The sequence below is a fragment of the Nocardia sp. JCM 38205 genome (assembly GCF_058222935.1).
In genome coordinates this window covers 746,395-842,875 of the sequence record NZ_JBYHFL010000003.1, presented here as the reverse complement: position 1 = coordinate 842,875, position 96,481 = coordinate 746,395, and the positions used below count along the sequence as shown (strand labels likewise).

General features: G+C 67.6%; 84 protein-coding genes and 1 pseudogene (1 of these 85 cut by a window edge). 28 read left to right on the top strand and 57 right to left on the bottom strand.

The annotated features are described in order from the left end of the window. Positions 1-340 precede the first annotated feature (340 nt). Positions 341-1,951 carry an IMP dehydrogenase gene (gene guaB, locus AC4HOU_RS15395; RefSeq protein ID WP_375139427.1) on the bottom strand — a complete coding sequence of 537 codons (1,611 nt, stop codon included), beginning with the start codon at positions 1,949-1,951 and terminating at the stop codon, positions 341-343. A gap of 162 nt (positions 1,952-2,113) precedes the next feature. Between guaB and AC4HOU_RS15390 the strand changes: the two genes are divergently transcribed. Further along, entirely contained in the window at positions 2,114-2,527 is a 414-nt protein-coding gene (locus AC4HOU_RS15390; protein WP_036533470.1) for a DUF5319 domain-containing protein, read from the top strand. 203 nt (positions 2,528-2,730) lie between these two features. Here the strand turns inward: AC4HOU_RS15390 and AC4HOU_RS15385 are convergent, their stop codons facing one another. The 3 genes from AC4HOU_RS15385 to AC4HOU_RS15375 all read right to left on the bottom strand — a co-directional run bounded on the left by AC4HOU_RS15385 (position 2,731) and on the right by AC4HOU_RS15375 (position 5,444). Continuing rightward, positions 2,731-3,720 (bottom strand): anti-sigma-D factor RsdA, encoded by a 990-nt coding sequence (locus AC4HOU_RS15385; protein ID WP_280210699.1) that lies wholly within the window; start codon positions 3,718-3,720, stop codon positions 2,731-2,733. 94 nt (positions 3,721-3,814) lie between these two features. Beyond that, a complete protein-coding gene (locus AC4HOU_RS15380; RefSeq protein ID WP_036533448.1) occupies positions 3,815-4,393 on the bottom strand; it encodes a sigma-70 family RNA polymerase sigma factor in 579 nt (192 codons plus the stop codon). A gap of 163 nt (positions 4,394-4,556) precedes the next feature. Beyond that, the gene (locus AC4HOU_RS15375; RefSeq protein ID WP_490724660.1) at positions 4,557-5,444 is read right to left on the bottom strand and encodes a hypothetical protein; all 888 of its coding nucleotides are present in this window, start codon (positions 5,442-5,444) and stop codon (positions 4,557-4,559) included. Between the two features lie 683 nt (positions 5,445-6,127). Here AC4HOU_RS15375 and AC4HOU_RS15370 point away from each other — a divergent pair. The 3 genes from AC4HOU_RS15370 (at position 6,128) to AC4HOU_RS15360 (ending at position 7,606) form a co-directional block, all read left to right on the top strand. Continuing rightward, positions 6,128-6,421 carry a WhiB family transcriptional regulator gene (locus AC4HOU_RS15370; protein ID WP_036533446.1) on the top strand — a complete coding sequence of 98 codons (294 nt, stop codon included), beginning with the start codon at positions 6,128-6,130 and terminating at the stop codon, positions 6,419-6,421. A 356-nt stretch (positions 6,422-6,777) separates the two neighbouring features. Next, complete coding sequence (locus tag AC4HOU_RS15365; protein ID WP_163817018.1) at positions 6,778-7,353, top strand: sigma-70 family RNA polymerase sigma factor; 576 nt, start codon at positions 6,778-6,780, stop codon at positions 7,351-7,353. 1 nt (position 7,354) lies between these two features. Then, the gene (locus AC4HOU_RS15360; RefSeq protein WP_014349220.1) at positions 7,355-7,606 is read left to right on the top strand and encodes an RskA family anti-sigma factor; all 252 of its coding nucleotides are present in this window, start codon (positions 7,355-7,357) and stop codon (positions 7,604-7,606) included. A 140-nt stretch (positions 7,607-7,746) separates the two neighbouring features. Here AC4HOU_RS15360 and groL read toward each other — a convergent pair whose 3' ends face one another. Together groL and groES are read right to left on the bottom strand one after the other, a co-directional pair. Next, positions 7,747-9,354 (bottom strand): chaperonin GroEL, encoded by a 1,608-nt coding sequence (groL, locus tag AC4HOU_RS15355; RefSeq protein ID WP_163816988.1) that lies wholly within the window; start codon positions 9,352-9,354, stop codon positions 7,747-7,749. 105 nt (positions 9,355-9,459) lie between these two features. Beyond that, positions 9,460-9,762 carry a co-chaperone GroES gene (gene groES, locus AC4HOU_RS15350; protein WP_014349218.1) on the bottom strand — a complete coding sequence of 101 codons (303 nt, stop codon included), beginning with the start codon at positions 9,760-9,762 and terminating at the stop codon, positions 9,460-9,462. Positions 9,763-10,359: 597 nt separating this feature from the next. Between groES and AC4HOU_RS15345 the strand changes: the two genes are divergently transcribed. Then, on the top strand, positions 10,360-11,931 hold the full coding sequence (locus AC4HOU_RS15345) for a DUF7159 family protein (protein ID WP_163816990.1): 1,572 nt from the start codon (positions 10,360-10,362) through the stop codon (positions 11,929-11,931). Positions 11,932-11,980: 49 nt separating this feature from the next. On the opposite strand, the gene tsaD is transcribed toward AC4HOU_RS15345, so the two are convergent. The 7 genes from tsaD to AC4HOU_RS15310 all read right to left on the bottom strand — a co-directional run bounded on the left by tsaD (position 11,981) and on the right by AC4HOU_RS15310 (position 18,611). Next, entirely contained in the window at positions 11,981-13,024 is a 1,044-nt protein-coding gene (tsaD, locus tag AC4HOU_RS15340) for a tRNA (adenosine(37)-N6)-threonylcarbamoyltransferase complex transferase subunit TsaD (protein ID WP_490724659.1), read from the bottom strand. Beyond that, positions 13,021-13,536: a ribosomal protein S18-alanine N-acetyltransferase gene (gene rimI, locus AC4HOU_RS15335; protein ID WP_163816995.1), complete on the bottom strand. Its 516-nt coding sequence runs from the start codon at positions 13,534-13,536 to the stop codon at positions 13,021-13,023. Before rimI ends, tsaD begins: the two co-directional genes overlap by 4 nt. A 2-nt stretch (positions 13,537-13,538) precedes the next feature. After that, complete coding sequence (tsaB, locus tag AC4HOU_RS15330) at positions 13,539-14,261, bottom strand: tRNA (adenosine(37)-N6)-threonylcarbamoyltransferase complex dimerization subunit type 1 TsaB (protein ID WP_163816997.1); 723 nt, start codon at positions 14,259-14,261, stop codon at positions 13,539-13,541. A 162-nt stretch (positions 14,262-14,423) separates the two neighbouring features. Continuing rightward, the gene (gene tsaE, locus AC4HOU_RS15325; RefSeq protein WP_490724658.1) at positions 14,424-14,897 is read right to left on the bottom strand and encodes a tRNA (adenosine(37)-N6)-threonylcarbamoyltransferase complex ATPase subunit type 1 TsaE; all 474 of its coding nucleotides are present in this window, start codon (positions 14,895-14,897) and stop codon (positions 14,424-14,426) included. Next, complete coding sequence (locus AC4HOU_RS15320; RefSeq protein WP_490724657.1) at positions 14,890-15,972, bottom strand: alpha/beta fold hydrolase; 1,083 nt, start codon at positions 15,970-15,972, stop codon at positions 14,890-14,892. Before AC4HOU_RS15320 ends, tsaE begins: the two co-directional genes overlap by 8 nt. Next, positions 15,969-17,099 carry an alanine racemase gene (gene alr, locus AC4HOU_RS15315; RefSeq protein WP_490724656.1) on the bottom strand — a complete coding sequence of 377 codons (1,131 nt, stop codon included), beginning with the start codon at positions 17,097-17,099 and terminating at the stop codon, positions 15,969-15,971. Before alr ends, AC4HOU_RS15320 begins: the two co-directional genes overlap by 4 nt. Before the next feature lie 75 nt (positions 17,100-17,174). Beyond that, positions 17,175-18,611 carry an NAD(P)H-hydrate dehydratase gene (locus AC4HOU_RS15310; protein WP_490724655.1) on the bottom strand — a complete coding sequence of 479 codons (1,437 nt, stop codon included), beginning with the start codon at positions 18,609-18,611 and terminating at the stop codon, positions 17,175-17,177. Positions 18,612-18,671: 60 nt separating this feature from the next. Between AC4HOU_RS15310 and AC4HOU_RS15305 the strand changes: the two genes are divergently transcribed. Further along, positions 18,672-19,088: a plastocyanin/azurin family copper-binding protein gene (locus tag AC4HOU_RS15305; protein WP_228806638.1), complete on the top strand. Its 417-nt coding sequence runs from the start codon at positions 18,672-18,674 to the stop codon at positions 19,086-19,088. Between the two features lie 3 nt (positions 19,089-19,091). On the opposite strand, the gene AC4HOU_RS15300 is transcribed toward AC4HOU_RS15305, so the two are convergent. After that, positions 19,092-19,598, bottom strand: coding sequence for a MarR family winged helix-turn-helix transcriptional regulator (locus tag AC4HOU_RS15300; RefSeq protein WP_194991211.1), 507 nt, complete (start codon positions 19,596-19,598; stop codon positions 19,092-19,094). An 11-nt stretch (positions 19,599-19,609) separates the two neighbouring features. Between AC4HOU_RS15300 and AC4HOU_RS15295 the strand changes: the two genes are divergently transcribed. Further along, positions 19,610-20,767 carry an MFS transporter gene (locus tag AC4HOU_RS15295; protein WP_490724654.1) on the top strand — a complete coding sequence of 386 codons (1,158 nt, stop codon included), beginning with the start codon at positions 19,610-19,612 and terminating at the stop codon, positions 20,765-20,767. Positions 20,768-20,851: 84 nt separating this feature from the next. On the opposite strand, the gene glmS is transcribed toward AC4HOU_RS15295, so the two are convergent. Beyond that, complete coding sequence (glmS, locus tag AC4HOU_RS15290) at positions 20,852-22,735, bottom strand: glutamine--fructose-6-phosphate transaminase (isomerizing) (RefSeq protein WP_163817014.1); 1,884 nt, start codon at positions 22,733-22,735, stop codon at positions 20,852-20,854. A gap of 36 nt (positions 22,736-22,771) precedes the next feature. Here glmS and AC4HOU_RS15285 point away from each other — a divergent pair, with 36 nt between their 5' ends. Continuing rightward, a complete protein-coding gene (locus tag AC4HOU_RS15285) occupies positions 22,772-23,635 on the top strand; it encodes a poly(ethylene terephthalate) hydrolase family protein (protein ID WP_490724653.1) in 864 nt (287 codons plus the stop codon). 255 nt (positions 23,636-23,890) lie between these two features. On the opposite strand, the gene AC4HOU_RS15280 is transcribed toward AC4HOU_RS15285, so the two are convergent. From AC4HOU_RS15280 to AC4HOU_RS15260, 5 genes are all read right to left on the bottom strand, one after another. Beyond that, on the bottom strand, positions 23,891-24,295 hold the full coding sequence (locus AC4HOU_RS15280) for a hypothetical protein (protein ID WP_490724652.1): 405 nt from the start codon (positions 24,293-24,295) through the stop codon (positions 23,891-23,893). A gap of 43 nt (positions 24,296-24,338) precedes the next feature. Continuing rightward, positions 24,339-26,069 carry a hypothetical protein gene (locus AC4HOU_RS15275; protein ID WP_490724651.1) on the bottom strand — a complete coding sequence of 577 codons (1,731 nt, stop codon included), beginning with the start codon at positions 26,067-26,069 and terminating at the stop codon, positions 24,339-24,341. Beyond that, the gene (locus tag AC4HOU_RS15270) at positions 26,066-26,386 is read right to left on the bottom strand and encodes a hypothetical protein (RefSeq protein ID WP_490724650.1); all 321 of its coding nucleotides are present in this window, start codon (positions 26,384-26,386) and stop codon (positions 26,066-26,068) included. The genes AC4HOU_RS15275 and AC4HOU_RS15270 overlap by 4 nt, the downstream gene beginning before the upstream one ends. Before the next feature lie 189 nt (positions 26,387-26,575). Beyond that, positions 26,576-26,887, bottom strand: coding sequence for a DUF6802 family protein (locus tag AC4HOU_RS15265; protein ID WP_163814584.1), 312 nt, complete (start codon positions 26,885-26,887; stop codon positions 26,576-26,578). Between the two features lie 196 nt (positions 26,888-27,083). Continuing rightward, positions 27,084-27,275 (bottom strand): PspC domain-containing protein, encoded by a 192-nt coding sequence (locus tag AC4HOU_RS15260; protein WP_163814583.1) that lies wholly within the window; start codon positions 27,273-27,275, stop codon positions 27,084-27,086. Between the two features lie 145 nt (positions 27,276-27,420). On the opposite strand from AC4HOU_RS15260, the gene AC4HOU_RS15255 reads away from it, so the two are divergent. Together AC4HOU_RS15255 and AC4HOU_RS15250 are read left to right on the top strand one after the other, a co-directional pair. Beyond that, positions 27,421-29,061, top strand: a complete 1,641-nt coding sequence (locus AC4HOU_RS15255) for an ABC-F family ATP-binding cassette domain-containing protein (protein ID WP_490724649.1) — start codon at positions 27,421-27,423, stop codon at positions 29,059-29,061. Between the two features lie 82 nt (positions 29,062-29,143). Next, entirely contained in the window at positions 29,144-30,787 is a 1,644-nt protein-coding gene (locus tag AC4HOU_RS15250; protein WP_490724648.1) for a serine/threonine-protein kinase, read from the top strand. A 126-nt stretch (positions 30,788-30,913) separates the two neighbouring features. Here the strand turns inward: AC4HOU_RS15250 and AC4HOU_RS15245 are convergent, their stop codons facing one another. The 7 genes from AC4HOU_RS15245 to AC4HOU_RS15215 form a co-directional block, all read right to left on the bottom strand. Then, on the bottom strand, positions 30,914-31,120 hold the full coding sequence (locus AC4HOU_RS15245; RefSeq protein ID WP_490724647.1) for a DUF397 domain-containing protein: 207 nt from the start codon (positions 31,118-31,120) through the stop codon (positions 30,914-30,916). Beyond that, positions 31,117-32,001 (bottom strand): helix-turn-helix domain-containing protein, encoded by an 885-nt coding sequence (locus AC4HOU_RS15240; RefSeq protein WP_163814579.1) that lies wholly within the window; start codon positions 31,999-32,001, stop codon positions 31,117-31,119. The genes AC4HOU_RS15245 and AC4HOU_RS15240 overlap by 4 nt, the downstream gene beginning before the upstream one ends. Positions 32,002-32,314: 313 nt before the next feature. Continuing rightward, positions 32,315-33,094, bottom strand: coding sequence for an ESX secretion-associated protein EspG (locus AC4HOU_RS15235; RefSeq protein ID WP_490724646.1), 780 nt, complete (start codon positions 33,092-33,094; stop codon positions 32,315-32,317). A 235-nt stretch (positions 33,095-33,329) separates the two neighbouring features. Next, on the bottom strand, positions 33,330-34,457 hold the full coding sequence (locus AC4HOU_RS15230; protein WP_490724645.1) for a WXG100 family type VII secretion target: 1,128 nt from the start codon (positions 34,455-34,457) through the stop codon (positions 33,330-33,332). A 92-nt stretch (positions 34,458-34,549) separates the two neighbouring features. Then, positions 34,550-34,999 carry a hypothetical protein gene (locus AC4HOU_RS15225; RefSeq protein ID WP_280499691.1) on the bottom strand — a complete coding sequence of 150 codons (450 nt, stop codon included), beginning with the start codon at positions 34,997-34,999 and terminating at the stop codon, positions 34,550-34,552. A 40-nt stretch (positions 35,000-35,039) separates the two neighbouring features. Continuing rightward, a complete protein-coding gene (locus AC4HOU_RS15220; protein WP_490724644.1) occupies positions 35,040-35,618 on the bottom strand; it encodes a DUF3558 domain-containing protein in 579 nt (192 codons plus the stop codon). A gap of 475 nt (positions 35,619-36,093) precedes the next feature. Further along, complete coding sequence (locus AC4HOU_RS15215) at positions 36,094-36,222, bottom strand: DUF6186 family protein (protein WP_228806394.1); 129 nt, start codon at positions 36,220-36,222, stop codon at positions 36,094-36,096. Between the two features lie 55 nt (positions 36,223-36,277). On the opposite strand from AC4HOU_RS15215, the gene AC4HOU_RS15210 reads away from it, so the two are divergent. Further along, positions 36,278-36,739 carry a hypothetical protein gene (locus AC4HOU_RS15210; protein ID WP_194990462.1) on the top strand — a complete coding sequence of 154 codons (462 nt, stop codon included), beginning with the start codon at positions 36,278-36,280 and terminating at the stop codon, positions 36,737-36,739. A gap of 6 nt (positions 36,740-36,745) precedes the next feature. On the opposite strand, the gene glmM is transcribed toward AC4HOU_RS15210, so the two are convergent. The 5 genes from glmM to AC4HOU_RS15185 form a co-directional block, all read right to left on the bottom strand. Beyond that, positions 36,746-38,119 (bottom strand): phosphoglucosamine mutase, encoded by a 1,374-nt coding sequence (glmM, locus tag AC4HOU_RS15205; RefSeq protein WP_194990453.1) that lies wholly within the window; start codon positions 38,117-38,119, stop codon positions 36,746-36,748. A 184-nt stretch (positions 38,120-38,303) separates the two neighbouring features. Then, entirely contained in the window at positions 38,304-38,819 is a 516-nt protein-coding gene (gene rpsI, locus AC4HOU_RS15200; RefSeq protein ID WP_490724643.1) for a 30S ribosomal protein S9, read from the bottom strand. Beyond that, entirely contained in the window at positions 38,816-39,259 is a 444-nt protein-coding gene (gene rplM / locus AC4HOU_RS15195; protein WP_036533407.1) for a 50S ribosomal protein L13, read from the bottom strand. Before rplM ends, rpsI begins: the two co-directional genes overlap by 4 nt. Positions 39,260-39,427: 168 nt before the next feature. Continuing rightward, positions 39,428-40,939: a hypothetical protein gene (locus tag AC4HOU_RS15190; RefSeq protein ID WP_490724642.1), complete on the bottom strand. Its 1,512-nt coding sequence runs from the start codon at positions 40,937-40,939 to the stop codon at positions 39,428-39,430. Between the two features lie 73 nt (positions 40,940-41,012). Further along, positions 41,013-43,550, bottom strand: coding sequence for an FHA domain-containing protein (locus AC4HOU_RS15185; protein ID WP_194990452.1), 2,538 nt, complete (start codon positions 43,548-43,550; stop codon positions 41,013-41,015). A 108-nt stretch (positions 43,551-43,658) separates the two neighbouring features. On the opposite strand from AC4HOU_RS15185, the gene AC4HOU_RS15180 reads away from it, so the two are divergent. Continuing rightward, positions 43,659-45,104 carry a neutral zinc metallopeptidase gene (locus AC4HOU_RS15180; RefSeq protein ID WP_194990451.1) on the top strand — a complete coding sequence of 482 codons (1,446 nt, stop codon included), beginning with the start codon at positions 43,659-43,661 and terminating at the stop codon, positions 45,102-45,104. Between the two features lie 3 nt (positions 45,105-45,107). On the opposite strand, the gene AC4HOU_RS15175 is transcribed toward AC4HOU_RS15180, so the two are convergent. Beyond that, the gene (locus tag AC4HOU_RS15175; RefSeq protein ID WP_490724641.1) at positions 45,108-46,424 is read right to left on the bottom strand and encodes an FHA domain-containing protein; all 1,317 of its coding nucleotides are present in this window, start codon (positions 46,422-46,424) and stop codon (positions 45,108-45,110) included. A gap of 197 nt (positions 46,425-46,621) precedes the next feature. On the opposite strand from AC4HOU_RS15175, the gene AC4HOU_RS15170 reads away from it, so the two are divergent. The 6 genes from AC4HOU_RS15170 (at position 46,622) to AC4HOU_RS15145 (ending at position 54,947) form a co-directional block, all read left to right on the top strand. After that, positions 46,622-47,842: a DUF7373 family lipoprotein gene (locus AC4HOU_RS15170; protein WP_195020654.1), complete on the top strand. Its 1,221-nt coding sequence runs from the start codon at positions 46,622-46,624 to the stop codon at positions 47,840-47,842. Positions 47,843-47,871: 29 nt separating this feature from the next. Beyond that, positions 47,872-49,068: a DUF7373 family lipoprotein gene (locus tag AC4HOU_RS15165; RefSeq protein WP_490724640.1), complete on the top strand. Its 1,197-nt coding sequence runs from the start codon at positions 47,872-47,874 to the stop codon at positions 49,066-49,068. Positions 49,069-49,176: 108 nt separating this feature from the next. Further along, positions 49,177-50,820 carry a serine/threonine-protein kinase gene (locus AC4HOU_RS15160; protein ID WP_490724639.1) on the top strand — a complete coding sequence of 548 codons (1,644 nt, stop codon included), beginning with the start codon at positions 49,177-49,179 and terminating at the stop codon, positions 50,818-50,820. A 37-nt stretch (positions 50,821-50,857) separates the two neighbouring features. Then, positions 50,858-52,072, top strand: a complete 1,215-nt coding sequence (locus AC4HOU_RS15155) for a DUF7373 family lipoprotein (RefSeq protein WP_490724638.1) — start codon at positions 50,858-50,860, stop codon at positions 52,070-52,072. After that, a complete protein-coding gene (locus AC4HOU_RS15150) occupies positions 52,069-53,316 on the top strand; it encodes a DUF7373 family lipoprotein (RefSeq protein WP_195020650.1) in 1,248 nt (415 codons plus the stop codon). Before AC4HOU_RS15155 ends, AC4HOU_RS15150 begins: the two co-directional genes overlap by 4 nt. Before the next feature lie 77 nt (positions 53,317-53,393). Then, positions 53,394-54,947 carry a serine/threonine-protein kinase gene (locus tag AC4HOU_RS15145; protein ID WP_195020649.1) on the top strand — a complete coding sequence of 518 codons (1,554 nt, stop codon included), beginning with the start codon at positions 53,394-53,396 and terminating at the stop codon, positions 54,945-54,947. Between the two features lie 84 nt (positions 54,948-55,031). Here AC4HOU_RS15145 and AC4HOU_RS15140 read toward each other — a convergent pair whose 3' ends face one another. The 4 genes from AC4HOU_RS15140 to eccCa (AC4HOU_RS15125) all read right to left on the bottom strand — a co-directional run bounded on the left by AC4HOU_RS15140 (position 55,032) and on the right by eccCa (AC4HOU_RS15125) (position 61,311). Beyond that, the gene (locus tag AC4HOU_RS15140; protein WP_195020648.1) at positions 55,032-55,310 is read right to left on the bottom strand and encodes a WXG100 family type VII secretion target; all 279 of its coding nucleotides are present in this window, start codon (positions 55,308-55,310) and stop codon (positions 55,032-55,034) included. Between the two features lie 35 nt (positions 55,311-55,345). Further along, a complete protein-coding gene (locus tag AC4HOU_RS15135; protein ID WP_195020647.1) occupies positions 55,346-55,687 on the bottom strand; it encodes a WXG100 family type VII secretion target in 342 nt (113 codons plus the stop codon). A 129-nt stretch (positions 55,688-55,816) separates the two neighbouring features. Next, positions 55,817-57,277, bottom strand: coding sequence for a type VII secretion-associated protein (locus AC4HOU_RS15130; RefSeq protein ID WP_490724637.1), 1,461 nt, complete (start codon positions 57,275-57,277; stop codon positions 55,817-55,819). Further along, positions 57,274-61,311 (bottom strand): type VII secretion protein EccCa, encoded by a 4,038-nt coding sequence (eccCa, locus tag AC4HOU_RS15125; protein ID WP_195020645.1) that lies wholly within the window; start codon positions 61,309-61,311, stop codon positions 57,274-57,276. The genes AC4HOU_RS15130 and eccCa (AC4HOU_RS15125) overlap by 4 nt, the downstream gene beginning before the upstream one ends. Positions 61,312-61,484: 173 nt before the next feature. Here eccCa (AC4HOU_RS15125) and eccD (AC4HOU_RS15120) point away from each other — a divergent pair, with 173 nt between their 5' ends. Both eccD (AC4HOU_RS15120) and mycP (AC4HOU_RS15115) read left to right on the top strand, forming a co-directional pair. Next, the gene (gene eccD / locus AC4HOU_RS15120; protein ID WP_163814559.1) at positions 61,485-62,951 is read left to right on the top strand and encodes a type VII secretion integral membrane protein EccD; all 1,467 of its coding nucleotides are present in this window, start codon (positions 61,485-61,487) and stop codon (positions 62,949-62,951) included. Continuing rightward, the gene (gene mycP / locus AC4HOU_RS15115; protein ID WP_324197394.1) at positions 62,948-64,360 is read left to right on the top strand and encodes a type VII secretion-associated serine protease mycosin; all 1,413 of its coding nucleotides are present in this window, start codon (positions 62,948-62,950) and stop codon (positions 64,358-64,360) included. The genes eccD (AC4HOU_RS15120) and mycP (AC4HOU_RS15115) overlap by 4 nt, the downstream gene beginning before the upstream one ends. A gap of 299 nt (positions 64,361-64,659) precedes the next feature. On the opposite strand, the gene eccB is transcribed toward mycP (AC4HOU_RS15115), so the two are convergent. Then, the gene (eccB, locus tag AC4HOU_RS15110; protein WP_163814558.1) at positions 64,660-66,132 is read right to left on the bottom strand and encodes a type VII secretion protein EccB; all 1,473 of its coding nucleotides are present in this window, start codon (positions 66,130-66,132) and stop codon (positions 64,660-64,662) included. A gap of 112 nt (positions 66,133-66,244) precedes the next feature. Between eccB and eccE the strand changes: the two genes are divergently transcribed. Next, entirely contained in the window at positions 66,245-67,888 is a 1,644-nt protein-coding gene (gene eccE / locus AC4HOU_RS15105) for a type VII secretion protein EccE (RefSeq protein WP_163814557.1), read from the top strand. Positions 67,889-67,922: 34 nt separating this feature from the next. Here the strand turns inward: eccE and AC4HOU_RS15100 are convergent, their stop codons facing one another. Together AC4HOU_RS15100 and AC4HOU_RS15095 are read right to left on the bottom strand one after the other, a co-directional pair. Then, complete coding sequence (locus AC4HOU_RS15100; protein ID WP_163814556.1) at positions 67,923-68,483, bottom strand: NADPH-dependent FMN reductase; 561 nt, start codon at positions 68,481-68,483, stop codon at positions 67,923-67,925. A gap of 23 nt (positions 68,484-68,506) precedes the next feature. Further along, positions 68,507-69,316 carry an S-methyl-5'-thioadenosine phosphorylase gene (locus AC4HOU_RS15095; RefSeq protein ID WP_490724636.1) on the bottom strand — a complete coding sequence of 270 codons (810 nt, stop codon included), beginning with the start codon at positions 69,314-69,316 and terminating at the stop codon, positions 68,507-68,509. A gap of 145 nt (positions 69,317-69,461) precedes the next feature. On the opposite strand from AC4HOU_RS15095, the gene AC4HOU_RS15090 reads away from it, so the two are divergent. After that, positions 69,462-69,794, top strand: coding sequence for a metal-sensitive transcriptional regulator (locus AC4HOU_RS15090; RefSeq protein ID WP_138446034.1), 333 nt, complete (start codon positions 69,462-69,464; stop codon positions 69,792-69,794). Between the two features lie 4 nt (positions 69,795-69,798). On the opposite strand, the gene AC4HOU_RS15085 is transcribed toward AC4HOU_RS15090, so the two are convergent. The 4 genes from AC4HOU_RS15085 to AC4HOU_RS15070 all read right to left on the bottom strand — a co-directional run bounded on the left by AC4HOU_RS15085 (position 69,799) and on the right by AC4HOU_RS15070 (position 74,805). Then, complete coding sequence (locus AC4HOU_RS15085; protein WP_490724635.1) at positions 69,799-70,719, bottom strand: TAXI family TRAP transporter solute-binding subunit; 921 nt, start codon at positions 70,717-70,719, stop codon at positions 69,799-69,801. Positions 70,720-70,828: 109 nt separating this feature from the next. Then, complete coding sequence (locus AC4HOU_RS15080) at positions 70,829-72,547, bottom strand: sensor histidine kinase (protein ID WP_490724634.1); 1,719 nt, start codon at positions 72,545-72,547, stop codon at positions 70,829-70,831. A 181-nt stretch (positions 72,548-72,728) separates the two neighbouring features. Further along, positions 72,729-73,388, bottom strand: coding sequence for a response regulator transcription factor (locus tag AC4HOU_RS15075; protein ID WP_163814552.1), 660 nt, complete (start codon positions 73,386-73,388; stop codon positions 72,729-72,731). Positions 73,389-73,434: 46 nt separating this feature from the next. Further along, a complete protein-coding gene (locus AC4HOU_RS15070) occupies positions 73,435-74,805 on the bottom strand; it encodes an MFS transporter (protein WP_195020641.1) in 1,371 nt (456 codons plus the stop codon). A gap of 222 nt (positions 74,806-75,027) precedes the next feature. On the opposite strand from AC4HOU_RS15070, the gene AC4HOU_RS15065 reads away from it, so the two are divergent. Continuing rightward, positions 75,028-75,471, top strand: a complete 444-nt coding sequence (locus AC4HOU_RS15065) for an Hsp20/alpha crystallin family protein (protein WP_163814550.1) — start codon at positions 75,028-75,030, stop codon at positions 75,469-75,471. Between the two features lie 33 nt (positions 75,472-75,504). Here AC4HOU_RS15065 and AC4HOU_RS15060 read toward each other — a convergent pair whose 3' ends face one another. The 9 genes from AC4HOU_RS15060 to infA form a co-directional block, all read right to left on the bottom strand. Next, positions 75,505-76,335, bottom strand: coding sequence for an LLM class F420-dependent oxidoreductase (locus AC4HOU_RS15060; RefSeq protein ID WP_195020640.1), 831 nt, complete (start codon positions 76,333-76,335; stop codon positions 75,505-75,507). A gap of 70 nt (positions 76,336-76,405) precedes the next feature. Next, on the bottom strand, positions 76,406-77,263 hold the full coding sequence (gene truA / locus AC4HOU_RS15055; protein ID WP_195020639.1) for a tRNA pseudouridine(38-40) synthase TruA: 858 nt from the start codon (positions 77,261-77,263) through the stop codon (positions 76,406-76,408). 107 nt (positions 77,264-77,370) lie between these two features. After that, a complete protein-coding gene (gene rplQ, locus AC4HOU_RS15050) occupies positions 77,371-77,895 on the bottom strand; it encodes a 50S ribosomal protein L17 (RefSeq protein ID WP_163814547.1) in 525 nt (174 codons plus the stop codon). A gap of 46 nt (positions 77,896-77,941) precedes the next feature. Continuing rightward, entirely contained in the window at positions 77,942-79,000 is a 1,059-nt protein-coding gene (locus AC4HOU_RS15045; RefSeq protein WP_014349149.1) for a DNA-directed RNA polymerase subunit alpha, read from the bottom strand. A gap of 103 nt (positions 79,001-79,103) precedes the next feature. Further along, positions 79,104-79,709, bottom strand: a complete 606-nt coding sequence (gene rpsD / locus AC4HOU_RS15040; RefSeq protein ID WP_036533322.1) for a 30S ribosomal protein S4 — start codon at positions 79,707-79,709, stop codon at positions 79,104-79,106. 22 nt (positions 79,710-79,731) lie between these two features. Continuing rightward, positions 79,732-80,145 (bottom strand): 30S ribosomal protein S11, encoded by a 414-nt coding sequence (rpsK, locus tag AC4HOU_RS15035; RefSeq protein ID WP_014349147.1) that lies wholly within the window; start codon positions 80,143-80,145, stop codon positions 79,732-79,734. Positions 80,146-80,154: 9 nt separating this feature from the next. After that, a complete protein-coding gene (gene rpsM, locus AC4HOU_RS15030; RefSeq protein WP_014349146.1) occupies positions 80,155-80,526 on the bottom strand; it encodes a 30S ribosomal protein S13 in 372 nt (123 codons plus the stop codon). 215 nt (positions 80,527-80,741) lie between these two features. Next, complete coding sequence (gene rpmJ / locus AC4HOU_RS15025) at positions 80,742-80,855, bottom strand: 50S ribosomal protein L36 (RefSeq protein ID WP_003938068.1); 114 nt, start codon at positions 80,853-80,855, stop codon at positions 80,742-80,744. 144 nt (positions 80,856-80,999) lie between these two features. Next, entirely contained in the window at positions 81,000-81,221 is a 222-nt protein-coding gene (gene infA / locus AC4HOU_RS15020; RefSeq protein WP_003418601.1) for a translation initiation factor IF-1, read from the bottom strand. A 396-nt stretch (positions 81,222-81,617) separates the two neighbouring features. On the opposite strand from infA, the gene AC4HOU_RS15015 reads away from it, so the two are divergent. After that, a complete protein-coding gene (locus tag AC4HOU_RS15015; RefSeq protein ID WP_324197393.1) occupies positions 81,618-85,319 on the top strand; it encodes a nucleotide-binding protein in 3,702 nt (1,233 codons plus the stop codon). Positions 85,320-85,383: 64 nt separating this feature from the next. Here AC4HOU_RS15015 and AC4HOU_RS15010 read toward each other — a convergent pair whose 3' ends face one another. Beyond that, positions 85,384-85,884: a DUF4254 domain-containing protein gene (locus AC4HOU_RS15010; RefSeq protein ID WP_163814546.1), complete on the bottom strand. Its 501-nt coding sequence runs from the start codon at positions 85,882-85,884 to the stop codon at positions 85,384-85,386. Between the two features lie 171 nt (positions 85,885-86,055). Here AC4HOU_RS15010 and AC4HOU_RS15005 point away from each other — a divergent pair. The 3 genes and pseudogenes from AC4HOU_RS15005 to AC4HOU_RS14995 all read left to right on the top strand — a co-directional run. Beyond that, positions 86,056-86,250: pseudogene (locus tag AC4HOU_RS15005) on the top strand (winged helix-turn-helix domain-containing protein); the annotation flags it as partial. Positions 86,251-86,394: 144 nt separating this feature from the next. Beyond that, positions 86,395-86,859: a UTRA domain-containing protein gene (locus AC4HOU_RS15000; protein ID WP_228806982.1), complete on the top strand. Its 465-nt coding sequence runs from the start codon at positions 86,395-86,397 to the stop codon at positions 86,857-86,859. 2 nt (positions 86,860-86,861) lie between these two features. Next, positions 86,862-87,434: a GNAT family N-acetyltransferase gene (locus AC4HOU_RS14995; RefSeq protein ID WP_163814544.1), complete on the top strand. Its 573-nt coding sequence runs from the start codon at positions 86,862-86,864 to the stop codon at positions 87,432-87,434. Between the two features lie 93 nt (positions 87,435-87,527). Here the strand turns inward: AC4HOU_RS14995 and eccCa (AC4HOU_RS14990) are convergent, their stop codons facing one another. The 3 genes from eccCa (AC4HOU_RS14990) to eccD (AC4HOU_RS14980) are packed head-to-tail and all read right to left on the bottom strand — an operon-like array spanning position 87,528 to position 94,483. Then, complete coding sequence (eccCa, locus tag AC4HOU_RS14990) at positions 87,528-91,589, bottom strand: type VII secretion protein EccCa (protein WP_195020638.1); 4,062 nt, start codon at positions 91,587-91,589, stop codon at positions 87,528-87,530. A 9-nt stretch (positions 91,590-91,598) separates the two neighbouring features. Beyond that, complete coding sequence (mycP, locus tag AC4HOU_RS14985; protein ID WP_163814542.1) at positions 91,599-93,011, bottom strand: type VII secretion-associated serine protease mycosin; 1,413 nt, start codon at positions 93,009-93,011, stop codon at positions 91,599-91,601. Next, entirely contained in the window at positions 93,011-94,483 is a 1,473-nt protein-coding gene (gene eccD / locus AC4HOU_RS14980) for a type VII secretion integral membrane protein EccD (protein WP_195006966.1), read from the bottom strand. Before eccD (AC4HOU_RS14980) ends, mycP (AC4HOU_RS14985) begins: the two co-directional genes overlap by 1 nt. A 240-nt stretch (positions 94,484-94,723) precedes the next feature. Here eccD (AC4HOU_RS14980) and eccA point away from each other — a divergent pair, with 240 nt between their 5' ends. Beyond that, a protein-coding gene (gene eccA, locus AC4HOU_RS14975) for a type VII secretion AAA-ATPase EccA (RefSeq protein ID WP_163814541.1) crosses the window boundary here: on the top strand, positions 94,724-96,481 show its 5' portion. It continues 66 nt past the right edge of the window; the window shows 1,758 of its 1,824 coding nt (coding positions 1-1,758); its start codon is at positions 94,724-94,726; the stop codon falls past the right edge of the window.

Sequence of the window (96,481 nt, the reverse complement as noted above, 5' to 3'; positions counted from 1 at the left end):
CCCCCCTGTGTTCTTTTGTTTCACCAACCGCTTTTTTTCTTTGGTGGCCAAAGCGGCCGCGCAAACACGAGACGGGCCGCGAACGGGGCTCCTCGAGGTCGCCCCTCCGTTGTCTGGACTTGCGGCACTTTGCATCGCAAGCTCGCGTCCGTGGGCAGGCCACGGCCAGGATTCTGTTTGTAGTGGATCTGGACACAGCGTGCCGTCACCGTCTACGAACGATACCCACCGTGGCTGGTTCCACGACTGCTGGCATGCCGGAGCGACCCGGACGAATCGGATGCGAACTCCGGGGCCACCCAAGCCGCACCGGTCGTGCCGCGGGCACGGCCGGCTCGGGTCAGCCGCGGCCGGTGTAGTTCGGCGCCTCCACCGTCATGGTGATGTCGTGCGGGTGGCTTTCCTTCAGCCCGGCCGCGGTGATCTGCACGAACTGGGCTTCCTGCAACTCCGCGACGGACTGCGAACCGGTGTAGCCCATGGCCGCGCGCAGGCCGCCGACGAGCTGGTGGATGACCTGGTTGACCGGGCCGCGGAAGGGCACCCGGCCCTCGATGCCCTCGGGGACCAGCTTGTCCTCGGCGAGCACGTCGTCCTGGAAGTAGCGGTCCTTGGAGAAGGACTTGGCCTGCCCGCGGCCCTGCATGGCGCCCAGCGAACCCATGCCGCGGTAGCTCTTGAACTGCTTGCCGCCGACCAGGATCAGCTCACCGGGCGATTCGGCAGTACCGGCGAGCAGCGAACCGAGCATCACCGTGGACGCGCCCGCGGCGATGGCCTTGGCGATATCGCCGGAGAACTGGATGCCGCCGTCGGCGATGACCGGCACACCGGCCGGCTTGCACGCCGCGACCGCCTCCAGAATGGCGGTGATCTGCGGGGCACCGACACCGGCGACCACGCGAGTGGTGCAGATCGAGCCCGGCCCGACACCCACCTTCACCGCGTCCGCACCCGCCTCGACCAGCGCCTGCGCGCCGGCGCGAGTGGCGATATTGCCGCCGACCACCTGGATGCGGTCGCCGACCTCGGCCTTGACCTTGGTGACCATCTGCAGCACCTGCGCCTGATGGCCGTGCGCGGTATCGACCACCAGCACATCGACGCCCGCGTCGGCCAGCGTCATCGCGCGCGACCAGGCGTCGTCACCGACACCGACCGCGGCGCCGACCAGCAGGCGGCCGTCGCGGTCTTTGGTGGCGTTCGGGTACTGATCGGTCTTGACGAAGTCCTTGACGGTGATCAGGCCACGCAGCCTGCCCTCACCGTCGACGATCGGCAGCTTCTCGATCTTGTGCCTGCGCAGCAGGCCGAGCGCGGCCTCCGCCGTCACCCCCTCCTGGGCGGTGATCAGCGGCGCCTTGGTCATCACATCGGCCACCCGGCGATCCTGGTCGACCTCGAAGCGCATATCGCGGTTGGTGATGATGCCGACCAGCGCGCCGGTCTCATCCACCACCGGCAGGCCGGAGATGCGGAACCGCGCGCACATCGCGTCGACCTCGGCCAGGGTGTCGGTGGGGCGGCAGGTCACCGGATCGGTCACCATGCCCGCCTCGGAGCGCTTGACCGTCTCCACCTGGCTCGCCTGATCGGCCACCGACAGATTGCGGTGCAGCACGCCCATACCGCCCGCTCGCGCCATGGCGATGGCCATCCTGGCCTCGGTGACGGTATCCATCGCCGAACTACACAGCGGGGTACGCAGCCGGATCTCCCTGGTCAGCTGGCTCGAAGTCTCGACCGAACTGGGAATGAGATCCGAGGCCGCGGGCAGCAGCAGCACATCGTCGAACGTGAGGCCGAGCATGGCGATCTTGTTCGGATCGTCACCACCCGTATGAGGGCGGACAGCGCTTCGTTCGCCCGGTACGGGATTACTCATTCGGATCGACCCCTCCTGGACGTCGACAGTGCCGCGAGGGCCGGACCGGCCTGCGGACTGTTTCATGGGATGGACTGTGCGGATCTGACACCGACGGGTGTCGGGTACACGTCGGCGGGTTTCACCTATGGTATCTGTCCGGTGGAACACGCCTCGAGTGAGGCCGCCGGGGAAACTGGCTGCGCGCATAGCTGGCGCAGACCGCCCTGTTCTGCGTACCGTGGGGATGTGCGTGACCATCTACCACCTGGCTTGCCGCCGGATCCATTCGCCGGAGACCCCTCCGACCCGTCGGCCGCGCTCGATGCCATCGAGCCGGGCGAACCGCTGGATCCTCATGAGCGCCTCGCGGTCGAGGAGGATCTCGCCGACCTCGCGGTGTATGAAGCGCTACTGGGCCATCGCGGCATCCGCGGCCTGGTCGTGAGCTGTGAGGACTGCAGGCAGGATCACTACCACGACTGGGACATGCTGCGCGCCAATCTGCTCCAGCTACTGGTCGACGGCACGGTCCGCCCGCATGAGCCGGCCTACGATCCGACGCCCGAGGCCTACGTCACCTGGGATTACTGCCGGGGCTACGCCGACGCTTCGATGAACGAGGCGTTCCACGGCGACGGCTTCGACGGTTTCGACAGCTGATCGGTTCCCTCGGCCACATCGGTCCGATTTCTCGGTCCGCCACGCGAACACGCCACGCGTGCGCCAGATCATGATGTGCGACATCTCACGCACCTTCCCACCGTCTGGAACAGCCACGGACACAAAAACACCGACCGTCTTCCGACGATCGGTTTCACCCGTCTTTGGATCCCGCTTCAGTTGTGGTGACCGTTGACCCGCGGTCAGCCCGTGGTCGACCCGCCCGTGCCCGGCGTGCCGGTGTCACCACCACCGGCCGACGGCACGGTGGTGATGACCGGGGGCTCGACGATGGTCGACTGCGACACCGTGGTCGGCGTCACCGGCGGTTGCGTGGTCTCCGGCGGCGTGGTCGGCTCGACGGTCGGCGGAACGCCGGTGTCCTGCGGGCCGGTCGTCGGCGGAGTGGTCGGTGCGGTCGTATCCGGAGCGGTGGTCACCGGCGGCTTGGTGCCGGACACCGTCGGATCCACGCCCATGATCGTGGGCGCGGTGCTGCCGCTGTCGCCACCGACACCGCCCGGCCGCGTGGTCTCGGGCCTGCCCGGACGTGCGGTCTCGTTGGGTGTCGTCGTGACTCCGCCCGGACGCGTGGTCTGCTCGAGCTGGGCGGCCGCCTCCGGCGACACCTTGCGTAGCTCGTCGAGCAGCTGCTGCCAGCGTTCCAGCAGAACTTCGCGCTTGGCCGGATCGTCCACCTGGGTCGCATTGGTCGACGCCTGCGCCAACCGAGCCCTGGCACGTTCGGGATTGCCCTGCTCGATCAGCTCCTGCGCCGCGGCCAGATCGTCGTCGGCGCGCTGCACCACGGTCGACTGGGCCTGCTCGCTGAACACCACTTCTTTGACCCGCCACAGCGGATCACCGGGCTCGGCGTTATAAGAGAAGGCCGTCATACCGCCGAACACCAGCGCCAAAGCCGCAGCGGTGCCCGCGATCGGGCGCACCAGCCGCAGCCGTCCACCCGCCTTGGCACCGACCCGCGCCTGGCGCGCGCCGATTTCCTGATTGACCGCCGCGACCACCGTGTCGAGATCCGGAGCATCCGGAATCGGTGGTGCGATGATCTCGGCCCGCCAGTCGGCCAGCAAAGCCGCCAACTGGAACTCTTCGGTGCTGTCGGTCTGGACCGGCCCGTCGCTGGCGATGGCATCGATCAGCGCGTCGTCGCGGCGTACCGCCGCGATGTCCACCGGAGCGTTGTCGCCAGAGGACCCCTCGGCGTAGGGACCGCTGTCCCGCGATCCACGTCGCGCCCTCCAGTCACCCCGACCGCGCCCGCCATCCCTAGCCATACATTTCACCTGCCCTCGCCACTTGTGACTTCAATTTCGCGAGTGCCCGGTGCTGGGCGACTCGTATAGCTCCCGCCGTACTGCCCACGGCGGTCGCGGTTTCTTCTGCCGACAAACCCATGACCAAACGCAGGATCAGGATCTCTCGATGCTTTTCCGGAAGCGTGGCAAGCAAACGGTTCATCTGCCTGCTCGTTTCCGATTCGAGAGCGCGCTGCTCCGGCCCGTGGTCGGTGGATATGACATCTGGTACTTCGGCCATCGCCTCCGCCTTGTTACGTGAGGCGTTGCGATGAGCGTCGGCGACCTTGTGCGAAGCGATTCCGTATACGAAGGCCATGAACGGCCTGCCCTGGTCTTGATACCTGGGCAGGGCTGTCATGACCGCCAGACAGACCTCCTGCGCAACGTCGTCCGCGGACAGCGATCCACGCTCCGCAGCTCCGATCCGTGCGCGGCAATAACGCATCACCAGCGGGCGGATCAACTCCAGTACCTGAGCTAGAGCGGATCTGTCGCCCTGCGCAGCGGCAGCGACGGCGAGGTCCAACTCTTCGCCCGTGTGCGTCATCGTCAGAGATTTTCCTGGCGTTACAAGTGGCACGGCCGGTATCGGCCGATGCTTCCGCGGGTGTAGCGGAACGGATCTAACAATAGCGACACCCGTTGCCGAACCGGGCATCTGCGTCGTCAACCGGCTCCCGACCGGGGCCGATCGGAGCATGCGGCGAATGTCAGCCCGCGGCGGCCGGACGGAAGCGCCCACCGAGCCGTTCGATGGCGCCGGCGCATTCGGCTGCCTCGCGCTGTGCCGCAGTGCGATCGATGTCACGTACCGCCACTCCGGTCCGCAACATGGCACAGGCCCAGCGCAACGGCAGCAACCCGTGCGCACGACATTCGGCGGCGACGGTCTCGGCGAGCTCGCAGGCCCGCTCACCGGACCCGTTTGCGGCGGTCGCCGCGGCGAGCAGCAGTCGCGATTTCACCTGATGCCGCACCGAAGGACCTTGTTCGGCGAGGGCGAGCGCGGCCTCGGCATGGGGCAGGGCCGCGGCGAAGCGTCCCGACGCGAGCGCGGTCTCGGCGCTCACCCAGTGCAGCCGGATCGCCGGCCGCAGCCGCTCCTGGCTCGGCGCTTCGGCGGCCTCGCCGAGCAGGGCGCGCACCCGGGCGAGTAGGGCGGCGGCCAGATCGGTGCGTCCGGTGCCGAGCGCGTCGGCGGCCAGCCCGGTCAGCGCGTCGCACGCGGCGTCGAGCCGGTACGGCGCGTGCCCCTCCTCCGTGCGGGCCTCGGCCGCGCCGGGCACGGCGAGCGCCGCGGCGGCCCCGTCGTGCCGTGCGGCGACGGCATGCCAGCCCAGTTGACGCAGCAGGGAGCCGCGGGTGGATGCCGCGAGAGCCGCGAGCATCGGGTCGACCCGATGCTTGTTCACCTCGCGCAGTTCGGCACGGGCGGCGGCGTAGCGGCCCTGACCGCCGAGCGCCACCGCGCGCAGCCAGGCTTCACGCGCATCGCGGGCGGCCGGCAACTCGGTAGCGGACACGCCTGGTCGGGCGCCGAAGGCGGCGTCGGCGAGTAGCGCGACGTGCGGGTCGGGGCGGGGAACCGGGACGAACACCGCCGCACTCTATCCCGGCCCGTCCCGCGTCCACCGCCCCCGGCGCGGCCATGCGGACCACGAGCAACCGTTCAGCTTTCTTTTGCGCGCGAAGCATACAGAGAAACGAATGTGTCGGTACACGTCATGTTTCCATCAGGTAAAACTCGCCCCGGCAATCGGCCGGCATGCGCCCCTCGAATTCATATGCGTTTCGCGCAATTAACCCGTGCGCCCCGTTATCGCCATCTCCCCCTGCCCGGATCACACCCCCGGCGGAGCGGTTCGGCAACACCGGGCGGGCGATGCCGGATCGACGATCGAACCAACATCCTGAACACAGCCGCCACCTGCGCTGATTCGCGGACGCCGAAGACGTGGCGGCACAGCGCCGTCGAGCCAACCGGCCATTATCGCCGGAAGGAACGTTAAAAGTAAACAGTGCCAAGGTTAAATTTGGCCGCTGAACATTTGAGAAACCGCTGCGCCGAACTATTGACGGAAATTCGCGGCGGGACCTAACGTAACTCATCGCCACGGACGGCGCCGCGCGAAATTGCAGCGACCATCATTGGCGGGCTCTCGGACGACACACGCCGCACCGTGGCCGGAATGTGCCCGGCCGGATGACCATCCGCGCCGGGAGAAGTTGCAGACCACCTGCTCGACAACGTCGACGAGCTCGCACCACGAGGAGTTCACACATGCCCATGCCCACCCACCTTCCCGGACCGAACGCCGATGTCTGGGATTGGCAGATGCGCGGATCCTGCCGCGGCGTGGACTCCGCGGTGTTCTTCCATCCCGACGGCGAGCGCGGTCGCGCCCGTACCGCGCGCGAGATGCGCGCCAAGGAGATCTGCCACAGCTGCCCGGTGCTGATGCAGTGCCGCAGCCACGCCCTCAAAGTCAGCGAGCCCTACGGCATCTGGGGCGGCATGTCCGAGACCGAGCGGGAGATGCATGCCCGGCGCAATCGGCGCCGGATGGCGGTCTGAGTCGCCGCTGGTCACGCTCGTACGCCCGCGTTCGCGACGGATTGCGAATCCCTTCCCATCCACATCGCGCAGGGCGCCGAATCCCTAGCAACAACTGCTGACAGCACTATCGGTCGAGTCGCGCGCCGGCACACGGTCGTTCGGCTCGTACGCACGACAACGCCCGTCAGGCCCTCGGTCACCACCGAGCGCGCCTGTCGGCGTCGAAACGCACGCTGCCGCACAGGGCCCCTGCCGAGCGAATCCGATAGCGGCACGCTACGGTAGTGACCGATGACACAGAATGGAGCGTTGTGACAACGCGGCCGCCGGCCGCAGAGGGCGACTCGTTCCGTGGAGAAGCCTTTCCACTCAGCGTGGAATCTGCGGTCTCGGCACGCGCAGCTGAAAGCATCGAACTCGCCGCGCTTTTGCACCGGTGTGGCCAGTCCGACCAGGAAGCCTTCGCCGAGCTCTACGACCGAACGTGTGCGCGCGTCTACGGTCTGGTGTTGCGCGTCCTCCATGACCCGGGCTATGCGGAGGAGACCGCGCAAGAGGTCTATCTCCAGGTCTGGCGAACGGCGGCGAGTTTCGATCCGGACAAGGGGTCGGCCGCCACCTGGCTGATGACGCTGGCACATCGCCGCGCCGTCGACCGGGTGCGGGCCGAGCAGGCCCATACCCAGCGCGAAGTCGCTTACGGGATACGGGTTCTCGGCAACGACTTCGACGAGGTCACCGAGGAGGTCGAGCGTAAATTCGAACAGCAGGCCGTCCTGGCCAGTCTCGGTGACCTCACCGAAACCCAGCGGGAGGCCATCTCGCTCGCCTACTACGGCGGGCGAACCTACGCCGAGGTGGCCAGCCATCTGGGCGTAGGGTTACCGACCGTTAAGTCCCGAATTCGGGATGGATTGACACGACTGAAGAAAAGTTTGGGGGTGACGTGAGATGAACGAACGGCAGATCGATCTCGCGCACACCGTCGCGCTCGGATCGATCGACGACGAAGACCATCAAGCGGTACAAGAACTGCTCGACAGTGAAGACCCTGCTCGGCGTGCCGAGTTCATCACCGAGGTGCACCTCACCAGGGAGGCTCTCTCAGCGCTCGCCGCCGCGACGGCTGTTCAGCCGCCGGCGGCGCTGCGCGGGCGGCTGCTCACCGCGATCGCCGCGGAGCAGCCGCCGGTCGCTTCCTGACTTCTTTCCCGGGGATCGCCCCGGATTCTCTTGCGGTGTCCCGCGTCCCGCGCTCGAACGGCCGAAAGACGAACGGACCGTTCACGTCCGTGGGAACATGAACGGTCCGCTCGATCAACCCGAAGGCCGCGGCCTGCCCGTCAGTGGCTGTGGCCGTGCCCGTGATCGTCGCCCTCGTCGGCGGGCTTGTCGACGATCGCGCTCTCGGTGGTGAGCACCATCCGGGCCACCGACGCGGCGTTGATCACCGCCGAACGGGTCACCTTCACCGGATCGACGACGCCGTCGGTGAGCAGATCGCCGTAGCTGAGGGTGGCGGCGTTGAAGCCTTCCTTGCCCTCGGCGACCTTGCTGACCACGACCGAGCCGTCGACGCCCGCGTTGGTGGCGATCCAGTACAGCGGCGCGCGCAGCGCCTGGCGGACCACCTCGACGCCGACCGCCTCGTCGCCGGACAGCGACTCGCGCAGCTCGACCAGCTTGGCGCCGGCCTGCACCAGGGCGGTGCCGCCGCCGGGGACGATGCCCTCCTCGACCGCGGCCTTGGCCGCGCTGACCGCGTCCTCGACCCGGTACTTGCGTTCCTTGAGGGCGGTCTCGGTGGCCGCGCCGACCTTGATCACCGCGACGCCACCGGCCAGCTTGGCCAGCCGCTCCTCGAGCTTCTCCCGATCCCAATCGGAATCGGTTGCCTCGATCTCACGACGCAGCTGGGCGCCGCGGGCCGCGATGTCCTCGGCGGTGCCCGCACCGTCGATGATGGTGGTGTCGTCCTTGGTGACGACGACGCGGCGGGCCTTGCCGAGCACCTCGAGTCCGGCCTCACGCAGGGTGATGCCGAGGTCGGGGTTGACCACGGTGCCCGCGGTGACGACGGCGAGGTCGTCGAGGAACGCCTTGCGGCGGTCACCGAAGAACGGCGCCTTGACCGCGACGGCCTTGATCGTCTTGCGGATGGCGTTGACCACCAGGGTGGACAGCGCCTCGCCCTCGACGTCCTCGGCGATGATCAGCACCGGCTTGCCGGATTCGGCGATCTTCTCCAGCAGCGGCAGGAAATCGGGCAGCGAGGTGATCTTTTCCCGGTGCAGCAGGACGTAGGCGTCCTCGAACACGGCCTGCTGGGTGTCGGTATCGGTGACGAAGTAGGGCGAGAGGTAGCCCTTGTCGAACTGGACACCCTCGGTGACCACGAGCTCGGTCTGCAGCGTCGAGGACTCCTCGACGGTGACCACGCCGTCCTTGCCGACGGTGGTCAGCGCCTTGCCGACCATCTCGCCGATCTCCTCGTCCCGCGAGGAGACGGTGGCGACCTGCGCGATGGCCTGCTCGCCGGAGACCGGGGTGGCCTGCGCCAGCAGCGCCTCGGAGACGGCGTCGGCGGCCTTGGCGATGCCGGAGCCGATCGCGATGGGGTTGGCGCCCGCGGCGATGTTCTTCAGTCCGGCGCGCACCAGGGCCTGAGCCAGCACGGTGGCGGTCGTGGTGCCGTCACCGGCCACATCGTTGGTCTTGGTGGCGACGCTCTTGACCAGCTGGGCGCCGAGGTTCTCGAACGGGTCCTCGAGATCGATGTCGCGCGCGATGGTGACACCGTCGTTGGTCACGGTCGGGCCACCGAACGCCTTGGCGAGCACGACGTGCCGGCCGCGCGGGCCGAGGGTGACCTTGACCGCGTCGGCGAGCTTGTCGACACCGCGCTCGAGAGCCCGGCGAGCCTTCTCGTCGAACTCGATCTGCTTTGCCATATGTGTTCGCTCCTGTGTTTCGGTGCGCTGTCACAGTGCGCGGAACGCACTCCGCCCCGGGGTCAGAAGTCGACACCGGGGCGGAACGCCATGCGCAGCGATGACTTACTTGCTGACGACAGCCAGCACGTCGCGCGCGGACAGGATCAGGTATTCCTCACCCTGGTACTTGATCTCGGTGCCGCCGTACTTGCTGTAGATGACGGTGTCGCCCTCCTGGACATCCAGCGGGATGCGCTTCTCGCCATCCTCGTCCCACCGGCCGGGGCCGACGGCGACAACGGTGCCCTCCTGCGGCTTTTCCTTCGCCGTATCCGGGATGACCAGGCCGGAGGCCGTCGTCGTCTCGGCCTCGTTGGCCTGGACGAGGATCTTGTCCTCGAGCGGCTTGATGTTCACGCTCGCCACGTTGAGCCCTCCACTTTCAGGGGATAACGGTCGTCCGGAACTGTTGTCCCGGACCATCGGTTCGGTCACGATGCCGACGCCTGCGCACAGCCCCGTCGTCGCGGGTGCCGGGACCTGCTCAGTAGTCGAACTGGCACTGGCACACACATCACACAGCGCCACTAGCACTCTATACACGAGAGTGCCAGCGCTCAAGGGCGGGCTGTGCCAATCGGCCGGATCGTCCGCACAGCTGTCGCCGCAGCGCAGGGCCGATCTCTACATTCGGCACGCCCCCAGCGCCGAGGGCTTCCTATTACTTCACAAAATCTGTAACGTTCGGATAACGGATTGTGACAGTATGGACGACGGTCGCTCAGCGGCCGCCGGGTTCATCACGAACCGGCGTCCCGGCGAGCGACAGGCCGTCACGAACGATCCGGCCAGCTGCACAGTAGAGCCCCAAGCAACACCTGATCCACAACCGTCCCGGCGCCCAAGAGGCAACGAGACGGCCCGGATAGCGAACCCGGTTCGATCGTCATCCACGCGGTGCTCCGGGAGTCCATTCGAGATGGTCGCCCGACACCAGGACCATCCGCTCGAAGGGAGGTGAACATGCGAACATCCCTCGGTATCTCCGCCGGGAACGAGGTGGTGTGCTCGGCGCTCGTCGCCACCGCCGGGAACGGAGCCCAGAGCTTCGACTACCGCGTGGTGTCGGCCGACGCCCATTCCGATCTCGGCGATCTGGTCGCCTCGTCGATCGAGCTGATGACCACCCAGCTGCCGACGACCCACCCGCACGATACGGGCTACGCGGGCACCAAGGCCTTCGAACTCGACGCGGCGCTGAGCAGCCCGCCGACCGCTGTCGCGGTCGCCTACCGCAGCAAGGCCCAGGCCCAAGCGATCCGCTCGGCCACCGGCAAGCAGCACGAGCTCCAGCTGGTGCCCGAGGCCACCGCCGCGCTCGCCTTCCTCCGCCACACCGGCCTCGTCGACCGATACCGCACCGTCGCGCTGGTCGATGTCGGCGCGTCCGGAGTCACCGTCACCGTCGCCACCCAGGCCGACGGCACGGTGCTGCATTCGGCGCGCACCACCACCGTCGGCGGCAACGCCATCGACGAGCTGATCTACCACCATCTGGTCGACGCCCACTACGCCCGCCGCGGTACCCGCCCCAACCGGACCATGCTCACCAACCGGGGCCGTGCCGCCAAGGAGCACCTGTCCATCGCGCCCGCGGTCACCATCGACCACGTGGCCGGACGCCCCCTCAAGCTCACCCGCACCGACTTCGAGGAACTGATCGCCGATCAGCTGCGCGAGCTGGCCGCGTTCACCGCGGTCACCTTCGGGCGCGCACCCGAGCGTCCGGAAGCGGTCTGCGTGATCGGCGGCGGTGCCAATGTCCCCGCCGTGGTCGAGACCCTGCAGCACGAACTCGACATCCCCGTACTCACGGTCCCGGATCCGGACGCCGTCATCGCCAAGGGCGCCGCGCTGCTCGCCGACGAGACCCAGCCCGCCGCGGGCTCGGTCGCCGCGCTCGCCGCGGATGCGCCGGTGGGCACGTTCACCAAGGTCGTCGGCACGCTGGCCGGTGCGATCGTGGTCGTCGGTCTGGTCATCGGCTACGGGGTGAAGGCGCTCGCCCCGACCTCCGGCGAAGAGGTCTCCCCGGCGGGCACCACCAGCAGCACCGAGCTACCGCCCACGATGACGTCCTACCCGCCCGCGGTGCCAGGCAGCGCCACCACCGGCGGCGAGCGCGAGTCCCCGGTCCGTCCCACCGGCACCACGATCGCCCCGAGCCCGAGCCCCGATCAGCTGCCGAGCACCACCGGGGTCGCACCGACCACCCCGCGCAGCTCGTCCACCCAGCCGACGCTGCGCCCCGATCCGAACCTGCCGTCGATCCCGTTCCCCGAGCTGCCGGAGCTGCTCGGCCCGCTGTTCCCGCCGAGCACCACCGCGCCATCGGGTTCGGGGGCCGCGCCCGAGACGGGCCGCGAAGGCGCCGACACCGAGCCGAGCACCAGCGGCACGCCCACACCGGGCGCCGCGCCGACGACCGTTCGGCCGAGCGGGCCGCCGGCTCAGGCGCCCGCGCAGGGCCGCGTGCCTATTCCCCGGGCCGGCACGGGCTCGTCGGATGGACAGCCGACGGCACCCACGCAGTGAGCGGGCCGGTCGTCGGCCGGGCCGCGTGGTCTGCCGGCAGTGAACCGGCTCAGGACACCTGACTGACCGATACCGGCAGCCCCGGATCGGTCGCCACGGTCAGCGGCGAAGGTTTCGCACCACCCGCGATCACGTGGGCGCCGAGCGCCGCGATCATCACTCCGTTGTCGGTGCACAGCCGCGGCTTCGGCACCCGCAGCTCCAAACCGGCCGCCGCGCAACGCTCTTCGGCCAGCGAGCGGATCCGGGAATTGGCCGTCGCGCCGCCGCCGAGCACCAGCGTGCCGACGCCGACGTCCTGCGCGGCGCGCACCGCCTTCATGGTGAGCACGTCGGCGACGGCCTCCTGGAACGAGGCCGCGATATCCGGGATCGGCAGATCCTCCGTGGCCACCCCATCGCGTTGGGCGGCCTCGACATAGCGAGCCACCGCGGTCTTCAACCCCGAGAACGAGAAGTCGTAGCGGGGATCGCGCGGGCCGGTCATGCCGCGCGGGAACGCGATGGCCTTCGGGTCGCCGGAGCGGGCGGCCGCGTCCAGCGCGGGGCCGCCGGGGAAGCCGAGGCCGAGCAACCGCGCGACCTTGTCGAACGCCTCGCCCGCCGCGTCGTCGACGGTGCTGCCGAGCTCCACGATCGACTCGGCCAGATCCGTGACGTGCAGCAGGTGGGTATGCCCGCCCGAGACCAGCAGCGCCACGCACGGCGGCATCGGACCGTGCTCGAGCGTATCGACCGCGACATGGCCGCCGAGATGGTTGAGCGCGTAGAACGGCACATCCCATGCCGCCGCGTACGCCTTGGCGGCGGCGACTCCCACCAGCAACGCACCGGCCAGGCCCGGCCCGATGGTGACCGCGAGGGCGTCGGGGGCGACGATGCCCGCGCTCGACAACGCGCGCCGCATCGCGGGCACGATCGCCTCCAGATGCGCACGCGAGGCGATCTCGGGCACGACGCCGCCGAAGCGGGCGTGCTGGTCGACACTCGAGGCGACCTCGTCGGCCAGCAGCTCACAACTGCCGTCCGGATGGCGCCGCACGATGCCGACACCGGTTTCGTCGCAGGAGCTCTCGATACCCATGACGATCACGACAGCACCTCGTCCGGTCGATTCGCCTCGCCCCACTGCGCGCCCGCCGACGACAGCGCGGGCCTGCGCATGGTGTAGGCGTCGGCGCCGCTGGGATGGTAGTAGTTCTTGCGCAGGCCGATGATGTGGAAGCCGTGCTTGGCGTAGAGCGCGATGGCCGCGGCATTGTCGGTGCGGACCTCGAGGAACACCGGCCCGCCGCGCACGGCGGCCTCGGCGAGCAGCGCTTCGAGCAGCTTGGTGCCGATACCGGCGCGATGGCATTGCGGGTCGACGCCGATGGTGTGCACCTCGGCCTCCGGATGTTCGTCGTCACCGAGCAGCGCGATGCCCGCGTAGCCGACCATGCGGCCGTCCTCGTCCCGCGCGGTGATGTAGCGGTTGTGCCCGGCCGCGAGCTCGGACCGGAACGACACCGCATGCCACGGATCGTCCTCCGGGAACAGCAGTTGCTCGAGTTCCACGCAGCGGTCGATATCGGCGACCGTCATCGGTTCGATGCGGATGCCCACGGCTACGCCCCTGTCCGATCGAGGGTGCGGTAGCTCTGCTCGACCGCGTCCGGCCTGCGCAGATACAGCGGGACCAGCGGTTCGGGCACCGCGCGAGCCAGCACCTGGGGTGCCGCGACCCGGACCAGCCCGGCCGGTGACGGGGTCTCCACCGGAAGCACCGGCAGGTCGAACAGGTCCACGTGCGAGGCCGACCCCGCGATGACGGTGGCCTTCTCGGTGTCCAGCTCGGCCGGTTTACCGACCTCGGGGCCGGCGACGCGACGGCCGATGCCGCCGAGCGCCCACGGCTCGTCCTCGCGGTAGCGCGCCGAGTACACCTCGCGACGTCGCGCGTCGGTGACCACCAGCAGCTCCGCGCCGGGGGCCAGGTCGCGGGCGCCGTCGGCGGCGATGGCGTCCAGGCTGCACACGCCGTACACCGGGATGCCGAGGGCGTCGCCGAAGGCCGCAGCGGTGGCCATGCCGACCCGTAATCCGGTGAACGGTCCGGGGCCGACGCCGACCACGACGGCCGCGATATCGGTCCTGGATCGCCCTGCCTCGGTGAGGCATTCGAGGATCTGCGGGGTGAGCACCTCGGCGTGGGCGCGGGCGTCGACCCGCACCCGGACGGCGATGGTGCGCACGTCGGCCGGTGCCTCGGCACCGGCCGCGGACTGCTCCAATTCCACCAATCCCGCTGTAACGGCGGGCGTCGCGGTGTCGACAGCAAGTACAAGCATGATTGGCCCAACGATACCGGTTGGTCCTCACGCGCCGCGCAGCCATGAGGGTCGCGGCGCGCAGCCGCGTGCGCGTGCCTCGTGCGAGGTTGCCCACGTCACAGCCTTGCCGAGCCCGCGCCGGTGGGCGTGATCACCGCTGCCGGTGGCTCGAGTAGGCCGCTAGCCCTGCCCGGGATCGGCCGCGCGCTCGATCCATTCCCAGCTCGCGACGCGCACATCCGATTCCGGTTCGCGGGCCAGACGCACCCGCAGATGACGGTCGGTGAGGTGCTCGACGACGCCGCCACCCCATTCGACGACGACCACCGCGTCATGCAGATCGGTGTCGAGGTCGAGGGCGTCGAGCTCGTCGAGCCCGCCGCCGAGACGGTAGGCGTCCACGTGCACCAGCGCCACCGGAGCCGCGTCGCGGCGCTCTCCGGCGCGGTGCCTGCGCGCGATGATGAACGTCGGCGAGCTGACCCGCCCCTGTACCCCGAGTCCGGCGGCGATGCCTCGGGTCAGTGCGGTCTTGCCCGCGCCGAGCGGACCGTCGAGCACCACCAGATCGCCCGCGCCCAGTCCCGCGGCCAGTTCACGGCCGAGCGCTTCGGTGTCGGCCACGGTGGGCAGTGTGCGTCGGTGTTCAGTCACCGGCCACCTCCGGTGTGTCGGTCGTGGTGACGACACCGGCGCGCAGCAGCAGCCGGTCCAGGGCGGCGTCGACCAGGTCGGCGAACTGCAGCTGCGGCATATGCGCGGCCTCCGGCAGTTCCACGAGTTCGGCGTCCGGCAGTTCACGGGCCAGCGCGCGGGAGTTGCGGAACGGGATCACCAGGTCGTGTCTGCCGCCCATGATCAGCACCGGGATATCGGCGAGCACCGGCAGCGCGGCCGATTCGTCGTGCAGCTCGATCGCCTTCAGGAATTTGACGATCGTCTCCACGGGGGTGCGGTCGATCATCAGGGTGGCGAACCGCGACAACGTCGGGCTCACCGAGCCGTGGAACGAGCTGACGTGCAGGATCGGCGCGATCACATGCTTGGCCGTCATCCGCCCGGTCTGCACCAGCGCCGGCGCGGTGTGCACCGCCATCCGGAACCCGTCGAGGGTGGGATTGCGCAAGAGCTGGCCCAGACCGGCGCTGGCCACCTCGGCCGCCGCCGTCGACAGCAATGCGATACCCGCCACCCGCTGGTCGAACAGCTCCGGGTACTGGGCCGCCGCGGCCAGGATCGCCATCCCGCCGAGCGAATGCCCGACCAGCACCAGTGGCCCGTCCGGCGCCTTCGCCTCGATGACGCGCACGAGGTCGCGGCCGAGCTGACGGACCGTGCAACTGTCGGTCTCCGGCGCTCCGGAACGCCCGTGCCCACGCAGATCGAACAGCACCATCCGCACCTGCGGACCCCACCGTTGCTCGAGATGGCGGCGCTGGAAGTGAAACGATTCCATGGTGTTGCAGAAGCCGTGCACGAAGACGACGGTGACGGGGGCGTCGGCGGGGCCGCAGGTGCGGATGGCCAGCGGCACACCGTCGTCGGCGAGGACCTCGTCGGCCGGGTCGGAGTCGATCAGCGAGAAGTCTTCGCCGCGATAGGGATCGCGGCTCACCGGTACCAGCACCCGCGCCCCCGCCCGGCGCAGCGCGTGCACCCCGGCCAACGCCGCGACGAGGCCCGCGGTCGCCATACCGCCGCGCAGGACGGTCACTCTGCGTTTGGTCATCGCGGGCCACCTCGGAACCGCCGGACCACCCGGCCCCTGGGCGAACACACCACTTCGTAGTGGATGGTCTCGAGCAGGTCGGCCCATTCCTGGGCGTGTGGCAGGCCGTCTTCGCCGGTGCCGAACAGGACCGCGGTATCGCCTTCGGTGACGCCGTCGAGGTTCTCGCCGAGGTCGATGACCAGCTGATCCATGCACACCCGTCCGATGCTCGGCCGCCGCGCGCCGCGCACCCAGACCTCGAAGCGTCCGCCGAGCCTGCGCGAGACGCCGTCGGCGTATCCGGCCGGGATGAGCGCGACGGTGGTGTCGTGCGGAGCGATCCATTCATGGCCGTAGGAGACGCCCTCGCCGGCCGCGACCCGTTTGATCAGCGAGACCTCGGCTTGGAAGGTCATCGCCGGGCGCAGACCGAAATCGCCGAGTTCGGGGACCGGTGACAGCCCGTAGACCGCGATGCCGGGGCGCACCATGTCGAAGGCGAGATCGGGGCGGGTCAGGGTGGCCGCCGAGTTGGCCAGGTGGGTGATCTCCGCTGTCAGCCCGTATTCCTTGGCGGTGACGATGGCCTCGACGAAACGGTCGCGCTGCACGTCGATGATGGGATGGTGCGGCTCGTCGGCGTGCGCCAGATGGGAGAAGATCGCGCGGAAACGCACCACCTGCTCGTCGACGAGAGCACGCAACGCGGTGAGGACCGCGGGGTATTCGGTGACCGAGACACCGTTGCGGTTGAGGCCGGTATCCACCTTGAGAGTGAGCGTCGCCGTGCGCCCGAGCCGCCGTGCCGCCGCCTCCACACCCCGCAGCTGCGACAGCGCGGACACGCCGATTTCGATATCGGCGGCGATCGCGGCACCGTAATCGGCGTCGGAATTGTTGAGCCAGCTCAGGATCGGCGCGGTGATCCCGGCCTCGCGCAGCTGCACCGCTTCGCTGATGGTGGTGACGCCGAGTTCGGCCGCGCCCGCCGCCAGTGCGGCGCGCCCGACCTCGACCGCGCCATGGTTGTAACCGTCGGCCTTCACCACGATCATCACCGCGGCGCCGCCGGCGTGTTCACGCAGGATCCGCACGTTATGAGCGATGGCATCCAGATCGACGACCGTCTCCACTTGCGCATTCACGGTTCCCGATCCTGCCACCAACGCGGTGGCGAGGGGCGGGCGACCACCGTGCGCCGACCAGCAGGCGCCCTGGCGTCAGGAAGCGAGGGCGCGCAGCGTGCTGATCGCAGGCCGCAGGTGGTGCAGTAGCGGCGTCGCCGAGATCGGTGCGGCGGCCGGACCGTCGGCGGCGGCGAGGTTGGCTGCGAGGGCGTGCACACGCGCCGCCGCGGCGGCCGACCAACCCGGTTCCCGACCCGCTGCGAGCAGCGCGCCGATCACGCCGGACAACACGTCACCGGCACCCGCCGTCGCGGCCCAGGAACCGCCGGCCTCGTTCACCAGCACGGCCTTGCCTGGTTCGGCGACCAGCGTGGCGCGCCCCTTGAGCAGCACCGTCACCCCCCACGATTCGGCCAGTTCGCGAACCGCCGCGACCCGATCGGTGCCGAGCGGCTGCCCGGTGAGGCGGGCGAATTCGCCGGCGTGCGGGGTCAGCACGGTCGGCGCGGCACGGTCGCGCACCATGGCGGGATGGTCGGCGAGCAGGGTCAGGCCGTCGGCGTCGACGACGACGGGCAGGTCGGTGGACAGGATCTGCGCCATCCGGGCCCACGCGCCGTCATCGGTGCCGGAGCCGGGGCCGAACACCCAGGACTGCACGCGGCCGGTCGAGGCGATATTGCGGGCGGCGACCACCTCCGGGTACTGCGCGAGAACCTGGTCCGCGCCGCTGCCCGCATAACGCACCATCCCGGAGGTCGCCGCCACGGCCGCCCCGGTGCACAGCACCGCCGCACCCGGATAGGCCGCGCTGCCCGCGCAGACACCGGTGACGCCCTGGCTGTACTTGTCGTCGCCGGCGCCCGGCACCGGCCACCGCGCCCCGATATCGCGCGGTTCGAGAGCCGCGAGTTCGGGCGCGGGTAGCCGTAAACCGATGGGTACCAATTCGATTCGTCCACATCGGTCCGCATTGAGCGCATGCACCGGCTTATAGGCGCCGAAGCTGACCGTCACCTGCGCCCGCACCGCCGGACCGTCGACCGCACCGGTATCGGGGTCGACCCCGCTCGGCAGATCCGCCGCGACGATCGGCGCCTCGATCCGCGCCACGAGCTCCGCCGCCTGCGGACGCAACGACCCGCGCCCGGAGATGCCGACGATGCCATCGATCACCAGATCCGTCCGGCCCACGTCGGTGCGCACCCGGCCACCGGCTTTCCGCAGCGCCGCAAGACCTTCCGCATGCGCGCGCTCCGGATTCAGCAACACCGCATCGACCGAAACACCGCGGCGCCGCAGGAACGATCCCGCCCACAGTGCGTCCCCACCGTTATCGCCGGAGCCGACCAGCAGCGTCACCGACCGCCCCGCGACACCCCCGGTGCGCGCCCGCAGCTCCCCCGCGACGACGGTCGCCAGCCCGTAAGCCGCCCGCCGCATCGGCACCCCGGCCGCGACCCTGGTGAACAGTTCCGCCTCGGCCGCCCGGACCGCGTCGACCGGGTAATAGCCCCGCTGCGAACACATCGGACACGCACCTCCACTGGTTGCTCGGGCCGCGACTTCCGCAGACTACGCTTGATCATCATGCCTACGCCGCGTCGTCACGCCACCGTCATCGCCACCGGATTCGTCCTCGCGGCGGCGCTACTGTCCGGCTGCGGCTCCGACGACGAGCCCGCCTCCGCGCCGACGACCACCGCGACTCCGGCCGCCACCTCCGCCCCCGCCGCGGACAACGGCCAGGCCCAGACCTTCGTCGTCGAAGTCGACGATATGACGTTCTCCCCCGCCGATCTCACCATCTCCGTCGGCGACACCGTCACCTGGAAGTTCTCCGATGACGTCGTGCACGGCGTGCAGGGCATCGGCGACAAGGCGATGGGCATCAACAGCCCGCTGTTCACCGAGGGCGAGTGGAGCCACACCTTCACCACCGCGGGATCGTTCCGGTACCTGTGCCCCATCCATCCCGAGATGCGCGGCACCATCACGGTGCAGTAGGCCTCACACCGGACGATATTCGCGGGTACGCGGGCTCCCCGCGTTCAGCGCTTCGACGGCCGAAACCAGCGGCGCCAGCTCGGGATTCGCGGCCGCCTGGCGCAGCGCGCTCGTCAGAGCCGCGTCATGGGTGGGGCGGGCGCGCGCCAGCAACTCGAGACCCGCCGGCGTGACGTCGGTGTAGATGCCGCGCCGATCGTCCGGGCACAGGTACCGCTGCAACAGGCCGCGATCCTCCAACCGGGAGACCAGCCGCGTCGTCGCACTCTGACTCAGCACGACCGCCTCGGCGACCTGATTCATCCGCAGATGCCCGCCGGGCCCGTCGTGCTGCCGGGACAACACCACCAGCAGCGAATACTCGCGCACGCTGAGGTCGTGCCCGGTCTGCAAGGCGCGCTCGATATGCGCCTCGATGCGGTCGTGCAGCAGCGACAGCGCGTACCAGCCATCGGCGAGGCCGGTGAGAGCTGCTCGCCCTGACCCTCGGGGCGTTCGCCATCGGCACAACCGAATTCATCGTGGTGGGGCTGCTGCCCGACATCGCGGCCGAGTACACGGTGTCCATCCCGACCGCGGGCCTGCTGGTCACCGGTTACGCGCTCGGCGTCGTCGCGGGCGCGCCGGTGATGACGGGGCTCGGTACCCGCGTCTCCCGCAAACGCATGCTGCTCGCATCACTGCTGCTACTGATCGCCGGAAACCTGCTGTCGGCCGTGGCACCGAGCTTCGCGCTCATGCTGACCGGGCGGATCGTCGCCTCGCTCGCGCACGGCGCGTTCTTCGGTATCGGCGCGGTGGTCGCGGGCAGTCTGGTCGCCGCCGACCGCAAGGCCGGCGCCATCGCCATCATGTTCACCGGCCTCACCGCCGCGACCGTGGTCGGCGTACCGCTGGGCACTCTGCTCGGCCAGCAGTTCGGCTGGCGGCTCACCTTCGCGCTGGTGGCCGTGATCGGTGTGATCGGGCTGATCGGCGTCGCCACGCTGGTGCCAGATCAGGCAGCACCGAGCGATGCCCGGCTGCGCTCGGAATTCTCCGCGCTCGCCAATCCACAGGTGCTGCTCGCCATGGCCATGACGGTGCTCGGGTTCGGCGGCGTGTTCGCGGCGATCACCTATCTCGCGCCCATGATGACCGAGGTGAGCGGCTATGCCGAGGGCTCGGTGACCTGGCTGCTCGTCCTGTTCGGCCTCGGCATGTTCGCAGGCAATCTGATCGGTGGCCGCTACGCCGACCGGCACCTCATGCCCATGCTGTACGTCTCGCTCGGCCTGCTCGCCGCCGTGCTCGGGCTGTTCACGCTCACCGCGCACAGCAAGCCGCTGGCCGCCGTCACCGTGGTGCTGATCGGCGCGCTCGGATTCGCCACCGTGCCGCCTTTGCAGAAGCGCGTCCTGGATCAGGCGGCGGGTGCTCCCACGCTGGCCTCGGCGATCAATATCGGCGCGTTCAACCTGGGCAACGCACTGGCCGCATGGCTCGGCGGGATCGTGATCTCCGCGGGTCTCGGGTACACCGCGCCGAACTGGGTGGGCGCACTGCTCGCTGTGAGTGCCCTGGGGTTGGCCGTCGCGTCCGCGACTCTGGAACGCCGGAACGGGCCGGCGACGTCGCTACCCAGCACGGGCGACGCGCTCGATTCAGCGTCCGCCGACCTGGTGGCCCCTGTGCGATAGCACCCGCGAGTGCGCTGTACCGCTGCCGGACAGACGTCGACCCGGACCACTCACGGTCCGGGTCGATGTCTTACGTTCGGCGGTTTATTCGACCGTGACCGATTTCGCCAGGTTGCGCGGCTTGTCGACGTCGTATCCGCGCGCCTGCGCCACCTCGGCGGCGAAGATCTGCAAGGGGACCGTCGACAGCAGCGGCTGGAACAACGTCGGCGCGGACGGGATCTCGATGAGATCGTCGGCGAACGGGCGCACCGTATCGTCGCCCTCCTCCGCGATGACGATGGTGCGTGCCCCACGCGCTTGGATCTCGCGGATATTGCTCAGCAGCTTCGAGTGCAGCACCGCGCGCCCCTTCGGCGACGGCATCACCACGATCACCGGCAGGCCGTCTTCGATCAGCGCGATCGGACCGTGCTTGAGCTCACCCGCCGCGAAACCCTCCGCGTGCATGTACGCCAGCTCCTTGAGCTTGAGCGCACCCTCGAGCGCCACCGGATATCCGACGTGGCGGCCGAGGAACAGCACCGTCGGCACCTTCGCCAGCTCACGCGCGATCGCGCGCACCTGCGGCGCCGTCTCCAGCACCCGCGCGACCAGCTTCGGCATGGCTTCCAGCTCGGCGAACTCGCGCGCCACCTCGTCGGGATACTTGGTGCCGCGCGCCTGCGCCAACGCCAGCCCGACCAGGTAGTTGGCCGTCACCTGCGCCAGGAACGCCTTGGTCGAGGCGACGCCGATCTCCGGCCCGGCCCTGGTGTAGAGCACCGCGTCGGATTCGCGGGGGATCTGCGCGCCGTTGGTATTGCAGATGGCCAGCACGCGCGCCTTCTGCTCCTTGGCGTGGCGCACCGCTTCCAGCGTGTCGGCCGTCTCGCCGGACTGCGAGATCGCCACCACCAGTGTGGAGCGGTCCAGCACCGGGTCGCGGTAGCGGAACTCGCTGGCCAGCTCCACCTCGACGGGCAAGCGAGTCCAATGCTCGATCGCGTACTTGGCCAGCAGGCCCGAGTGATAGGCGCTCCCGCACGCGACGACGAAGACCTTGTCGACGTCACGCAGCTCCTGATCGGCCAGGCGCTGCTCGTCGAGCACGATGCGTCCCGAGCCGCCCTGGCCGGTGTCGAAATGCCCCATCAGGGTGTCCGCGACCGCGGCGGGCTGCTCCTCGATCTCCTTGAGCATGAAGTAATCGTGTCCGCCCTTTTCGGCGGCGGCCAGATCCCAGTCGATGGTGAACGGCCGGGTGCGCGAGCCCGCGTCGTTACCGGCGAAGTCGGTGACCCGGTAGCTGTCGCGGGTGATCACCACCGCCTGATCCTGGCCCAGTTCGACAGCCTCGCGGGTGTGCTCGATGAAGGCCGTCACGTCCGAGGCGATGAACATCTCGCCCTTGCCCACACCCACGACCAGCGGGGTGGACCGGCGCGCGGCAATGATCTTGTCCGGATGTTCGGCGTGCGTGAAGACCAGGGTGAACGCGCCCTCGAGGCGGCGCAGCACCGCCAGCGCGCTCGCCTCGAAATCACCCGCTGTCGGGCCCTCGGCGTAGGCGCGCGCCACCAGATGCACCGCGACCTCGGTGTCGGTGTCGCTACGCAGCTCCACCCCGGCGTCCTCGAGTTCGCGACGCAGCGGCGCGAAATTCTCGATGATGCCGTTGTGCACCACCGCGACGGCGCCGGCCTCGTCCCGATGCGGGTGCGCGTTGCGATCGGTCGGCGCGCCGTGCGTCGCCCAGCGGGTGTGCCCCATGCCGGTGCTTCCCGCGAACGCGTCCGGGCCGGCCTCGCCCAGCTCAGCCTCCAGATTCGCGAGGCGACCGGCCTTGCGTTCCACCGCGATGGCGCCCGCTCCGTCGAGGATCGCGACGCCCGCCGAGTCGTACCCGCGATACTCCATGCGGCGCAACGCGTCGACGACGACGCCGAGAGCATCCCGGTACCCGACGTACCCCACGATTCCGCACATGGCTCACCAGAGTACTTATCGGATAACGTTCACGTCGTGTCGGCGTCTGTGAAATCCCTCCTGAGCACCCTGACCAGCCGCGGCCCGCACCGGGTGCTGCGCGGCAACCTGGCCATCGCGGGCCAGCCCGGCGTCGTGTACACCCCCGAATCGGGCCGCAACCTACCCGCCGTGGCGTTCGGCCACGGCTGGATGAGCGGCTCCGACCACTACCGGTCGCTGCTGGAACACCTGGCGTCCTGGGGTTTCGTCACCGCCGCCCCCGATACCGAACGCGGCCCCATTCCGTCGCACGTCGGCCTGGCCACCGACCTGCTCACCACCCTCGACATCTGCGCGGGCGTGCGCCTCGGCGACGGCGCGATCAGCGTCCACCCCGACAAACTGGTCCTGGCCGGCCACGCTATGGGCGCGGGCGCGGCCGTCATCGCCGCCGCCCAGCGCCGGGTAGCCGCCGTAGCCGCCCTCTTCCCGGCCCCCACCGCCCCGTCCGCGGAGTCGATCGCCGCCGACATCGACACCCCCGCCCTCATCCTCGCCGGCGCCACCGACCTCCGCTCCACCAACTCCAACGCCACCCCGCTGGCCGCGGCCTGGGGCGGCCCGATGCTCCTGCGCACCATCGACAAGGCTTCCGCCGACGGCCTGCCCGAAGGCCGCCGTTTGATGACGCTCCTCGGCGCGGGCAAACACGAACACAAAACCGCCCGCACCACCCGAGCCCTGCTCACCGGGTACTTGCTCGCCACCGTCCTGGGCGACAAGACTTACTCAGCCTTCGCCGACCCCGAAGCCGCCATCCCCCACACCCACCTCATCGACCCCCACGCCGACGAGGTGCCCGTCGAGAAACCGAGCCCGGCGAAGTTGGGTCAGTTGGCGGCGTTGCTGCGGAAGTAGGGCGGTGCGAGCTTCTCGGCGCCCGGCATCGCCCAGCGATCGGCCTCATCTCGCGCCAGCCGCCTGGCTTGAATCCGCCCCCGTAATCTCGCAGTCCCCTCGTAGGCGACCCACCGCTCAGCTCGACCCCGCTCGCCCTGTGGTAGCAGGCCGACCAGGCCGCCGCCGACGACTGATACATCAGCGTGGAACCCCGTCGGCTTTCACCGCGCTGATGCGCCTCGTCACGTCTTCGATCGAACGCCGCCCGGCTAGCTACACCAACCAACTCTTCCGCTGGTAGTACTGCGCCTCTTCGTCGTCCTCGTCGATCGGCGCTACCACATCCTTGGACCGCCGGGCCTGCATCGATCGGGCGATGGCCTCCCGCTGTTCCCGAGCCTCGGCCTCGATCCGTTCGCGTTCTTCGGCGGCCAGGCGCTCCCTCTCGGCCTCCGCCTCCGCAGCTTCGCGGTCTTTTTCCGCCTCGGCCGAGGCCTGCTCGAGTTTGGCTGCCGTTTCTTCCCAGAACTGACGCATTTCCCTGGCGGACTTCTCGGTGAGTTCCCGCCCCTTAGCCGCCGTGCGCTGGTTTATCTCCGCCAAATCTTCCTGCAACCGCGAGGATTGCCACTTGGCTTCCTCGACGATCCGTTCCATCTCCGCCCGGTAGTTCACCATGGCCATCCTCCTCGAGTTTCACGCTGCACGCGGGGCACATGCGTCACAGTGGGCCTGCCTCGGAAAGCTCGGCACCGGTGTCGAACGGCTGCGGCGGTTCAGGTGGTTGCGGCGGTACGGGCGGGGCGGGGGGCACAGGTTCCGGTTCCGGGACGGGAATGGGCTCGGGCACGAATCCGGGCTCGATCCCTTCGCCTTCGGATTCGGGATAGTCCTGAGGCTTGTGCTCGCCGTCCTCTTCCCGTTTGCCACCGGGCACGCCGCGCGGCATCGACCCGCTACCCGACTGCCCCTCGCTCTGCTCGGAGCCGTCTCCCTGCTCGCCCTCTGGCTTCGCCTCGCCGGTTTCGCCTTCTGTCCCGACGACAACCGGGAGGCCTTGCTCGTTGAGTTCGACCTTGTAGTCGGTGGTCGTGCCATCCGGCTCGGTGACGACCATCTTCAGTTGGCCATCAGGACCCATCTCCAGCTTCACCTGTTTACCGGCGAGATCGAGTCCCTTGTCTTCATCCGGCTTTCCGTCGCCGTCCTTGTCGTTATCGGGCACACCGTCGCCGTCCGCGTCCACCAGACCCGACGCGTTCGCTTGTAGCTGTTGCAGCGCACCGTCGACTCCCTCGGTAATCGCGCCTGCCAGTGAGGTCAGGCCATCCCCTACCGCTGACGCGACTGTGGTGATCAACGGGGAGAGTTCCGTTGCTACGTCCGCCAACGCTGCCAGTCCGCTGACCAGTGAGTCTGTCGTCGAGTCGTCGTCCTCTTCGTCCTCGGTGGAGGGGGTACTCGGCGTACTGGGCGTCGAGGGCGTGCTCGGGGTCGAGGGCGTGCTGGGCGTGGAGGGTGTACTAGGTGTGCTGGGCTGGCTGGGTGTGCTCGCTTTGGGGGTCGCCGTCGGGCAAGGGTACGGCTTTTCAGAAAGTCCCTTGAACGAATCCGCTATCTTCGTGTAAACATCCTTGACACCCTGGTCGGCCTTATCGCATGCCTCGATGAATTTCGTTACCTTATCCGGATAGTCTTTCTTGAATACTTCGTCGATCCATTGACGGCATCGCTCTTTCACCTTTTCGTGATGCGGACCCGCGAAGAAGGATGCGCCACCAGCCACCGACATCAGACCCACGCCGTACTGAGCATACTTCTCGACTGCGTCCATCCCGTCGTTCAGGTCAGGAAATATTCTGTGCAATCGACTCAGTAGTGTCGAGCCCCACAGTTCGTGCGACGCGCCCATATCGCGACCGGCGATAATATGACTGACGTCGTCGGCCGACTTTCCGTCGATCCGCACGTCGACTCCGTGCTCCAAGATTTGGAGCACGACATCTGCCTTGATCTTCACCGCCGCACGCAGCGCCGCCGGTGCGCCATTCAACGCATCCCAAACGTTCTGAACGACGTCGATATCGCCTTGCGCCATGGTCAACTGCTCACCGAGCATGCTGGAAGCGGCTGACGCCGCCTCGCCCGTCCAAACCGTCGGGAGGGTTTGAGCAAAACCTTGTTGAGCGGCGAGTTGAGGACGCGCGCTATCGAGAACCTGCTTTATGGCGTCCGCCGCGTTCTGAATCTTGCTCTCATCGAGATTTCGCTGCTCGTCGAGCCGCTGGGCGAGTTCGCCGTATTCAGGTATTCCAGCCGCCTCCGCAGCCACTTTCTTGTACTGCGGGCCGAATTGCTCGAAATACAGCAAGCTCTGCGAAGCAGTGTTCAAGAATTCGTTGACGGTGGAGTTCGGGTCGACTGTAAATGTCCGATCAGCCACCTCGATCAACTCCCCGTCTTCGCGGTTTCGGTGGCATTCTGCTCATCCACGTTCGAGTACATGACCACCGATGCCCCGATGGCGTCGCCGGTAATGGTCCCCGCTTCGGACCAGTCCTCCAACCATTTCTGGACGGCTTCCAGTCCCGTTTGGATCTTCTTGCCCTCGTCGGCGTAGTTCACCCCGACCACCGCCGGGCCGACCATGTTGTCGGCGACTTTCTTGACCTGATCCTTGATCACCGCAGCCGAGCTGCCGATGTCGTTCCCCAGTTTCCCCAGCTCACCGGTCTGCACCCCGACCGTGGACCCCGAATCCGTCGTCATCGACCAGTCCCCTCCGTCCCTGCTCCTCGTTCACGACCCGAACCGTGCTCGGGGTCGAGTGCTGTCTACTAGGTTTCGACGCACCCGACCCCGGTTCGGTTCCATCGGATCTCGGCCGGTTGGGACGAGATCGCTTGCCGGGAAATCTACTGGGCTCGGCGGGGCAGGGCCAAGCGCGGGCGAACGCCCCTACTTCTCCCCCAACCGCCCCTCATCGGTCTTCCTCCACTCCCCCGACCCATCCGGATTCCGGTGGTACTCCCATGCCGCGTAGTCGCCGTCGTCTTCCACCACGGTGACGTGGTCGGCGTAGCCGTCGAGGTCGGTGTCGGTCCAGACGTGCATGCCGTCGTCGTCGGTGGTGGTGATGGAGTCGAGGATGCCGTCGCCGTTGATGTCCTGGGTGGGGCTGTCGAGTTCGACGGCGCCCAGGCCGTCCAGGGACGAGGATGCGTCGATGTCGGGCAGATCGAGGCCGGGGAATTCACCCGAGCTGATCATGGCTCCTCCTGAAACGGGGCTCGTGTGGGGCGCGGTCACCAGCCGAATGGCGGACGGCTCCATCCTGTCATCCGTGTGCGGTCGCCGTCGAGTGCGTTGCCGCCGCAAGTGTTCGGCAGCGAGTGGGGCGACCGTGCTGTACGAGCCGGCGGCCGCGCACATGGTTCACGCGGCCGCCGTTCAGGAGTATGTGCGCCTACTTCTTGGGGATGATGATCCACAGCACCAGGTAGAGCAGGAACTGCGGTCCGGGCAGCAGGCAGGACAGTACGAAGGCCAGGCGGACGATGCCTGCGTTCCACCCGAAGTATTCGGCGATGCCGCCGCAGACTCCGGCGATCCACTTGTCGCTGGTGGAGCGGGTGAAACGGCGTGCGGGTGCGGTCATGGGAACTCTCCTCGGTGTCGATCGCTACCTCATCCACTGTCCGCGAATCCGGCCGCCGTGGCATCGGTCCCGGTACTGATACCCACCCTGATTTCCGCGGGGCCCGGACTCAGGGTGTCCACCGACACACGGCACACTCGTGCAGGTGAGCACCACTCTGCACGCGCGCGGCCTGTCCGCCGAACACGGCGAACGCACCTTGTTCAGCGGTCTGGACCTGACGCTCGCGCCGGGCGATGTGATCGGCCTGGTCGGCGTGAACGGCGCGGGCAAGTCGACGCTGTTGCGCATGCTGGCCGATCGCAGGGCGCCGTCGGGCTCCATCACCCTCAGCCCGCCGGACGCGACCATCGGCTACCTCGCGCAGGAACCCGAACGTATCCCCGGCGAGACGGTGCTCGAATTCCTCGGCCGCAGAACCGGCGTGACGGCCGCGCAGCAGACCATGGACGCGGCCGCGGAACGCCTGGCCGACGGTGGCGACGACGAGTACTCACCCGCCCTCGAACACTGGCTCGCCCTCGGCGGTGCCGACCTGGATCAACGGGCACTGGAGGTGGCCGGCGAGCTCGGCCTGGCCGAGAGCCTGCCCAATGGTCTCGACACCCCGATGACGGGCCTGTCCGGCGGCCAGGCCGCGCGTGCGGGCTTGGCCTCGGTCCTGTTGTCCCGCTTCGACATTCTCTTGCTTGACGAACCGACGAACGACCTGGACCTGGACGGTTTGGCCCGCCTGGAGCAGTTCGTGACCGGCGTGCGGGTTCCGCTCATGGTGATCAGCCACGATCGAGAATTCCTGGCCCGCACGGTCAATCGGATCATCGAACTGGACCTGCCGCAGCAACGAGTCGACGTGTACGACGGCGGTTACGAGGCCTTCCTTGCCGAACGCGAGATCGCCCGCAAGCATGCCCGCGAAGCCTACGAGGAATTCGCCGACACCAAGGCGAATCTGGAGGCAAGGGCGCAGATGCAACGCAACTGGCTCGAACACGGTGTGCGTAACGCGCGCCGCAAATCCCGGGTCGATTCCGACAAAGCGGGCCGGAAGATGCGCGCGGAATCCACGGAGAAGCAGGCCGCCAAGGCCAGGCAGACCCAACGGCGGATCGAACGGCTGGAGGTGGTCGAGGAGCCGCGCAAGGAATGGGAGCTGCGGATGACGATCGCCGCCGCACCACGCAGCGGTTCCGTGGTGGCCACCCTCTCCGAGGCGACGGTGCGTCGCGGAGATTTCCGGCTCGGCCCGATCACCACGCAGCTCGATTGGGCCGACCGCATCGTGCTGACCGGCGCGAACGGCGCGGGCAAGTCAACGTTGATCGCCCTGCTGCTGGGAAAGTTGCTGCCGGACAGCGGAACCGCCTCGCTCGGGTCGGGCGTCGAAATCGGCGAGGTCGATCAGGCCCGCGGCCTCTTCCGCGGCGAGTCCACCCTTGCGCACACCTTCGGCGCCGAAATGCCCGACTGGCCCGACGCCGACGTGCGCACCCTTCTCGCCAAGTTCGGCCTCCGCGGCCCGCACGTCCAGCGCCCCTGCGAAACCCTGTCCCCCGGCGAACGCACCCGTGCCGCACTGGCCCTGCTCCAGGCGCGGGGCACCAACCTGCTCGTCCTCGACGAACCCACCAACCACCTCGACCTGCCCGCCATCGAACAACTCGAGCAGGCGATCGACTCCTTCACCGGCACCATGCTGCTGGTCACCCACGACCGCCGCATGCTCGACTCGGTGCGCGCCACCCGCCGCTGGCACCTGGCGGATGGGCGGTTGTCGGAGAGCTGACGCAGCCACCCGGGCTGCCCGCGGCTGACACACGTCCTAGGATCGACACGATTGACCGATCGGACGGGGGAAGGCTGGCTGAATGCGTGAGGGTGAGGTCTTCGCCGGCTACACGATCGACCGGCAACTGGGTCGAGGCGGCATGGGCGCGGTCTATCTGGCCAGGCACCCGCGGCTGCCGCGTCGCATCGCGCTGAAGCTGCTGAACGAGGAACTGTTCTCCGACAAGGAACTTCGGGCCCGGTTCGAACGCGAAGCCGACCTGGTCGCGCAGCTCGACCACCCCAATATCGTCACCGTCTACGACCGCGGCGCCGACGACGGCAGGCTGTGGATCTCGATGCAGTATGTCGACGGCGTCGACGCGGCGACCGTGGATCCGCAGATACTGCCACCGGCGCGCGCGGTGCAGATCGTCGCCGAAACGGCCAAGGCACTCGACTTCGCGCACAGCAGAGGCGTGCTGCACCGCGACGTCAAACCGGCGAACATCCTGCTCGCCAACGACGGCAACGGCCAGGAACGGGTGTTCCTCACCGATTTCGGGATCGCCCGCATCGCAGGCGAGGCGAACCGGCTCACCCAAACGGGCACCTTCACAGCCACACTCGCCTATGCCTCCCCTGAGCAGTTGACCGGCGCCGACATGGACGGGCGCTCGGACCAGTACTCGCTCGCCTGCACCCTGTACTGGCTGCTGGCCGGCAACGCGCCCTTCGAATCCACCCACCCGGCAACCGTCATCCAGGGACACCTGCAACGGCAGCCGCCGCCTGTGTCGACCGCCCGGGCGGGGCTGCCGCCTGCCCTCGATGCCGTGCTGGCCCGTGCGATGGCGAAGCGGCCGACCGACCGGTTCGCCTCGTGTTCCGAGTTCGCGGAGACGGCTCGGCGAGCGCTGTCCGGTGAGACGCCGCAATTCGCATCGGCACCTGCCCCCACCATGGCACCGTCACCCGCGGCACCGATGCCGGTGGCGCGACCGCTCGGCACGGGGCCGGTCAATGCGTATTCGGGGCCCGTCCCTGGGCAGCAGGGACACATCCCGCATGCCGCGCTTCCCTATCCTCGTCCGCAGCCCCGCCGTTCGAATGTGGGATGGATCGTCGGGCTGTGCCTCACGCTCGTCATCATCATCGTCGCTGGTATCGGGACCGCGGTGGCGATCGCGAACCGTGACAAGACCCCGCCGCAACGCCATCTCGAACAGATGCGCCTGGCTTTCCCCAGCCTGCTGCCGCCCGGCGAGATTCCGGCCGGGCAGACGTGGGGGCAGGGCACCGGCTTCGATGGCATGGGCTGCAGCGCGCAAGTGATGCGGGAGGGATACGACCTGCACTGGTTCTTCATCAATGGTGCCGCTCCGGATATGGGCGACCCCACCGCCTACTGGGAATGCGGCTACGCCAACAGCTACATGATCCCGGAAGACAATATTCGCTGGCCCGACATACGAATCTTCCAATACGAATCGGCCTCTGACGTTCGGCGAGTTCTCCAGGGCCTCGGTGCGCTGCCCGTCGAGGAAGACCTCAACAACAACGGCAAGCGATACTCCAACACCAAGGCCGGTTCGGAACCGAAGTCGGCCCCTCGGATCGCGACGACCTTCCCGAACGATCCGGCGCGCGAGAATATGCTGGTCTACTCCTACGGCCTCGGCGCGCCCAACGATCCGTCGATGGATCAGCTACTCGAATGGTGGAAGAAGTTGCCGCTGGACTGATCAGGGCATCGGGCGCTTATCCATCCACGTGCCCTGGCGTAAGCCAGATCCGACGCGAAGGGGAAGTCGAGCCCAGGCGTGAGCCCCGTCGAGTGGGATCGGAGCATCACGCCTGGGGCACACCGCTCAGGCGGAGGTGAAACGACCGTTGACGATCGCGGTGGTGAAGTTTCGCCATTCGGTGGGAGCGAAGGCGAGTGCGGGGCCCGTTGGGTTCTTTGAGTCTCGGACGCCGACAAAGTCGTTATCGAGCCAGGCGACCTCGACACATTCGCCGGTCCCCTGGCTGTGGCTGCTCTTGAACCACTGGGCAGATGCTAGGTCGATACTCACGCCAAGTACTCCTTCGCTACCTGCCGTAGCAGGCTCCTGCTGGTTACAGCATCCAGAGCCTGACCGCGGATGCTGTCGCAGGTTTGACGGTAGCACGCAACATCTTCCGGCTTCTCCAGATACAAATTGCCGACTGTGCTTCCTTCGATGAATACGACCGGAGGCTCTGTCAGCTTCGCCGTCGCGCCCGGGCGGAAGTCCAGGATCACGCAGGGGCCGACCGACAGACCGCCAGGGAACCCCGCGCTGAAGGGCAATACGCGCAACTCGACGTTCGGCAGTGTCGATACGTCGGCCAGTTTCCTCAACTGCGCAGCCATCACCTTCGGACTACCGTTGACCCTCCGCAGCGCAGACTCACCGATGACGGCATCAACGGAAACCGGTTGCCGCTTGCGGGAAACGATGTGCTGACGCCGCAACCTCAGCTGAACCCACGCCTCTTGCAGTTCGCTGCTCGCGTTCGGGAAGGCAGCGCGGTTCAAGGCGCGAACGTAGTCGGCGGTTTGGAAAAGACCTGGTACCAACTCTGGTTGATACGTCGTGATTCCGACCGCAGCGGACTCGAGCCCGAAGTACACATCGAAGTCTCTCGGTATCAGGTCTCCGAACTCATGCCACCAACTTTTCACGTCAGCTTGCTTCGCCAGCCCTTTGAACGCGGCGGTCAAATGGTCTGGAACCCCGTAGAGCTCACAGGCCGCCTCGACGTGTGCAATGTTGACTCTGCTGTTCTGCCCGTGTTCGAGCCGGTACAAACTGCTGGAGCCGATCCCAAGTAGTTCAGCTGCCTGATTCTGACTCAGGCCGACGCGTGTGCGCCAATCCATCAGGTATTGCCCCAGTTGGCGTCGCGGCAAGGTAGATCCGGTGTCCTGCATGGAGTCCTCCCCATCGAGGGCGGGCCGTTCGACCCGCGAAACGGGTAGAGCAAGGGCACTGCCACGGGAGAAATGCTGGGCGTTTACGCAATCCGAGCCGGACGGCCCCACATCGACCACATATGCCCCGGGCAGATGGTTCGCTGATGCTCGCCCGATGCCGCCCCCGAAGAATCCAACCTCAAGGTACCAGCATCGGCAGCCAGCGGAAACGCTTATCCCAGAACCTGATCGGAGCCCGATGGAGTGGAGGTCATATGCACTGAACCCGGCCGTTCGAACCGGCCGTTCCGAACGCGGTCACCGCGCACTGTCAGAAGTAGGCGTCTTCTTCCTTCTCACGCAGCGTCCGCACACCGTCATCGAGCCACCTGCTGAACGCGCTCGTGAAATCCTGCGGCTGCGCGGGGCGCACGTCGAGATGAGTGCGATTGCGGTGCTCGAGGTAGCGGCCGTCGCCGGTGATGTCGTACCACTGCATGGCCCGGAAACGGCTGTGCGGAGCATGGAAATTGCCGAGCCGGAGGATCGCATTGCCACCACCATCGGCAGGTCGAAGCGCCAGCCGCTCGAAGCGCTGACGCTCGCGCGTGTGCGTATCGGCGCCGAAATAGCCGGTGTCCGAAGGTGGTTTGAGGTCCTGAAGGTCGAACTGGGCGGGCCGTTCACTACCGGGCGAACAAGGTGGAATGGACGCCGTGAGCGCGGTGGGAAGTTGCTCCGCACGGATCAGCTGAGCGCGGATGTCACCGAATTCCTCGCCGATGGCGGTCTGGCTGAGTATCACGGCATAGGAGTAGTTGCGGGCGCCGACGATACGCAGGTCCTTACGGGTGCGGCCGTCGCTGTTGCGGTGCACCTTCGAACCGAAGAAGATTTCGATCCGCATCTCGCAGTTCGCCAGGGTGTGTTTGAGCAGGTCGATGCGCTCGCGTTCGTCGCCGGTGTATTGGGCGCGGACAGCGGCGCGGTGGGCCTCGAAGGCGTTGATGGTCGCGAAGCGGCTGCGATAGCGCAGCGGCGGGGGCATCCGGTCATTTCCTTCGTCGTACCAGAGGGCGGCGAATGTGTCCGGCTCCCATGTCCAGGCCATGCGAATGAAATCCATTCCAGTAGTGCGAAATTCGGGAGGAGATCGAGTGCTCGGAGGATCGGGCCGTTGATTCGCCGCGTCGACCGGTGTGCGGCCGGGACCACTGATACAGGTCCCGGCCGGCCGTCATGCGTCGAGCCACTCGATGGTCGGTCTCGGTGTAGAGAGCGTCCGCATCGCCGCATCAGCAGTCGTACCGATCTGCTGTGCAGTTCTGCGGCACACCGCGCTCCGATCAGGTCTGTGGCGGCCCATCTGCCGGACGGGCTGCGGGAATATCGGCTCCGAGCACACCGCCGGGGATCGTCCGGGGCTCATCACCCAGCAGTTCGCGAGCGTTCTCCTCATTGATGAGCCAGTCAGGCGTCTTACGGTCGGACTCGTTTTCGTTTCCGCCACCACGTCCGGCGCCGGGTGCACCCATCATCGGCATCCCGCCCCGTCCCATACCCGAACCGGCCCCGCCGCCTGCACCCGCCGCCGCGGCCGCGGGCATACCGGTCACCGGCGTGCCCGCGACGCTGCGTCCAGCGCCCGGAACACCGGCACCGGGCAGACCGGTCGAACCCGACGAACCGCCCGAACCGCCACCGGAGCCGGGGAAGCCGCCACCCGAGCCGGGCAACCCCGAGGTCGACGCCGCGGATGTCGTCGGACTGGTAGGTGCGCTGCTCGGCACGGCGCTTGCAGGAGTCGTGGACGTGGGGTCGGTCGAGGACGGAGTGGTGGTGGTGTCGTCTGTCGTCGAGTCGTCCGTTGTTTCGTCCTCGGTCCCTTCCTCGGTTCCGGGCACTTCTTCCTCGCCGGTTCCGTCTTCGCCGCCGGTTCCTCCGCCGGTACCGCCGCCACCGCCAGTGCCGCCACCACCGTTGCCGCCGCCGTTGCCGTCGCCACCGCCTGTGCCGTCGTCGGGGGGTAGTTCCCCGACGGCAACCGGATCGCGTGGCTGGGGCAGAACCGGAATCGTCGCGTCGACAAGCAGCGCCTTGGCGGTGTACGCCGCTTGGACGTGCTTCTGGGCCGCCTCCTCCGCGTCACCGTCCTTATCGCCGTCCCACCAGTCGCCGGGGTTCCACGGGCTCTGCGGGTCGTCGGTGAACGGGGTCATGTTCTTCTTGGTGTTGAGGACCGCGTCCACCATGTCGCCGACCCGCGTGCTCAAGGCGTTCAAAGCAGGCGTCAGATTCGTTGCGTCGGTGGCGTAATCGGAAATCGCCTGCCGCGAAGCCTGCGCAGCGGGGCCATCCCAGGCCGATTCGCTGGAACGGCGAATCCGGGCAGCGAACAGGGTGACGTTCTGCTCCCATTCCCTGGCGATGGTCGCGTAGTCGTCCTTGGCGATATTTGCCTCGGACGGATCCATTGCCTCAAATGTGTCGTGAAGAGTGATATGCGACTCTTTCACCACGTACTCAGCGTCTTTGAGCCGCCGTTCCTCGTGTCCGAAGGTCTCGGTCATTTCTTCCCCTGCATACCCTGCGGTATCGAGGCCATCGCCTGGTTGTACTCGGCCGCGAAGGTGCTGTCGGTCTGCTGATAGCGTTCAGCGATCACCCGGTGGAGTTCCTGGATGCTGTCGACGATCTGGTAGTGGCGCTCCAAGATCGCGTGCACGTTGTTGCCGTTGAAATCGTTTTGGGCCTTGCCCCGAAAAGACTGCACCACCGTATTTCCAGTGATGATCCACGGGACACCCTCACCCAGACCCCACTTTTCGCGACCGGAAATGTCCGTCGCGATGGTTTGCAGGTTTTGGATCGTGTCTTTCATGGCCTGACAGTCGCGGTCGATATAGACGAACTCCTCGGCATTGACCCGGACGCTGTCGTTGAACGATACCGACACCTGGCCCTCCCTGGCCGCGTCGATGATGTCCTGCATCGGCCGCTTATTCTCTTCGGTCACGGTCGAGTCCCCTCCCTGCTCGCGGTACAGATTCTCACACTCACGCCCCTGCCGGGATCAACGGCAAAACCTTGCCTGCCAGTCGCAATACGATGTCGCACGCGGGCTCGTGCCCCGTCTTCCGACGTGAGTTGGGGTTATCGACCATGATCTCGAGGCTGCCGCCCTCCATCTGCGCGTTCAACCGGCATTGCGTCGTATCCCCAGCATCATCGGGCGCATAGAGCACGGTGCGACCGCTGACGGTTCCCTCTTGAGTACCGGGATTGGCCTTCTCCCGGATCATCTCCAACGTCAGGTTAGTGGCGCTGATGCTTGTCCCGTATCCGTCCGAGACGACCCAACGACAACCACGCCACTTGATCTCCCCGCGCTGCATATTGTCCTTCGACGCCTCGCCCCCCGTCGAATGCAACCCCTCCGAGTCCAGCACCTCCTGCGGAATATCCTCACAGGGCGCGAACCCGCTCGGTACATCCTCGGCAATGGACTGCCCGGCAGCGGACGTCCCCGTCGACCCTCCCGCCGGCTCGGCCGTCCCATCGGTCGACGACCCACACCCCGCCAGCACCATTACCGCGCTCAGCCCGGCCGCCACGGCATACGCCGACTTGCGCATGAGATTCATCATTCCCCTAAGCCGATGCCCGATACCTGCTGTACGCCGGGCCCGGACCGGCTCCTCCGCCCCCGCGAAAACTACCGTTGACCGTATCGGGCACCAGTCCAGCTGGCAACCGGCGAACCGGTTCGGCCCGGCGCGAACCGCTCACCGGTTTTCCATGCACGGATCCTGCGCATGCCCACCCCGATCCGGGGGGATTACCCGCTGGGCGTGCAGGGCGAGTTAGCGATAACTGTTCGACGATCGTGTCGAGATCGACCTCCGGACGGCAGTACCGGCTACGGAAATCCTCACCCACCTGCCGTGGATCCATGGCGAGCGAGCGCGGGTCCACGCTGCTCGTTCAGCTCGGCGCCGGCCACCATCTCGAGCTCCTCCCCGTCAACGCCCTGCATATTTTGCCCGAGAGGCGATATCAGAATTCCCGCGCACATGCTGAAACGGATACTTCTGGTTCGGCCGCGTCGGCTCACCGCGCCAGGAAATGCCACCCGAGCCAGATCCACAGTGGAAGGGTGAGCAGGCGAGCGGTTCGGGTGCGAAGGGCCAGGGCTACGACGAGGGTGGGGTTGCGCGCGGAGGAACGCTCCGAGGCCATAGGTCGCAGGATACGGCCGACTGGCTAGGTTGAGTGGGTGAGTTCTACTGAAGGCATGGTGCGGGTCCTCGCGCACGAGGCGGAACCGGAGTTCGCGCTGGGTCTCGATACCCGCCTGACCCTCGTCGCCACCGGCCTGATCTTCCTGTCGGCGCTGGTCCTGGGCACGTGGAAGTACCACGGCATCCGCACCTCGCCCGACGGTGCCGCGCACATCTACGTCGACATCGCGCACCGCGCGGCCCTCATGTATGCCTTCGCCGGCCTGATCCTGGCGGTGTTCACCGAGCTCAGCGCCTGGCCGACGGCGGTGAACCTGACCGCAGACGCGATCGTGCTCGCGTTCTTCGCCGGCGCCATCGCCACCTACGCCTGGCACGGGTACCGGCGCGACACCACCAACCAGTTCCACGGCGATATCGACCCGAGCATGCGGCTGTCGATGTTCGCCCTCATCGCCGGTGAGATCGGCGGCTTCCTGGTGCTGTTCGCAGGCTTCCTCGTCGGCCAGTTCTGACGATCCTCAGACCGCGGCGACTCGTTTGGCGAGATCCTCGGCCAGTTGCTCAGCGCGAGCGAGGTCGGTGGCTTCGACCATTACCCGGATGAGCTGCTCGGTTCCGCTGGGCCGCAACAGGACCCGGCCCGAATCAGCGAGCGAGCGTTCGGCTTCGGCGACGGCGTCGAGGACGTCGGTCGCGGCCATCACCGCCGCCTTGTCGCTGACCGGCACATTCACCAGAATCTGCGGCACGGTCTGCAACACCGACGCCAGGTCGGCCAGGGTGCGGCCGGTGGCGGCCATGCGGGCCATGAGTTTGAGGCCGGTGAGGATGCCGTCACCAGTGGTGCCGTGGGCCGGGAGTACCACGTGGCCGGACTGTTCGCCGCCGAGGGTGAAGTGCCCGCGGCGCAGCTCCTCGAGCACATAGCGGTCGCCGACAGCGGTGGTGCGCACGGTGATTCCGGCCTCGCGCATAGCGATGTGCAGGCCGAGGTTGCTCATCACGGTGGCGACCAGAGTGTTCTCGGCGAGTTCGCCGGCATCACGCATGGCCAGCGCGAGGATCGCGAGGATGGCGTCACCGTCGACGACATTGCCCGCGGCGTCGACGGCCAGGCACCGGTCGGCATCGCCGTCGTGGGCAAGGCCGAGGTCCGCACCGTGTTCGCGGACCGCGCTCCGCACCTGGTCGAGGTGGGTGGAGCCGCACCCGTCGTTGATATTGAGGCCGTCGGGGTCGGCGTTGATCGCGATGACGTTCGCGCCCGCTTCCCGGTACGCGGCCGGGCCCACCTCGGAGGCGGCGCCGTGCGCGCAATCGACCACCACGGTGAGCCCGTTGAGCTCCTGCCCGGTGGCCTCCACCAGATGCTCGACATAACGCTCATGCGTTCCGGCGAGGCTGTACTGATCGGGAAGGGCGAACCCGTGATCGCGCACACCGGTCGAGCCGAGGACCCGGCCGATTCCGGCACCGGTGGGGCGCACCGGAGGCTCGTTCATGAGGGCCTCGATCCGGTCCTCGATAGCGTCGTCGAGCTTGCGCCCACCGGCGGCGAAGATCTTGATCCCGTTGTCGGGCATGGGATTATGCGAGGCGGAGATCATCACGCCGAGGCACGCGTCGTAGAGTCCGGTGAGATAGGCGACCGCGGGCGTCGGCAGCACGCCGACCGACAGCACATCGACCCCGGCGGCGGTGAGCCCCGCGGTGACGGCGGCTTCCAGCATCTCCCCGCTGGCTCGCGGATCGCGCCCGACCACAGCCAGCGCGCGCTTCTTGCCGCGACTCAGAATCTGCGCCGCCGCGCCGGACACGCGCAGCGCCAATTCCGGAGTCAGCGACTCATTGGCCAGTCCGCGAACCCCATCGGTGCCGAACAGACGTCCCATACCTCGTCCCTCGATCGATGCAACCTGCCGCGTCCGCGCCCGCCCCACGAACGCCGCCCTTCCATACAGCACGAGAGCAGGCGCCCAGCGATGCTGGATGCCTGCTCTCGTACAGGTGCCGCGCCGACCGTACCGCTTCCGGCACCAGCACGGTGCCGGAAGCGTGCAGTCGACGATGCGAAAATCAGCGCTTCGAGTACTGAGGCGCCTTACGGGCCTTCTTCAGACCGTACTTCTTGCGCTCGGTGGCACGCGGGTCACGAGTCAGGAAGCCGGCCCGCTTCAGGGCGGGACGATCCTCGGGGGTGACCTCGATCAGCGCACGGGCGATGGCCAGGCGCAGCGCGCCGGCCTGGCCCGACGGGCCGCCGCCGACCAGGCGAGCGTGCACGTCGAAGCTCTCGGTGCGCTCGACGGTGACCAGCGGGGACTTCACCAGCTGCTGGTGCACCTTGTTCGGGAAGTAGTCCTCGATGGTGCGGCCGTTGAGCACGAAGTTACCGGTGCCAGGCAGCAGCCGGACGCGGACGACGGCTTCCTTGCGGCGGCCGACGGTCTGCACCGGACGGTCGATGACCACCGGGCTGTAGGTCGCCTCGGAGTCGTAACCGACCTCTTCGTAACCGGCGCCGTCCTCGACCACCTCGACGGTGGTGTCCTCGGCGGTGTATTCCTCGTTGAATTCCTCGGGAGCGGTCACTGGGCCACCTGCTTGATCTCGAACGGAACGGGCTGCTGGGCGGCGTGCGGGTGGTTCGGGCCCGCGTAGACCTTCAGCTTGCCCGCGATCGCGTTACCGAGCTTGTTCTTCGGGATCATGCCCTTGACGGCCTTCTCCACGAGACGATCGGGCCGCGACTCCAGCACCTGACCGACAGTGCGCGACTTGAGGCCGCCCGGATGCCCGGAGTGGTGGTGGATGAGCTTGTCCTGCTTCTTGTTACCGCTGATGGCAACCTTGTCAGCGTTGATGATGATGACGAAATCGCCACCATCGACGTGCGGAGCGTAGGTCGGCTTGTGCTTGCCACGCAGCAGATTCGCTGCCTGAACGGCAAGACGGCCGAGCACTACGTCAGTGGCGTCGATGACGTACCACTTACGGGTCACGTCACCCGCCTTCGGGCTGTACGTAGGCACAGTGCTTCCCTGTCTGTCGTCGGTGCTGCCGGCCCGGTGTGTGGTCGAGGTTGTTCCCGGCGGCCGGTTGAGACCCGGGCCTCGGCATGCCACACACCAGCTGGCCACGATACCAGTCGGGTATGGGTGCGGCGAAACCGGAGCGTACGCCCCGGCCGCCGCGGTGGCTCAGATCTCGAGCGGCGGCCCGAAGTCGGCTGCTCCCGGCGGGCCGGGCACCAGGTAGCGCAGGGTGTTGACGCCGGGTTGCTCGCATTCGGCGGGCAGCGTGCCGCGCACCGCGGCGATGCCCGACGGCGGTTCCAGGATCGCTTCCGGGGTGAGTGAGCAGGCCACCGGTTCCACGCTGGTGCCGGCGCCTGCGGCGAACTCGGCCGCCCCCGCCTCCGACGACATCGCGAAGGCAACGAGCGCGACCGCACCGGCCGCTGCCTGGGCTCCGAAGAGGTTTCCCTTCATCTTGTCCCACACCTTGCCCTTATCACGGTCGGGGTGGTCGTCGTGATCTCGACTCTGCGGCGCAGCCGGCGGAGCTTGCTGAGCCGGCCGCGCGTCGGACGCGGGCGCACCGCTCATCTCCGGCGGCCGGGTGAACCGGCTCGCGGCCGGCTCCGCGCCCGGCGCAGCGCTGTGCCGCCCCCGGCCCTCGGTCATCGGCGGCCGGTCCCGCATCTGGGGCGCAGGCGGTGGCGGCCCCTGCTGCATCGGTGGACGTTGCGCACCCGGTGGTTGCTGCGGCGGGCGGGCAGCCTGCGGACTCTGTTGCGGCGGCGCCGGGCGCGACGGCGGCGGCGCGGGCTGGGCGGGCCTGCCGCCGGGCTCCGGTTCGCCCCCATCGCTCTCGCTCAACACCAGATGCGCGGCCCCGAGCACGAGCGCGTGCATGGGATGGTCGGCGCTGTGCAGACGCTGGCCGAGGTGGTTCTGGAAGGCCAGCCGGATCGGATCGTTGAAGCAGACGTTTCCGGCCAGCAGCACCGTCGAGGTATCGGCGCCGATCGCCCGCGCGGCCGCCATGACCTCGATGACGGCGTCGTCGGCGGAGCGGGCGTCGCGGGTGGCCTCGGGCGGGATGGCTACGTCGACCGATTCGGTGGGCTGTTCGTCGTCGGCGTGCACCGCGACCACCAGCATGGTGCGCCCATCGGAATAGACGCCGGTGGCGCCGACGCCGCGGGGATTCATCCGGTCGGGCGGGCGGACCAGCCCGAGCGCGCGCACATACCCCGACAGCGCGACCGACTCCGGCAGCGGTTCGACGGTGACGTCGAGCTGCTCGACCAGTTCGCAGTAGGTGTCGACCTTCTCGTCCGGCCAGCCGTCCGGGTACGGCAGCGCGACCACGTCGGGCTTGCCGCTCAGATACTTGCCGACCGCGGCCAGCGGGTTGTACAGCCGCGCCCGGAACACCAGCTCGGCAGGCCAGGTGGCACCGGCGATGACGATCTGCGGATGCCCGAGGATGTCGCGCACATCGGCGATGGCCATGCCGAGATCGGGCCGCTGCCGGTCCAACCCTGCGGTATGCAGCCTGCCGGAGGCGTCCGCCAGCAGATATGCGGGAGTGGTGTAGCTACCCTCGACCTGGACCGGGCGGATCGGGGTGCCCCCACCGCCTGCGGCCACGGACACCACATCCCACCCGAGATGTATTGCCCCTACTCGCACCGTCACAGGCATCAGTGTGCCTGCTGTGCGCGCGACACGCTCGGCGCACCGGCAGACCGGCCGCTACCGGCGACGACACGCCCGCTCATGACGCGGACTTCTTCAGTCGTAGGCGGTGCCAGGTGATCACCGACAGGATCGCGGTCACCACCAGGAGCATCGCGATGTCGAGCAGCCAGATGCCAGCACTGTGCTCCCAGAGCGTGTCGGGCTGGGCGTTGGCGAACAGCGTGCGGATGTCGACGGTGGACGCCGCGGCCGCATAACCCCAGCGCGAGGGGAACAGCCAGGAGATCTGCTCGAGCACCACGCGATCGGTCACCGGGATCATGCCGCCGGCCATCACCAGCTGCACCATGATCGTCACCACCAGCAGTGGCATGACCTGCTCGTTGGACTTGGCCAGCGTCGACAAGGCCAGGCCGACGACGACACACGACACCGCGGTGAAGGCGACGCCCACATACAGTTCGAGGCTGCCGGACGGTATCAACGCTCCCGCGCCGGGCGGATTCTTCCCCGCCAGCGCGATGCCGATGAGCACCGCCGACTGCAACAGGGCGGCGACGCTGAAGACCACGATCTTGGCCATGGCGTAGGCCGAGGGCAGCAGGCCGACCGCGCGCTCCCGGAAGAAGATGGTGCGCTCGCCGACCAGGTCGCGCACGGTCAGCGTCGAACCCATGAAGCAGGCGCCGAGCACGAGAACCACCAGCAGCTGCTGGGTTTCGCCGCCGCCCTGGTGGACGAAGATCTGCTCGCCATTGGGCCCGGGCACCGGCACCTGCGGTCCGGGCGCGAATCCGTTCTCACCCGGGACGACCAGCGTCAGCACGCCGAGCACGAACGGCAGGATCACCAGGAACGCGAGGTACCCGCGGTCGGCCAGGATCAATCGAACCTGCCGCCGTACCAAGGTGGAGAACTGGCGCCACCCGCTCGATTGCGGCGGACTGCCCATCGCGCCGTGCCGCATCGGCGCGGGCGGAGGCGGCGGCGGTATGAACGCCTGCCGCGACCGGTACGCCGCGAACGCCTGATCCGGGTTCGCCGCGACATTGGCGAAGATCTCCGCCCAGTCGCTGGTCCCGAGCGCACTGCCGACACCGGCCGGGTTGCCGGCGTAGGCGGTCTTACCGCCGGGGGCCAGCAGCACGACCTGATCGCACATGTCCAGGCAGGCCACCGAGTGGGTGACCACGATGACGACGCGGCCGGCGTCGGCCAGCTCGCGCAGCATCACCATGACCTGACGGTCCAGCGCCGGGTCCAGGCCGGAGGTGGGCTCGTCCAGGATCAGCAGCGACGGACCGGTGAGCAGTTCCAGCGCCACCGATGCCCGCTTGCGCTGACCACCCGAGAGCCGATCCACCCTGGTATCGGCATGCTCGGTGAGCGAAAGTTCTTTCAGCACACCGTCGATGACCTGCTGCCGGTCGGCGCTCGAGGTGTCGGGCGGCAGCCGCAGCTCGGCGGCGAAGCCGAGCGCCTGACGCACGGTGAGCTGCCGGTGCAGCACATCGTCCTGCGGGACCATGCCGATACGGGACCGCAGCGCTTCGTATTCGGCGTGCAGGTTGCGGCCTTCGAAGGTGACCACACCGCCCGAGGGCTGGGTATTGCCCGCGATGAGCTTCGACAGCGTCGATTTACCCGCACCGGACGGGCCGATCAACGCGGTGAGCGTGCCGCGCCCGGCTTGCAGGTTGACGTCGACGAGCAGCTGCTTGTTGCCCTCTACCGTGAATCCGACCCCGTGCACATGCAGGCCCTGCTCGGCGACCGGACGCTGCCGGTGCACCAGGGTGCCCTGCTGGACCACGAAGTCGACGTTGCCGATGGTGATGATGTCGCGCTCGCGCAGCACCGTGCGCTGCTGGCGGACACCGTTGACGAAGGTGCCGTTGGCCGAGCCGAGGTCCTCGATGGTCAGGCCCTCGGAGCCGGCCACCAACCGGGCATGCCTGCGCGAGGCCAGCGGATCGTTGACCACGATCTGGTTGTCGGCGGTACGGCCGATCGCCAGTCCGCCGGCGGGCAACCGGTCCGCGCGCGCGATCGGCGAGGTCGACGGCCTGGCCCGCACCGGAGGCAGCGACGACGTATCGGCTTTGGTCGTCATATTGATATTGACGTTGGGGGCCGCCGGTTGCGGCTGCGGCGCACTGTGGAATCCGGCGATCCGGCTCGCCCCCGATTGCGGACCGGAGTGCGGACGCTGCGGCGGCGCGGGCGGCGGCCGTAACCCCTGACGCGGCGGTTGCACCGGATGCTGCGGCTGCGACGGATGCTGCGGCGGACGAGCTCGAGGCGCCGCGGGCAGCAGATGCAACAGCGGCCCGGTGATCGCGTCACCGAGCCGCACCTGCATGGGCCGATCAATGGAGACGGGCCGGCTGAGCCGGGCCGCGTCGACGAACACACCGTTGGTGCTGCCGTTGTCGCGCAGCACCCAGGCACCCCCCTGCCAGGCCAAGATCGCGTGTACCCGTGAGACCAGCGGACTGTCCACGAAGAGGGTCACTTCCGGCGCGCGGCCCATCGTGACCTGCTGGCTCGAATCGAAAATTCGTTCGGTTCCATCATGGCGCACGGTGATGGTCTGCGCCCCCGGTGAAGACATGCAGCGGATACTATTCCATCACCCGGACATCGGCGGTGCCCCCGATGCGCCATGCCCCGTTCCGGCGACCGAAACACCGACCGACCGGCCGACGAGGGGGAGGAACCGATGCGGCAACGTCGTGCGACCGCCGTCATCATCGCCGTGCTGTGCGCGGTCACCGCGCTGGTGGGATGCACCCGATCCGTGGACGGGCGGGCCGTCTCGATCTACGACGATCCGTTCAAGGTGGCAGGCCTGCCCACCACCAGCGGCCCGAGCGGCCCGCGCCCCGACGTCCCCGACAGCGAGCTCACCGCACGCAACGGCGACGGCGGCGAGGTCGACACCCTCGCGCTCAACGCTGTCGAGGACATCCAGGCCTATTGGGCCGAGGTGTACCCCGAGGAATTCGAGGGCGAGTTCGAACCGGTCGACAAGCTGGTCTCCTGGAGCGCCAAGGCCGGCCGCAACGATTCCGTCGAGTTCTGTACCGAAACCACCTACCGCCTTGTCAATGCGGCCTACTGCCGGCTCGACAACTCCATCGGCTGGGATCGTGCGCTGCTGCTACCGACCATGGAGGAAACCTTCGGCAAGATGTCGGTGGTCATGGTGCTGGCACACGAATACGGGCACGCCATCCAGACCATGTCCAAGATCGTCGACCGCAAAGACCCGGTGATCGTCAAGGAACAGCAGGCCGACTGCTTTGCCGGCGCGTTCATGCGCCATGTCGCCGAAGGTAAGTCGAAGCACTTCACCATCAACACCTCCGACGGCCTCAATTCCGTGCTCGCGGCGACCGTCGCTATCCGCGACTCCGACCCCGATGATCCGGAGAGCGTGCACGGTTCGGCGTTCGAGCGGGTCACCGCCGTACAGATCGGATTCACCGACGGCCCCAAGGGCTGCAAGGCCATCGACATGGACGAAATCGAGCGCCGCCGTGGCGATCTGCCGCAGAGCTTCGAAGGCGACGCCAACCGCGGCGAATACCCGATCACCAAAGAGAACCTGATCGAGCTGAGCAAGGCGCTGGCCGCGATCCTGCCGATCGACGGCGACCCCACCTACAGCTACGACGGCGCGCAGGTCGACTGCAGCAACGGCACCACCACCGAACCGGTGAGCTACTGCCCCGCCAGCAATACCATCGCCACCGACATCCCCGGCCTGGCCGAACGCGGCACCTCCGACACCGACCCGGATGATCCGCTGCCGGTGAAGGTGACCGGCGATTACAACGGTTACGTCGTCTTCATCGCCCGCTACGCGCTGGCCGTGCAGCGTGATCAGGGGCAGCAGTTGGTCGGCGCCAAGACCGGGTTGCGCTCGGCGTGCCTGTCCGGTGTGGTCACCGGCAAGCTCGCCGAACCGGGCAGGCCGCCATCGGAAGGCGATATCACCCTGGCCGCAGGCGATCTGGACGAAGCGGTGTCCGGGCTGCTCACCGACGGGCTGGCCGCCAGTGACATCAAGGGTCAGACCGTGCCAAGCGGTTTCGCCCGCGTCGACGCCTTCCGCGCCGGCGTGCTGAACGGCGAGACCACCTGCATGTCGCGGTACTCCTGAGCGTCAGCCGAACGGTGGCGGCGCCGCCGGATCGAAGCGCAGCACCCGGTTACCGATCATGATCTCGGTACCCGGCAGCAAGACCATCGGCTGATTCGGTGGCAGCCGCACCCAGTCGCGATACCCGGCCACCCGGGTGCGGGTGCCGTTGGTCGAGCCGCGGTCCACCAGCGTCACATCCCAATTGACCAGCACGATGTCGGCGTGCGCGCGCGACATCCCACCGGAGTTGTCCTCGATCTTGAGCGGGATCAGACCGCGGCGGGCCTGCTCGGAATGCTCCGGATCGCGCCCGATGACGGCGTCGGCGGCGAGCATGAACGTCATCCCGTCATCGAGCACAAGCATGCCGAGCGGCGGCCGGACCACCTCGCTCAACGCCTGCGTCTGATCGACCGGCATCCCGCAGACCGTGCAGAACGCCGAGCGCGGATCGCTGGGATGTGCCCGCGCGCATTTGAATCCCATCACCTTGACCGCGAGCGTGGTCGCGCGGGCGGTGGCCTCCAACCGCCGCTGCAGCTGCGGGTCGGGCCGCGGTGAGGGGTCGGTGCCGCGTTCTTCGGTCGTTTCCGGCGGTTGCCCGCCGTCGCTCAGGTCGAGCATCGAGGTCGAAGCCTGGGTGGGCGTCGCGTTCGGATCCGCCGGCGCCGATTGCGCCGCAGCGGGTTCCGGCGAACGTTCCTGGTCGATGCGTGCGGTCGGCAGTGGCGGCGGCGCCGACCGCCGATGCGAGCCACCCCCGGTATGTTCGGCGCCGGCCCGGCGCGGCGCATGGGCACGCACCTCATCGGACCAGACGATCGCCCCGCCCGCCTGGGCGATACCTTCCACCAGCCAGCCGATTCCACGTTCGGTGGGCAGCTCGGGCACTCGGCCACCGTTGTCATCGACGAACAGCGCGACCGCCTTCGACGGCACCGACGCCACCCGGTCCACGGTGAACGCCGCGTCGCTGCCCCGATACCGTTCGACCTGCTCCCCCGCGAGCACCGCGGTGACGGCGCCGTGCAGGAAGATCGCCACCCCGCCGTTCTCGGCATGCGACAGGATCCCGAAATCGATCGGACGGCCGGGGCTGATCTGTTCGGCGTCCTTCATCAACCAGCGCGTCGCGTTACGCGCGACCAACGCGCCAGGCCCGGCAGGTTGCTGTTCGGCCGCGTCGCTGACCAGCTCGGCCAGCGATTCCAGCGCTCGAACCGCAGGCGATTCCTGGGTGGGCTTCCCCCGATCCCGGTGCGCCACGACCACCACGGCACCCGCAACCCGGGCCGCCGCATGATTACCGGCGACCACCTCGACCTGCCGATCCTTCAACGGTATCGGCCCTCCCCTGGATCGGAATGCTGGATCGTCGCCACCAGACCAGAGTATTGCAATGCGAACAACACCGGTCCGGTTACCCGCGGTTCGTCAGCAGGCTCTGATCGGCGCCGGAGGCCTTCGGCGAACACGTTCGCATGTCCCACCGGTGCAGTACTATCCGGCTGACACACTCGAGTAAAGGGGGGAGCGTGCAGCTCACCGCGAGATCGCACCGTTTCCGGGCCGGGGTCGCCCTGTTGTTCGCCTGCGCTCTGGCCGCCTCGGGCTGCGGATCCGACACCGAGGCCGCCGAACCGGCCGTGGATCTGACCCAGCTCGATGTCGGCGGTTATGCGACGCTCCCGCGCGAGCTCGGCGCACCGAAGAACAAGGACGTCCCCCGGTTCGTCGAGGCCCAGCGCCTCGGCAACGTCATACCGCTACCGGTGGAGATCGACCCGAAGCTGGTGTATCAGCCGCCGGGTGCGGTGCGCCCGTTCCTGCTCCCCGACGAGTCCCACGGCAGTCCGATCCACCGGTGGATCAAGGAGGACAACTTCGCCAACGATGCGAAGGGGTTCATCTCCGGGTTCTCCGCGACCGGGCAGTCGAACAAGGTCAACAGCCTCGCCTACACGTTGTCGACCTCGGTGATGATCTTCTCCGATGCGAAGTCGGCGACCGACGCCGCCGCGAATCTGTCGCGGGCCGGGTTCTATGACGACGACAAGTATCCCGTCGAACCGGCGAAGCTCGACGAGCACCCCGCGGCCCAGGTGCGATACCAGCCCGGCATGCAGGTGCTGGCCTCCTGGCTGGCCCAGGACCGGTTCGTCATCGTCACCATCGTCTCGAACTACGAGAACAAGCTCCTCGGCGAGTCCGACCTGCCCGGCCTGTCCGCGCTGTCGGAGAAGGCCATCACCGCGACGAGCGCCGCCCTGGAGAAATTCGAGCCCACACCGCCGGACAAGATGATGGAGAACTCCATCGATCCCGACGGTATGCGCTCGATCTCGCTGCGCCGCCCTGAGGGCGATTCGTTCCTGAACGTGCCGGGCACCTACGACCTGCACGGCGCCCTGCACTTCCCCACCGACCCGGTCCAGCGTAGGCAGGAGCTCGAAGCCGCGGGCGTCGACCGCGTCGCGCACGACGCGGGTGAGCTGTACCGGACGGCCGATGCGGAGTCGGCACAAGAGCTGATGGACAAGTCCTCCCAGCTCAACCGGTTCTTCCGCAGCGCGGATTCGCCGAAGGGTCTGCCCCAGGCCACCTGCACCGAGTACAAGGGGCCGGCCCAGGGCGCGATTCGCTTCTACTGCCACGTCACCTACGACCGTTATTACGCGTTCATGGGCGCCGAACAGTTGCTGGACGCCCAGCAGCGGATATCCGCTCAGTACGCCATCCTGGCCAACTCCCAGTAGGACTGCGGCACATGCGAATTCGAAGCATCATGAGGACATCGACCCTCCGGTGTGCCGCGGTGGCCATCGCCGCGACCACCGTGTTGACCGGCTGCTCGGCCGTATCGGGCACCGCGGTTCCCGGGGAACCGGATGTCCGGGGTCTCGATATCGGCAGCTACCCGGTCACCCCACTCGATATGCGCTGGGAATACCTGAACAGCCTGGTCGGCGGCACCGAGCTGGCGATCATGCGGCTGTCCGACAGCGTCATCAACGGGATCGATGTGGACCCGAAGCTGAAGTACAACCGCGGGGCGAAGGGCTTCGAGGACGCCCGAGCGGCCACCGAGCTACTCGCCGACGTCAACGGTCCGGTGCTGGAACGGCACAAGTTCATGTTCGGCCTCGGCATCACCTCCGCCGACCGCGCCAAGCGGGAGAAATCAATCGGCGAAACGGCGGTCACCATCGGTGTGCTGCAGTTCCCGGACGCGGCGGCGGCCAAGGCCGCGGCGCGCGACCTCGACCAGACCGATTTCGCGGTGGCGCCCGACCAGAACAAGGCGGTCGCGCTGAAGAAATACCCCGACGCCCACTCCCATTGGCGGCCGGGCATTCCCTCGCTCGGCACCACCATGGCCGTCGGCAGCTACGTGCTCACGCTGCTGGTCACCTGGCCGAGCCCCGACCTGGACTCGCTGACGAGTCTGGCCGAGAAGACCTATGAGATCCAGGTCCCGCTGCTGAAGGAACTGCCTGCCCTGTCCAAGCGTGAGGTGCTGGAGCTGCCGTTCGATCCCGACGGAATGCTCCGGCGCATCCTGACCTCCGAGGAATTCTTCTTCGCACCCGCCGCAGGCACCGTCGGCACCTTCAAACCACGGGGCGTGCTGCACTGGGTCGGCGAGCCGACCGACGTGCAGAAGGCGATGCAGGACAGCGGTGTCGACAGCATCGCCCTCGCCGACGACACCTACCTATGGCGCACCAAGGACGCCGATGCCGCGGCGAAGTTCGCCGGTTCCCGGCTCACGGCGAGCCGGTGGACCGATATCGATGCACCGAAAGACGTTCCGGACGCCCGCTGCCGGGAAGACGCCAGCCCCAACGACTCCGATCAGAAGTACGTCTGCATCGTCCATTACGACCGCTATGTCGCCCAGGTGCAGAGCGGCCAGCCGATCGATGTCCGGCAGCGGGCGGCCGCGCAGTACGCCCTGCTCGCCAACAGCCAGTACCAGTAGCGCCACCACCGACGACGGCCCGGCTCCATTGCCGCCCACTATGCTCCGAAGAACGTCCGCCCCAGCCGGCACCCCGATGCCGAACCAGCCAAGACAGGAGACCGCGAGATGGCGATGAGCCCCGGCACCATCGTGGGCGGATATCGCATCCAGCGCGTACTCGGCGCGGGTGGGATGGGCACCGTTTACCTGGCCAAACACCCCAGCTTGCCCCGTATGGACGCGCTGAAGGTGCTCAGTGGGCACCTCAGTGCCGACAACGAGTTCCGGGGCCGGTTCGAACGTGAAGCGAACCTTGCCGCCGGACTGGATCACCCGAACATCGTGTCGGTCTACAACCGCGGCGAGGAAAACGGCCAGCTGTGGATCGCCATGCAGTACGTCGACGGCACCGACGCCGCCGCCGAACTCGAGCGCGATCCGCGCGCCATGACCCCGCAGCGCGCGCTGCGCATCGTCACCGAGGTCGGTAAAGGGCTGGACTACGCGCATCGTCGCGGGCTGCTCCACCGCGACGTCAAACCGGCGAACTTCCTGCTCTCGGCCGAGCACGACGAGGAAGAACGCGTCCTGCTCACCGACTTCGGCGTCGCCAAATCCTCCGAAGACACCACCGACCTCACCCAGACCGGCAGTTTCGTCGCCACCATCGCCTACGCGCCCCCCGAGCAACTCGCCGGCGGCCGGCTCGACCACCGCGCCGACATCTACAGCCTGGCCTGCGCCTTCTACAAACTGCTCACCGGCCAGAACCCCTACCCGGCAACCCAGCCCGCCATGGTCATGATGGGCCACCTGCACGAACCACCCCCACGGGCCACCGCGGTCAACCGCAACCTGCCCCCCGCCATCGACCAGGTCTTCGCCCGCGCCCTGGCCAAGAACCCGGCCGAACGCTTCAACACCTGCCGCGAATTCACCGACGCCGCAGCTCGAGTCCTCTCCGGCTCCATCCCGCACGCCCCCGGCCCCAGCTACACCTCCGGCGCCCACCAGCACCCCACCGGCACCCTCGGCTACACCGCGGGCCCCCACGCCCAGGAACCCAGCTGGCCCCGCTACGCCGTCAACAACACCGCAGAGCAGACCCGCCCACCCACCGACCCGCGGGCCCATATGTCGGCGCCATCCATCCAGCAGGCTCCCACCCCCACCGAGCCCCGCCGCAACCGCGCCCGCCTCCTGACCGCCGCAGCCGCGGTAATCGTCGTCGCACTGGCTGCGGGAATCGGGATCTGGGCGATGACCGGCGGCGATACGCCCGCAGGGCCGGCCGGCACATCGACCAACGCCGCACCCGGCTCCATCGAGGAAGCCCGCAAGAACAATCCGGCATTCGCAGGTAAGTCCGTCACGGTCGTCGATGTCACCGGCGGAAAGGCCTACGACAACCAGCTTGCGATGTATCTCGCGCCGAGCGACCAGGCGAAGTTCCTCCAGGATCTGGGGTTCGTCTACAATCCGGGCTTCGCCAAGTCAGGCGACGAAGCCTCGCCTCGGCCGGTGACCAAAGAAGACCGCTATTCCACCTTCTCCAAAGTGAATTCCGACTACATCGTCGCTATCCGCAGCGACGAAGGCGCTGGTGGCGGCGGACTATCCGGACTCAGCCCATACGTCACCGACGTCAAGTCGATCGTCATCGTGGTCGACGACCCGGCTACCGTCAACGCCTTCCGGAATTGGACCAGCTCGTCGCAGCCGCTGCTACTGGAGAAGCTCGTCCCGATCCTGTCGGCACAGGTGAAGTAGTATCCCTTCAACTGCGATCTACCAAGGGGGAGTCCAATTGAAGCCGACTGTGCTGTCGTCTTCGCATCGAGGGCTATGGGCATTGTTCGCGGCCGGAGCCATCGCAATCGGTGCGACGGCATGTGGTTCGACCGATACGCCGGCCGCTTCCACTCCGGTACCGGAAATCGACATGAGCACGTTGGATCCCGGCGGATTCCCTACTCGGCCCCGCGAATTCGGTACGGTGCAGACTATCGACCAGGCTCGTATCGTCGAAGCGACCCGGCTTGCCGAACACCTTCCGCTCCCCGCCGAAATCGACCCGGGATTCAATTACTCGAACCAGTCCATGGGGCGGATCCTGCTCGGGCCAGAGCAGCTCGGCCGCCTCATTGCGGTCGACAATTTCGACAAGGACGCAGCCGGATTCATTTCAGGATTTCTCAGCGAGGGTGAAACGAAACCCGACCATGCGGGACTGCATTTCATGAATGCAGTGCTGATCTTTCCCGATGCCGCCAGAGCCGCCGGAGCAGCGGCCGCGCTGGAGAATTCGGACTACCTTTACAACAACAGGAACCAACGAGTGGCCATCCCCGGATACCCCGAAGCGCATGCACACTGGGAACCGGGAGTGCAATCGATCGGCTCCTGGTTCGCCTCTGGCAACCTGGTCATCTATACCTGGGTGTACGACTACGTCAAGACCTGGCTGAAGAAGGATGATCTTCCGGCGCTCCTCGGTTTGGTGCAGAAGAGCCTCGATGTCGTGGTCCCAGCGCTCGAGAAGTTCGAACCGACACCCGCCGACAAGCTTATGCAGCTTCAGGCCGACCCCGACGGAATGATGAAGCGGGTACTGCCGCGGTCCGAAGGGAATCCCCTCGTCAACCCGCCGGCGGTGTTCACCGCCAACGGTGCCCTTCATCTCGCCGAGTTGCCGCTCGACAGGAAGCAGCTGTTCACCGAACTAGGCGTGGACCGGTACGTCGAGGGCGACGCCCTGCTGTGGCGAGCACGTGATGCGGGTGCCGCAGATCGCCTCATGGACGATGTGAGCGAACTCGACAAGAAATATCGCAGCATCGACCCACCCAAGGGTCTCCCGATCGCCAAATGCAAGGAATACATAGGCCGAGATCGCTACGTGCCAAGGTACTACTGCACGGTCAAATACGATCGCTATGTCGCACAGACCTGGTCATTGCAGTTGACCGATATCCATCAGCTGATTTCGGCCCAGTACAGCTTGTTGGTGAATGCCCAGTGAAAACTTCCCGCAGAATTACCAAGCTCCGCCTGGCAGGCATCCTGGCCGTTGCTGCCACTGCGGTATTGACAACAGCATGTGGCTCGACCATCCCTGGATCACCAGCGGCCGGTGAAATCGACATCCGAATTTTCGACACCGGGCAATATCCGACCGAACCACTCGATGCGCACGATGACACGCCGGTTCCGGGATTCTACGACTACTGGAAAATCGCAGGAATGCGGCTGGCCAACCACGTTCCGCACCCGTATCTGATCGATCCCGCGCTCAAACTCAACTCTTACGGTACGAGTATGTCGGATACTGGTCTGCCCGACTTCATGGGCAAAGAAGCCGAATTGACCGCGATCGCCAAGCGGAACAAGATGCTGTTCGGTTTCCGGACGTCGGCCAGCAGCGTGCTCTATTCGACACCAAGCTACTACGAATGGCCCGAAACCAAGTCGGCATGGGGACCATCGACCTCGCTCGCGATCGCGGTTTCGCAATATGTCGACGACGCGCACGCCCAGAAGGCCGCCGACGAGTTCTTCCGAGCGGACCGCGATCGGTTCAAGGACAATGAGGAAGTCGAGCTTCCGAAACACTCAGCAGCGCTGTCACATTGGAAGCCCGGCGGGACCGCACTCCGATCGTTCACGGCCCGGGGCTCCTATGTCGTGTCGATCACAGTAGTTATGCCCACCTCCGACCTGAACGGATTGAAGGGCCTCGCGGAAAAGGCTTTCGAAAAGCAACTTTCTATGCTCGATGCGCTCCCGCCGATAACTGACGAGGGAATGCTCGAACTTCCCTGGGATCCCGAGCGGATGCTACGCCGCACGCTCAACCCCAACCAGTTCCACAGCCCCACCGTGGACGAGGACTACGGGGTGTTCGAGCCGGACGGGTTCCTGCATTTCACTGAGGACGCCGGCGCTACGAAAACTTTCCTCGACCGTCTGGGCGCAGACCGAGTGGCCAGCTCCTACGGAACGCTGTCTTTTCGGGTAGCCGATCCCGAGGCCGCACAGCGAGCCGTCGAAGAGAAGGTCACCGCATACCCGTTCAGTAGGGTGCTCGATCCCCCGAAAGACGTGCCGGATACCGCCTGCGTGGAGGTAGCAGACCCGGGCGGCAGTGCCGAGTTCATGTGCATCGTCGCCTACGACCGATACGTGGGCTATGTGGGCTCCAACCAGATAACCGATGTACATCAAAGGGCGGCCGCACAATACGCGCTGTTCGCAAATAGCCGGTAAGCACGCGGAACCCCGACGCGAGCTCAATAACGGACGATTGCTGAGAACCGCCCGCGAACGACCAGGAGACATGAGACATGGCGATGAGCCCAGGCACCATCGTCGGTGGATACCGGATTCTGAAGGTGTTGGGCGCCGGTGGGATGGGTACCGTCTACCTCGCTAAACACCCGACCTTGCCGCGAACGGACGCCCTCAAAGTGCTCAGCGGCGAGCTCTCCCGCAACGATGAATTCCGTGCCCGGTTCGAACGAGAGGCGAACCTCGCCGCCGGTCTCGACCATCCGAATATCGTATCGGTCTACAACCGAGGTGAAGAGGAGGGGCATTTATGGATAGCGATGCAGTACATCGAGGGAACGGACGCTTCGGCCGACCTGACGCAGAATCCGTATTCGATGTCACCACTGCGGGCTCTCCGAATCGTCACCGAGGTCGGCAAGGGCCTCGACTACGCTCATCGAAAGGGCCTGCTGCATCGCGACGTCAAACCCGCCAACTTCCTGCTGTCGACGTCCCGCGACGAAGAAGAACGGGTATTCCTCGCCGATTTCGGCGTGGCAAAATCGTCCGATGACGCCAATAACCTGACACAGACCGGAAGCTTCGTAGCGACCATCGCCTACGCGCCGCCGGAACAACTCAGCGGCCAATCTCTCGATCACCGCGCCGACATCTACAGCCTCGCCTGCTCGTTCTTCAAGCTGCTGACCGGCCAGAACCCCTACCCAGCAAGCCAACCAGCGATGGTCATGATGGGACACCTTCATGAACCACCACCGCGCGCTTCCGTGGTTCGTCCAGGGCTGCCGAATGCCATCGACCGTGTCTTTGCCAAAGCCATGGCAAAGAATCCGGCGGAGCGTTTCGGCTCCTGCAAGGAATTCACCGCCGCTGCGGCAGCAGCTCTGACTCCGGGACACCATCCCGTTTCCACCAACACCTCACCGACCTACCCCGTCCAAGTGTTGCCGCCCGATTCACGTGCCCGTGCCGCGACGGTGACCGGGGATATCGCGCCACCGCTTCAACCGTCGAACCCGCGCAACGGCGCCGGTCGGCGCAAGATGATCGCCGGCGCTGGAGCCGCAGCCCTCGCGGTCGCCTTGGCGGTCGGTGCGACAGTATGGATCACCAATAGCGATGCCGCACCGGCTCCAGCGGACGCAGCCGCTTCGGCCGGAGCCACCGACGCCGCGCCGGTGTCCCGGGCCCGCGTGGACAACCCCGCATTCCAGGGAAAAACCGTCACCGTAGTGGACTACCAAGGGCCGGAGTCCGTGGAGGTCTACTACAACAAGTCACCACAGGCGGAATTCCTCCAGAAGTTGGGGTTCATCTACAATCTGAACCTCACTCAGGGCAATGGCCAGGCAGCCCGGGGCCCTGTCGAGGGGAGGATTTCGGAAATCGCCGACGACCCGAAGGCGTACCTCATAGTGCTACGAAGCGATCCCCAAGCGGGGGGTGGTGGCCTCACCGGGTTGCCCTTCGACATTGTGCATTCACGCTCGCAGGTGATCGCCGTTGACGCGCCACCAGCTGTTTCGGCCATGCGCGATTGGTCCGGGCGTTCTGAGGAAACCTTGCTGGATCAGCTGGTTCCGGTGCTTCGCCAGCGTATTAAATGAGTACGGCATCAAGCAAAAAAGGTGCGCTTCGAATCGTGCTGGACGATTGGAAGCGCACCTTATGGCAGGCCATCGGCCCTGGTATCACATCCAGGACTGAGCCGCGGTCTTGTCGGCGGTGGTCATATCGATGGCGCCGTCCTCGACGACCTTGGCGACCGCCTCGAGGATCGTCAGCAGGTCGTTGTGGGCGTCGTCCCAGCGGGCCTGCTTGTCACGGTAGGCGGCCTGCGCCTGACCTTCCCAAGACGCAACCAGCTGGTTGACGTAGCCGGTCAGCTCGTCGTGGGTCTCCGTCAGACGGCTCTTGGACGTACGGATGTCACCAGCGAGCGCGATCAGCTGGCCTTCGTTGTAAAGCATTTCGCCTCCTAAAAGAAAAAGACTGGTTCTGTTGTTCAGCTCTGGATGTTGAGGCTGCTCGCCTTGCCCAGCTCGCCCGACGCACCCGCCTTGTGGATGGAGTCGAGGTGCGCCTGCTCGGCATCGGTGAAGCCCTTGCCGTTCTTGCGAATGGAATCGGCGATCTCCTGCAGAACCGTGTGCAGCCGGTCGGAGGCATCGCGGTAGTCGTTCATGACCCCCTGGAACGCCTTGGCGGCCTCGCCCTTCCAGTTCCCTTCGGAACCGGCGACGAGAGTACCGATGCGGCTGAGCTCGGACGCCAGCTGGCCGTTCACAGTTTCGACGTGGCCCGCCGACGCCTCCATTGCGCCAAAATCGGCAATGATGTTAGACATTCTGCCTCCTGCTTCTACGTTTGGGTTCGGACGCGCTGCGCCAGCAGGGCCGAACTGCTCCTACACGATGATTGGACGCTAGGGCTGCCCAATCGGTTCCATCGATGTGGAAGAAATTTTTGGCTGTTGTCATGGGATGACTTCCAGCGTGGTTGCGACGTCTGCACAGAGTTGTGTTGTCGTGTCTTGCCCCCCTGTCTGATATTGGCACCCGATGCTGACTTGGGTGCTGTGCTCGACGATAACATGCCAGTCGACTTGTGAACCGTCGTCTGGATGTTCGGTGTAGGCCAGGCCTGGGCGGCCGCCGAAGACTACGTCGTGGCGCAGGGGGCTCATGGTTCCCGCGGGACGTTGCTTGATCTGAGCCTCGAGGTCGGCCGCGACCTTTTCGTAGCCGACACCTGGGGCTACCTGCTTTTGAGTGAGCGTGATTCGGGCCTTTGTGCCGTCTTCGGGGACCAAGTAGATGCGGGATCCGCCTGCCGCCTCGGTGATCCGCCAGCCGGACGGGACCTCGAACCGGATATTGCCGATCGTTTCAGGAGCTGGTGCGGCCTTAGTGGTCGCCTTGGCTGGAGTTGTCGGAGCGACGGTGGGCGATGAGGGTGCGGCGACCGTGGACGATTGGGCCGCTGCTGCCGTGCCGCTCGTCTCATCGGGCTGGTTCATGGCGACGGCTGCGCCGATACCTGCGACCACTATCGCGGCGACGGCGGCTGCGCCGATGTAGATCGGTGTGCGCGAACGCGGCGGCCGAGTCGCCGCGGCGCGCTCTCGCAATGGTTGCAGCCATTCGGTCTGCGGCAGCGGAGGAATGGATGCTGTCGGGTAGTGCGTGGGCTCGTTCTGCTTGTTACGAGCCAGATCGGCGCTCGCGACTGTCCGAACTTCGGTGTCGGGGCCGCTGACTTCGGTGACAACCGAACCGATGAGCTCGAGGAAGCGCGGGTCGGCGCCACCGACGACCAGGACGCTGTCAGCGGGCCGTCCGGCCAGCAAGCGTTCGAGGAGTGCCCGTAGGTCCGTCAAACCTGGGCTGTCCGGAGCGATCTCGGCGGCAGCAAGGTTCGGCTCGTGCTCACACGCCTCGATCCCCGGACCCTGCTGACCGTAGGTGACCGATGTCGCGGTCGTCGACAACGGGGCGAACTCGATCACCACCGTACGGCGATCCCGGTTTCGAATATCCGCCGCTACCGCACGTAGGGCTGCGGTGTGAATCTTCACCTCGGAGGCGCAACGAGAAGCGGCAGTTTCGAGGTCGGAACGGCGCCGTGCCCCCCATTCGGTGGGCGTGACGATCGTCAGGCGTTCGCAAGGCGCCGGAACACGCAACTCGGCAAGCAATCTGCCGAATACCGCCGTCATAGCGTCGATCGGCGAAGGCAGGCTCGGCAGATAAGCGATCCGGTCCGCGGTCAGCAGTTGCACTGCCGAACATGCCATCGACTGCGGCGCCAGTGGTTCTCCGACGACGAGACTCATCCCGTCGCTGCCGGGCGCAACCGACGGTGGCATGTCCGCGTGCGTGTTCGAGCTCCGCGCCCACAGGCGCGCATCGGTAACGATCAGCTCGACTGCGGTCATGAGATCGGCTGGATGTACGAAGTCTGGATGAGCTCAGCGCCGGCCCGGCTGACGAGAGTACCGCGCCCCGGAGGCATCGCACTCGGCCGGACATTCCCGAGCAGGCTGCCTTCTTCCCGGCTACCGCTCATGATCAAACCTGGTGTGGCCAGATCCCGCAGGCGTGAGATAGCAGCCTCGTACATCGCGCGGGATGCACCACCGGACCGACGGGCGATGATCAAGTGGAAACCGACATCCTTTGCGTGCGGAAGGTATTCGACGATCGGTGCGATCGGATTACCACTCGATGTGACCACAAGGTCGTAGTCGTCGACGATCAAGTAGAGATCCGGACCGGACCACCACGAGCGCTCACGCAGCTGCTGGGGAGTGACGTCAGGGCCGGGCATACGCGAATTGAGCAGCGCGGCGAGATCATTGACGTTGGTGGTAAGCCCTTGCGCGCTGGTGGCATAGGCGGCGATGTGATCGCCCTCGACCGCACCGAGCAAAGTGCGCCGGTAGTCGGCGAGGATGATCGCCGCTTCCTGTGGCCGGTTCGACTCCATGATGCCCTGGCAGATGCCGCGCAGCAGGGTCGTCTTTCCACACTCGGTATCGCCGAAGATGAGGAAGTGCGGCTGTTCGTTGAAGTTGAGGAAAACAGGCGCCAGTTCGGATTCGTTGATACCGATCGGAATACTGAGGTTCCGACGCCCCGGAACAACCGTGCCCCAACCCTCGATGGTGGACATCAGGTCGTAGCGATCCAGCCGATCCGGCAGCATACGAACCTTCGGCGCAGGACGCCCAGGCGTCATCGAAGCCAGCTGCTGCACCGCATTCGCCACACCGGTGCTGAGGTCCTGCGGGTCAGAGCTGCCATCCACCCGCGGCAGCGCGGTGAGCATGTGCAGGTTCTCCGGGGTCATACCGCGGCCGGGACGGCCCTGCGGCACGAGGGCGGCGATCTTGCGACCGAAGTCGGAGTCGGCCGGGTCACCCAAGCGCAGTTCGAGGCGGGTGCCGATCTGGTCCTTGAGGGCCGGGCGGGCTTCCATCCAGCGTGACAGGGCGATCACCACGTGGACGCCGTAGGACAGGCCCTGGACGGCGAGGTTCATGATCGGCTGTTCCAGGGCGTCGAAATCCTGGCGGATCGAGCCGAACCCGTCGATGACCAGGAAGGCGTCGCCGAACGGGTCTTCATGGGCGCCGGCCGCCGCGGGGCTGCTTGCCGGATCCATGGCGCGCAGGCGGCGGAACTCGGCCATCGACTCGATGCCGAGCTGGCGGAAACGGAGTTCGCGCTGGCGAACGATCGTGGTCATTTCCGCGATGGTGCGGCGGACCTTGTCCTCGTCGAGGCGCCCCGCCACCGACCCCACATGCGGCATACCCTCGAGGCTGGCGAGCGTACCGCCACCGAAGTCGAGGCAGTAGAACTGGACCTGTTCGGCGGTGTGGGTCAGCGACATCGACATGATCAGGGTGCGCAGCATGGTCGACTTGCCGGACTGCGGGCCGCCGACGACGGCGACGTTGCCCCGGGAGCCGGACAGGTCGACGACCAAGGGGTCGCGGCGCTGGTCGTACGGGCGGTCGACGATGCCGATGGGGGCGCGCAGGGTGGCCACCGCGGCGTACTCGCCGGTGAGGATCGAGCGCGGGACGAGCTGGTCGAGGGTGGGAGCCTCGTCGAGCGGCGGGAGCCAGATCTCGTGGGCCGGGCGGCCGTGGCCGCGGATGCGCTGCACGAGCATGCCGATGTTGGACAGCTGTTCGCCGTCTTCGCCGGCCTGGGGTTCCGGATCGTCGGTGGGCTCGGGGGGCAGCGGGATGCGGTCGGCGCTGCGGAAATCGACATGTCCCGCTTCGAAAGGCCTTGCGCGCACATCGATTTCACCGGCCTGGGTGGCGATGGTCATGTCACGCTGCGAACCACCACCGACGTATGGCCCGGAGACGTAGGACGCCTGGAAACGCACGATTTCACCGGAGTCGGACTTGAGGTAACCGCCACCGGGACTGTTGGGCAGGTTGTAGGCATCGGGGACACCGAGCACCTGACGGGATTCGTTGGCGGAGAAGGTCTTCAGACCGATGCGATAGGAGAGATGGCTCTCCAGGCCCTTGAGCTTGCCTTCCTCCAGGCGCTGCGAGGCCAGCAACAGATGCACGTGCAGCGAGCGGCCCAGGCGGCCGATCATGACGAACAGTTCCGCGAAATCCGGGTGCTGGGTGAGCAGTTCGGAGAACTCGTCGAGCACCACGAACAGCGCGGGCAGCGGGTCGAGGTCGGCGCCTGCGGCGCGGGCCTTCTCATACTCGGAGACGTTGGCGAAGTTGCCGGCCTGGCGCAGCACTTCCTGGCGCCGGTTCATCTCACCGGCCAGGGCGTCACGCATACGGTCGACGAGGTCGGCTTCGTCTTCGAGGTTGGTGATGACGGCGGCGACGTGCGGGACGTCTTCGAAGCCGAGGAAGGTCGCACCGCCCTTGAAGTCGACCAGGACCAGGTTCAACTGATCCGGCGAATGAGTCGCCAGCAGGCTGAGCACCAGGGTGCGCAGGAACTCCGACTTACCCGAACCGGTCGCACCGATGCACAGACCGTGCGGACCCATACCGCTTTCGGCGGCTTCCTTGATATCGAGCACAACGGGCAGGCCATCGGCGCCGACACCGAACGGAACCCGCAGCCGCTCCCGGCCGTAGCGCGGCCGCCACGCGTGTTCGGGGTTGAAGGTTCCGATATCGCCGAGGTTCATCAGCTGGGCCCAGCTGGAAATGACCTCGGTGTCATCGACCTCGACGTCGCTGCTGCGCTGAGTCGCGGCGCGGAACGGGGCCAGCCTGCGGGCCACCTGCTGGGCCTGCTCGGGGCTGATCCGGTCGATCATCGCGAAGCGTTCCTGATTGCCGGTGGCACCGCGGCCGACGCATTCGCCGTTCTCGACGATCATCTTGATACCGCGCGAAACCGCAAGGCGCGGAGCGTATCCGCACAGATCGATGATGGTGACGCCCTCGAAGCCGGATTCGCGGAGCTGATCCTCCTCCGACTCCAGCAGACCACCGTCGACGACGATGACGATGTGCACCAGGTTCGGGTTGGCCGGCTGGTTGCGCGAGTAGCGGACCCGATTGGCCAGCAACGGCTGCAAGCCGGTGGCCGCCTCACGGATGGAGCTGTAGAACATGCGCTGGGTGCCGATGCCGTCCTGGGCATCGGGATGCTGCGAATGCGGCAGCCACTTCGTCCAGTCCCATTCCGAGGCGGTGTCCGGACCGCAGACCACCGCGATCAGCACCTGATCGGGACCATGAAACATGGCCAGCTGCAACAACATCGCGCGCGTCATATCGCGGGCCTGGCCGCGATCACCGTCGAGCGCGATGGTGGCGAAACCCTTGACCGCGATCGCGGTGGGCAGATCCGGGACGGTGGAATGCGCGCGGACGAAGCGGCGCAGCGAGACCGCGGCGATCGGCTCCAACTCTTCGACGGGGCCCGTTTCCGGAGCGATCAGCCGGGTGGCCAGGCGCTGGCCGCCGATGCCGATGCGCGCGTGGCAGAAGTCCTTGTCGCCCGCGCGGCGCTCCCACATCCGGCTGGTGCCTGCCAGCATCCAGATCAGACCTGGTTCCGGGTGGCTCCATTCGACGGCGGCGCGCTGCTGGGTGGCCGTCTCGTCGACATCTTTACGCACCTGATCGAGGTAGCGCAGGTAATCCTTGCGATCCTCGTTGGCCTCCGCGGCCTTCTGTCCCTTGCCGCCACCCTGGCCGGCGAACATACCGACCATGGAGAACAGCATCATGACCGGGAACATCATGGTCATCGGGTTCGACATCATGCCGCCACCCTGAGTGAACATCAGGGCCATCATTCCGACCATGCCGATGACCATCACGACCGGCATCAACTTCATGAGCAGATTGCCCGGCGTCACCCGAGGGATCTCGGGAGGCGGCTGCAGGGTGACCTCTCCACCCGGCGTCCGCGGCATCTCCCGGCGTGCGCGCCGCTGAAACCGGACTGTGCTCATAAGACGAGAATTCCCCCTCTTGGCCTGCGGTGTTCGGGCCTCAGTGTAGAGGCAACCGCCGACATGTCGTACAGTTCGACCAGCATTCTGCTGCCCGGACCCATGGGTTCGCAAGCTCCGCTCGGGCCGGCGGAGTGCGGAAAACACGAGGTAGCGACCGAGTTGGGGGAGCCTTGACGCACGCGCGACTTGACCACATCGAGGAGGAATCCTCACGCGGCATCGTCCGCGCACCGGACCTGACCAGGGTTACCATTCTGGCCAAACATACCCAGGTGGACATGGCCATCCCGGTGGATGTCCCGGTCGCTCTGGTGATTCCGAGTGTCGTCGACATGGTCGCCCAGCACAGCCGCACCAATGATTTCGACAATGAGGGTGAACGCTTCGAACCGGCCGAGTGGGTGCTCGCGCGCATCGGTCACCCACCGTTCTCCAACTCGTTGAGCCTGGGTGAGCACGGCGTCCGCGACGGCGAGCTGCTGATGTTGGAGAGCGCGGCACACACCGCGCCCACACCACTGTTCGACGACATCATGTACAACGTCGCGATCGCCGACGCCGACCATTTCAAGGGTTGGACGCCCAAAACCGCACGTATCACCGGCTCGATTCTCGCCGCCTTCACCATGCTCGCCGGATGTGTCGGCCTGCTCGCCGCCCCCGATGCCATGGCGGGCTGGATCACCGGCTCCATCGCGCTCGGCGTGACGATCCTGCTCGTGGTCGCCGGCATGGTGCTGAGCCGGATGTACGGCGATACCGCCACCGCGCTCGTGCTCGGCGGTTGCGCGCTGCCGACGGCGTTCACCTCGGGCATGCTCATCGTCCCCGACCACTATGGCTGGGCGAACTTCCTGCTCGGTTCGGTGCTACTCGGGGCGACCGCGATCCTGGCGTGGCGCGTCACCGGCGTCGGGCTCGGTTTGTTCATCGGCGCGAGCGCGCTCGCGATCTACGCGGTCCCCGCCGCGCTGGTCGGATTGCTGACCGACCAGCCGGTGCGCGCGATCGGCGCGGTCGCCGCCGCCCTCGGCCTCGCCGGATTGTCGCTGGCGCCGCGGGTTTCGATGCTGCTGTCGAAGTTGCCGCTGCCTCCGGTGCCCTCCCCCGGCACCCCGATCGACCCGACCGAGGACGACCCGGACGATCACCGGGCGCTGCCGACGATGGAAGTGCTGCGCGCCAAATCCGAACGCGCCCGCATGTATCTGAGCGGTCTGGTCTCGGCGACCACGCTGGTCACCGCGATCGGAGCGCTGGCAGCGACCGATCCCACCGGCGAGGGTTACTACTGGCAGGGCATCGCGCTGGCGCTGGTGTGCGCCGTGGTGCTGATGTTCCGCAGCCGCACCTACGCAGGCGCCGAACAGGCCGTCGTGCTGATCGCGGGCGGTGCGGCGATCGTGCTGATCATGCTGATCGGCATGAGCTTCGTCGCCGAACTGCCACTTGCGGTGTTCGGTGCCGCGATGGTCATGCTGATCGCCGCGCTGATCCTCGGCATCATCATCCCCAACCAATCGGCGACACCGCCGATGCGCCGCGCCGTCGAACTGCTCGAATACGCGTTCGTCGCAGCCGTGCTGCCCCTGGTCTTCTGGGTGGCCTCGCTCTACTCCCTCGTTCGCGGGCTGTGAACGGGCGCCTCCGCGTCACGGCCGCCGCCCTGACGCTGGGTTTCAGCGCGTCGTTCGGTTTGAGTCTCGGCCAGGGCGTTGCGTATGCGGATCGGCCACCGCCGATCGATATGGGGAAGTTGCCGGCGGGTGATCCTGCGGTGCCGCCGGATCCGACGGAGCCCAAGCCGAACGTCGCCTGCGCCGACATTCAGCGTGGCGGCGATGGACCGACGATCCCACAACCGCAACGGGCGCTGGACCTGCCGCACGCTTGGAAGTTCGCGACCGGGGAGGGACAGCTCGTCGCCGTCATCGATACCGGCGTCTCGCCACACCCACGTCTACCGGGCCTGATCCCCGGTGGAGACTACGTGCAGGCCGGTGGCGACGGCCTCAATGACTGCGATGTGCACGGCACGATCGTCGCCGGACTGATCGCGGCGACAAGGGTTCCCGATCAAGGGTTCTCCGGCGTCGCGCCCGATGCCCGAATCATGTCGATTCGGCAGACCAGCGATAAGTTCACGATCAAAGGTCGCTCCCGCGAGGAACGCCCGGAAGACCTGCCCGGATACGGAAACATCAACGCATTGGCCTCGGCCGTACGACGGGCAGCCGACCGTGGTGCATCGGTCATCAACATCTCTTTGGTCAGCTGTGTGCCCGGCTCATACCAGCTTCCGGATGAAGCGCTGGGCGCCGCGTTGCGTTACGCGACTGTGGAAAAGAACGTCGTAGTGGTCGCTGCCGCCGGCAATATGGATCAGACTTCGAAGTGCCAGGCCGGAAATCCGGACGTCTCCCCGCTCGATCCCTCGGCCGACCTCTGGGACAAGCTGACCACGAACGTCACCCCGGCGCGCTTCGACGATTACGTCTTGACCGTCGGTTCCATCGGGCCGAATGGCCAGCCGTCGGACTTCACGGTGCCGGGCCCATGGGTCGATATCGCTGCTCCTGGTGAGGGGGTCGTCGGGCTGGATCCGACCAGCGGCGGCACCATCACGGGGAAGGGCGAACAAGGCAAAGTCAGCAGCCTCCAGGGCACCAGTTTCGCGGCCCCTTACGTTTCCGGCGTCGTTGCACTGGTTCGCCAACGCTTCCCCGAGCTCAGCGCTCAGGACGTTATGAAGCGCCTGAAGGCTACTGCTCATGCTCCCGCCGAAGGCTGGAACCCTTACATCGGTTACGGCGCGGTCGATCCGGTCGCCGCACTCACCAACGAGGTTCCGGAAACCCCCTTGCAGGCGAAACAGCCGAGCCCCGCCCAAAACGTACAGCTCCCTGTGCCCGAAGCCCCACCACCGCCGGACAACCTCGCACGCAATGTCGCGTTGATCGGTACCGGAATCATCAGTAGTGGACTGATTCTCGGCTACCTGGCGTCCTTCCCCATCCGCCGCCGATTCGGAGTTCGCGAGGACTGAGCAACCGCCGACACTGCTCGACCACAATGATGCGGCCCGCCGATTCGGCGGGCCGCATCATTTGTCGTCAACGAGTCGGCACCCGCCGACTGTGGGTTCTAGTGCCTGTAGAACAGCGCCCACGTCTTTCGCTGCACAGTTTCCCAGGGCTCACAGTAGTAGTAGACGCCAGGAGCAGTGGATTCCTTGTTCCGTTCCCGGTTTTCGGCGGTCCTCCTGTTTGCCTCGGCCTGACAGTCGCTCTTGCTGCTCGTTTCGGGCGGAGAACTGCGGCCGCCGGATCTGGCGGCCGCAGGACCTCACTTCCCGGCTGCGACCGGCTGTTGCGCCGGTGACGGGTCCGGCGCCACGCCGTCGTGCGCAACCATCGCCTCTTCGCGGCCGAGGCTCGGGCCGTTGGCGAGTAGGCCGACGATGGGCCATGGGGCGGGCTCGGGGTTTTCGCCGAGGCCGAGGGCCTTGACGGCGTCGGCGTTCTTGATGCCGTAGCGGACGCCGGTGTCGGCCACGTAGAACAGGGAGTCCTTGCGGCGGCTGTCGGGTTCGATGCCGGTGGTCTGGACGTAGGCGCCCGAACCCGGTGGGATGTAGGCGGAGTCGGCGTTGGGGCCGGAGCCGTCGGCCTGGGCCAGCGGCACCAGTTTGGCCTTCTCCGACATCGGCAGGGTGACGCCGGTGATCACCGACAGTTCGGCGCGGTTGCCGGAATCCTCGGTGGCCGTGGTGATCGGCTTCCAGGACAGGCAGCTCACCGGCTGGTCCTTGGCTTCGACGATCGACGGTGCGGTGACCGGGTAGTCGTCCACCCGCAGGGCGTTGGAGACGTCTGCCCTGGTGCGCACGGTCTGGTTGATGGTGGTGTCGCCGGTGGGCTGCGGGTTGGAATTGCGGATGATGTCGGCGGTCAGCGGCGAGATCCGCTGCAGGCCGTCGCGCAGGACCACATAGTTCTCGGCCTCGTCGGCGGTGGAGACCTGGACGACGGTGCCGATGCGGAAATCTCCGATCGGCTTGTCCGGCATGCCACCAGGGTCCACGATCTGCGGCGGCTTGATCTCCAGCACTTCGGGAATCGCGTTCAGCAGGCCCTCGCTGATCGGGCGCGGGGTCAGCCCGGTGATGTTCAGTGCGTCGGTGACGGCGCGGTCGGTCATGTCCACGCGGGCACGTTTGCGGTCGTACACCAGGTAGGTGGCGTCGTCGCCCTGCACGAGCAACGCCTTGTCCGCGCCCATGACCGAGGCCTTCTCCCCCAGTTCGGGATCGCCGGCCAGCACCGAGGTGGTGAGATCGCGGCCGCCGTCCATCTTCATGGAGTCGCATACCGACCAGGCCCGGCCCTTGCCGTCCTTGTCGAAGTTCAGTACGCCGGGCGCACCGGGGATGCCGATCAGCGGCCCGCGGGCCTTCTTACCGAGCTCTGATTCCTTGACGATGACGGCCTTGGGCGCATCGCCGGCGGCCAGACGCGCCGAGGCCAGATTCAGCGCGGGATGGACGACGTCGTTGAGAACGACGTACACCGCACCCGATTCCTTGCCGATCAGGATCTTGTTGTCGCCGATTTTGTCCTGCGGGCGTAGCAGGGCCAGTACACCGCAGCCGGCGAGCACGACGATGCCGAGAATGAGCCCGGCGGCATAGGCACGCGACTGGGAGCGCATGGGGTCGTGCAGCATTCGCACGTCCCGGCGCACCAAGGCGTGCTCCATCCGGCGCACCAGGAAGCGGTACCCGCTCACCTGCCAGCGCGTAGTGGGTTTTGAAGGCATGATTCCTCCCCCGAACAGTGCTCGCGTCCGCGGAACACAGTACAGTTCCCGGGGACTCTTGTTCAGCTCGGCCACACCGGAGGCGGCCGATACGGGTACTTGGGGGACGACGATGGCCGAACCTGCCGGCGCAGGACCGCGCCCGCTGCTGGGTCGCATCTCGCTGCGCAATCTGATGGTCGCGCAATTCGTTGGGCTCGTCGCGGGTGCGATCGCGCTGCTGGCCGGGCTCGGCGTCTGGCCCGCGGTCGGTATCGGTGTGGTGGCAGGTTTGGTTCCATTGATCCCCGTCGGGCGGCGGGTGCTGCTGGATTGGATCGGCACCGGCGTCGGCTATCTCGTCCAGCGCGAGTACGAGATCGGTGACACCGTCGACTTCCGCGGCCCCGACGGACGTTCGCTCGGCCTGTACTGGGATGGCAGCCGCGTGGTGACGGTCGTCGAGGTGCTCGCACCCAAGGGCGGGCTGACCCGCATCGCCCGCACCACCGTGCATGCCTCGCATCTGCTGCCACTGCCCGAGCTGGCGCAGTGCCTGACCCAGCACGACATCCTGCTCAGCGGCATCGACATCATCAGCCACGGTCACCGCAGCCGCGCGGGCACACCCGCGGGCAAGATCTACGAATCGCTGCTCGGCCCGCTGCCCGCCACCGCGCACCGCACCGTGTGGCTGGCCATCAGCTTCGACGCGGTGGCCTGCCCCGGCGCGGCCGAACGGCGCGGCGGCGGTAACGAGGGGGCGTCGCGTGCGGTCACCATCGCTACGCAGCGGATCATGCGCGCGCTCGAAGATGCCGACTGCAATGCCCGTATCCTCACCGCCCCGGAAATCCGCAAGGCCGTTCTGCAGATCACCGCCGGTTACGACCCGCGCACCCTGACCCAGCGGTGGCGCTACGCCGAGCTGGGCAACAGCGTCAATATCGGTGGCGCGGTGGACCCGAAGAAGCTGGGTTCGGATCTGCTGGCCCAGCTGTGGGTGGCGCCCTCGCGCGGCACCACGGTGGCCGTGCGGTTGCGTCCCGGTAGCAGCGCCGATTCGGTGAATATCGGTGCGGCCTGGCGATTGACGGCGCGTGAGCTGCCCGAACGCACCAAACACGAGGGCATGGTGTCGATGAACGGCAGGCACCGTGACGGTCTGCTGGCGCATCTGCCGATCGCCATCCCCGATGTGGACGATACGGTCCCGATGTCGGAGTACCCGATCGACGTGATCGGCGCGCTGCACCTGCCGTCCTCGGGCTGTGGTCAGCTGATCGGCTCCGACGACGAGGGCAACGGTGTCGCGGTCCGCATCATCGGCGCCGGTATCTCGACGGTGTACGTGGCCGGTGAGCTCTACCTGGCGCAGCAGCTGGTGTTCCGCGCGCTCGCCGTCGGCGAGCGCATCCTGATCCGCACCGATCGTGCGCACGCCTGGGAGAACCTGGTCACCACGATCGGTAATCCGGAGCGGCTGACCATCGCGGTGGAAACCCACCAGTCCGACGCCGGGTTCACCGCGACCGTGGTCGATGGTGTGCTCGCCCCGGCCCCGCACGCCGGTGTCACCACCATCTATGTGACCGGCGATCCGATGGGCTGGCCCGCGACCAAGCCGGATCTGTCGATCCAGCAGCCGGGTGCGATCGGCAACCACGTGGTGCTGCGCACCGGTACCGCGCAGGTCGATCTGACGCTGGTGTCCATCCCGCGCGAGGCCACCTACATCGGCCAGCCGCGCGGACGCCGCGCCATGGCACACCAGTAGCGCGCTCGGTCGGGCTCCAAGCGCTTCGAGCCGATCACCCCGGATACGGATCCGATACCCGAGCGGCCCGCAAAGCCCTTCCCCACCAAGCCAATTGGCCGAGCATCCGCGCGGCCGCGTCGATGGCGGCGCCATCGTGCGTCTGGCCCTGCGCGTCGAATCGTTTCTTGGCCTGATGGAAGCTGACGGTCTCGCGCACCGACACCATGTGGATCTCGGCAACCACCTGACGCAGCTGCTCCACCGCACGCAGCCCGCCCGACAGACCGCCGTAGGCGACGAACCCGATCGGCTTGGCCCGCCACTCGTGTTTGGCGCTGTCGAGGGCCGTTTTCAGGGAGGCGGGGTAGCCGTGGTTGTACTCGGAGGTCACCACAGCGAACGCGTCGGCGGCGGCGAGCCTGGCCCGGAACCGCTGCACCTCGGGCGTTTCGGTGAGGTCGGCGGGCAGCGGAGTATCGATGAGGTCGATGACGCCGACATCGAATTCGGCACGGTCGCGTGCGGTGCGCAGGAACCAATCGGCGACCACGGGCGCGAACCGTTCCGGTCGCACGCTGGCGACGATGACCTCGAGCCGCAACGGGGTTTCCACGGCGCGAGCCTAACCCGCTCGGCTCAGGGCAGCTCGAACGGCAGCGAGACGCCTGCGTGCACTCGGCAGCGGTTGCAGGTGTCGTCGCCGTCGACGGCGCCGATCGCGCGCCGGATCAGCGCCTTGAACGGGGTGATGTTCTTTTCGAACTCGGCGAAGACGTCGGTGACGTGCACGCCGTCGCCCTCCTCCAGCCCGGCATCCAGATCGGTCACCAGCGCGACTGCGGCGTAACACATTTCCAGTTCGCGGGCGAGCACCGCTTCGGGATGACCGGTCATGTTCACCAGTTCCCAGCCCTGGGCGGCGAACCAGCGGCTCTCGGCGCGGGTGGAGAATCGCGGCCCCTGCACCACCACCATGGTGCCCGAGTCCCGCATCGGCAGGCCATTACCGGCTGCTCCGATGGCGGCGGTGCGCAGGTGGTCGCAGTACGGGTCGGCGAAGGAGACGTGCACTCCGCCTGCGTCGAAGAAGGTCTGTGGACGCCCCGAGGTGCGGTCGACCAGCTGGTCCGGCACCGCCACCGTGCCCGGCCCCCAGTCGGGGCGCAGACTGCCCACCGCGCAGGGCGCGAAGATCCGCCGTACCCCCAGCGACCGCAACGCCCACATATTCGCCTGATAGGGCAGGGTGTGCGGGGAGAATTCGTGCCGCTTTCCGTGGCGCGGCAGGAATGCGACGGTCCTGCCCTCGACCTCGCCGATCGCGACCGGCGCACTCGGCGCACCGTAGGGCGTGTCGACCTCGACGGCCACCGCCTCGTGATCGAAGAAGTCGTAGAAGCCGCTACCGCCGATGACGGCGATCGCGGGCCGGGCATGCGAGCTCATGGCGACGATTGTGCCGCCCGTGCCGCTGGACGGCGCCGCGAGGTAGCTGTTCGCGCGCTCACCTGACAGTTCCCGGCGCGAGGTGTACCCTAGGGGGGTATTGAGAACCAGGCCGCCGACCCGGCGGGCAACGAGGAGGCAGTCGGTGACACCAAGCCCGTCGCAGAACAACGACCACACCGCGCACGACCATTCCGCCCACGGCTACATCACCGCCAAGGACGATTACCTCAAGCGGCTGCGTCGCATCGAAGGCCAGGCGCGCGGACTCCAGCGCATGGTCGAAGAAGAAAAATACTGCATCGATATCCTCACCCAGGTCTCCGCGATGACCAAGGCCCTGCAGGCGGTAGCGATGGGCCTGCTCGAAGACCACATCAGCCACTGTGTGGTCGACGCGGCGGTGGCGGGCGGCCCGGAAGCCGATGCCAAGATCAAGGAGGCCACCGACGCGATCGCGCGCATGGTGCGTTCCTGATCGCTCAGCCGTGCCAGCGTCGGTAGACCCGCGCGGCGCCGGGATGTAGCGGGACGGTTCCGGTGCCGATGAGGAACCGCCCGTCCAAGAACTGGGTGCCCGCGGCCTCGGCGGGCACCAGCTGATCGGCATGCCGTACCAGCAGCTCGACGATGGCGGCGGCAGCGTCGTCGGGCAGGGTCGCGGCGGCCAGCAGCAGGTTGGCGACGCCGATGGTGTGCACCGCCGGGCTGCCCGGGTAGGCATCGGCGGGGATGGCGACCAGGTCGTAGACGGGACCGTATCGCTCCCGCATGGGTTCGGCCAGTGCGCCGAGATCCAGCAATCGCATGTGGTCGGGCACAGTGAGCGCGGCGGTCGGTACGCCGCCGGCCCACAGCAGTGCGTCGATGGTGCCCTCGGTGAGCGCTCGAGCGGCTTCGCGCAGCGGGCGGTGCTCGACGATGACATCTGCCGCGGGATCGAGCCCGGCGCTCGCCAACAGCCGCGGCCCGGTCACGGCCGCGCCCGACCCCTCGGCGCCCAGATTGACCCGCCGCCCCCGCAGATCGGCCACCTCCCGGATCGGCCCGTCCGTGCGTACCGCCAGTTGGAGATAGTTCTCATACACCCGGCCGAGCGCGAGTACGCGCCCGCCGTTATCGCCCGCCGAATCCGCCAGTGCCAGTGCGGTGTCGACCTGCCCGTCGGCGAGCATCCGCAAATTCTGTTGTGACCCTGCGGTTTCCACCGGTTCGATGCGGATCGCGTCGGTGTCGTTCGCCGCCGCGGCGAGCAGGCGTGCGAAGGCGAAGTAGAAGCCGCCGTCCTCACCGGAAGCCAGGCGGACAGTAGTTCGGTCGCTCGTTCCGCAGCCGACCAGACCTGCGGATGCGAGCCCGGCCAATACCAGGGCCCGACGCCGCGAGATCGACCGCCGGCTCATCGGAGCACCGCCATCGGCCGCAGGCCGCACCGCCGGAAGACTTCGTTGCCGGCCGCTTCCGCCGACTCGAAGGCGGTCGAGACCAGGGCTCTGCACACAGCCGGCCCGCTCATCGAGTCACCGCCGGCAGCCGGACCACAACGGCGAGGCCGTGTGGCTGCACGGGTTCGACCGTCAAGGTGCCGCCCCTGGCCTTGGCGAGCGCACGGGCGATCGACAGCCCGAGGCCGGTGCCGCCCGCCGCCGCACCCGAACCACGGAAGAACCGCGAGGTCAGCTTGTCGATCTCGGCCGGATCGACACCAGCGCCGTCATCCCGGACCAGCACGGTCACCCAATCCGCTGCTGCCCGCACATCGATGATGGTGTGCGCGCCGGGACCCGCGTATCGACACGAATTGCTCAGCGCCACATCCAGGATCTGCGCCAATGCCGCGGAGCTGATCGCGGTTTCGGCCGGTGAACGCCTATCAGCATGGTCAGGGTGCTCGGCGTCCACCTCGCCTGCTCCGTGCCGGTCCCGGCGAACTGCCGCAGCCGGTGTCGCATCGACGTCGTTTCCGCTCAGCGTGTGTCCGGCGGTACGCAGGTCCTCACCGGGTCGGCCCGCGCGACTGTCGTGCGCGCCGTCGGTATCGACCGGCCGGGCGCCGGCAAACCGGGCGGTCAGGGACATGCCCGCCTCCGCGAACGCGGGCGACCAGGAGTCGAGTCGATCGGCAACGACCTGGCTCGCATCGCACCGTTCATCGGCGGAGGCCGCGTCGCCGAAGGCCACCGGCGCCTCGGCCACCGCCAGCTCGAGCAGGGCGTCGAGCAGGGCGGTCAGTCGGTCGACCTCGGCGCTGGCGCCGCGGAAGGTCGCCGAAGCGCGTTCGGGGATCGACGCCTCGAGCGAATCGAGTCGAATCGTCAGCGCCGCCAATGGGTTACGCATGGCATGCGCGGTGTCGGCAACCAGCTGACGTTGCGCGTCGGCAGAATCGGCGACCGCGGCGGCCATGGCATCGAACGATTCAGCCAGCGCGCGAACCTCGGGCGGGCCGCCGTATCGCCTGGTAATAGGCGCCGCGACCGGACCGTCAGGGGTTTGCCCGGGCTCGCCCGGCCGTTCGGAGGCCTGCTCCGTTGCGGCCGCGCGGTCCTCGCGATGGGCCGATCGCAGTCCTGGCGTGGTGCGATGTGCGCGCTCGTGCGCCACGTCCGGCCGTGGCCTCGGCAGCGTCGCGGTGAGTTCGGCGACAGCCTCCGACATGGCCGCCAGCGGCCGCAACACCCAGCGACTCACGACCAGCGCCAACAACACGAACACCACCATCGCCCCGACCGCGCCGAGGCCGATCACCGCCCACACCCGCGCGATCGCGGCGCGGGCCTGCGCCGTGGACGCCTCGATCACCACCGCACCGTTCACCTGCACGCCCGAACCGACCGGGCGGGCGATGAGCATGACCGGATCGCTCCACGGCGTCAGCCGATCCACCTGCTGTGGCCGCTGGTTGCGCCGCGCCGCCGCCACCGCGGCCATGATCCGCGGATCGTCCACCTCGACCCCGGCATTGACGATCGGCGCCCCGCGCGCGTCCACCACCAGCACGTTCTCCCCGTACAGCTCGTGGTAGCGGCCCACCTCGTCGGCGAGGGCCTGCACGCCGCCGGCCGAGCTCGCGCCGTCGGCGAGGGTGGCGAAGCGTTCGGCATCGCCTGAGCGGCCGAGCACCAGCTGCTGGGTGCGACTGGTCGCGGCGGTCAGGGACAGCGGCACCGCGAAGGCCAGTACCGCGATGGCCGCGAAGACGGTGAGCACTACCAGCAGTCGGCGGCGCATGCCCGTCTCCTGCCCAGCGGCCCGGTCCACGGGCCCATGCTCCGGCTGCCGAGCAGACGCCGCCGGAGCCTCATCAGGGCGCCGATCAGCCGTGCCCCCGATCGGTGAAACACGGACCCCGAACCCCGCGGAGCCGATCGCGGCGGCATCGGCGTGTCCGGGCAACCGGCCGGTGCCTGGCTCACTCGCCCCACCGATACCCGTAGCCGCGAATGGTGGTGATCAGGCCGGGCCGGTTCAGTTTCGCCCGCAACCCCGTCATGTGCACATCGAGCGAGCGCGAGACCGCGACGAACGCGTCACCCCAGATCCGGTCCATCAGCTGCTGCCTGCTCACCGCCGAACCCGGCCGCTCCACCAGCACTTCGACCAGCTCGAACTCCTTCTGGGTGAGTGGGATCGGGGCGCCGGCCACCTCGACCACCCGAGCGCGCAGGTCCACCCGGACGTCACCGGTCACCACCTCGGTCCGCTCCTGCTGCGCCACCGCGGCTGCCCGGCGCATCACCGTTTCCAGCCGTGCCATCAACTCCGCGATCCGCGGCGGCTTCACTACATAGTCGTCGGCGCCGCCGCGCAATCCGCGCACGATGGAACGTTCATCACTGCGCGCGGTGAGGATGAGCACCGGCACCGCGCTCACCTCCCGCAGCTGGCGCAGCACCTGCAGGCCGTCGGCATCGGGCAGACCCAGATCGAGCAGCACGGCGTCGTAATCGCGGTGGGCGATGAGCAGATCGGCGCCGCGGCGCATGCGATCGGCCCGGTAGCCGCGCGCCGAGAGCGCCTCCACCAGGGCATCGCCTACGCCGTCGTCGTCCTCGACCACCGCAAGCCGCACGCGCCGATCCTCCCATAACGGCAGGACCGGCGCGGGCAGCGGACGGTCAGGCACGTACGGCGGCCAGCTCCGGTTCCGGCTGGGCCGAATCGGTATCGGCGGCAGCTTCGGCGTCGATGGTGGACTCGGCCGAGGTCTCGCGCATGAAGTAGTAGGTGAGCAGCGAGACCGCGATGCATCCGGCCACGTAGAAGAAGTACAGCGACTCCAGGCCCGCCTTCTTCAACGCGAGCGCGATCATCTCGGCGGTGCCGCCGAAGATCGCGACGGTGAGCGCGTACGGCAGCCCGACACCGAGCGCACGGATCTTGGTCGGGAACAGCTCGGCCTTCACGATCGCGTTGATGGAGGTGTAGCCGGTGATGATGACCAGTGCGGTCATCATCAGGCCGAACGCGGCGAACGCGTTGGTCGTGTGGGCGAGCACCATCATGATCGGCACGGTCAGCAGCGTGCCGCTGACACCGAAGAAGATCAGCAGCTTGCGGCGCCCGATCCGGTCGGACAGTCCACCGGCCAGCGGCTGCAGCACCACGAAGACCAGGAGCGCGGCGAAGTTGATCCAGGCGACGGTGTCCTTGGAGATACCGGAGGTGTTGATCATGAACTTCTGCATGTAGGTCGTGTACGTGTAGAACGCCACGGTGCCGCCCAGGGTCAGGCCCACCACCAGCAGGCATTCGCGTGGATACTGCAGCAGCACCCGCAACGAACCGCGCGAGCTGCTCGCCGCCGGTTCGGACGACTCCGGCTTTCCGGCCACCGCCTTGAACGATTCCGATTCGTCCATGCCGCGCCGCAGCAGCATCACGACGATGGCGCCACCGGCACCGATCAGGAACGGAATGCGCCAGCCCCAGCTGTGCATCTGCTCCGAAGTCAGCAGCTGCTGCAACACGATCTGCACGCCGAGCGCGGTCAGCTGGCCGGCCACCAGCGTCACGTACTGGAAGCTGGAGTAGAAGCCGCGACGGCCCGCGGAGGCCACCTCCGACAGATAGGTCGCACTGGTGGCGTACTCACCGCCGACCGAAAGCCCCTGCAGCAGCCGCGCCAGCAGCAACATCACCGGGGCCGCGATGCCGATGGTCTGATAGCCGGGGGTCAGGGCGATCATCAGCGAACCGGCGGCCATCACCGTCACCGACAGGGTCAATGCGGAGCGGCGGCCGAAGCGGTCGGCGTAGCGTCCGAGCGCCCAGCCGCCGATCGGGCGCATGATGAACCCGACCGCGAACACCGCGGCGGTCGAGAGCAGCTGCGCGGTGGGATCGCCATCGGGGAAGAACGCCTTCGCGAAGTAGACGCTGAACGCGGCGTAGACGTACCAGTCGTACCACTCGACGAGGTTGCCGATCGATCCGCGCAGCACGTTCGCCACTACTCGCCGTTCACCACCGGCCTGTGTCGTTGTCACCTGGACCCTCCTCTTATCAGCGCGGCTCTGCGCCGTCGGAGTCCACTGTGTCGGCAGTCACAAGCCGAAGGGAAGCCGCGCGGGCGGTTCCTAACTTTCCCTTAGGACGATCGCACCGGATCTAGCACTCTCGACCCGAGAGTGCTAACTTTAGTGGTGCACAGCTTCCGGCGCCCGTCGCCGTGGCGGTCGCCGTCGGGAACGAAAACGGAGGTGATTGCTGTGCTGAGGTTCGATCCGTTCCATGACATCGATGCTGTAGCCCGCCAGCTGCTCGGTGAAGCGACCGGCACCAGCCGCGCTCCGCGTTTCATGCCGATGGATCTGTTCAAGGCAGGCGACCACTATGTGCTCAACGCCGACCTGCCCGGTGTCGATCCCGGATCGGTCGATGTGAGCGTGGACAACGGAACGCTCACCCTGCGCGCCCAGCGCACCGCCCCGAGCGAGGAAGGCGTCCAGTGGATCGCCTCCGAACGCTTCTCGGGCACCTACATGCGGCAGCTTTCCCTCGGCGACAACGTCGATACCGACAACATCAGCGCCACCTACAACAACGGGGTCCTCTCGGTCACCCTGCCGATCGCCGAACGCGCCAAGCCGCGCCGGATCGAGATCACCGGCGGCGGCTCGGGGCCGAAGACGATCGAGGCCGGATCGAGCTGATCTCGAACCGGAGTACCTGAGACGACCAACGGATCAGGCCGGTGAGATCAGCGCCGGCGCCAGCGCCCGCAGGTCGGCCAGGTAATCGGGGCCGAGCGGCTGGACCGCGAGATGGTCCGCGCCCGCGTCCAAGTGGGCGCGAAGCCGCTCGGCCACCACATCCGCGGAACCGTGCACGGCCAGCGCGTCGATGAGTCCGTCGCTGCCGGGCGCGGTGACGTCGGCTTCGGTGAATCCGAACTTGCGCAGATTCCGCACGTAATTGCCCAGACCCAGATACATCTGCACGACCGGGCGGGCGGTCTCGCGTGCGCGGTCGGCGTCCTCGTCGAGCACGAACTTGTGCTCGACGGCCAGCCCGGCGGGCCCGAGGGTCTCCCGCGCGAAGGCCGTATGCGCCGGCGGGACCAGGTACGGCAGCGCGCCCGCGGTGCGTTCGGCGGCCAGCTTCAACACCCGCGGTCCCAGCGCGGCCAGCGCCCGCCGACTGCGCGGCACACCGGCCTTGTCCAGCTCGTCGAGGTAGTCGACCAGTGCGTCGAAGGGCTTGCGGTATGGATCGTTGAACTCCGGGTGGCCTACGCCGATGCCGAGCAGGAAACGGTTCGGGAAGCGGTCCTCGAGCCGGTGGAACGATTCGGCGACCTCCGCGGCCGGCGCGGTCCAGACATTGACGATGCTGGTGGCCACGGTCAGCGTTTCGGTGGCGGCCAGCAATTCCTCGACGCCGGGCAGCGCCGCCGGTGGGGAACCGCCGAGCCAGAGGGTGCTGTAGCCAAGCCCCTCCAGTTCCTTCGCCTCCTCGGGCGTGACGCCCTTGTAGCCGCGCCACACACCGAACTTTCCGAGCCCGTCGATAGTCATAGTCGATGCGAACTGCGGTGCGGCCGAGTTTATTTCCACGGGCACATCGCGGGCTCGCCACCCGGCCGACTCAACTACCGCAGCAACCACTCTCACTTGGGACGGTGCGCATCTCCCTGGTCTGCGCGTTGCGCGCGGCGAGCTCGGCGTCGGCCGGGTAATCGACGGCGATGAGGCTGAGACCATGCGCCGGCGCCACGGTCACCGCGCTGGAGCGGGTGCGCTCGGTGAGCAGCTCGGCGGTCCATTCGGGAGCGCGGCGCCCCTCACCCACCGCGAGCACCGCACCGACCAGACTGCGCACCATCGACCAGCAGAACGCGTCCGCACTGACGTAGGCCGTCAGCAGATCGCCTTCCCTGGCCCAGTCGAATCGCTGTAGTTCACGCACCGTCGTCGCGCCCTCGCGACGGCGACAGAAAGCGGCGAAATCGTGCAGGCCGAGCAGGTTTCGGGAGGCGGCCCGCATGGCATGCACATCGAGGCCGGGCCGGCACGGCACCACACCGCGCGCTTGCAGCGGTTCGGCGCCGTAACGGGCAGTGGTCAATCGGTAGGCGTAGTGACGGCGGATGGCCGAGAAGCGGGCGTCGAATTCCGCTGGCGCGACGCGGATGTCCTTGATGCGCACGTCCTTCGGCAGGAACCGCGCCATGCGATGCACGAGTTTGTCCTGATCGATCGCGGCGGCGGTATCGAAGTGCGCGACCTGACCTTCGGCGTGCACACCCGCGTCGGTGCGCCCGGCCACCGTCAGCGCGACGGTCTCGCGCAGCACCTTACCCAGCGATTCCTCCAGCACACCCTGGACCGTGCGCAGCCCGGGCTGACGGGCCCAGCCGATGAAATCGGTCCCGTCGTAACTGATGTCGAGCCGGTACCGGGTGGTCTCCGGTGCCTGGATCTCGTTCGCGTCCTGCCCGCTCACCACGGCCTCCTCGGAAAGTGAACGAGCCCGCCCACCCGAAACGGGTAGACGGGCTCGTTCGGCGAATTCAACGCGTCACGCGCATCCCGGGGAACCGGGACCACGACTCACGCCTTGTCGTCGGCCTTCTCGTCCGCGGTGGCCTCGGCCTCGGGAGCCTCGGTCTTCTCCTCGGCAGCCTCGGCGGCGGTGTCCTCGGCGGCTTCGGCGGCAGGCGCCTCGGCCTTCTTGGAGGCGGCCACGCGACGGGCGCGATCGGCTTCCCTGGTCACGGTCTCGCCGCGGACCAGTTCGATGATCGCCATCGGAGCGTTGTCACCCTTGCGGGGCAGCGCCTTGATGATGCGGGTGTAGCCACCCTCGCGACCCTCGAACGAGGGGCCGATCTCGGCGAAGAGCGAGTGCACGACGTCCTTGTTGCGGATCACCTTGAGCACCTCGCGACGGTCGGCAAGAGTGCCGCCCTTCGCCTTGGTGACAAGCTTCTCGGCGTACGGGCGCAGCGCCTTGGCCTTGGCCTCGGTGGTCGTGATCCGACCGTGCTCGAAGAGCGCCGTGGCCAGATTGGCGAAGATCGCCTTCTGGTGCGACGCCGACCCGCCGAAGCGGGCACCCTTCTTGGGCTTGGGCATTGTTGGTTCTCCTTGAGTAAGACCCCGGGGCGCCTACCCCAGCGGCCTAGAGCTGTTCGGTTTCGGCGTAGTCCTGCTCGCCGCCGTCGTTGTCGCTGAAGTTGCCGCTGTCGGACCAGGTGCCGGTGGCCGCGTCGTAACCCACCACGCTGGAGGGGTCGAACGAAGCCGGGCTGTCCTTGAGCGAGAGGCCGAGCGCGTGCAGCTTGACCTTGACCTCGTCGATGGACTTCTGGCCGAAGTTACGGATGTCCAGCAGATCCGATTCGGTGCGTGCGACCAGCTCGCCGACGGTGTGCACACCCTCGCGCTTGAGGCAGTTGTAGGACCGGACCGTCAGGTCCAGATCCTCGATCGGCAGACCGAACGAGGCGATGTGATCCGCCTCGGCCGGCGACGGGCCGATCTCGATGCCTTCGGCTTCGACGTTCAGCTCACGGGCCAGGCCGAAGAGCTCGACCAGGGTCTTGCCCGCCGAGGCGAGCGCGTCCCGGGCGCTGATGGAGTTCTTGGTCTCCACGTCCAGGATGAGCCGGTCGAAGTCGGTGCGCTGCTCGACACGGGTGGCCTCGACCTTGTAGGTCACCTTGAGCACCGGGGAGTAGATCGAGTCCACCGGGATCCGGCCGATTTCCGCACCGGACGCCTTGTTCTGCACTGCCGGGACGTAACCGCGACCGCGCTCGACGACCAGCTCGATCTCGAGCTTGCCCTTGTCGTTCAGGGTGGCGATGTGCATGTCCGGGTTGTGCACCACGACGCCGGACGGCGGGACGATGTCATCGGCGGTGACGGTGCCGGGGCCCTGCTTGCGCAGGTACATGGTGACCGGCTCGTCCTCCTCCGAGGACACGACCAGACCCTTGAGGTTCAGGATGATGTCGGTGACATCTTCCTTCACACCGGGGACGGTGGTGAACTCGTGCAGGACGCCATCGATGCGGATGCTCGTCACCGCGGCCCCCGGGATCGAGGACAGCAGGGTACGGCGCAGCGAATTGCCGAGGGTGTAACCGAAGCCCGGCTCGAGGGGTTCGATGGTGAACTTCGAGCGGTTCTCCGCCACGACCTCTTCGGTCAGGGTCGGACGCTGGGAAATCAGCATGTGGATCATCCTCCTTTGTGGGCGCCCGCTATTTGACGCCTCGTCTAAGGGTTGTGCGTGATCGCCCGGGATGGACGATCACGCACCAGCAGCGGAGCAGCTGTTACTTCGAGTAGTACTCGACGATCAGCTGTTCCTGCAGCGGCACATCGATCTGGGCGCGCTCGGGCTCCTGGTGGACCAGGATGCGCAGGCGGCCAGGGATGACCTGGAGCCAGCCGGGGACCGGACGGTCGCCGACGGTCTCGCGCGCCACCTGGAACGGCAGCGTGTTCAGCGACTTCTCCTTGACATCGATGATGTCGTACTGGGTGACGCGGAAGGAGGGAACATCCACCTTCCGGTTGTTCACCAGGAAGTGGCCGTGGCTGACCAGCTGGCGGGCCTGGCGGCGGGTGCGCGCCAGACCGGCGCGGTACACGACGTTGTCCAGACGGGTTTCGAGCAGGCGAAGCAGGTTGTCACCGGTCTTGCCCTTGAGGCGGTTGGCCTCTTCGTAGTACCGGCGGAACTGCTTCTCCATCACGCCGTAGGAGAAGCGAGCCTTCTGCTTCTCCTGCAGCTGGAGCAGGTATTCGCTCTCCTTGATCCGCGCGCGGCCGTGCTGGCCGGGCGGGTAGGGGCGACGTTCGAACGCCTGGTCGCCGCCGACCAGGTCGACGCGGAGGCGACGGCTCTTGCGCGTTGCGGGTCCGGTGTAACGGGCCATTGTGGTCTACCTTCCTTTCCCGTTAGACGCGACGCCGCTTGGGCGGACGGCAGCCGTTGTGCGGCTGCGGGGTGACATCGGAGATCGTGCCCACTTCCAGGCCCGCGGCCTGCAGCGAACGGATCGCGGTCTCGCGGCCCGAACCGGGGCCCTTGACGAACACGTCGACCTTCTTGACGCCGTTCTCCTGCGCCTTGCGGGCCGCGTTCTCGGCGGCCAGCTGCGCGGCGAACGGGGTCGACTTGCGCGAACCCTTGAAACCGACGTGGCCGGAGGACGCCCAGGAGATGACGTTGCCGGACGGGTCGGTGATCGACACGATCGTGTTGTTGAACGTGGACTTGATGTGCGCGTGGCCGTGCGGGACGTTCTTCTTTTCCCGGCGACGCGACTTCTGGGTCTTCTTGGGGCCGGAGGCCCGTGACTTCGGAGGCATCGGTTATCCCTACTTCTTCTTGCCGGCGACGGTCTTCTTCGGACCCTTGCGCGTACGCGCATTGGTCTTGGTGCGCTGGCCGCGCACCGGCAGGTGGCGACGATGACGCAGGCCCTGGTAGCAGCCGATTTCGATCTTGCGACGAATGTCGGCCTGCACCTCGCGGCGCAGGTCACCTTCGACCTTGAACTCCGAGGCTTCGATGTAGTCGCGCAGCTTGGTCAGATCGTCGTCGGTCAGATCCTTCGACCGCAGATCCGGGCTGACCGAGGTCGCCGCCAGGATTTCCTTGGCGCGGGTACGGCCGATACCGAAAATGTAGGTCAGTGCGATCTCCATGCGCTTTTCGCGCGGGAGATCGACGCCCATGAGACGTGCCATGTGGCAGTTCCTTAATCGTTGCGGAGGTCTGCTCCCTGTCCGTCCCCTCGTCGTGGCGGGGCCCCGGCCTCCGTACCGGGGGTTGGCTCATGCACCTCGGGGGTGAACCCGAATTCCGCAGTGCACGGCTGGAGCTGGGAGTTCTTCTCGGGCGAGTGGCGCTCGCCCATTCAATTGGTGTGCCAATCCGAACCGCGTTCGGTGCTTGGCTGGTGTCAGCCCTGACGCTGCTTGTGGCGCAGGTTCTCGCAGATCACCATGACCCGGCCGTTACGGCGGATCACCTTGCACTTCTCGCAGATCTTCTTGACGCTCGGCTGAACCTTCACGTCCGTCCAATCTTGTTGTGGTTCACACGTGCTGTGAACACAGCTTTTCCCCAGCCTGCCGGCTGGGGAATTCCTGTTTCCCCCGGTCCGTGGATCGAGGAAGTCTTGTGGGCAGCCAATCGCGAGCAGGGACCGCTCGCCGACTCACTTATAGCGATAAACGATACGGCCGCGGGACAGGTCGTAGGGCGAGAGCTCGACGACCACACGGTCCTCCGGCAGGATGCGGATGTAGTGCTGCCGCATCTTGCCGCTGATGTGCGCGAGAACCTTGTGCCCGTTCTCGAGCTCGATCCGGAACATCGCATTGGGCAGCGGCTCGACAACTCGACCCTCGACCTCGATGGCCCCGTCTTTCTTCGCCATATCCTCCGCGATCCCGGTTATGCTCAACCTGGTCTGATTGGTGGTACCGCCCGAATGCAACCGGTCGGTATGGACTGCTTGAGCCCGGACCGGTCGCATGCGAACAGTCGGCGCATAGGTGCACCGCCGCTCAAGCTTACCGGCAGGCGCCCGATCGGGCAAAACACGCCCACAGTCCCCCATCACGGGGCTCTCGGCGCACGGCGCGGAGCACCCACCGCGAGCCTTCCCATCGGAGCACCGCCTGCCCCGGGGCGTGCTTCGGAGGCGGCGGCGAAGCGTAACCACGCAGAGCCTCCGGGGCAGGCAAATGTGGGAACTGCCTCGCCCACGCCGGAACCCGGCTGTCGCGTAAACTGACCGCTGTCCGAGGTCCAGCACATCAGAGGGGGATGCGTGAGCCGCAGCAATGACGGCCTCCCCATGCTGCCGCCGTGGCTCTCCGACAGCGAGGTCACCCAGGTCGGGCAGCAGATCGACTACGAAGCCCCACCGGTTCAGAACCTTCCGCACGACGAACTGATCGAGGACACCCCCGCCCCCAAGCGCCGCTTCAAGCGGCCGGCTCCCGAGGGCGACCGCTCCGACGCCCCCGGCCCCCGCAAGGAGAAGCGCCGCAAACCCTGGCGCCGGGACAAGAACGACGACCACCAGGTCGAGGAGCACGCCGGCGAGCGTAATGAGGTCGGACCTCGCACGTCGCGACCCGGAGATCAATGGTCGAACCCACCGCAGCAACTCGACGGCGGCAGGCAGAGCGCGCCGCCGTTCGAGCAGCGCCCGGCCGACTACCGGCCTGCGGACCGGTCCCCCGAATCCGGTCCGGCCGACCCGTATCAATCCGCCCCCACCCAGCAGCCCTACCGCCCGGGTCCGGACAACTCATGGCAGCAGGGTCCGGCTCAGACCGCCGACCGTCCGTCGGCGCAGCTGCCGACCCGCACCCCGAGCGAACCGCCGGCCGAGTTCCAGCCGCTCGGGCCGCGCCCACCACAGCCGCCGGTCGATCAGCAGCCGATCTCGACCGAGGCGACGGTGCATCTCGGCCCGCGCTCGCATCCACCCGCGCCGCCCGCCCCACCGCAGGCCCCGACTCACACCCCTGCACCGCAAACTCCGATCGCACCGCTGCCACACGCCTCCTCACCGCAGACTCCGATCGCACCGCAGCCGCACGCCTCGTCGCCACAGATCCCGCTCGCACCGCAACCGCCGCAGCGGCACGCGCCGACGCCACAGACTCCGATCGCGCCGCTGCCACACGCCTCCTCACCGCAGATCCCGCTCGCACCGCAACCGCCGCAGCGACACGCGCCGACGCCACAGACTCCGATCGCACCGCAGCCAGACACGTCGACGCCCCAGACCCCGATCGCACAGCAGCCACACGCCTCCTCACCGCAGATCCCGCTCGCACCGCAACCGCCGCAGGGGCACGCGTCGACGCCGCAGACCCCGATCGCGCAGCAGCCGCAGCCGCACGCCTCGTCGCCACAGCCCCCGATCGCGCAGCAGCCGCACGCCTCCTCACCGCAGGATCCGATCGCGCCCTCGCAGGCAACCTCGGCCGACGCGACGTCGACGGCTGATCGACCGGCAGTCTCCGAGCGGGCTTCCTCGCAGGGTGGCCCCGACGCGTTGTCCGTCGACCGCGCGGAGACGCCGACCGCGGAGCCGCCATCGTGGTTGGAGGGACCGCGGGCCGCCGAAGGTGATCAGGCCGAGGGCCGCGAGACCGGCGAAGGCAGCGGAACTTCCGCGGGTACAACTCCAGCGACAGCGCAGACCTCCCCCGACGCAACATCGAATCGCACGTCCGGCTCGCAGGCGTCGGCATCCGTCGCGGGTGCCGGACCCGCCGAGGCACCGCCGGCGTGGCTCGCGCCGGCGGACTCCGCGAACACGCCCGAGCAGCCGACCGCGCAGCGCCCGCTGCCGCGGCTGCCCGACCTGCCGCCACCGCCGAGCCGGCCCCGAGCTTCCACGGACGCAGCCGAATCGGTGCCGAGTAACGCTGCGAGCGATCCTGCGTCGGCTCCCGATGCCGACGATCGAGGAGCCCCGAGCGATCTGCGGACCGATTCGGCGACTGGCTCGCCGAAACCGATCTCATCGACACCGGCCGATGACGTCGCGGTGCGCCGTCCTGATGAGGCACCCCGCTCAGCGCAGTCGGGCGCCGTCGAGCAGGCCGTCGATCCGAACCGCGCCCCGGCTTCTGAGGGTCGCCCCAGCCCGGCGGACAGTGCGGTGTCGACCATGCGTGGCCGGCACTGGCTGCCGTCCGAGGGGCCGGACGCGTCGGCAGACCAGGTCCGCGCCACTCCGGCCGACGCTGCCGAGGCACGTCCGCAGCAGGCGGCGCCACCGGCGGCGGACGGCCCCGTACCGGGCCAACCGCAGAATCCGCACGCCGCGGCTTCGCCCCATACGTCGGGCTCCGAGCACCCGCTGCCCTCCCAGCCGGTCACCGGCATCGGCAGTGGCACCGGCAGTGGCACCGAGCAAGCCCGGCCGACCGCCCCCGAACAGTCGTGGCACACCGGGCAATCCGCGGCCGAGTCCGCGGTCGGGCCGTCACCTATCGCCCAGCCGCCGCGCTCCTTCGCGGCACCGGTGAGCGAGTCGGCTCCCGCAGTCGAGCCGGAAGCTGGCCGGGGTGGATCGCAGAGCATCTACACCACGCCTGCTACCCATTCGTCCGGCTTCGAGCGCCCGCAGCCGTCGCAACCGATCACCGGCACCGAGCAGAATTCGTTGCGAGCGCCCGAACATCCGTCGCAGGTCGGGCCGCGTGGCGCCGACCAGCAGGGTCGACCTGGACCGAACGCCCCGCAGTGGCAGGGCCCGGTCGCACCCGGTCCCGAGGCGCCGGGGCCGCATCATCCAGCGCCCATGCGCGCGCCGAGCGATCAGGCGCCGGGTCCGCACGGTTATCCGCAGGCCCCGGGCCCGATGGCGCCGAATCGAGCTCCGCTCTCTGCGCCGGGTCCGCACGCCGCACCGGAATATCCCTCGGCGCCACAGCATCCCGTGCAGCCACAGCATCCGGTACAGCCACAGCATCCTGTTCCGCCGCAGCATTCCGCGGCGCACGGTGCGAACCCACCGCAGCAGCCCGCGCAGCCGCAGCAGTGGGGCATGCAACAGCAGCCACCGGTGCCGACACCGTCGCTGGACAATGTGCCGATCCGAGGGCGCGCGGCCAAGAAGCCTGCGGGCTCCGGCTGGCGTAAGGCGGTGCACCATGTGTCGGGCGGCGCCATCAACCCGGGCATGTCGGCCGAGGAACGCCGGTTGCAGGAGTTGGTGGCGCGGATTCGGCAGCCGGTGCGAGGCGATTACCGCATCGCGGTGCTCTCGCTGAAGGGTGGTGTCGGCAAGACCACGACCACCATGGGTCTGGGCTCGACCTTCGCCTCGATCCGCGGCGACCGCGTGATCGCCGTCGACGCCAACCCGGACTTCGGCACCTTGTCGCAGCGGGTGCCGTTGCAGACCCGGTCGACGGTGCGCGACCTGCTGCTCGATTCCTCGATCCAGCGCTACTCGGACGTGCGCAGGCACACCTCGCAGGCCACCAGCCGACTGGAAGTACTTGCCAGTGAACGCGATCCGGCGGCGTCGGAGGCGTTCAACGAGGACGAGTACCGGGCCGTCGCGCGGATCTTGCAGCGGTTCTACAACATCATCCTCACCGACTGCGGCACCGGTCTGATGCACTCGGCCATGGCCGGTGTGCTGGAGCTGGCACATTCGCTGGTGTTGATCTCCTCCCCCGCGATCGACGGCGCCCGCAGTGCCGCCGCGACACTGGACTGGTTGTCGCTGCACGGGCACGACCATCTGGTGCGAAACGCGGTGGTGGTGATCAACTCTCCACGCGCCGGATCACCGAATGTGGGCATCCAGCAGTTGCGCGAGTACTTCCTGTCGCGCTGTCGCGCGGTGCACATCATCCCGTTCGACCAGCACATGTCCGAGGGCGCGGAGATCGATCTGCACCGGCTGCACAAGCAGACCAAGCGGGCATATGTGGAACTGGCGGCGACGGTCGCCGATGACTTCGCGACCGATCACCGCCGCTACCGGGGTTGACGAGAGGTCGCGGCCGTTACCCGGCCGCGACCTTCTCAGCACACTGTTCCGCCGCCCCGCCCGCTCACCATTCGGGCAGCCTGCGCCGACCGGCCAGTACGTCGCGTACCAGGTCGTCGTAGGCGTCGGCCAGTTCGGCCAGGTGATGCCAGGCGCTGTGCAGCAGATCATCGTGGGCGTCGAGGGTCATCAACGCGTGATGGGCCCGCACGGACGCCTCGGCCAGCCGGTCGATCACCGCGCCGATGGTTTCGGTATGCAGGGTGGCGCCCAGCCGGTGCTGAGGGACATTGCGCACCACCCAGTCATCGATCGCCATCACCAATTCGCCTCGGCGGCGCTCGATTTCGATGACGGTCGAGGGCCGGGTGTCGATCGATCCGCCCCGGCCGACCAGCCGTCTCTCATGCAGAATCGCCAGGTCACGGGCATACCAGAGCAGCTGACCGCCGATAACACGGTGCCCTCGGCACGCTCTGACAAGTAGATCCGAGGTCGGCAGCGGCCCGGAAATCTGGGGCTGCGCCACCGGATCGGCACTTCGCTGAGTGCCGGGAAGAGCCATTACGACTGTTGTATCCGAACCTGCCACGGTTGCCTCGCCGTCATCGCCGCACAACACCGGATCAGTACGTTCATTACAATAAACCTCGGAAAACCCCTGTCAAGCGTAATCGGGCCGTAGTGGGCCGAAAAGTGTACACTTCGTTACCTGCACGACCAACCGAGGAGCAAGATGGCGGACGGTCCGACGTATCACCGGATCGCAGACCTCCTCCGCGAGGAGATCCGCGCAGGCAGGTGGAAGCCGGGTGATCGACTGCCCAGCCATGCCGAGCTGGCCGATCAGATGCAGGTTTCGATCACTACCGCGCGCAACGCAATTCAGGTTCTGGTCACCGAGAACCTTGTCTACACAGCTACTTCCCGTGGAACGCTGGTCCGAAACCAGGAAGTACTCGAATCCGTGGTCACAGATCATATCCGACCGAATCGGCCACGGTCGGCACATGACATTTTCGAGGAAATCGCGCGCGCCGCCGATCGCGAACCCAGCAAGGAATTCAGCGCCCGTATGGAGCCCGCCGGTACGGAAGTGGCGCAATGGCTGGGCGTTCCGGCTGATTCCTGGGTGCTCGCCCGCACGGTCGTCCAGTATTTGGATAACGAACCGTGGTCCTGGGAGGTCAGTTTCTATCCGCGTGATCTCGCCGAAGCCACCGGAATCGACTCACCGCACGACATTCCCGAGGGTACGACTCGCCGACTGGCCGATCGTGGCCACGCCGAGACCGCCCATCGCGATACCGTCGTCGCCCGGCCCGCAACCGCCGAGGAGGCCATTGTGCTCGGAGTCGCCACCGGCACCGTTCTGCTCGATCACCTTCGGATCGGCGCCAATCATGAACGCGTCACCCGCGCCACCAGGCATCGTTCGATCGCCACTCGCAATCGGCTGGCCTATGAACTAGGTGACGACGAGGGCACGGCCGTGATCCGCCGCGCCCTCGGCAGTTCCTATCGGCCCGGCATCGCGTAGCCATGTCCGTGGTCATCCGGCCCGCGGTGCTCGCCGACCTCGGTACCATCTGCCGGCTTCGGGTACAGCGCACCGCATGGCTGAGCGCGCGCGGTTCGGACCAGTGGACCGTGGCCGGGCGGGGCCTGCCGATCGAGATCTTCGCGCGGTCGGTGGGCCGCTGCCTCGACGCCGGGGAAACCTGGATCGCCGAGGTGTGCGGCAGGCCCGCGGGCACGATCACCGTGAACGATCGGGCCGATCAAGGACTCTGGGATCCCGATGAGCTCTCCGACGCGGTGATCGTGCACTACATGATCGTCGATCTGCGTTACGCGGGCCGCGGGGTCGGCCGTCGGCTGCTCGCCCACGCGGGCGAGCTGGGCCGCGAGTACGGCCGGGATTGGGTGCGGCTCGATGCTTGGACCACCAACACCGACCTGCACGCCTACTACCGCAGGGCCGGCTTCCAGCTGGCCCGGATCGCCGGCGACGCGACGCTCGGTCCGTCGCGGGCATTGTTCGAGCGGCGCACCGATTCGTGGACGCCGGCACGCCACGACAGCGCTCCCGTGTTCACCCCGGTACACGGCTGATCCGGCACTCGCGACCTACGCGACGGATATCGCTCGAACTCGCACGGCAGTGCCCGAGCTCGATGCCGGGCTCGCGCGCAGCGGAACGATCGCCTACAGCGGTGGCAGGTGGGCGATCTGGATCATCTCCTGGCCCCGGGTGCGGGAGACCAGCATGCCGCGACCGGGTGGGAGTTTGGTGGGGCGGACGTCGCCGATCAGTTTGCCTTCGTCGCGCGGGCCGCTCATGATCAGCGCGTCGACGGACAGGTTCTTCATACCGCCGAGCACGTGGTCGTAGAGCGCGCGGGAGACGCCGCCGATGCGCCGGGTGACCACCAGGTGCAGACCGATATCGCGGGCCTGGGGCAGGTATTCCAGCAGCGGCAGCAGCGGATTGGTACCCGCGGTGATCATGTCGTAGTCGTCGACCAGAACGTAGATCTCCGGGCCTTCCCACCAGCTGCGGTCGCGCAGCTGCTGCGGGGTGATGTCGGAGCCGGGGATGCGTTTGGACAGGTAGCGGGCCAGTTCGGTGATCATCGGTCCGCTGGTCTGCGAGGAGGTGGAATAGCCCGCCAGGCGTTCATCGGGGACGACTCCGAGCAGGCTGCGGCGGTAGTCGATCATGATGATCCTGGCCTCACCGGGCGCGGAGTTCTCCACCACGCCCATGGCGATATTGCGCAGCAGGGTGGTCTTGCCGCATTCGACGTCGGCGAAGGCCATGAAGTGCGGTTCGGCGTCGAAATCCAGCACGAACGGATCCAGTTCGTTCTCCCCGAGCCCGACCACGACCTTGGTCGCGCTCTGCCGGACGCCGTGCGCGCGGGCGATGGCCAGCACCTGATCCCGGGAGATCTCCAGCGGCAGCATGCGCACCTCGGGGGCGCGCCTGGTGCCCCACAGCTGTACCAGCTGTTTCTTGGCGGCCGCGACACCGTCGGTGAGGGTGGTGGGATCCGAGTCGGAGTCCAGCCGCGGCAGGGCGATCAGCATGTGCAGCTCATCGGGGGTCAGGCCGCGGCCCGGGCGTCCGACGGGCACCAAGGCCGCGGTGCGCCTGCCCATTTCCGAATCCGAGGGATCGCCGAGGCGCAGCTCCAGCCGGGTGCCGATCTGGTCCTTGATCACCGGCCGGATCTCGCCCCAGCGCGAGGCACCGAGGATGAGGTGGATGCCGTAGGACAGGCCCTGCTGGGCGATGGCGTTGACGGCAGGCTCCAGGGTGTCGAATTCCTCGCGCATGGCCGCCCAGCCGTCGATGACCAGGAAGACGTCGCCGAACTGGTCGGCGGCCAGCGGGTCGTCGGGTGCCGGTGGGTTGCCGTTGGCGGCGGCTTCGAGCTGGGCGTATTTGCGGCGACGGAACTCCACCATGGACTCGATGCCGAGTTCGGTGAATCGTTCCTCGCGCTGGGTGAGCAGCGAGGTGAGCTCAGCGATGGTGCGTCGCACCCGATCGCGGTCGAGGCGGCCGGCCACGGAGCCGACGTGCGGGATCCCGGACAAGCCGGTCATGCTGCCACCGCCGAAGTCGAGGCAGTAGAACTGCACCTGCTCCGGGGAGTGGGTGGCGGCCGCGGCCATGATGATGGTGCGCATGGTCGTCGACTTACCCGACTGCGGACCGCCGACCACGGCGACATTGCCCTGGCCGCCGGCCAGGTTGATGGTGAGCACATCGCGGCGCTGTTCGTAGGGCTTGTCGATGATGCCGATGGGCATCCACAGCTGCCCGTGCCGGTTGGCCGGAGAACGCCAGTCCGGGTCGGGCAGCAGCATGTCGACGGTCGGTGATTCGTCCAATGGCGGCAGCCACACCTCGTGCGCCGGCCGTCCGTGCCCGGTCAGCCGTTTGACCACGACCTCGAGCAGCGAATCGGGCAGGCCCTCTTCGGTATCCGCGGTCTCGGTGCCGGGCGGCGGGGGCAGCTCGGGCAGGCCGAGTGGACCCGCCGGTTCGGGCGCGGGCTCGATCCTTTCCGGCATCTCCACCGGCGCGGCGGTGAACACCGCAGGTGCCTGCCCGCTGCTGACGCTGCCGCCTGCCTCGCGGGTGCCGGTCGGTGAGACGTAGGGCCCGGAGACGTAGGTGGCGTTGAAGCGCAACGGATCGTCGGCGTCGCTCTTGAGATAGCCCGAGCCGGGGATGCCCGGCAGGTGGTACGCGTCGGTGATACCGAGCACCGCACGAGATTCGTTGGCCGAGAAGGTCCGCAGGCCGATCCGGTAGGACAGATGCGAGTCCAGGCCGCGCAGCTTGTTCTCCTCGAGGCGCTGCGAGGCCAGCAGCAGATGCACGTGCAGTGAGCGGCCGAGGCGGCCGATCATCACGAACAGGTCGGCGAAATCCGGTTTCTGTGACAGCAATTCGGAGAACTCGTCGACGATGACGAACAGCGCGGGCAGCGGATCGAGCTGAGCGCCCGCCGCACGGGCCTTCTCGTACTCGGTGACATTGGCGAAATTGCCCGCTGCGCGCAGCAACTCCTGGCGCCGGTTCATCTCGCCGGCCAGCGCGTCCTTCATCCGGTCGACCATCGATAGCTCTTCCTCGAGGTTGGTGATCACCGCCGCCACATGCGGCAGCGGATCGAGTCCGAGGAAGGTCGCACCGCCCTTGAAGTCGACGAGCACCAGGTTGAGGTAGTCCGGTGAATGCGTGGTGACCAGCGACAACACCAACGTCCGCAGGAACTCCGATTTACCGGAGCCGGTGGCGCCGATGCACAATCCGTGCGGGCCCATGCCGTTCTCGGCCGACTCCTTGATGTCGATCTCGACCGGCGTGCCGTCGGGTGTGACGCCGATCGGCACCCGCAGCCGTTCGCGGGCGGTGCGCGGACGCCACACCTTCGAGGCTTCGATCTGGGCGGCGTCGGGAATCTTGAGCAGCGCCATCAGACCGGGATCTGCCCTGGTCTCGTCGCCGAGGCTGACGATCTGGGCGGCGGTAGCAATGCGGTAGCGGGCCTGGCCGCGACCGAACGCGGTGGCTTCGGCGATGCTGACCTCGTCGGCGGTGGCGAACTTCTCGATGCCCGCCGCGCTGCGCGCGCTGACGTCGCCGTCGGCGACCACGAGCTGCAGGCCACGGCGCACCGCGAGCCCGTCCTCGGGTGCGGTGAGGTCGAGCACGGTCACCGAGTCCAGGCCGGATTCGCTGACCAGGCGTTCGGTGCCGTTGACGTAGCCATCGTCGATGACGACCACCAGATGCAGCCTGCCCTGCGTCGGCTGCGGATTGCGCATGAACCGGCCGCGTTCGATCAGCTCCGCGGACAGCGCGGTTTCCAGTTCACCCAGTGAGCCGTACATCATCCGGGCCGAGCCCATACCGTCGCGCATCGTCGGATGTTGCAGGTGCGGAAGCCATTTCGCCCATGCCCAGTTCGGCCCGTCCGGGTCGGCGCAGACGATCGCGATCGCGACGTGGTCGGGGCCGTGGAAGGCGGCCAGCTCCATCAGCATGGCCCGCACCAGGGTGCGCGCCTCCTCGGCGACCCCGCCGATATTGATGGCGGGGAACGCGCGCAACGAGACCGCCGTCGGGAGGCGGTGCACCACCGAATGGGTGCGCACGAACCGGCGCAGCGCCACCGTCGACACCGGTTCGAGGTCCTCGAGCGGGCCGGTCTCCGGGCGGGCCAGTTTGGTGGCGAGGCGGTGGCTGCCGATGCCGACGCGGACATGCCCGAAATCCGGGTCGGCCGGGCGGCGTTCCCACATGCGGCGGGTTCCGATCACCGAGCGCAGGTCCATCGGCTCGGGATGGCTCCAGGTAAGTGCCTCGAGCTGTTTACTTCCGGTGCGGCGCACGTCTTTTCGCATCTGGTCGAGGTAACGGAAGTAGTCCTTGCGTTCCTCGTTGAGCTCGGCCGCCGACTTCGGTCCGCCGCCGCTGCGCATTCCCAACATCATGCCGACCATCGACATGATCATCATCATCGGGAACATCATCATCATCGGATTGGCGAACAGGTTGCGGCCCATCATCGCCATCATCGCGATCATGCCGACGACGGCGACGAGCATCACCACCGGCATCAGCTTGACCAGCAGCGGAGCGGGCAGCGGGCGCGGGATCTCCGGCGGGGAGTTCAACGCGACTTCCCCGCCGGGTGCGCGCGGCGGCGCGATCCTCGGGCGTCGCACGAAACCTTCGGTAACCATGGCGGTCCGCTACCCCTCTGTTGCTTCCGGGTCGAGGTCGGAGATGTCGGCGTCCTCGCCGCGGCGACGGAACGGGATCCACAGCGCGGTGCCGATCCCCAGCACGGCCAGGCAGGTGATCGCACCGATGGCGGCGATGCGGCGTGGCAGCGGGTCCGGGCCGGGCGGGCGCCACGGCTGCGCCATCGGGCTCGGGACGTCGGCGCCTTCGCTGATCGGCTGATCGGGCAGTTCCGCGGTCAGCGCGGCCACGGGGTCGATCAGGCCGTGGCCGATACGGTCGTCGCGGCCGGGCCCCGGTGCGTGCGCGGTGCGTTCGATCCGGTCGATCACCTGGGCGGCGGTCAGTTCCGGGAAACGGGAACGGACGAGGGCGGCCAGGCCGGCGACGTAGGGTGCGGCGAAACTGGTGCCCTCGATGGGGCTGATGCCTTCGGCGGTCTGCACGCCGTCCACCAGGCCGACGCCGCCGGGTTTGCTGTCGAGGGAGACGATCTGGCGGCCGATGGCGGCGACACCGATCCACGGGCCGTTCAGCGAAAGTTCGGACACGACGCCGTTCGGATCGACCGAGGCGACCGAGAGCACATACGGGTCGAACCAGGCGGGGCTCGCCACCGTCTGCACCCCCGCCCACCCGGATCCGGTGTTCTGCGCTTTACAGGCGCCGTCGGTCTGGAGATTGCCCGCCGCCGCGACCACCACCACATTGCGGTCGTAGGCGTACTTCACCGCCGCGCCGAGCGGCTCGTCGACGGTGTCGACTCCCGCTGCGGCACAGGCCACTTCGGAGATATTGATCACCGTCGCACCCATGTCGACGGCCCGCACGACGGCCGCGGCGAGGGTGAGAACATTGCCGTAGCCCGCACTGGCGATGGCGCCCGGCTTCTCCTGCGAACCGCGGCGATCCTTGGCCTCGAACGCCAGGCTCAGCTGCCGGATGGTGAGGATCTCCGCCTCCGGCGCCACACCGGCGAAGGCGTCATCGGGGCTCGGCCGGGCCGCGATGATGCCCGCGACCAGGGTGCCATGTCCATCGCAGTCGACGGTTCCGTCGGTACCGGAGACGTAATCACCGCCTGCCTGCAACGCGGGCAGCCGGGGATGGCGGTTGACGCCGGTATCGATCACCGCCACTTTCTGCCCGGCCCCTCGGCTGAACTGCCAGGCCGAGGGCAGATCGAGCACGGCCTGGGACACCGGGACCTCGACGGGTGGGCCACCGTTGAGCACCGGTTCGGCACAGACCGATCGCTGTTCGGTGGGTTCGAGGGGCGCCGGGCGACCACTGAGAGCCTGTGCCGCGGCCAGCGCACCGGGATCGATCTCCGGTGGCGGGACGGCATGTGCCGCCGGCAGGCCGAAGCCAGCAAGACTCAGCGTGATAGCGGCGGCCACCGCATGGGCACGCCTGCCCATCAGATATTCCGTGCCATCGCGTACACGCCCATGATCCACAGCACCAGCGGAATCACCGTGCAGATCAGCAGATATTCGAAGATCTCGCCGGAACGCCGTGTCACCGGGGTGATCTCGATGTGCGGGCCGATCACGCCGAACACCACGACCGCCACCGCCAGTGCCAGCAGCAGCCCACCGCAGAGCAGCGGATCGGCGCCGCCGAGAGCCAGCCCGGTGAGCAGCGCGGCGACGATGGTCGCACCGGCGATGATCAAGGTGGCGGCCTGCGCGAGATCGGCGAAGGCCCGGCCACGCAGGCACAGGATGATGGCGGTGACCACCGCGAGCGCGACCCCCTGCCAGCGGGAATCGCCCAGCGGGTCGGCGGCGCCGAGCGCACCGGTCACGCCCGCGATCGCACAACCGATGAGCAGGCCGGTCTGATACTGATTGGCCACGCGTGCTCGCCGGCCGAGCCCGGCCGCCGACGGCAACGCGGTGGCGCCGATCGCGCCGATGCCTTCGATGGTGGGACGCTGCTCATGATCGGCCGGGTCGATCGCACCGCCCGCGGTGGGCACCGGCGGCACCGGGAGCCGCGCCAGCACCGCCGACAGCCGCGGCACCGCCGAGATCAGCACGATCGCCGCCACCAGCAGGCCGGCACCGATCTTCGGCAGCGCCGGATCCCACACCATGCGCACCAGCGCGGCCACTCCCCCGCAGACCGCGACCGTGATCGCGGCGGTGAACAGGGTGGCGCCGGTGCCGGTCGCGCGATAGACGCCGACCGCGGCGACCAGCGTCACCGAAAAGCCCAGCAGCAGATGCGGACTGCCGAGATCACCGGGCACGAACAGGGCAGCGCCGCCGAACAACAGCAGCAGCGCACCGAAAGACAACCAGACCGCGGTGAGTTCGTCGTCGTACTTGCGCGCGGCGATGGCGGCGGCCACCGCCGCGCCGATGCCGACACCGGTGGCCAGGAACGGGGCCGCGATTCCGAGCCCGGCGTCGCGGCCGGCGGCGAACAGGGCGAGCGCGAGCACGGCGGCCACCACGGAGGCGACCAAACCGGTCCAGCGCGCGGCGCTCGGCGACCAGCCGCGAAAGTCGTTGGCGGTCAAGCGGGATACCGCATCGATGACGTCGTCGAACAGAGCCGGCGATTCCTTGGCGCTCACCGAACGCAGCACGAGCAGTTCGCCGTCGAAGACCTCCGCCTCGGTGAGCGTGCGGCTCGGCGCGATGGCGTCACGGCCCAGCCGGGCCAGCGTCCAGTGCCGAGTCTGCAGCGGAGCGCCGCCGTCTTCGGAGTCGACGGGTGCGGGGTTGCGGGACTCGATGAGAGCCACCAGATCGCCCATGAAGGTCGCGATCGGCACGTTGGCCGGCAACCCGACATCGAGCTGGGTATTTCCCCCGATGACGGAAACCCGGCACAGTTCTGGCTCAGCGGTACCGGCGCCGCTGCTCAACGTCTCGGTCAATTGTCGAACGACCCCAGTTCTTTCCTGCACGTTTCAGACACTCGCGACCGGATTCCTACCCGTCGAACCACCGGCGAGCCACTCCGCGGCACCGGCTCGATATTGCGACCGGACCACGTTGCAACCTACCGGCAGCGAACAATAATGTATCGGACAGGCCATGCCGACGCGATTTATGTCGCGGCCGGGCCGAACTCGTCCGTGTCCGCCGCAGTTATGAAGATTTCGGGGTTCCATGCAATGACCGGCAACCGTCAAGCACAGCGCGCCTTCGATGCCGGAATCCTGTCCCTCGGGCTGAGCATTGATGGACAGGAATCGACGCGTGATCTCGAGTACGCGAAATTGGCTTTTCAGCGCGCTACCGAATGGGATCCGTCCATGTGCGATGCCTGGCTGGGCCGGGCGGCGGCGGGCGAGGTCACCGATGAGGTCATCCGGAACCTGCACCGCACCAGCACCAGCACCCTCTACCGCGAGCAGCGCAGGCTCGGCCTGGCGCCGCGAGCGCTGGCCGGGCGGTTCGTCTCCGGGCTCTACATCGACTATCCGCTGGCCAGCTACACCGAGATCTGGCTCGCCTACGCCGCGAACCTGATCGGGAGCAAGCAGTACGACGAGGCCGAGCGGGTGCTCGACGAGCTGGCCGAGTACCGGGCGGGCATGCTGTCGGATCCCGATCGCGAGATCGACGACCGGATCAGCGCCTATATCCGCGGTGTGCTGCATTTCAACACCCAGCGCTGGCCGGATGTGATGTCGGTGCTGGCCGGGTCGGCCGAATGGGAGGACCCGTACCTGGCCACCGGCGCGCACGTGATGGTCGGTTCGGCCTGCGCCCAGCTCGGGTTGTTCGGCGAGGCGATCCGGCGGATGGAGCAGGCCGAGAACGGGCCGATTCCGGCCGCGCGCACCACGGCCATGTTCTGCCGCGGCCTGTGCCTGCGCGAAACCGGCAGCGAGGACGAAGCGCAGGCGCTGTTCGAGCAGGTGTATTCGCAGGCGCCGGACTTCACCGCGAACACCGAGGCGATGCGGGACAAGAGCTACCGCATCACGGTCACCACCAAGGAGTCCATCGACGCCCGCACCGACCGCTGGGATCCGGCCTCGGCGCCGTCGGTGGAGCAGCTGCAAACCGCCGACGCCGAGGACCGCGCCAAGAAGATCCTCACCGAGGCCCGCGCCGAACTGGATCGTCAGATCGGCCTGACGGCGGTGAAGACGCAGGTCGCGAAGCTGCAAGCGACGGCGCAGCTGGCCAAGATCCGGGCCGAGAAGGGCATGGCGAGCGTGCCGCGCGGCAACCATCTTGCCTTCACCGGGCCGCCGGGAACGGGTAAGACCACCATTGCTCGGGTGGTGGCCAAGATCTACTGCGGCGTCGGCCTGCTCAAAACCGACAAGGTGGTCGAGGCCAAGCGGATGGATTTCGTCGGCCAGCATCTGGGCAGTACCGCGATCAAGACCGACAAGCTGATCGACACCGCGATGGACGGGGTGCTGTTCATCGACGAGGCCTACACGCTGATCCAGACCGGTTTGTCCGGCGGTGACGCCTTCGGCCGCGAGGCGGTGGACACGCTGCTGGCCCGGATGGAGAACGACCGCGACCGGCTGGTGGTGATCATCGCGGGCTACGACGGTGAGATCGACCGGCTGCTCGCCGCCAACGACGGTCTGGCCTCGCGTTTCGCCAAACGCTTGCAGTTCCCCTCCTACACCCCGCCCGAGCTGGGGCAGATCGGCAAACTCATCGCCTCCTCGCGCGATTCGGAGCTGTCCGAGGACGCGGTGCGGCTGCTGGAACAGGCCTGTGAGCGGCTCTACAACTCCGAACGCACCGACCAGAGCGGCCAGCCGCGCCGCGGCATCGACCTGGCCGGTAACGGCCGTTTCGTTCGCAATGTGATCGAAGCCGCCGAGGAGGAGCGCGAGTTCCGGCTGGCCAACGACGAGTCGCTGGATCTGACCGCGGTCGACGAATCGGTGCTGATG

What these genes read in the sequence shown, in the direction of transcription:
- guaB (WP_375139427.1), bottom strand. Translation starts at nt 1,951, where the DNA reads ATGAAACAGTCCGCAGGCCGGTCCGGCCCTCGCGGCACTGTCGACGTC.
- AC4HOU_RS15380 (WP_036533448.1), bottom strand. Translation starts at nt 4,393, where the DNA reads ATGACGCACACGGGCGAAGAGTTGGACCTCGCCGTCGCTGCCGCTGCG.
- AC4HOU_RS15370 (WP_036533446.1), top strand. Translation starts at nt 6,128, where the DNA reads ATGCCCATGCCCACCCACCTTCCCGGACCGAACGCCGATGTCTGGGAT.
- AC4HOU_RS15360 (WP_014349220.1), top strand. Translation starts at nt 7,355, where the DNA reads ATGAACGAACGGCAGATCGATCTCGCGCACACCGTCGCGCTCGGATCG.
- groL (WP_163816988.1), bottom strand. Translation starts at nt 9,354, where the DNA reads ATGGCAAAGCAGATCGAGTTCGACGAGAAGGCTCGCCGGGCTCTCGAG.
- AC4HOU_RS15345 (WP_163816990.1), top strand. Translation starts at nt 10,360, where the DNA reads ATGCGAACATCCCTCGGTATCTCCGCCGGGAACGAGGTGGTGTGCTCG.
- tsaB (WP_163816997.1), bottom strand. Translation starts at nt 14,261, where the DNA reads ATGCTTGTACTTGCTGTCGACACCGCGACGCCCGCCGTTACAGCGGGA.
- AC4HOU_RS15320 (WP_490724657.1), bottom strand. Translation starts at nt 15,972, where the DNA reads ATGACCAAACGCAGAGTGACCGTCCTGCGCGGCGGTATGGCGACCGCG.
- AC4HOU_RS15310 (WP_490724655.1), bottom strand. Translation starts at nt 18,611, where the DNA reads ATGTGTTCGCAGCGGGGCTATTACCCGGTCGACGCGGTCCGGGCGGCC.
- AC4HOU_RS15305 (WP_228806638.1), top strand. Translation starts at nt 18,672, where the DNA reads ATGCCTACGCCGCGTCGTCACGCCACCGTCATCGCCACCGGATTCGTC.
- glmS (WP_163817014.1), bottom strand. Translation starts at nt 22,735, where the DNA reads ATGTGCGGAATCGTGGGGTACGTCGGGTACCGGGATGCTCTCGGCGTC.
- AC4HOU_RS15280 (WP_490724652.1), bottom strand. Translation starts at nt 24,295, where the DNA reads ATGGTGAACTACCGGGCGGAGATGGAACGGATCGTCGAGGAAGCCAAG.
- AC4HOU_RS15270 (WP_490724650.1), bottom strand. Translation starts at nt 26,386, where the DNA reads ATGACGACGGATTCGGGGTCCACGGTCGGGGTGCAGACCGGTGAGCTG.
- AC4HOU_RS15265 (WP_163814584.1), bottom strand. Translation starts at nt 26,887, where the DNA reads ATGATCAGCTCGGGTGAATTCCCCGGCCTCGATCTGCCCGACATCGAC.
- AC4HOU_RS15260 (WP_163814583.1), bottom strand. Translation starts at nt 27,275, where the DNA reads ATGACCGCACCCGCACGCCGTTTCACCCGCTCCACCAGCGACAAGTGG.
- AC4HOU_RS15250 (WP_490724648.1), top strand. Translation starts at nt 29,144, where the DNA reads ATGCGTGAGGGTGAGGTCTTCGCCGGCTACACGATCGACCGGCAACTG.
- AC4HOU_RS15240 (WP_163814579.1), bottom strand. Translation starts at nt 32,001, where the DNA reads ATGCAGGACACCGGATCTACCTTGCCGCGACGCCAACTGGGGCAATAC.
- AC4HOU_RS15235 (WP_490724646.1), bottom strand. Translation starts at nt 33,094, where the DNA reads ATGGCCTGGACATGGGAGCCGGACACATTCGCCGCCCTCTGGTACGAC.
- AC4HOU_RS15230 (WP_490724645.1), bottom strand. Translation starts at nt 34,457, where the DNA reads ATGGATCCGTCCGAGGCAAATATCGCCAAGGACGACTACGCGACCATC.
- AC4HOU_RS15220 (WP_490724644.1), bottom strand. Translation starts at nt 35,618, where the DNA reads ATGCGCAAGTCGGCGTATGCCGTGGCGGCCGGGCTGAGCGCGGTAATG.
- AC4HOU_RS15215 (WP_228806394.1), bottom strand. Translation starts at nt 36,222, where the DNA reads ATGGCCTCGGAGCGTTCCTCCGCGCGCAACCCCACCCTCGTCGTAGCC.
- AC4HOU_RS15210 (WP_194990462.1), top strand. Translation starts at nt 36,278, where the DNA reads ATGGTGCGGGTCCTCGCGCACGAGGCGGAACCGGAGTTCGCGCTGGGT.
- glmM (WP_194990453.1), bottom strand. Translation starts at nt 38,119, where the DNA reads ATGGGACGTCTGTTCGGCACCGATGGGGTTCGCGGACTGGCCAATGAG.
- AC4HOU_RS15190 (WP_490724642.1), bottom strand. Translation starts at nt 40,939, where the DNA reads ATGCCTGTGACGGTGCGAGTAGGGGCAATACATCTCGGGTGGGATGTG.
- AC4HOU_RS15185 (WP_194990452.1), bottom strand. Translation starts at nt 43,550, where the DNA reads ATGTCTTCACCGGGGGCGCAGACCATCACCGTGCGCCATGATGGAACC.
- AC4HOU_RS15180 (WP_194990451.1), top strand. Translation starts at nt 43,659, where the DNA reads ATGCGGCAACGTCGTGCGACCGCCGTCATCATCGCCGTGCTGTGCGCG.
- AC4HOU_RS15165 (WP_490724640.1), top strand. Translation starts at nt 47,872, where the DNA reads ATGAGGACATCGACCCTCCGGTGTGCCGCGGTGGCCATCGCCGCGACC.
- AC4HOU_RS15160 (WP_490724639.1), top strand. Translation starts at nt 49,177, where the DNA reads ATGGCGATGAGCCCCGGCACCATCGTGGGCGGATATCGCATCCAGCGC.
- AC4HOU_RS15145 (WP_195020649.1), top strand. Translation starts at nt 53,394, where the DNA reads ATGGCGATGAGCCCAGGCACCATCGTCGGTGGATACCGGATTCTGAAG.
- AC4HOU_RS15140 (WP_195020648.1), bottom strand. Translation starts at nt 55,310, where the DNA reads ATGCTTTACAACGAAGGCCAGCTGATCGCGCTCGCTGGTGACATCCGT.
- AC4HOU_RS15135 (WP_195020647.1), bottom strand. Translation starts at nt 55,687, where the DNA reads ATGTCTAACATCATTGCCGATTTTGGCGCAATGGAGGCGTCGGCGGGC.
- AC4HOU_RS15130 (WP_490724637.1), bottom strand. Translation starts at nt 57,277, where the DNA reads ATGACCGCAGTCGAGCTGATCGTTACCGATGCGCGCCTGTGGGCGCGG.
- eccCa (WP_195020645.1), bottom strand. Translation starts at nt 61,311, where the DNA reads ATGAGCACAGTCCGGTTTCAGCGGCGCGCACGCCGGGAGATGCCGCGG.
- eccB (WP_163814558.1), bottom strand. Translation starts at nt 66,132, where the DNA reads ATGCCTTCAAAACCCACTACGCGCTGGCAGGTGAGCGGGTACCGCTTC.
- eccE (WP_163814557.1), top strand. Translation starts at nt 66,245, where the DNA reads ATGGCCGAACCTGCCGGCGCAGGACCGCGCCCGCTGCTGGGTCGCATC.
- AC4HOU_RS15095 (WP_490724636.1), bottom strand. Translation starts at nt 69,316, where the DNA reads ATGAGCTCGCATGCCCGGCCCGCGATCGCCGTCATCGGCGGTAGCGGC.
- AC4HOU_RS15085 (WP_490724635.1), bottom strand. Translation starts at nt 70,719, where the DNA reads ATGAGCCGGCGGTCGATCTCGCGGCGTCGGGCCCTGGTATTGGCCGGG.
- AC4HOU_RS15080 (WP_490724634.1), bottom strand. Translation starts at nt 72,547, where the DNA reads ATGCGCCGCCGACTGCTGGTAGTGCTCACCGTCTTCGCGGCCATCGCG.
- AC4HOU_RS15060 (WP_195020640.1), bottom strand. Translation starts at nt 76,335, where the DNA reads ATGACTATCGACGGGCTCGGAAAGTTCGGTGTGTGGCGCGGCTACAAG.
- rplQ (WP_163814547.1), bottom strand. Translation starts at nt 77,895, where the DNA reads ATGCCCAAGCCCAAGAAGGGTGCCCGCTTCGGCGGGTCGGCGTCGCAC.
- AC4HOU_RS15045 (WP_014349149.1), bottom strand. Translation starts at nt 79,000, where the DNA reads ATGCTGATTTCCCAGCGTCCGACCCTGACCGAAGAGGTCGTGGCGGAG.
- rpsD (WP_036533322.1), bottom strand. Translation starts at nt 79,709, where the DNA reads ATGGCCCGTTACACCGGACCCGCAACGCGCAAGAGCCGTCGCCTCCGC.
- rpsK (WP_014349147.1), bottom strand. Translation starts at nt 80,145, where the DNA reads ATGCCTCCGAAGTCACGGGCCTCCGGCCCCAAGAAGACCCAGAAGTCG.
- rpsM (WP_014349146.1), bottom strand. Translation starts at nt 80,526, where the DNA reads ATGGCACGTCTCATGGGCGTCGATCTCCCGCGCGAAAAGCGCATGGAG.
- infA (WP_003418601.1), bottom strand. Translation starts at nt 81,221, where the DNA reads ATGGCGAAGAAAGACGGGGCCATCGAGGTCGAGGGTCGAGTTGTCGAG.
- AC4HOU_RS15010 (WP_163814546.1), bottom strand. Translation starts at nt 85,884, where the DNA reads ATGGCTCTTCCCGGCACTCAGCGAAGTGCCGATCCGGTGGCGCAGCCC.
- AC4HOU_RS15000 (WP_228806982.1), top strand. Translation starts at nt 86,395, where the DNA reads ATGGAGCCCGCCGGTACGGAAGTGGCGCAATGGCTGGGCGTTCCGGCT.
- AC4HOU_RS14995 (WP_163814544.1), top strand. Translation starts at nt 86,862, where the DNA reads ATGTCCGTGGTCATCCGGCCCGCGGTGCTCGCCGACCTCGGTACCATC.
- eccCa (WP_195020638.1), bottom strand. Translation starts at nt 91,589, where the DNA reads ATGGTTACCGAAGGTTTCGTGCGACGCCCGAGGATCGCGCCGCCGCGC.
- mycP (WP_163814542.1), bottom strand. Translation starts at nt 93,011, where the DNA reads ATGGGCAGGCGTGCCCATGCGGTGGCCGCCGCTATCACGCTGAGTCTT.